Annotated in this window: 94 protein-coding genes, 4 tRNA genes and 2 pseudogenes (2 of these 100 cut by a window edge); 76 read left to right on the top strand and 24 right to left on the bottom strand. The window is 70.5% G+C overall.

All coding sequences use genetic code 11. The features are described from left to right. Window positions 1-274: the 3' portion of an HNH endonuclease gene (locus F7R91_RS16135; RefSeq protein ID WP_150949316.1), read on the top strand. 263 nt of this gene lie to the left of the window's left edge; only the last 274 of its 537 coding nucleotides appear in the window; the start codon falls outside the window, past its left edge; it ends in the stop codon at window positions 272-274. Window positions 275-369: 95 nt separating this feature from the next. Here the strand turns inward: F7R91_RS16135 and F7R91_RS16130 are convergent, their stop codons facing one another. Genes F7R91_RS16130 through F7R91_RS16120 form a run of 3 tightly spaced genes read right to left on the bottom strand, consistent with a single transcriptional unit; the run spans window position 370 to window position 2,965 of the window. After that, entirely contained in the window at window positions 370-1,743 is a 1,374-nt protein-coding gene (locus F7R91_RS16130; RefSeq protein ID WP_150949313.1) for an ABC transporter permease, read from the bottom strand. Next, window positions 1,740-2,435, bottom strand: a complete 696-nt coding sequence (locus F7R91_RS16125; protein WP_150949310.1) for an ABC transporter ATP-binding protein — start codon at window positions 2,433-2,435, stop codon at window positions 1,740-1,742. Before F7R91_RS16125 ends, F7R91_RS16130 begins: the two co-directional genes overlap by 4 nt. Further along, window positions 2,432-2,965: a PadR family transcriptional regulator gene (locus F7R91_RS16120; protein ID WP_150949307.1), complete on the bottom strand. Its 534-nt coding sequence runs from the start codon at window positions 2,963-2,965 to the stop codon at window positions 2,432-2,434. The genes F7R91_RS16125 and F7R91_RS16120 overlap by 4 nt, the downstream gene beginning before the upstream one ends. Before the next feature lie 185 nt (window positions 2,966-3,150). Between F7R91_RS16120 and F7R91_RS16115 the strand changes: the two genes are divergently transcribed. The 4 genes from F7R91_RS16115 (at window position 3,151) to F7R91_RS16100 (ending at window position 6,448) form a co-directional block, all read left to right on the top strand. After that, entirely contained in the window at window positions 3,151-3,375 is a 225-nt protein-coding gene (locus F7R91_RS16115; RefSeq protein ID WP_150949304.1) for a hypothetical protein, read from the top strand. A gap of 8 nt (window positions 3,376-3,383) precedes the next feature. Continuing rightward, window positions 3,384-5,489, top strand: coding sequence for a 4-alpha-glucanotransferase (malQ, locus tag F7R91_RS16110; protein WP_150949301.1), 2,106 nt, complete (start codon window positions 3,384-3,386; stop codon window positions 5,487-5,489). 71 nt (window positions 5,490-5,560) lie between these two features. Continuing rightward, a complete protein-coding gene (locus F7R91_RS16105) occupies window positions 5,561-5,809 on the top strand; it encodes a hypothetical protein (RefSeq protein WP_150949298.1) in 249 nt (82 codons plus the stop codon). A gap of 171 nt (window positions 5,810-5,980) precedes the next feature. Next, window positions 5,981-6,448: a hypothetical protein gene (locus F7R91_RS16100; protein ID WP_191971509.1), complete on the top strand. Its 468-nt coding sequence runs from the start codon at window positions 5,981-5,983 to the stop codon at window positions 6,446-6,448. 42 nt (window positions 6,449-6,490) lie between these two features. On the opposite strand, the gene pepN (F7R91_RS16095) is transcribed toward F7R91_RS16100, so the two are convergent. Both pepN (F7R91_RS16095) and F7R91_RS16090 read right to left on the bottom strand, forming a co-directional pair. Continuing rightward, entirely contained in the window at window positions 6,491-9,070 is a 2,580-nt protein-coding gene (gene pepN, locus F7R91_RS16095; RefSeq protein ID WP_150949295.1) for an aminopeptidase N, read from the bottom strand. 160 nt (window positions 9,071-9,230) lie between these two features. Next, window positions 9,231-10,247, bottom strand: coding sequence for an aspartate-semialdehyde dehydrogenase (locus F7R91_RS16090; RefSeq protein ID WP_150949292.1), 1,017 nt, complete (start codon window positions 10,245-10,247; stop codon window positions 9,231-9,233). Between the two features lie 333 nt (window positions 10,248-10,580). Between F7R91_RS16090 and F7R91_RS16085 the strand changes: the two genes are divergently transcribed. Both F7R91_RS16085 and F7R91_RS16080 read left to right on the top strand, forming a co-directional pair. After that, window positions 10,581-11,108 carry a sigma-70 family RNA polymerase sigma factor gene (locus tag F7R91_RS16085; RefSeq protein ID WP_150949430.1) on the top strand — a complete coding sequence of 176 codons (528 nt, stop codon included), beginning with the start codon at window positions 10,581-10,583 and terminating at the stop codon, window positions 11,106-11,108. Between the two features lies 1 nt (window position 11,109). Then, on the top strand, window positions 11,110-11,841 hold the full coding sequence (locus tag F7R91_RS16080; RefSeq protein ID WP_150949289.1) for a hypothetical protein: 732 nt from the start codon (window positions 11,110-11,112) through the stop codon (window positions 11,839-11,841). A gap of 71 nt (window positions 11,842-11,912) precedes the next feature. Here the strand turns inward: F7R91_RS16080 and F7R91_RS16075 are convergent, their stop codons facing one another. Further along, entirely contained in the window at window positions 11,913-15,221 is a 3,309-nt protein-coding gene (locus F7R91_RS16075; RefSeq protein ID WP_150949287.1) for a S8 family serine peptidase, read from the bottom strand. Window positions 15,222-15,456: 235 nt separating this feature from the next. Between F7R91_RS16075 and F7R91_RS16070 the strand changes: the two genes are divergently transcribed. The 3 genes from F7R91_RS16070 to F7R91_RS16060 all read left to right on the top strand — a co-directional run bounded on the left by F7R91_RS16070 (window position 15,457) and on the right by F7R91_RS16060 (window position 18,697). Further along, a complete protein-coding gene (locus F7R91_RS16070) occupies window positions 15,457-15,915 on the top strand; it encodes an NUDIX hydrolase (protein WP_150949285.1) in 459 nt (152 codons plus the stop codon). Window positions 15,916-15,995: 80 nt separating this feature from the next. Continuing rightward, on the top strand, window positions 15,996-16,700 hold the full coding sequence (locus F7R91_RS42745; protein WP_225320670.1) for a hypothetical protein: 705 nt from the start codon (window positions 15,996-15,998) through the stop codon (window positions 16,698-16,700). Between the two features lie 245 nt (window positions 16,701-16,945). Then, entirely contained in the window at window positions 16,946-18,697 is a 1,752-nt protein-coding gene (locus tag F7R91_RS16060; protein WP_150949283.1) for a TIGR03767 family metallophosphoesterase, read from the top strand. A gap of 22 nt (window positions 18,698-18,719) precedes the next feature. Here the strand turns inward: F7R91_RS16060 and F7R91_RS16055 are convergent, their stop codons facing one another. Beyond that, complete coding sequence (locus F7R91_RS16055; RefSeq protein ID WP_150949280.1) at window positions 18,720-19,769, bottom strand: hypothetical protein; 1,050 nt, start codon at window positions 19,767-19,769, stop codon at window positions 18,720-18,722. 361 nt (window positions 19,770-20,130) lie between these two features. Beyond that, the gene (pepN, locus tag F7R91_RS16050; RefSeq protein WP_150949278.1) at window positions 20,131-22,716 is read right to left on the bottom strand and encodes an aminopeptidase N; all 2,586 of its coding nucleotides are present in this window, start codon (window positions 22,714-22,716) and stop codon (window positions 20,131-20,133) included. 160 nt (window positions 22,717-22,876) lie between these two features. On the opposite strand from pepN (F7R91_RS16050), the gene F7R91_RS16045 reads away from it, so the two are divergent. Next, window positions 22,877-23,521 (top strand): DsbA family protein, encoded by a 645-nt coding sequence (locus tag F7R91_RS16045; protein ID WP_150949274.1) that lies wholly within the window; start codon window positions 22,877-22,879, stop codon window positions 23,519-23,521. 37 nt (window positions 23,522-23,558) lie between these two features. On the opposite strand, the gene F7R91_RS16040 is transcribed toward F7R91_RS16045, so the two are convergent. Together F7R91_RS16040 and F7R91_RS16035 are read right to left on the bottom strand one after the other, a co-directional pair. Next, the gene (locus tag F7R91_RS16040) at window positions 23,559-23,777 is read right to left on the bottom strand and encodes a hypothetical protein (RefSeq protein ID WP_225320669.1); all 219 of its coding nucleotides are present in this window, start codon (window positions 23,775-23,777) and stop codon (window positions 23,559-23,561) included. 12 nt (window positions 23,778-23,789) lie between these two features. Then, on the bottom strand, window positions 23,790-25,214 hold the full coding sequence (locus F7R91_RS16035; protein WP_150949272.1) for an FGGY-family carbohydrate kinase: 1,425 nt from the start codon (window positions 25,212-25,214) through the stop codon (window positions 23,790-23,792). 163 nt (window positions 25,215-25,377) lie between these two features. Here F7R91_RS16035 and F7R91_RS16030 point away from each other — a divergent pair, with 163 nt between their 5' ends. Next, window positions 25,378-26,844: an FGGY-family carbohydrate kinase gene (locus F7R91_RS16030; RefSeq protein WP_150949269.1), complete on the top strand. Its 1,467-nt coding sequence runs from the start codon at window positions 25,378-25,380 to the stop codon at window positions 26,842-26,844. Next, on the top strand, window positions 26,841-27,461 hold the full coding sequence (locus F7R91_RS16025; protein ID WP_150949266.1) for a histidine phosphatase family protein: 621 nt from the start codon (window positions 26,841-26,843) through the stop codon (window positions 27,459-27,461). Before F7R91_RS16030 ends, F7R91_RS16025 begins: the two co-directional genes overlap by 4 nt. A 96-nt stretch (window positions 27,462-27,557) precedes the next feature. On the opposite strand, the gene F7R91_RS16020 is transcribed toward F7R91_RS16025, so the two are convergent. After that, on the bottom strand, window positions 27,558-28,199 hold the full coding sequence (locus F7R91_RS16020) for a superoxide dismutase (RefSeq protein WP_150949263.1): 642 nt from the start codon (window positions 28,197-28,199) through the stop codon (window positions 27,558-27,560). A 304-nt stretch (window positions 28,200-28,503) separates the two neighbouring features. Here F7R91_RS16020 and F7R91_RS16015 point away from each other — a divergent pair, with 304 nt between their 5' ends. Beyond that, window positions 28,504-29,085, top strand: coding sequence for a biotin transporter BioY (locus F7R91_RS16015; protein WP_150949260.1), 582 nt, complete (start codon window positions 28,504-28,506; stop codon window positions 29,083-29,085). 88 nt (window positions 29,086-29,173) lie between these two features. On the opposite strand, the gene F7R91_RS16010 is transcribed toward F7R91_RS16015, so the two are convergent. Then, window positions 29,174-29,896: a hypothetical protein gene (locus F7R91_RS16010; RefSeq protein ID WP_150949257.1), complete on the bottom strand. Its 723-nt coding sequence runs from the start codon at window positions 29,894-29,896 to the stop codon at window positions 29,174-29,176. A 257-nt stretch (window positions 29,897-30,153) separates the two neighbouring features. Here F7R91_RS16010 and F7R91_RS16005 point away from each other — a divergent pair, with 257 nt between their 5' ends. Continuing rightward, window positions 30,154-32,037, top strand: a complete 1,884-nt coding sequence (locus F7R91_RS16005) for a serine/threonine-protein kinase (RefSeq protein WP_230989796.1) — start codon at window positions 30,154-30,156, stop codon at window positions 32,035-32,037. A gap of 52 nt (window positions 32,038-32,089) precedes the next feature. Here the strand turns inward: F7R91_RS16005 and F7R91_RS16000 are convergent, their stop codons facing one another. Then, entirely contained in the window at window positions 32,090-33,538 is a 1,449-nt protein-coding gene (locus F7R91_RS16000) for an amino acid permease (RefSeq protein WP_150949252.1), read from the bottom strand. Between the two features lie 206 nt (window positions 33,539-33,744). Between F7R91_RS16000 and F7R91_RS15995 the strand changes: the two genes are divergently transcribed. Together F7R91_RS15995 and F7R91_RS15990 are read left to right on the top strand one after the other, a co-directional pair. Next, window positions 33,745-34,230 (top strand): ribose-5-phosphate isomerase, encoded by a 486-nt coding sequence (locus F7R91_RS15995; RefSeq protein WP_150949249.1) that lies wholly within the window; start codon window positions 33,745-33,747, stop codon window positions 34,228-34,230. A gap of 77 nt (window positions 34,231-34,307) precedes the next feature. Then, window positions 34,308-35,117 carry an Fpg/Nei family DNA glycosylase gene (locus F7R91_RS15990; RefSeq protein WP_150949247.1) on the top strand — a complete coding sequence of 270 codons (810 nt, stop codon included), beginning with the start codon at window positions 34,308-34,310 and terminating at the stop codon, window positions 35,115-35,117. A gap of 7 nt (window positions 35,118-35,124) precedes the next feature. On the opposite strand, the gene F7R91_RS15985 is transcribed toward F7R91_RS15990, so the two are convergent. After that, on the bottom strand, window positions 35,125-36,354 hold the full coding sequence (locus tag F7R91_RS15985; RefSeq protein ID WP_150949245.1) for a GNAT family N-acetyltransferase: 1,230 nt from the start codon (window positions 36,352-36,354) through the stop codon (window positions 35,125-35,127). 162 nt (window positions 36,355-36,516) lie between these two features. On the opposite strand from F7R91_RS15985, the gene F7R91_RS15980 reads away from it, so the two are divergent. Further along, the gene (locus F7R91_RS15980) at window positions 36,517-37,698 is read left to right on the top strand and encodes a PP2C family protein-serine/threonine phosphatase (RefSeq protein WP_150949242.1); all 1,182 of its coding nucleotides are present in this window, start codon (window positions 36,517-36,519) and stop codon (window positions 37,696-37,698) included. Window positions 37,699-37,729: 31 nt separating this feature from the next. After that, entirely contained in the window at window positions 37,730-38,194 is a 465-nt protein-coding gene (locus F7R91_RS15975) for an HD domain-containing protein (protein WP_225320668.1), read from the top strand. 66 nt (window positions 38,195-38,260) lie between these two features. Here the strand turns inward: F7R91_RS15975 and F7R91_RS15970 are convergent, their stop codons facing one another. Then, window positions 38,261-39,484, bottom strand: coding sequence for an acyltransferase family protein (locus tag F7R91_RS15970; protein WP_150949239.1), 1,224 nt, complete (start codon window positions 39,482-39,484; stop codon window positions 38,261-38,263). A gap of 512 nt (window positions 39,485-39,996) precedes the next feature. Between F7R91_RS15970 and F7R91_RS15965 the strand changes: the two genes are divergently transcribed. Then, window positions 39,997-40,191 (top strand): hypothetical protein, encoded by a 195-nt coding sequence (locus tag F7R91_RS15965; RefSeq protein ID WP_150949237.1) that lies wholly within the window; start codon window positions 39,997-39,999, stop codon window positions 40,189-40,191. Between the two features lie 113 nt (window positions 40,192-40,304). On the opposite strand, the gene F7R91_RS15960 is transcribed toward F7R91_RS15965, so the two are convergent. Continuing rightward, window positions 40,305-40,375 (bottom strand) — tRNA-Gly (locus F7R91_RS15960). Between the two features lie 170 nt (window positions 40,376-40,545). Between F7R91_RS15960 and F7R91_RS15955 the strand changes: the two genes are divergently transcribed. From F7R91_RS15955 to clpX, 5 genes are all read left to right on the top strand, one after another. Beyond that, window positions 40,546-40,622 (top strand) — tRNA-Pro (locus F7R91_RS15955). Between the two features lie 366 nt (window positions 40,623-40,988). Then, window positions 40,989-42,380: a trigger factor gene (gene tig, locus F7R91_RS15950; protein WP_150949234.1), complete on the top strand. Its 1,392-nt coding sequence runs from the start codon at window positions 40,989-40,991 to the stop codon at window positions 42,378-42,380. Between the two features lie 334 nt (window positions 42,381-42,714). Then, the gene (locus tag F7R91_RS15945; RefSeq protein WP_331000564.1) at window positions 42,715-43,335 is read left to right on the top strand and encodes an ATP-dependent Clp protease proteolytic subunit; all 621 of its coding nucleotides are present in this window, start codon (window positions 42,715-42,717) and stop codon (window positions 43,333-43,335) included. Window positions 43,336-43,385: 50 nt separating this feature from the next. Then, entirely contained in the window at window positions 43,386-44,066 is a 681-nt protein-coding gene (locus F7R91_RS15940; RefSeq protein WP_150949228.1) for an ATP-dependent Clp protease proteolytic subunit, read from the top strand. A gap of 170 nt (window positions 44,067-44,236) precedes the next feature. Continuing rightward, window positions 44,237-45,526 carry an ATP-dependent Clp protease ATP-binding subunit ClpX gene (gene clpX / locus F7R91_RS15935; protein ID WP_150949225.1) on the top strand — a complete coding sequence of 430 codons (1,290 nt, stop codon included), beginning with the start codon at window positions 44,237-44,239 and terminating at the stop codon, window positions 45,524-45,526. A 72-nt stretch (window positions 45,527-45,598) separates the two neighbouring features. On the opposite strand, the gene F7R91_RS15930 is transcribed toward clpX, so the two are convergent. Beyond that, window positions 45,599-46,513, bottom strand: a complete 915-nt coding sequence (locus tag F7R91_RS15930; protein WP_150949222.1) for a hypothetical protein — start codon at window positions 46,511-46,513, stop codon at window positions 45,599-45,601. A gap of 136 nt (window positions 46,514-46,649) precedes the next feature. Between F7R91_RS15930 and F7R91_RS15925 the strand changes: the two genes are divergently transcribed. From F7R91_RS15925 to F7R91_RS15875, 11 genes are all read left to right on the top strand, one after another. Further along, the gene (locus F7R91_RS15925; protein ID WP_150949220.1) at window positions 46,650-49,274 is read left to right on the top strand and encodes a valine--tRNA ligase; all 2,625 of its coding nucleotides are present in this window, start codon (window positions 46,650-46,652) and stop codon (window positions 49,272-49,274) included. Window positions 49,275-49,378: 104 nt separating this feature from the next. After that, entirely contained in the window at window positions 49,379-50,836 is a 1,458-nt protein-coding gene (folC, locus tag F7R91_RS15920) for a bifunctional tetrahydrofolate synthase/dihydrofolate synthase (RefSeq protein WP_225320672.1), read from the top strand. A gap of 5 nt (window positions 50,837-50,841) precedes the next feature. Then, window positions 50,842-51,198 (top strand): DUF4233 domain-containing protein, encoded by a 357-nt coding sequence (locus F7R91_RS15915; protein WP_150949214.1) that lies wholly within the window; start codon window positions 50,842-50,844, stop codon window positions 51,196-51,198. 67 nt (window positions 51,199-51,265) lie between these two features. Beyond that, a complete protein-coding gene (gene ndk / locus F7R91_RS15910) occupies window positions 51,266-51,679 on the top strand; it encodes a nucleoside-diphosphate kinase (RefSeq protein ID WP_150949211.1) in 414 nt (137 codons plus the stop codon). 303 nt (window positions 51,680-51,982) lie between these two features. Then, a complete protein-coding gene (locus F7R91_RS15905) occupies window positions 51,983-53,002 on the top strand; it encodes a rod shape-determining protein (protein WP_004001297.1) in 1,020 nt (339 codons plus the stop codon). A gap of 157 nt (window positions 53,003-53,159) precedes the next feature. Further along, entirely contained in the window at window positions 53,160-54,107 is a 948-nt protein-coding gene (mreC, locus tag F7R91_RS15900; RefSeq protein ID WP_150949208.1) for a rod shape-determining protein MreC, read from the top strand. A 12-nt stretch (window positions 54,108-54,119) separates the two neighbouring features. After that, the gene (mreD, locus tag F7R91_RS15895) at window positions 54,120-54,791 is read left to right on the top strand and encodes a rod shape-determining protein MreD (RefSeq protein WP_150949205.1); all 672 of its coding nucleotides are present in this window, start codon (window positions 54,120-54,122) and stop codon (window positions 54,789-54,791) included. A 137-nt stretch (window positions 54,792-54,928) separates the two neighbouring features. Then, window positions 54,929-57,181, top strand: a complete 2,253-nt coding sequence (mrdA, locus tag F7R91_RS15890; RefSeq protein ID WP_150949202.1) for a penicillin-binding protein 2 — start codon at window positions 54,929-54,931, stop codon at window positions 57,179-57,181. Next, the gene (gene rodA / locus F7R91_RS15885; protein WP_150949199.1) at window positions 57,178-58,377 is read left to right on the top strand and encodes a rod shape-determining protein RodA; all 1,200 of its coding nucleotides are present in this window, start codon (window positions 57,178-57,180) and stop codon (window positions 58,375-58,377) included. Before mrdA ends, rodA begins: the two co-directional genes overlap by 4 nt. A 92-nt stretch (window positions 58,378-58,469) precedes the next feature. Beyond that, window positions 58,470-59,981: a CYTH and CHAD domain-containing protein gene (locus F7R91_RS15880; RefSeq protein ID WP_150949196.1), complete on the top strand. Its 1,512-nt coding sequence runs from the start codon at window positions 58,470-58,472 to the stop codon at window positions 59,979-59,981. An 83-nt stretch (window positions 59,982-60,064) separates the two neighbouring features. After that, window positions 60,065-62,023, top strand: a complete 1,959-nt coding sequence (locus tag F7R91_RS15875) for a TIGR03960 family B12-binding radical SAM protein (protein WP_150949193.1) — start codon at window positions 60,065-60,067, stop codon at window positions 62,021-62,023. A 275-nt stretch (window positions 62,024-62,298) separates the two neighbouring features. Here F7R91_RS15875 and F7R91_RS15870 read toward each other — a convergent pair whose 3' ends face one another. Next, complete coding sequence (locus F7R91_RS15870) at window positions 62,299-62,598, bottom strand: hypothetical protein (protein WP_150949191.1); 300 nt, start codon at window positions 62,596-62,598, stop codon at window positions 62,299-62,301. A 434-nt stretch (window positions 62,599-63,032) separates the two neighbouring features. Here F7R91_RS15870 and F7R91_RS15865 point away from each other — a divergent pair, with 434 nt between their 5' ends. The 14 genes and pseudogenes from F7R91_RS15865 to F7R91_RS15795 all read left to right on the top strand — a co-directional run bounded on the left by F7R91_RS15865 (window position 63,033) and on the right by F7R91_RS15795 (window position 82,859). Continuing rightward, the gene (locus F7R91_RS15865; protein WP_150949188.1) at window positions 63,033-64,097 is read left to right on the top strand and encodes a methyltransferase; all 1,065 of its coding nucleotides are present in this window, start codon (window positions 63,033-63,035) and stop codon (window positions 64,095-64,097) included. A 125-nt stretch (window positions 64,098-64,222) separates the two neighbouring features. Continuing rightward, window positions 64,223-65,287 carry a right-handed parallel beta-helix repeat-containing protein gene (locus F7R91_RS15860; RefSeq protein ID WP_150949185.1) on the top strand — a complete coding sequence of 355 codons (1,065 nt, stop codon included), beginning with the start codon at window positions 64,223-64,225 and terminating at the stop codon, window positions 65,285-65,287. Between the two features lie 327 nt (window positions 65,288-65,614). After that, window positions 65,615-66,571: a hypothetical protein gene (locus F7R91_RS15855; protein ID WP_150949182.1), complete on the top strand. Its 957-nt coding sequence runs from the start codon at window positions 65,615-65,617 to the stop codon at window positions 66,569-66,571. A 48-nt stretch (window positions 66,572-66,619) separates the two neighbouring features. Then, the gene (locus F7R91_RS15850) at window positions 66,620-67,387 is read left to right on the top strand and encodes a TIGR03936 family radical SAM-associated protein (protein WP_150949179.1); all 768 of its coding nucleotides are present in this window, start codon (window positions 66,620-66,622) and stop codon (window positions 67,385-67,387) included. Between the two features lie 263 nt (window positions 67,388-67,650). Beyond that, on the top strand, window positions 67,651-71,415 hold the full coding sequence (locus F7R91_RS15845; protein WP_150949177.1) for an Rne/Rng family ribonuclease: 3,765 nt from the start codon (window positions 67,651-67,653) through the stop codon (window positions 71,413-71,415). A gap of 198 nt (window positions 71,416-71,613) precedes the next feature. Then, entirely contained in the window at window positions 71,614-71,934 is a 321-nt protein-coding gene (gene rplU, locus F7R91_RS15840; RefSeq protein WP_009188585.1) for a 50S ribosomal protein L21, read from the top strand. A 14-nt stretch (window positions 71,935-71,948) separates the two neighbouring features. Beyond that, on the top strand, window positions 71,949-72,203 hold the full coding sequence (rpmA, locus tag F7R91_RS15835) for a 50S ribosomal protein L27 (RefSeq protein WP_150949173.1): 255 nt from the start codon (window positions 71,949-71,951) through the stop codon (window positions 72,201-72,203). Between the two features lie 104 nt (window positions 72,204-72,307). Next, window positions 72,308-73,744 (top strand): GTPase ObgE, encoded by a 1,437-nt coding sequence (gene obgE, locus F7R91_RS15830; protein ID WP_150949170.1) that lies wholly within the window; start codon window positions 72,308-72,310, stop codon window positions 73,742-73,744. A 213-nt stretch (window positions 73,745-73,957) separates the two neighbouring features. Next, a complete protein-coding gene (locus tag F7R91_RS15825; protein WP_150949168.1) occupies window positions 73,958-75,388 on the top strand; it encodes an FG-GAP repeat domain-containing protein in 1,431 nt (476 codons plus the stop codon). A 66-nt stretch (window positions 75,389-75,454) separates the two neighbouring features. Beyond that, window positions 75,455-76,939 (top strand): FG-GAP-like repeat-containing protein, encoded by a 1,485-nt coding sequence (locus tag F7R91_RS15820; RefSeq protein WP_150949165.1) that lies wholly within the window; start codon window positions 75,455-75,457, stop codon window positions 76,937-76,939. Window positions 76,940-76,976: 37 nt separating this feature from the next. Next, window positions 76,977-77,230 (top strand): annotated as a pseudogene (locus tag F7R91_RS15815) (alkaline phosphatase D family protein); the annotation flags it as partial. Between the two features lie 412 nt (window positions 77,231-77,642). Next, on the top strand, window positions 77,643-79,142 hold the full coding sequence (locus tag F7R91_RS15805) for a bifunctional cytidylyltransferase/SDR family oxidoreductase (protein ID WP_150949160.1): 1,500 nt from the start codon (window positions 77,643-77,645) through the stop codon (window positions 79,140-79,142). Between the two features lie 158 nt (window positions 79,143-79,300). Next, the gene (locus F7R91_RS15800) at window positions 79,301-81,415 is read left to right on the top strand and encodes a CDP-glycerol glycerophosphotransferase family protein (RefSeq protein ID WP_225320667.1); all 2,115 of its coding nucleotides are present in this window, start codon (window positions 79,301-79,303) and stop codon (window positions 81,413-81,415) included. Window positions 81,416-81,635: 220 nt separating this feature from the next. Next, window positions 81,636-82,859, top strand: a complete 1,224-nt coding sequence (locus tag F7R91_RS15795; protein WP_150949418.1) for a glycosyltransferase family 2 protein — start codon at window positions 81,636-81,638, stop codon at window positions 82,857-82,859. Between the two features lie 20 nt (window positions 82,860-82,879). On the opposite strand, the gene F7R91_RS15790 is transcribed toward F7R91_RS15795, so the two are convergent. Together F7R91_RS15790 and F7R91_RS15785 are read right to left on the bottom strand one after the other, a co-directional pair. Next, window positions 82,880-84,898 (bottom strand): CDP-glycerol glycerophosphotransferase family protein, encoded by a 2,019-nt coding sequence (locus F7R91_RS15790; protein ID WP_225320666.1) that lies wholly within the window; start codon window positions 84,896-84,898, stop codon window positions 82,880-82,882. Between the two features lie 211 nt (window positions 84,899-85,109). Next, window positions 85,110-86,522, bottom strand: coding sequence for a polysaccharide pyruvyl transferase family protein (locus F7R91_RS15785; RefSeq protein ID WP_150949157.1), 1,413 nt, complete (start codon window positions 86,520-86,522; stop codon window positions 85,110-85,112). A gap of 213 nt (window positions 86,523-86,735) precedes the next feature. Between F7R91_RS15785 and proB the strand changes: the two genes are divergently transcribed. From proB to F7R91_RS15760, 5 genes are all read left to right on the top strand, one after another. Further along, window positions 86,736-87,863, top strand: coding sequence for a glutamate 5-kinase (proB, locus tag F7R91_RS15780; protein ID WP_150949153.1), 1,128 nt, complete (start codon window positions 86,736-86,738; stop codon window positions 87,861-87,863). 212 nt (window positions 87,864-88,075) lie between these two features. After that, entirely contained in the window at window positions 88,076-88,549 is a 474-nt protein-coding gene (locus F7R91_RS15775; RefSeq protein ID WP_150949412.1) for a hypothetical protein, read from the top strand. Window positions 88,550-88,611: 62 nt separating this feature from the next. Beyond that, window positions 88,612-89,898, top strand: coding sequence for a glutamate-5-semialdehyde dehydrogenase (locus tag F7R91_RS15770; protein WP_150949150.1), 1,287 nt, complete (start codon window positions 88,612-88,614; stop codon window positions 89,896-89,898). 209 nt (window positions 89,899-90,107) lie between these two features. After that, entirely contained in the window at window positions 90,108-90,692 is a 585-nt protein-coding gene (locus F7R91_RS15765) for an SCO2584 family spore wall biosynthesis protein (RefSeq protein ID WP_225320665.1), read from the top strand. Between the two features lie 100 nt (window positions 90,693-90,792). Next, entirely contained in the window at window positions 90,793-91,863 is a 1,071-nt protein-coding gene (locus tag F7R91_RS15760; protein ID WP_150949142.1) for an SCO2583 family membrane protein, read from the top strand. A gap of 981 nt (window positions 91,864-92,844) precedes the next feature. On the opposite strand, the gene F7R91_RS15755 is transcribed toward F7R91_RS15760, so the two are convergent. Continuing rightward, the gene (locus F7R91_RS15755) at window positions 92,845-93,954 is read right to left on the bottom strand and encodes a M48 family metallopeptidase (RefSeq protein WP_150949140.1); all 1,110 of its coding nucleotides are present in this window, start codon (window positions 93,952-93,954) and stop codon (window positions 92,845-92,847) included. Window positions 93,955-94,078: 124 nt separating this feature from the next. On the opposite strand from F7R91_RS15755, the gene F7R91_RS42050 reads away from it, so the two are divergent. From F7R91_RS42050 to F7R91_RS15710, 11 genes and pseudogenes are all read left to right on the top strand, one after another. After that, a complete protein-coding gene (locus F7R91_RS42050; protein ID WP_191971507.1) occupies window positions 94,079-94,240 on the top strand; it encodes a hypothetical protein in 162 nt (53 codons plus the stop codon). Window positions 94,241-94,350: 110 nt separating this feature from the next. Beyond that, window positions 94,351-94,515, top strand: a complete 165-nt coding sequence (locus tag F7R91_RS42045) for a hypothetical protein (protein ID WP_191971506.1) — start codon at window positions 94,351-94,353, stop codon at window positions 94,513-94,515. An 80-nt stretch (window positions 94,516-94,595) separates the two neighbouring features. Continuing rightward, window positions 94,596-95,318, top strand: a complete 723-nt coding sequence (nadD, locus tag F7R91_RS15750) for a nicotinate-nucleotide adenylyltransferase (RefSeq protein ID WP_150949137.1) — start codon at window positions 94,596-94,598, stop codon at window positions 95,316-95,318. A 16-nt stretch (window positions 95,319-95,334) separates the two neighbouring features. Continuing rightward, on the top strand, window positions 95,335-97,131 hold the full coding sequence (locus tag F7R91_RS15745) for an LCP family protein (protein ID WP_150949133.1): 1,797 nt from the start codon (window positions 95,335-95,337) through the stop codon (window positions 97,129-97,131). A 100-nt stretch (window positions 97,132-97,231) separates the two neighbouring features. Next, window positions 97,232-97,672, top strand: coding sequence for a ribosome silencing factor (gene rsfS / locus F7R91_RS15740; RefSeq protein ID WP_150949130.1), 441 nt, complete (start codon window positions 97,232-97,234; stop codon window positions 97,670-97,672). Continuing rightward, window positions 97,669-98,343: a histidine phosphatase family protein gene (locus F7R91_RS15735; protein WP_150949127.1), complete on the top strand. Its 675-nt coding sequence runs from the start codon at window positions 97,669-97,671 to the stop codon at window positions 98,341-98,343. Before rsfS ends, F7R91_RS15735 begins: the two co-directional genes overlap by 4 nt. A gap of 132 nt (window positions 98,344-98,475) precedes the next feature. Further along, window positions 98,476-98,548, top strand: a tRNA-Ala gene (locus F7R91_RS15730). Between the two features lie 155 nt (window positions 98,549-98,703). Next, window positions 98,704-98,883, top strand: a pseudogene (locus F7R91_RS42740) (MFS transporter); the annotation flags it as partial. 69 nt (window positions 98,884-98,952) lie between these two features. Beyond that, on the top strand, window positions 98,953-99,126 hold the full coding sequence (locus F7R91_RS15720; RefSeq protein ID WP_107057459.1) for a hypothetical protein: 174 nt from the start codon (window positions 98,953-98,955) through the stop codon (window positions 99,124-99,126). Between the two features lie 3 nt (window positions 99,127-99,129). Beyond that, window positions 99,130-99,363 carry a hypothetical protein gene (locus tag F7R91_RS15715; protein WP_003976229.1) on the top strand — a complete coding sequence of 78 codons (234 nt, stop codon included), beginning with the start codon at window positions 99,130-99,132 and terminating at the stop codon, window positions 99,361-99,363. Window positions 99,364-99,489: 126 nt separating this feature from the next. Next, window positions 99,490-99,562: transfer RNA gene (locus F7R91_RS15710), tRNA-Ala, on the top strand. Window positions 99,563-99,681: 119 nt separating this feature from the next. Here F7R91_RS15710 and F7R91_RS15705 read toward each other — a convergent pair. Beyond that, a complete protein-coding gene (locus F7R91_RS15705) occupies window positions 99,682-101,292 on the bottom strand; it encodes an NADH-quinone oxidoreductase subunit NuoF family protein (protein ID WP_150949124.1) in 1,611 nt (536 codons plus the stop codon). Next, entirely contained in the window at window positions 101,289-102,569 is a 1,281-nt protein-coding gene (locus F7R91_RS15700) for a cytochrome b/b6 domain-containing protein (RefSeq protein WP_225320664.1), read from the bottom strand. The genes F7R91_RS15705 and F7R91_RS15700 overlap by 4 nt, the downstream gene beginning before the upstream one ends. Window positions 102,570-103,005: 436 nt before the next feature. Between F7R91_RS15700 and leuS the strand changes: the two genes are divergently transcribed. The 9 genes from leuS (at window position 103,006) to F7R91_RS15655 (ending at window position 114,294) form a co-directional block, all read left to right on the top strand. Next, window positions 103,006-105,897, top strand: coding sequence for a leucine--tRNA ligase (leuS, locus tag F7R91_RS15695; RefSeq protein WP_150949121.1), 2,892 nt, complete (start codon window positions 103,006-103,008; stop codon window positions 105,895-105,897). 155 nt (window positions 105,898-106,052) lie between these two features. Beyond that, entirely contained in the window at window positions 106,053-106,787 is a 735-nt protein-coding gene (locus tag F7R91_RS15690) for a hypothetical protein (RefSeq protein WP_150949117.1), read from the top strand. A 72-nt stretch (window positions 106,788-106,859) separates the two neighbouring features. Further along, window positions 106,860-107,705, top strand: coding sequence for a DegV family protein (locus F7R91_RS15685; protein ID WP_150949115.1), 846 nt, complete (start codon window positions 106,860-106,862; stop codon window positions 107,703-107,705). Window positions 107,706-107,815: 110 nt separating this feature from the next. Next, complete coding sequence (locus F7R91_RS15680; RefSeq protein ID WP_150949112.1) at window positions 107,816-108,931, top strand: ComEA family DNA-binding protein; 1,116 nt, start codon at window positions 107,816-107,818, stop codon at window positions 108,929-108,931. Beyond that, a complete protein-coding gene (locus tag F7R91_RS15675; RefSeq protein WP_150949109.1) occupies window positions 108,928-111,522 on the top strand; it encodes a ComEC/Rec2 family competence protein in 2,595 nt (864 codons plus the stop codon). Before F7R91_RS15680 ends, F7R91_RS15675 begins: the two co-directional genes overlap by 4 nt. Before the next feature lie 4 nt (window positions 111,523-111,526). Beyond that, on the top strand, window positions 111,527-112,360 hold the full coding sequence (locus tag F7R91_RS15670; RefSeq protein ID WP_150949108.1) for an arylamine N-acetyltransferase family protein: 834 nt from the start codon (window positions 111,527-111,529) through the stop codon (window positions 112,358-112,360). A 49-nt stretch (window positions 112,361-112,409) separates the two neighbouring features. Continuing rightward, window positions 112,410-112,655: a hypothetical protein gene (locus tag F7R91_RS15665; protein WP_150949105.1), complete on the top strand. Its 246-nt coding sequence runs from the start codon at window positions 112,410-112,412 to the stop codon at window positions 112,653-112,655. Window positions 112,656-112,811: 156 nt separating this feature from the next. Continuing rightward, window positions 112,812-113,798 (top strand): DNA polymerase III subunit delta, encoded by a 987-nt coding sequence (gene holA, locus F7R91_RS15660; protein WP_191971505.1) that lies wholly within the window; start codon window positions 112,812-112,814, stop codon window positions 113,796-113,798. A 100-nt stretch (window positions 113,799-113,898) separates the two neighbouring features. Beyond that, entirely contained in the window at window positions 113,899-114,294 is a 396-nt protein-coding gene (locus tag F7R91_RS15655) for a nuclear transport factor 2 family protein (RefSeq protein WP_150949099.1), read from the top strand. 198 nt (window positions 114,295-114,492) lie between these two features. Here the strand turns inward: F7R91_RS15655 and rpsT are convergent, their stop codons facing one another. After that, entirely contained in the window at window positions 114,493-114,759 is a 267-nt protein-coding gene (rpsT, locus tag F7R91_RS15650) for a 30S ribosomal protein S20 (RefSeq protein ID WP_015660447.1), read from the bottom strand. A gap of 288 nt (window positions 114,760-115,047) precedes the next feature. Here rpsT and lepA point away from each other — a divergent pair, with 288 nt between their 5' ends. Then, a protein-coding gene (gene lepA / locus F7R91_RS15640; RefSeq protein ID WP_150949096.1) for a translation elongation factor 4 crosses the window boundary here: on the top strand, window positions 115,048-115,343 show its 5' end (the start). The gene runs 1,573 nt beyond the window's last position; only the first 296 of its 1,869 coding nucleotides appear in the window; its start codon is at window positions 115,048-115,050; its stop codon lies off the right edge, out of view.

Below are 115,343 nucleotides of genomic sequence, written 5' to 3'. Positions count from 1 at the left end.
CGTCGCAACCAGCGTCGACCACGTCATCCCGCGCAGCCGCGGGGGCAAGCACGTCTGGGACAACGTGGTGGCGTCCTGTCGCCGCTGCAACCATGTGAAGGCCGACCGCCATCTCGTCGAGATCGGCTGGCGGCTGCGCCACAAACCCGCTCCGCCCACCGGTCTGGCCTGGCGCATCATCGGGACCGGCCATAGGGACCCGCGCTGGATGCCGTACTTGCAGCCGTACGGCGCGGACGACGCCTTGGCCCGGATCGACGGCATTTCCGCCTGAGGATCCGGGCCTTCGCATACCCCTGGTCACAGGGCGTCGCACGGTGTGGTCCGCCCCGGGAGCCCCCCGTGCTCCCGGGGCGGACGGTCACGGGGTCATGCGTAGCGCAGTTCGGCGGGGCGTACCGAGCGGCGCAGCAGGGGGAGTGCGGTGGCGGCGGCCAGCATGCAGGCTCCGTACACCGCGAGCGGGACCAGCAGGGCCGCGTACGGTACGTCCGGGACGGTGTGCTCCGTGGTGAGCGAGGCGTACCAGACGCCGATCGCCATGCCGCCGATGCCCGCCACGGTGACCGCGCAGGCCAGCGGCAGTGCCGTTTCGAGCAGCAGTGCCCGGGCCAGCACCCCGTGCGGGACTCCGGCCGCGTGCTGAGTTGCCAGGCCCCGGCGCCGGGTGGCGAGGGACTCGGCGGTGCCGACGGCGAGCCCCGTCAGGACGATCGCGAGCGCGACCAGGATCGCGGCGGCCGTCAGCTCGATCCCGTTCGTGTAGTACGACATGTCCATCCCCAGCTGGCCCATGCGGCGCGAGGCCTCCAGATCCGCGAGCAGGGTCTGCCGCACGCCCACGAAGCCCGTGCTCACGACGGTCACCAGCAGCACGGCCCCGTGCGTGCGGGACGCCGCCCAGGGATCGTCGTACAGCCGCTCCGCCGCGATGAGCAGCGCCGGGCGCTGCGCCCGGGCCGCGAGCACCCGGCCCAGCCACCGGGACGAGAAGCCCGCCAGCCATACCGCGGAGGCGCCGACCAGCAGACACAGGGCGAAGACCGTGAGCGGGCCGAGGGCGAACCCGACGACGCCGAACTCGAAGGGATCGCCGGTGAGCGGGGTCATCGCGACCAGCACGGCCGGCAGCCCCAGCAGCCCGGTCGCCACCTGGAAAGCCCGCCCCGGACCGGCGGTCGGCCGCACCCGGCGGAGCCGGCCCAGCGGCGAGGCCACCACCCCGCGCAGCGCCAGGACGCTCACGGCCGCGCCCAGCACGGGCACCAGTACCGCCACGACGGCCATGCCGGCCCAGGCCCAGGGTGCGGGACGCTGCCACAGGCGCAGCAGCAACAGCACGGAGAACACCGTGGTCACGGACGAACCGGCCAGACAGGCCGGCCCGGTCTCCAGTGCCGCGATCCGCCGCACCTGAGCGGGCGTCGCGCCGGCCAGCCGCAGCGCGGCCAGCCGCCGGTCGCGGTGCACGGCGCCGATCCGCGCGCACTGGCCGAGGAACCCGAACACCGGGATGAGCAGCAGCATCAGCGCGATGATCACTCCACCGCGGGTCCCGGGTTCGTCGAGCAGCCCGGAGCCGACCCCAACATCGTGGTGCCCGGTCATCGGGACGAGGACCATGATCACCAGTCCGATGCCCGTCGCCATGACCGCCCCGATCGCGGTGAGCACGACCCGCCACCACTCGCGCCGGTTCGATCCCCGTGTGAGCAGCAGCGCCAGCCGCAGCTCGGCCCTCATGCCGTCACCCCCGTCGGCACCACGGCCCCGTCGCTCAGCCGCACCTCGCGGTCCGCGTACGCCGCCACCTGCGCATCGTGCGTGACGAGCAGTACGGCCGTGCCCGAGTCGCGGGCCGTGTGCACCAGCGCCGTCATCACCTGCTCGCTCGCCAGCGAGTCCAGCGCCCCCGTCGGCTCGTCCGCGAAGACCACCTTCGGGCCGGTGACCAGGGCCCTGGCCAGCGAGGTCCGCTGGGCCTGGCCGCCGCTCATCTCCCCGGGCCGCAGCCCGGCCTGCCCGCGCACCCCGAACCGCTCCAGCCACTCGCCGGCCCGTGCCTGTGCGTCCCCGCGGGAGCTGCCCGCCAGCATCAGTGGAAGGGCCACGTTGTCGAGGGCGGTCAGCTCGGGGATCAGCTGCCCGAACTGGAAGACCACGCCGAAGTCGCCGCGGCGCAGCCCGCTCAGACGCTTCTCGGGCAGCCGGTCGAGCCGCTCCCCGCCGTAGGTCACCGAGCCCGCGTCCGGGCGGACGATGCCCGCCAGACAGTGCAGCAGCGTGGACTTTCCACTGCCGCTGGCGCCGGTGACGGCGAGGATCTCGCCGGCCCGGAGCTCGGCCGAGGCGCCGCGCAGGGCCTGTGTTCTGCCGTGCGTCTTGGCGAGGTCACGGGCCGCCAGCAGCGGCACTGCGTTCTCCCCGTTGTTCATGCTGTGTCGACCTCCGCGGTCAGGGTGGTGAGCCGGGCCGCCGTGGTGGTCATCCAGCGGAGGTCGGCGTCGAGGTGGTTGAGGGCGTAGTCCGCCGAGAGCAGGGTCGACAGATCCGCGCCCTTGGCGGTCTTGACCGCCGTGAGCTCGCGCATCCGCTTCATATGGGCGGCGCGCTGGGCCTTCAGATAGGCCTCCGGGTCGCCGCCGGACAGGATCGAGACGACCACCTTGGCGAAGATCTCGTTCGTCACGAACGGCGCGGGCGGGGCGATCTCCCCGGCCCAGCGGGCCAGTTCGTGCGAGCCCTCGGTGGTCGAGCGGTACATCGTCCGCTCCGGCCCGCCGTCGGCGTCGGTGCCGTCGACCTCCGCGAGGCCGTCGCGGACCAGGCGCTGGAGGGTCGTGTAGACCTGCCCGTAGGCCAGCGGACGGGCCTGCGGGAAGCGTTCGTCGTGCCGTCGCTTGAGGTCGTAGCCATGGCTCGGCCCCGAGACGAGCAGTCCCAGCAGGACGTGGCGGGTGCTCATGAGCATCATTATGTACTGGCTACATGTACTGAGTGAATAGTGATCAGAGAAAAAGTGGGGCCGGGCACGTCAGACTGGAGTACAGGATGTGACCAGAGGCACGTTGTTGCCTCGGGTACGTCTGCTGCCGCGCCCGCTGGGTAGGGCTGCGGTGACCGCTCGTCGTACTCGACAAGGAGGCCCCCGTGGCCGTATCGGCACACCTTCTGCTCCCCGCCCAGTCCAAACCCGGGGCGGGCGCCGAACCCGAGGCGCACGCCTGCGTCTTCAGCGCGGAGGGCGCCTGCGCCGAAGCCCCGTTGACCAGCGAGCCGCCGCTGCCCGACGCCGAGCCCCTCACCAGCGAGCCGCCGCTGTCCGACGCCGCGCCGCTGACCAGCGAGTCGGCGATCGCCGGCCTGGACGCGTAGAGGCCCCGATGACCGCGCCCCGGCCGGCCGAACCCCCCTCCGAGGACCTGTCCCGGCTCGCCGGACTGCACGGCGTCGCCACCTCTTACAGCCCGTCCCCGGACCGTACGGTCGCGGCCTCGGCCGACGCCGTCACCCTCGCCCTGGCCGCCCTGGGCGTCGATGCGAGCACCCCCGAGGCGACCCGGGCCGCCCTCACCGCCCGCGAGCGCGAACTGGGCGAACGCCTGCTGCCGCCGACGGTGGTGTGCTGGAGGGGCACCGACCCCGAAGCACTGGCCGCGCTGCCCGAGGGCACGCGTCTGCGCATCGAGACCGAACAGGGCGAGACGCGCGCCGCCGCCGGACAACTCCCGCCCGGCGTCCACCGGCTGACCGCCACCGCGCCCGACGGCCGCACCGCCGAGGCCCACCTGGTCGTCGCGCCGCCCCGGCTGCCGACGCCCGCCGGACGCTCGTACGGCCTCCTCGTCCAGCTCTACTCCCTGCTCTCGCAGCGCTCCTGGGGCATGGGCGACCTCGGTGACCTCGGTGAGCTGGCCGCCTGGGCGGGCCGGGCGCTCGGCGCCGGATTCGTCCAGGTCAACCCGCTGCACGCGGCCGTACCCGGCGCCCCCACCGACCCCTCCCCCTACCGTCCCTCCTCGCGCCGCTTCCCCGACCCGGTGCATCTGCGGGTCGAGGACGTCCCCGAGTTCGCGTACGTCTCCTGCGGCCCGGACCGCGACCGGGTGCGGGCCCTGCTGGAACGGGCCGGCCGGCTGCGCGCCTCGGTGCTGGACAAGGGTGCGCTGATCGACCGCGACGCCGTATGGGAACTCAAGCGGGAGGCGCTGGAACTGGTCCGCGAGGTCCCGCTCGGCCCCGGCCGCCGCGCCGCCTACGCCGACTTCCTCGCCGAGCAGGGCGAGGCCCTGGAGGACCACGCCACCTGGTGCGCGCTCGCGGAGGTGCACGGCTCCGACTGGCACCGCTGGCCGTCCGGCCTGCGGCACCCCCGCTCGGCCGACACCGCCCGTGCCCGCGCCGAGCTGCTGGACCGCGTCGACTTCTTCTCGCGCCTCGCCTGGCTCACCGACACCCAGCTCACCGACGCCCAGCACGCCGCGCGCGAGGCCGGGATGCCGGCCGGGATCGTGCACGACCTCGCGGTGGGCGTGCACCCCGGGGGCGCCGACGCCTGGGCGCAGCAGGAGTACTTCGCCGCCCGGATGTCGGTCGGCGCGCCACCGGACGCCTTCAACGCGCGCGGCCAGGACTGGGGCCTGCCGCCGTGGCGCCCGGACCGGCTGGCCGAGTCGGGGTACGCGCCGTTCCGGCAGCTGCTGCGGGCCCTGTTCCGCTACGCGGGCGCTCTGCGCATCGACCACGTCATGGGCCTGTTCCGGCTCTGGTGGGTACCGCAGGGACACCCGCCCACGGAAGGGACGTACGTCCGCTACGACGCCGAGGCCATGCTCGCCGTCCTCGTACTGGAGGCCTCGCGGGCCGGGGCCCTGGTGATCGGCGAGGACCTCGGCACGGTCGAGTCCGGGGTGCGCGAGACGCTGCGCGAGCGCGGGGTGCTCGGCACCTCGGTGCTGTGGTTCGAACGCGACTGGGGCGGCGACGGCCGCCCGCTGCCCCCCGACCGCTGGCGCGCCGACTGCCTGGCCACCGCCACCACCCACGATCTGCCGCCCACCGCCGCCCGCCTCACCGGCGAACACGTCGAACTCCGCGACCGACTCGGCCTGCTCACCCGCCCCCTGGACGAGGAACGGGCGGAGGCCGCCGCCGACACGGGGGAGTGGCTGGAGCTGCTCACCCGGCTCGGCCTGCTGCGGGGTACCGGGGGTGCCGTCGACTCGTTCTCGGAGGAGGCCGAGGTCCAGGCGGTCCACCGCTTCCTGCTGCGCACCCCCGCCCGCATGATCGGCGTCTGGCTGCCGGACGCGGTGGGCGACCGGCGCCCGCAGAACCTTCCCGGGACCTGGGACCAGTACCCGAACTGGCGGCTGCCGATCGCCGACGCGGAGGGCCGGCCCGTCACCCTGGAGGAGCTGGCCGGGGCGCCGAGGCTGCATGCGCTGATGGACGTGCTGCGGGAGCGGGCGGGGGAGTCACGCACCTGACGATGCGCGCCGAGGTCCCGTACGGCACCCCCGGACGCGCGCCCCGTTCGGCCGTTCGCTACGTTGGCCCTGTGGACAAGAAGAATGCCCTGCGCGCCGGCACCCTGGCCGCCGGTACGACGCTGATGATGCTGCTCATGTCGTCCCCCGCGCTCGCGCTGACCCGCGACGACGGCGACGACCCCGGCTCGGGCCTCAGCGTCATCGAGACGCTGGGCCTCTACGTCATTGCCCCGATCGCCCTTTTCGTGATCATCGCGGGCCTTGTGATGGTCCTCGACAAGTCGGACCGCCGGCCGAAGGCCAAGGCGAAGGCCTGAGCAGGCCGGGCCTTCCTGTCCCGAGCCCCTTGACCGGGCTCACCGCACACTCCTGCGTGGGCGCCGCTGGCGCCACGGAGGAGCTTGAGGTCCGCGGGCAAGGTGACCGTGGCGAGGAACGCCGGACACAGCGTGGTGCCACGACGAGCACCACGCTCGTGCGTGCCCGCGGTGAGCGAAGTGCGGCCCGTCGCCGACCCGGACCGCGAGATCGCGCGGGTGGGCGAGGTGCTGCTGGGCCAGACCCGGGAGCTCATGGCCGTACTCGGTGAGCGGGCGGCCGCGGTCGTGCCCGAGGATCTGGCGCCCCTGCGGGACGCCGCACGGGAACTCGTCGACGTGGCGCCGTCGATCGTCGAGACCTGGGCCTCGGAGGAACACACCCCGTACCAGGGCCACTTCGCGACCCTCGGTGTCGCCGCCCGCCGTATCCCGCTGCGCGCCGCGGCCATGATGCGCCGGGCGCTGGCCCGCACCGACCCCGAGCTCTGCGACACCCTCGGGAACCTGGTGCGCGAGTGGTGCCGGCAACTGGAGAAGTCGTACGACCTGCGGTGGGTGCCCGTGTCCGTGCAGACCGGACTGCATGTGCGGAGCATGCTCGACACGGCCCGCCTGGTGTGCGCGACGGGCGGGTGACCACCCCGGTCACCCGCCCGCCGGCACCACCGGCACCGTCGGTTACGCGCCCGCGGCCTGCGCGTCCGCCGCCTGCGCCTTCAGCGCCCGCTCCACACCGGAACGGGACTCGGAGATCAGGCGTCGCAGTGCCGCGTTGGGCTCCGCGGCGGCCAGCCACGCGTCCGTCTTGTCCAGGGTCTCCTGCGAGACCTGGACCGACGGGTACAGCCCGACGGCGATCTGCTGGGCCATCTCGTGCGAGCGGGACGCCCAGATGTCCTTGACCACCTCGAAGAACCGGTCCGTGTACGGCGCCAGCAGCTCACGCTGGTCGGTCTGGACGAAGCCCCCGATGACCGCCTCCTGGACGGCGTTCGGCAGCTTGTCGGACTCGATGACCGAGGCCCAGGCCTCCGCCTTCGCCTCAGGCGTCGGACGGGCGGACCGGGCGGTGGCCGCGTGACGCTCGCCGGCGGCCGTCCTGTCACGCTCGTACTCGGCCGCGATCTCCGCCTCGTCGAAGCGTCCGACCGCCGCGAGCCGCTGCACGAACGCCCAGCGCAGCTCGGTGTCGACGACCAGGCCCTCGATCGTCTGCGAACCGTCCAGCAGGGCCTCCAGCAGGTCCAGCTGCTCCGGCGTACGGGCCGTCGCCGCGAACGCCCGCGCCCACGCCAGCTGGTGGTCGCCGCCCGCCTCCGCCCCGCGCAGGTGCGCCAGCGTGGCGTCCGTCCAGCGGGTGAGCAGTGCCTCGCGGGCGGCCGGGTCGGCGTACAGGTCGACCGCCAGCTTCACCTGGCGGTGCAGCGACTGCACCACACCGATGTCGGACTCCTTGCCGATGCCCGACAGCACCAGGGACAGATAGTCGCGGGCGGCGAGCTCCGCGTCCCGGGTCATGTCCCAGGCCGAGGCCCAGCACAGCGCGCGCGGCAGCGAGGCCTCGAAGTCGCCGAGGTGCTCGGTGACGAAGGCGAGCGACTGCTCGTCGAGGCGGACCTTCGCGTACGACAGGTCGTCGTCGTTGAGCAGCACCACGGCCGGACGGCGCCGGCCGGCCGGCTGCGGTACGGCGGTCAGCTCGCCCTCGACGTCCAGCTCGATGCGCTCGTCCCGCACCAGCTTGCCGCTGACGTCCTCGAGCTCGTACAGGCCGATCGCGATGCGGTGCGGGCGCAGGGTCGGCTCGCCCTTCGCGCCGGACGGGAGCGCCGGGGCCTCCTGCCGGATCGCGAAGGAGGTGATGACACCGTTCGCGTCCGTCTCGATCTCCGGGCGCAGGATGTTGATGCCGGCGGTCCGGAGCCATTTCTCCGACCAGTTCTTCAGGTCGCGGCCGGAGGTCTCCTCCAGCGCGCCCAGCAGGTCGGACAGCCGGGTGTTGCCGAACGCGTGCCGCTTGAAATAGGCCTGCACGCCGGCGAAGAACTCGTCCATGCCGACATAGGCGACGAGCTGCTTCAGGACGCTCGCGCCCTTGGCGTACGTGATGCCGTCGAAGTTGACCAGCACGTCGTCCAGATCGCGGATCTCCGCCATGATCGGGTGCGTGGAGGGCAGCTGGTCCTGACGGTAGGCCCACGTCTTCATGGAGTTGGCGAACGTGGTCCAGGAGTGCGGCCAGCGCGACTCGGGGTAGTACGCCTGGCAGGCGATGGAGGTGTACGTGGCGAACGACTCGTTCAGCCACAGGTCGTTCCACCACTCCATGGTGACCAGGTCGCCGAACCACATGTGGGCCAGCTCGTGCAGGATCGTCTCCGCGCGCAGCTCGTACGCGGCGTCGGTCACCTTGGACCGGAAGACGTACTGGTCGCGGATGGTCACCGCGCCCGCGTTCTCCATCGCGCCCGCATTGAACTCCGGCACGAACAGCTGGTCGTACTTCTTGAACGGGTACGCGTAGTCGAACTTCTCCTGGAACCAGTCGAAGCCCTGCCGGGTGACCTCGAAGATCGCGTCGGAGTCCAGGAACTTGGCGAGCGAGGGCCGGCAGTAGATGCCGAGCGGGACGGACTGCCCGTCCTTCTCGTACACGCTGTGGACCGAGTGGTACGGCCCGACGATCAGCGCGGTGATGTAGCTGGAGATCCTCGGCGTCGGCTCGAAGACCCAGGTGTCGTCCTTGGGCTCGGGCGTCGGCGAGTTGGAGATGACGGTCCAGCCGGTCGGCGCCTTCACCGTGAACTGGAAGGTCGCCTTGAGGTCCGGCTGCTCGAAGGACGCGAAGACACGGCGCGCGTCCGGCACCTCGAACTGGGTGTAGAGGTAGGCCTGCTCGTCGACCGGGTCGACGAATCGGTGCAGGCCCTCCCCGGTGTTGGTGTACGCGCAGTCGGCGACGACCCGCAGGACGTTGCGGCCCTCCAGCAGCCCGGGCAGTGCGATCCGGGAGTCCTTGAAGACCTCGGCCACCTCGAGCGGGTCGCCGTTGAGCGTGACCTCGTGGACCGCCGGGGCCACCAGGTCGATGAAGGACTCCGCGCCGGTTTCGGCGACATCGAAGCGCACCGTGGTAACGGACCGGTAGGTGCCGCCCTCCTGCGCGCCGGAGAGGTCGAGATCGATCTCGTACGAGTCAACGGTCAGCAGCTTCGCCCGCTGCTGCGCCTCTTCGCGAGTCAGGTTTGTGCCAGGCACGCGGTCATCTCCTCGTTATGTGTGGGTTGCGCCATCCTTCCACGTGACCTGCACACAGCGCGATGTCCAGAACCCGCCGGTGAGCGGGGCGGACACACGGAAATCCGGGCGCAATGCGTCCACGCCCGGCCCGTCGATCGGTGACTCGTTGTCCGAGGCGTCAGGCCTTGAGTTCCGCTGCCACCAGCTCCGCGATCTGCACCGCGTTCAGCGCAGCGCCCTTGCGGAGGTTGTCGTTGGAGATGAACAGGGCCAGACCGTGCTCCACCGTCTCGTCGGTGCGGATGCGGCCGACGTACGACGCGTCCTTGCCGGCCGCCTGGAGCGGCGTCGGGATGTCGGAGAGGATCACGCCCGGCGCGCCGGCCAGCAGCTCCGTGGCACGCTCCACGGACAGCGGACGCGTAAAGCGGGCGTTGACCTGGAGGGAGTGCCCGGAGAAGACCGGCACGCGCACACAGGTGCCGGAGACCTTGAGCGCGGGGATCTCCAGGATCTTGCGGGACTCGTTGCGCAGCTTCTGCTCCTCGTCGGTCTCGTGGAGACCGTCGTCGACGATCGAGCCCGCGAGAGGCAGCACGTTGAAGGCGATGGGGCGCTTGTAGACCTGCGGCTCGGGGTAGTCGACCGCCTCACCGTCGTGGGTCAGCCTGTCGGCGTCCGCGATCACCTTCTGCGCCTGGCCGTGCAGCTCGGCGACACCCGCGAGGCCCGAGCCGGACACCGCCTGGTAGGTGGCGACGACCAGCGCCTCGAGGCCCGCCTCGTCGTGCAGCGGCCTCAGCACCGGCATCGCGGCCATCGTCGTGCAGTTCGGGTTGGCGATGATGCCCTTGGGGCGGTCGGCGATCGCGTGCGGGTTCACCTCGGACACCACCAGGGGTACGTCCGGGTCCTTGCGCCAGGCGGAGGAGTTGTCGATCACGACCGCGCCCTGCGAGGCGACCTTCTCGGCCAGCGCCCTGGAGGTCGCGCCGCCCGCGGAGAACAGGACGATGTCGAGGCCGGAGTAGTCGGCGGTCGCCGCGTCCTCGACGGTCACCCCGTCGAGCACCGACCCCGCCGAGCGGGCCGAGGCGAACAGCCTGAGCTCGGTGACCGGGAAGTCGCGCTCCGTGAGAATCCTGCGCATGACCGTGCCGACCTGACCGGTGGCTCCGACGATTCCGACCCTCACGGCTACTCCCTCTGTGCGTCTTCTGCGTGCATGCCTATATGTGCATGGTGCCTGGCCGAGGCTTTTCCATCATGCGGCCGACCCCGGTCCGCCTGTCCAATTCTTTGGGCGTCATGCCCGAGGGCTGGGACGTCCACAGAGGTCCCCCGGTTGCGGAACTCCCGCTCCTGCCCCTCTGAGCTGCAGAAATTGGCTCCGGCCAGGCCTCGTGCCGCAAGCTGTGCTGCCCCGGGCGACGGGTGTGACGTACGCCTCGGCGAGACTCCCGGAGATCCGGGTGAACGTTTCCGGGCGCTGCGGCGTCGTAGAAGAAACGCGGTGAGGGGGTGGCTTGTGCTGCGCAGAAAGGCCCGCCGTGTCCAGCAGGACGATCACGGTGATCCTCTGGACGCGGCTCAGGAACGCCGGGTGCGGGCGGTGCTCGCACTGGGCGGAGTGCCGCAGGCGGACCTGCCGGACGGGGTGCAGCAGGTCCGTCTGCGGCTGCTGGAGCGGGCGGCGAAGGGGTACGAGGCACCGCGCGACGTCTCCGCGTGGGCGGCCGTCGTCGCCTCCAACCTGGCCATGGACTGGCACCGGGCCAAACGCCGCCAGGAGCGGATCGGTGAGCGTCTCGCCTCCCTGCGCCAGCTGGAGCACCCCTCGGGCGAGGACACCAGCGTGCTCTCCGTCGCCGTCGCCCAGGGACTCGACGAGCTGCCCGACTCCCAGCGCCAGGTCCTCGTCCTGCGCTTCTTCGCCGACCTGCCGGTCCGCTCGATCGCCGAGGAGCTCGGCGTCCCGGAGGGCACGGTCAAGAGCAGGCTGCACACGGCGGTACGGGCCCTGCACACCCGCCTGCACGAGGACGAGGTGGTGTGACATGACCGCCGGACACGAGACGTACGACGGTGACGCGCTGATGGCCGCGATCACCGGCGAGGGGCTGCCGCCCAAGGCCCGCGAGGACGCCGCCTTCCTGGCCGAGCACCGCTCCGCCGTGGCCGATGTGGCGCTGCTGCGGGAACAGTTGGGGATCATCGCGGCCGCGCTCCAGGAACCCCCACCGGTCGCGGAACCGGCTCCGGTACGGACACCACGGCCCCGGCGGCGGCCCTTCACCCTCGCCGTCCGCACGGTCGGCGTGGCCGTCGCCGCGGTCCTGGCCTCGGGACTGGGGTGGCTGGTCGTCCAGGCCGGCAGCGGCATCGGCGCCGGCAGTGCCGACAGCGGCGCCGGCAGCAAGAGCGCCGCCGACAGCAACGCCTCCCAGGCCGCCCCCGGATACCTCGCCTGCGCCCGGCTCGTGGTCGAGGGCACGATCACGGCGATCGAGCCGCTGCCCGGCGAACCCGGCCGGGAGCGGGTCACCCTGCGCGTGACCCGCTACTACAAGCCGGACAGGGGCAAGGACGTGCTCACCTTCGTGCGGGACGAGGAAACGGCGCCCCCGGTCCGCAAGGGCGACCACATCCTCATCGGCATCCAGCGCCGGGCGACCGCTCCGGACCTGTGGGCCGTCGGCAACCGGGAGATCGCCGACGAGCGGGCCTGGCTCACCGGGGCGGTGACCGAGTCTCCGGCGCCGGCGTGCGACGGGTACACCGGCGGATGACCAAGGGGCGGGCGCCCTGCCGGACGCCCGCCCCTCGCCGCCGTACGACTACGGCTGCCGTATGCCCACGGCTACGGTGTGACCTTCTCGATCTTCACGCTGCCGATGCCCGCGACCGAGCCGCGCGCGTTCACCAGCTGGACCTGGCCGAAGAACTCACGGCCCTCCGGCGCGGGGGCCGCGGCGGTGACACTGGCCGCTACGTTCGCCGACTGACCCGTGCCGAGCTTCACCGGCGTCGACTCGTCGACGCTGACGGTGCCGAGGGCCGAGGAGAAGAACACGTCCCGGTAGTCGTACTCCGTGGAGCCGGCCGGGACCGCGTAGCCGACGACCTCGATGGTGTACGTACCGGCGGCCGGGTTGGCCACGGACACGGCCTCCTCCGAGTCACCGTCGGCGGACTGGCCGACCTGCTTGCCGCTCGCGTCGAAGACCGTCAGGTCCAGGTCCGCGGAGGCGTCGGAGGGCTTGCCGATGGCGACGTCGAGGGACTTGGCACCGGCCGGGACCTCGACCGTGGTGGTCTGGGTCTCGCCCTCCTTGATGGACGGACGGGCCGTCTTGGACGAGCCGAGCGGGCCGCCGACCAGCTTGCCGTCGATCGCGGCGAAGCCGTTCGTCACCTTCCAGGAGGCGTCGGCCGGGGTGCCGACCTTGGCCTCGGGCACCGTCACGACCTCCGGGTCGAAGGCCGCGCCGAGGACGGTGACGTCCAGCTTGTACGGGTTGTCGAGCAGCGGCGACGTACGGCGTGACTCGACCTCGATCTCCCAGACGCCGGGCTGCGGGTCCGCGTACGCACGCACGTCGGGCCTGCAGCCGTTGCCGTCGAGGTAGTTGTTGTAGCAGTTCGGGGTCGAGGTGCTGTCGACCGGAACGCCGTACGGGTGGATGGCGATGAACCGGGTCTGGCTCTTGCCCTTCAGCCCGCCGATCGCGACCTCCAGCGACCTGGCGCCCTCGGGCACGGTCACGAAGTACGACTTCGAGCTGTTGCGCTGCACGGTGTTCGACGCCGAGAAGGTGTACTTCAGCGGCGCGGAGACCACGACCGTGGTCAGGATCTGCTTGTCGACGCCCTCGGTCCTCGGGTCGTCGACCTCGAGGATCGCGCTCTTCAGACCGGCCGTGGGCGACTGCGCGGTGACCTTGACGGTGACCGGCTTGTTCAGCCCGAGGCTGATCTCGTCCTTGCCGACGATCCGGAAGGTGCCGGCGGCGTTGTTCTCGAAGTTCAGCTCGTGCCGGATGGCCTTGTCGGCGCCGGACGTACGCGTGACCGTGATCTCGTACGACTTCTTCACGCCGGCCTTGAGGCCGCCCTCACGGTCGTAGAGGCCGGTGCCGAAGCCCGGCGTCTTCAGCGCGTAGTCGATCGCGGTGTCGACCGGCGCCTTGACGGTGTAGTCGTGCGCGGTGGCGCCGTCCTTGATGGCGTCCCAGGCGTCCACGATGTCGATGAGGCCGGCACCCTCGGCATAGGCCTGCACACCGCTGATGTGGTCGGCGGTCGAGGTCAGGGCCGTGCGCAGGGTCGCCGGGGTGAGCTCCATGCCCTTCCGCTTTGCGGCGCTCAGCAGCAGCGCGGACGCGCCCGCGGCCTGCGGGGAGGCCATCGAGGTGCCCTGGAGCATCGAGTAGCCGGCCGGCAGCGAGTAGCCCGCCTCGGCGACCGGGGAGCCCGGCAGCCAGGTCTGCGTGGTGTTGATGGAGGCGCCCGGCGCGGACAGCGTCGGCGTGAAGCCGCCGTCCTCACGCGGACCGCGCGAGGAGAAGGGCAGCATCGCGTAGCTCTTCTCCACCTGCGAGCCGTAGTTGGAGGCCCAGGTCTCCTTGGAGATGGACGCGCCGACCGAGATCACCTTGTCGGCCAGACCCGGGTCGCCGATGGTGTTGGCGCCGGGGCCGGAGTTGCCCGCGGAGATCACGAGCTGGACACCGTAGGTGTCGATCAGACGCGTGTACAGCTCGGCGCGCGCGTTGTTGCCGTCGTTCAGCGCGGGCAGGCCGCCGATCGACATATTGACGATGTCGACACCGCGGTTGACCACGAGGTCGATCATGCCCTCGGTGAGCGCGACGTTGGTGCAGCCGCCGGTCCAGGTGCAGGCCCGGGACGAGACGATCTTCGCGCCCGGGGCCGCGCCGTTCATCCTGCCGCCGAACAGGCTGTTGGCGGCGGTGATGCCGGCGACGTGGGTGCCGTGCTCGGACTCGATGACGCCGATGTTGACGAAGTCGGCCTTCTTGCCGACCCAGTCACCGCCGAACGGGTCCATCGGGACGTCCTTGCGGATCTCCACGACGAACGGCTGGCGCTCGACGACATCGGTCGAGGGGTTGTCGGTGCCGAAATAGCCGATCTGGAAGCCGTCCTTGTACGGCTTCATCGGCTCGTCGTCAGCGAAGTCGTAGTTGTTGTTCAGGTCGACCCGGACCGTCCCGGCGGCCGCGTCGTACAGCACGCCCCAGGTGTCGGTCGTGTCGCCGTCGCGGTTCGCGTCGCCCTTGGCGTCGCCGCCCGTGGTGGCGGACTCGCGGAACAGGCTGATCTGGTACGACCCCGCGGGCGCCGTCCAGGACTTGCCGCCGTAGGTGAACGCCGGGCCCGACACGGACGAGACCATCGGACGCCAGGTCGCGTCGCTGTCCAGGATCGGGTCGGTCGCCGTCACCCAGTCGACGATCTTCCGCTCACCGGTGGTGGTCTTCTGCAGCGCCGGGTGGCCGAGGTCCACACCCGAGTCGAGGATGCCGATGGTGACGCCGCGGCCGTCCGCCTTCGGGTGGTCCTCGACGAAGTCCACGGCACCCGTCTCGAAGGACGGGTTGTACGGGTTCTCGGCCGGGGTCTTCTTGCCGGGCGCGGGGTAGGTCGTCGCGGTGGTGGCGGAGGCGGCGCCCTTCGCGCGGTCGGCGCTCGGCGTCGGGTCGTCCAGCGGGATGTCCTGCCGCAGGTCGATGCCGTGCACGGAGGAGAGCTTCGCGGCGGCGGCGATGGCCGAGTCCGCCTTCGAGGTCGGGACGGTGGCGCGAACGTACCCGAGCTTGTCGTAGGTGCGGCCCACGGAGCCGCCCTTGACGGCGTCCAGCTTCTCGGCGACCTGCTCGGTCTGCCCGGGAGCGGTCGCGACCATCATCGTGACGTTCTTGTCGCCGGCGGCCTTGGCTTCGGCGAGCAGGCCGGCGTCGTCCGAACCGAGCTTGGCGGTCGCGGACTTGGCGCCCGGGTCGGCGGCTCCGCTGTCGTTGCCCGCGGAGAAGGCCATGGGTATCGGCCCCGCGGCGGAGAGCGCGGCCACGAGGCCGGCGGCCACCGCGATCCGGGCCACACGTCTCGCGCCCGTTTCATGGTCACGCTGAGGGGTGAGGGTCATCGGCATCCCTTGTAGGTAAAGGAACGTGCGTCGAGCGACCGGGTCGATCGACCCAGGGTCGCGGGTCGTCCGGTATCCGACCCCGGACGATCGCACAGCCTTACCCAAGAGACAGGTACTTGGGGAGAGTTGACCGAAACGAAATGGATGTATGGGGAAAACCCCCGGTGGGCTTTAGGGGGATGAGTCCCGAAAGGTGAGGAGTGAGGCCCGGGTCAGGTCCTATCGTCCTGGTGTGCGCAAGAAGCTCAGGGTGGCGGCCTACGCCCTATGCGTCCGCGACGGACAGGTCCTGCTCGCCCGCTGGCGCGGTGCCGGCGGTATGCCCGAATGGTCCCTTCCCGGCGGCGGCATGGAGCACGGCGAGGACCCCCACGACACGGTCCTGCGGGAGGTGGAGGAGGAGACCGGCTACCGCATCGAGGCCACCGGTCTGCTCGGCGTGGACTCCCGCCGCCACACCGTCCCCGGCCGCTTCGGCCGCACCGTCGACCACCACGGCGTACGCCTCCTCTACGAGGGCCGGATCACCGGCGGCGAACTGCGCAACGAGATCGGCGGCTCGACGGACATGGCCGACTGGCACGACCTGGCCACCGTTCCCGCCCTGCCGCGGGTACCCCTGGTCGACACGGGCCTGCGCCTGTGGCGTGAACGGCCGCCGGCGGGACGGGCGCCGGACGTCCACAATTAGCACGGTCCGGCTCTGGATGCCGTTCTGCTCCCGCAAGGGGGCAGCACCCGGCCGGGGCGGCGTCCCCGGAGCAGTCGGCGGTGGCCGAGGCCCCTCCGGCGTCCACCCTTCATTACACGCTCGACCCGACGATTGACGTCGGCACCCCCGGACCGCCGTCCAGGAGCCGTGGCGCGGCCGTCGGTTACGTGCTGGTCGCGGTCCTCGCCTTCGTCACTGTCCTCGGCGTCTCGGTGTATCTGTCCGGTGGCAGGGCGGTGAACCCGCCGGGTCGCCAGGTGACCCCGAGCGCACTGCCGAGTCCGTCAGTGAGCCTGCGCCAGGAGACGGGCGGATTCGCGTGGGCGACACCCGGGGGATGGCGACGCGCCGTGCAGAGCGCGGGGGAGGTGCACTACACGTCCCCTGACGGCACCCAGGGACTCGCGGCCTCGTCCGCCGTGCGGAAGGGCAACCTCCTGAAAACCTGGCGCACGTCGGAGGCGAACGCCCATCAGGGCGAGGACTACCGGAGGATCCGACTGGCGGAGACGACATTCCGGGGCAATCCGGCTGTTGTGTGGGAGTACACCTTCACGCTGAAGGGCGTCCAGTGGCACGCCCGTCTGCTCGGCTTCACCGTGGACCGTATGACGTACCAGATCAACACCTGGTACCAGCAGAAGGCCGCCGCCGAGGCGGTCAGGATCTACAACGGGACGAAGGCCGGATTCACGGTGACCGCACAGCCGGGCACCGAGAGTCCGCCCAGTCCCCTGGACATCGCATCGAGCGGTGTGGACTAGCGCCCCCTACCCGCGAACATGAACGCGGCGTAACCACCCCCGGACTGCCCGGAGAGCGGTCCATGGCGGGGCAGGGGGAGCGGAGATCCACGTACGGTGATCGGCGCTGCGCGTTGCCGTCTCGTTTACGTGCAGGTCATTCCCGGTGCCAACGATCCAGTACGAGCGGGAAGTTCGCGGCAGTGATGTGCGGCGACCGAACCGCGGCCACTGCCGACGCAGTTCGTACTCGGGGAGATCGCGCCATGTCGCGCACACGCTCTGTCGCCAGCTCCGTGCTGGGGGTCAACCGCCGTTCCGTCCTCGCCGCCACCGCCGCCGTGTCCGTCTCAGCGGGCGTCGGATACGCCCTGCGGCCCACCGACAGCCAGGCCGCGACACCGTCCGCGGGGGAGGCCCCCGTGGCCCAATCGCGCAGGGCGCCGGCCGCGCCGCTCGCCCCGTACACCCGCGGCACCACGCTCGCCTCCGTCGCCGCCCCGCGTACGAGCACCGGTTACCGGCGCCTCGGCGACGGTGCCGGCTGGAGCCGCAAGGTCCGCGCCGAACTGGCCGCGCCCAAGTCCGGCCGCGCCGGCCGCCGCACCGCGCTCGCCGCGTTCGTGCAGCTGACCGACCTGCACATCATGGACACCCAGCACCCGATGCGTCTGGAGTACCTGCGCTCCACGGACGTACACGCCTGGCGGCCGCACGAGGCGCTCAGCGTGCCCGGCGCGATCTCGCTGGTGGAGCGGGTCAACGCGCTGCTGGGCGCCCCCGTCACCGGTGCCCCGCTCCACTTCGCCATGACCACCGGCGACAACACGGACAACAACGCCAAGACCGAGCTCGAGTGGTTCCTCAAGGTCATGAGCGGCGGCCGGATCACCCCCAACTCCGGGGACCCGCGCCACTACGAGGGCGTCCAGAACAGCGGCATCAAGCAGTTCTGGAACCCCGACTCCGCCCTCCGCGACGCCGACAAGCAGCGCGGTTTCCCGCGTCTGCAGGGCTTCCTCGCGGCCGCCGTCCGTGAGCTGAACAGCCCCGGCCTCAACCTGCCCTGGTACTCCACGGTCGGCAACCACGACGCCATGCCGCTCGGCTGCTACGGCCACGGCGACTCCTGGCTCGCCGAATACGCCGTCGGCGGCAAGAAGCTGATGAGCCTGTCCGCGGCGGAGGCCAAGAAGCTCCAGACCGCCATCAAGAACGCCTCGGACCCCAAGGGCATCGCGTTCCGGGACCTGCTCAAGGCCCACACCCGCGACATGCGTTCGGTCACGCCCGACGAGCGGCGCGCCCCCTACACCCCCGCCGAGTACATCAAGGCCCACCTCGACCCGGCGTACCGGGGCGTGGGCCCGGTCGGCCACGGCTACTCCACCGCCAACCTCGCCGCCGGCACCCAGTACTACACCTTCCGCATCGCCGACGACGTCATCGGCATCAGCCTCGACACCACCGACCCCGGCGGCCACTACGAAGGCTCCATCGGCACCGCCCAGTTGAGGTGGCTGGACCGGACCCTGCGGGACAACAAGGACTCGCACGCCGTCGTCTTCAGCCACCACACCAGCAAGACGATGGACAACACCCGCCCGGACCCGGCCCGCCCCGGCGAGCGCCGGCACAACGGCGACGAGGTCCTCGCCGTGCTCGGCCGGCACCCCCATGTCGTCGCCTGGGTGAACGGCCACATCCACCGCAATGACATCACCCCGCACCCGGGCGCGTCCGGCCGCTCCTTCTGGGAGATCTCCACCGCCTCCCACGTCGACCACCCGCAGCTCGCCCGCGTCATCGAGCTGGTGGACAACAAGGACGGCACACTGTCGATCTTCACCACGCTCGTGGAGTCCTCTGCCCCGCACCGCACGGACTTCGCCGACCTCTCCCAGACCGGCCTGGCCGCCCTCTACCGCGAGATCTCCTTCAACGCCCCGGGCGCCCGCACGGACCTCGCGGGCGACGCGGGGGACCGCAATACGGAACTGCTCCTGAAGAAGGGCTGAAAGCCGCGGCGGCCCGCCGACGCTAGCGGGGCAGGACGACGACATATGCGGCCGGGTCACGGTCGCAGGACGCCATCAGCGCCGTACGGACCACCGTCGCCTGCTGTTCCATGGTGTCGCGGAGCTTTCGCGGTGTGATGTGGACGACCGTGATACCCAGCCGCTCCAGATGCTCGCGCTTGCGGGCGTACTCCGACGTCACGGCGTCGTCCTCCTGCCGGTCGCCCGAGCGGGGGGTGCGGGTGTCCAGTTCGAGGGCCACCGCGTGCTCCGGCCAGTACGCGTCCAGGCCGCCGAGGTGCGGGCCTCCGGGCAGGCGCAGGTCCACGTTCCAGACCGGGTCCGGCAGACCGTGCTCGCGCACCATCCGGTACAGACGGTCCTCCGCGAGGGCGCGGCTCTCGGCCAGCAGGGAATCCACCGCGTCCACGACATGGGGGTGGCTCAGCAGCTTCGCCTGCGCCAACTCCCGTACCACTGCCGCGGGTTCACAGTGCCCCGCGCGTACGGCCTCGGTCAGCAGGCCGCGTACGGCGTCCGCGTCCCCCGGTTCGGCCACCGCGTCGGCCAGGGCGCGCGGGACCGGGGCCACCGGCAGACCGGTGACCTGCTCCGGGACGGGCAGATCGGCCGCACGGATGATGTGCGCGCAGCCGGTCGAGCGCAGGCGGCGCAGCCGGGGGACGAGGACGTCGATCCGGTCCAGGGCGAGCAGGGACGGGGCAGAGTCGAAGCCGTGGAGGGCGAGGGCGGCCAGGCCCGTGATCATCGTCTCCGGGTACACCGGGCGGCGCGGTCCCTGTGCGCCCGGCTGGGCCGGCACGCCGGCCGTCCGCTCCCGCGCCGCGTAGATCAGCACCGCGTGCAGCCGCTCCTCGCTGGTCGGCGGCCCGGGGTGGAGCAGGAAGACCCCCGGCAGCAGCTGCTGCCAGGGGCCGCCGGGGCGGCAGTGCTCGGTCGTCTCGGCGGCCGAGACCCCCTCGGAGCGGAGCCGGGCCGTCGTCGTCACCCGGCGGTACACCTCGGAGAGGTGGTGGAGGGGGCGGGGGGAGAGCGGGGTGTTGGGGTTCATGACCCGCAGATTCCCGCGTCCGATCCGCCCTTTAACCGCTGTTACACGCCTGTCGACAAACCTGGACAAGCCTGCGCTAAAGGACGGGTGTTCGGATGCCGAAAACCCCTGGTCCGTTCGGGGGTTACGGCGCCGCATGCCCTGATTCCGTAACCGATCCGGTCGTCCCATTGGTAGATGAACGGGTCCACCGCGGATTCTGCGGTCGCCGCGCGTGCGTCGCCGCGACCGCTCGTGTCCGCCGGGACCATGTCCCAGAGGTCCGGGACCATGTCCCGGACCTCCGGCGGGACAGCTCAGGCCCGCCCGGCCCGGCCGCATCGCGCCGTCGGACTCGTTCGCCGGCTCCCCCCGCTCCGCGTCAGGCCGGCTTCCCCGCGCCCGCCGCCGCATCGCGGGCCTGGCCGCGCAGGGAGCGGGCCAGGTCGTCGCGGGACTCCAGGATCAGGCGGCGCAGCGCGGGGGGCGCGTCCGCGTGGGCCGTGAGCCAGGCGTCCGTCGCGTCCAGCGTCGCCTGCGAGTCCTGAAGGGACGGGAACAGGCCCTGGACGATGTGCATCGCGATCTGGATCGACCGTTCGGCCCACACCCGCTCGATCACCGCGAAGTACTTCTCCGCGTACGGCGCGAGCAGCTCCCGCTGGGACGGCCGGCCGAAGCCGGCGAGAGTCGCCTCGACCAGGGCGTTGGAGAGCGCGTCCGACTCCACCACCTGCGCCCAGGCCTGCGCCTTCACCGCCGCCGACGGGCGGGCCGCGAGACAGCGGACCTGGTGGCGCTTGCCGGACGCCGTGTCGTCACGGGCGAGTTCGGCCGCGAGCACGGCCTCGTCGGCGACGCCGTGGGAGGCCAGCGGCTCCAGGAACGCCCAGCGCAGCTCCTGGTCGACCTCCAGCCCCTCGATCTTCTCCGTGCCCTCCAGCAGGTCCCGCAGCAGCCGCAGATCGGCCGGGTCCGAGGCCGTGGTCGCGAAGAAGCGCGCCCACGCCAGCTGGTGCTCGCTGCCCGGAGCGGCCTCGCGCAGCTCCCGCAGCGCACCCTGCGCCAGCAGCCGCCCGCCCGTCTCCCGCCAGTCCGCGGCCACGTAGTTGACCAGCGCGGAGTTCGCCCACGCGTGCAGCATCTGCAGCACACCGATCTCCGACTCGCGCCCGGCGCACCGCAGCACCAGGTCCACGAAGTCCCGCGCCGGGAGCAGTGCGTCCCGGGTGAGGTTCCACAGTGCCGACCAGCACAGCGCCCGCGCGAGCGGGTCGGTGATGTCACCCAGGTGACCCCGCAGGGTCTCCAGCGAGGTCTCGTCGAAGCGGATCTTGCAGTACGTCAGGTCGTCGTCGTTGACAAGAACCAGCTCGGGCGCCTCGGCACCGGCCAGTTCCGGAACGACCGTGCGCGGACCGTCGACGTCCACCTCCGCCCGCGCGTACCGCACCACGCGGTCGTCCTCCCGCCGGTACAGCCCCACGGCCACCCGGTGCGGGCGCAGCTCCGGGTGGGACTCGGCGGCCTCCTGAAGCACCGCCAGCTCGGCGATCCGGCCCTCCGTGTCCAGCAGCACCTGGGGGGTGAGGGAGTTGACCCCGGCCGTCTGCAGCCACGCCCGCGCCCACGTCGCCATGTCGCGGCCGCTGGTCTCCTCAAGGACCGACAGCAGATCACCCAGCCGGGTGTTGCCGTACGCGTTCCGCTTGAAGTAGCGCCGCGCGCCCTCCAGGAACGCGTCCTGGCCGACGTACGCGACGAGCTGCTTCAGTACGGAAGCGCCCTTCGCGTAGGTGATGCCGTCGAAGTTGAGCTTGGCGTCCTGGAGGTCGCGGATGTCGGCCGTGATCGGGTGCGTGGAGGGCAGCTGGTCCGCGCGGTACGCCCATGCCTTGCGGCGGTTGGCGAAGGTGATCCAGCCGTTCTCGAAGCGGGTGGCGCCGACCAGGGAGAACGCGCCCATGAAGTCGGCGAAGGACTCCTTGAGCCACAGGTCGTCCCACCACTCCATGGTGACGAGGTCGCCGAACCACATATGGGCCATCTCGTGCAGGACGACGTTCGCCCGGCCCTCGTACGACGCCTGCGTGACCTTCCCGCGGAAGATGAACTCCTCCCGGAAGGTCACCAGGCCCGGGTTCTCCATCGCGCCGAGGTTGTACTCGGGCACGAACGCCTGGTCGTACTTCCCGAAGGGGTACGGGTAGTCGAAGTGGTCGTGGAAGAAGTCCAGGCCCTGCTTGGTGACGAGGAAGACGTCGTCGGCGTCGAAGTGGGGCGCGAGGCCCTTGCGGCACAGGGCGCCGAGCGGGATCTCCAGGCGGGTGCCGTCCTCGAAGGTCCGCTCGTAGGAGTCGGTGACGTAGTGGTACGGGCCCGCCACCACGCAGGTGATGTAGGTGGAGATGGGCTTGGTCTCCGCGAACCGCCACACCCCGTCGGTGAGTTCACCGGTCCCGTTGCTCCAGACCGTCCAGCCCTCCGGGGCGCGTACCTCGAAGCGGAAGGGGGCCTTGAGGTCGGGCTGCTCGAAGCCCGCGAAGACGCGGCGGGAGTCGGCGGGCTCGTACTGGGTGTAGAGGTAGACCTCGCCGTCCTCGGGGTCGACGAAGCGGTGCATGCCCTCACCGGTGCGGGAGTAGGCGCACTGGGCGTCGACGGTCAGCTCGTTCTCGGCGGCCAGGTCCTCCAGGGCGACCCGGGAGCCGTCGAAGACCTCGCTCGGGTCGAGGTCCTTGCCGTTGAGCGAGACGGCGGTCACGCTCGGCGCGATCAGGTCCGCGAAGCTCGACGCGCCCGGCTCGTTGCAGCGGAAGCGGATCGTGGTGACCGAGCGGAAGGTGCGCGGATCGCCGTCCCCGGCGTCGACGGCGGACCTGAGGTCCAGGGACACGTCGTACCCGTCGACGGACAGCAGGGCGGCCCGCTCCCGGGCCTCGTCGCGGGACAGATTCTCACCGGGCACGGGTGCACTCCCTCGTGGTCGCGTGCAAGGACGGCTTGCCGATGACGGCTGAACAGGACCGATCCTGCCATGTGCGCCTGACAGGGGGCACCAGGGAATGGCCGGGTGGACCTGGACGTTCTCACCGGAATACGGGTAAGCGTTCCTCTTGAGGAGAGACATGTCGGAGAAGACCCCCGTCGACTTCTGGTTCGACCCGGTGTGCCCCTGGGCCTGGATGACCTCCCGCTGGGTTCTGGAGGTGGAGAAGGTCCGCGACATCGAGGTCCGCTGGCATGTGATGAGCCTGTCGGTGCTCAACGAGGGCAGGCTGGACGAGCTGCCGGAGGCCTACGCCGAGAACATGCGGCCCGGCGGCAAGACCTGGTGGCCGGTCCGGGTGGTGATCGCGGCCCAGCAGCTGCACGGCGACGATGTGGTCGGCAGGCTCTACACCGCGCTCGGCACCCGCTTCCACAACGAGGGCCTCGGGGTGAACCGCGACAGCATCGCCGCCGCACTCGCCGACGCGGATCTGCCCGCAGACCTGATCGAGTACGGCGACAAGGACACCTACGACGCCGAGCTGCGCGCCTCCCACAAGGAGGGCATCGACAAGGTCGGCCAGGAGGTCGGTACCCCGGTCATCTCCGTCCCCGGCCCCGCCGGCGAGGAGATCGCCTTCTTCGGCCCGGTCGTCACGCCCGCCCCCAAGGGCGAGGAGGCGGCCCGACTCTGGGACGGCACCCTCGCGGTCGCCTCCGTCCCCGGCTTCTACGAGATCAAGCGGACCCGGACCAAGGGGCCGGACTTCAGCAACCTCTGAGAGCCTGTGTGACACAGGCTCTGAGCCGTCCGCCGGGTCACTCCAGGGCGGGGATGCGGAACTCCTCCGGCAGGCTCGCCCCGTCGGCCTTCTTGTACCAGCGCTGGAACCGCAGACAACCGACGGCGGTGCAGCGCCAGTAGTCGTGCACGTAGTCCCCTGCCACGAGTCCCCTGATGGCCGCCTTCTCGCCGGCCGTCAGGGGACGGAAGTCCTGCATGCCGCCGCAGTTGCGGCAGTCCAGGTACTTGGTCACGCATTCCTCCGCTCAGCCCGGCATCCTGCCGCGGGCCCCGGCCAGTTTCTGCAGGTGCTCCTGGTATCCCTTCGCGTAGTACGCGGCCCGACCGGCGTCCGGTTCGACGACCGCCGTCGGCTGTGTCCAGGCCGACGTCTCCAGCGCGACTCCGTAGCGCTCGGCCGCCGCGAGCACCGCGCCCCGTGCGCCCACCTCGCCCTCGACGACCCTGAGCGGCCGTCCGAGCACATCGGCGAGCAGCCGCATCCAGGCGGGGCTGCGGGTGCCGCCGCCGCAGACGGCGAGGGAGCCCGTCAGGCCGGCCGCCTCCAGACAGTGGCGGGCCGCGTAGCCGATGCCCTCGCACACCCCGCGCACCAGGTCGGCCCGTGTCGACTCCAGGGAGATGCCGGTGAGTTCGGCGCGCAGTCCGGGCGCCACGAAGGGGGCGCGCTCGCCCGAGGGCGCGAAGTACGGCAGCACACGCACCCCGTGCGCGCCCGGCGGGGTCGCGTCGAGCAGACCGTCCACCTCCTCGTGCGGGACGCCCGTCGTCGACAGCACCCAGTCCAGCGCGGCCGTGCCGACCATGGCGGGCATGGCGCGCAGCCAGTGGCCGGGCCGGTCGGTGGAGATGTACAGGCCGGCCGGCTCGCCGGACAGGTCGAGGTCGGTGGTCGCGACGAGGGCGGCCAGACAGGTGCCGACGATGAGGAGCCCGTCGCCCGCGGCGGTGACCCCCGCGCCGAGCGCGCAGGCCGGCAGATCGTAGGGGCCGTTCGAGAGCCGGGTGCCGGGCGGCAGGCCCTCACCGCGCGCCGGTGCGGTGGCCAGGCGGTCGTGGACGGGGGCGAACAGTCCGCGGCGGTGGGTCAGGCCCAGCAGCTCCACCACGCCGTTGTCGTACGTCCTCGTCCTCGGGTCGAGAAACGGCATCGACGCGTCCGAGACATCCGTCGCCGCCGGTGCGCCCGTCAGACGCCGGAACACCATGTCCTTGCAGTAGAGCGCCGTGGCCGCCGCGTCGAGCGACTGCGGCTCATGGCTGTCCAGCCAGGCGAGGAGCGGGCCCGGGCAGCCCGGGAACATGGTGCTCCCGGTGCGGCGGAACACCGTTTCGACGGTGCCGTCCGCCAGCCACTGGTCGAGCAGTTCGTGCGCCCGGCCGTCCATCCAGGAGACCGCCGAGCGCACCGGCCGGCCCTCCCGGTCCACCAGCCACACCCCGTCGCCCTGCCCGGTCAGCCCGGCCAGCTCGACCGGCTCCGCCCTCCGCGAGGTCAGCTCGTCGAGAACGGCGACGACGGAGCCGTACACCTCCTCCATGTCCTGCTCGGCGAACCCGCCGTGCAGGGCGAGGCCCACCGGGCGGGCAGCGACCGCCAGTTCGCGGCCCGTACCGTCGAAGGCCGCGGCCTTCACCACGGACGTGCCCACGTCGATCCCGACGTACATGCCGGCCTCCTCAGGTCTTCGATCCGCAGGGCCCGTACGCAGTCAACAGAGGGTGGAACGGTAGAAGTCGGGCGTCAATCCCTCGCACAGGCGAATCCTTCGGGGCAGAGTGATCCGGACAGAGGGCAGTGCACGGCCCGGGCGCGGCGTGCGGGAGGTGCGGATGGCGGACGAGCACGGGGGCGGGGACATGGCCTGGCTGGGGATCGACCTGGGCACGCAGAGCGTCCGTGCGCTGCTCGTCGGCGGGGACGGCGAGGTCCTCGGTTCCGGAACGGTGCCCCTGGCCGGGCGCCGCGACGCGGTGCGGCACGAGCAGGACCCGGGCGCCTGGTGGGAGGCGGTACGTGGGGCGTCCAGGGCCGCGCTCGCCGGCCGGCCGCCCGTCCCGATCGGCGGCCTCGCGGTGTGCGGCACGTCCGGAACGGTGCTGCTCACCGACGGCTTCGGCCGTCCGCTGACCCCGGCGCTGATGTACGACGACGGGCGCGCGTCGGCCCACACGGCACGGCTCAGGTCGGCGGGCCTGCGGGTGCAGGACAGCTGGGGGCTGCCGAAGGCGCTGTGGCTCCTCGACGCGTATGGACCCGGGCGGATCGCCCACCAGCCCGACGTGATCACCGCACGTCTCGTCGGCAGACCCGTGCCGGCCGACTCCAGCCATGCCCTGAAGACGGCGTACGACCTTGAGCGCGACGCCTGGCCGGAGTCCGTCCCCGGTCTGCCCGGGGACGTGCTGCCCGATGTCGTACCACCCGGCACCCGTCTCGGCGAGGTCTGCCGGGCCGCCGCGGAAGCCACCGGCATCCCGGCCGGCACGCCCGTCGTCGCCGGGATGACCGACGGCTGCGCGGCGCAGATCGCCGCCGGAGCGCTGCGGCCCGGCGCCTGGAACTCCGTGCTCGGTACGACCCTGGTGCTCAAGGGGGCCTCCTCGGCGCCCGTCCGGGACGCGGGCGGCGTGGTCTACAACCATCGTTCCCCGGACGGGACCTGGCTGCCCGGCGGGGCGTCCAGCGTGGGCGCGGGCGCGCTCACGGCGGCCTTCGCCGGGGCCGACCCGGCCGCGATGGACGCACGGGCGGCCGCGTTCGAGCCGTCCGGCGCGGTCGCCTACCCGCTGGTGTCGCGGGGCGAGCGGTTCCCGTTCCTGGCCCCGGACGCCTGCGCCTTCGTCCTCGGCGAGCCGGCCTCCGACGCCGACCGGTGGGCCGCGCTGCTCCAGGGCGTCGGTCTCACCGAGCGCCTCTGCCACGACTACCTGCACCACCTGGGCGCCTCGACGGCCGGGCCGCTCACCTTCACCGGGGGCGGCGCCCGCAGCGCGTACTGGAACCAGCTGCGCGCCGACATCCTCGGCCGCCCGGCCCGCGTACCGCAACAGACCGAACCGGCCCTGGGCATGGCGGCGCTGGCCGCCTACGGCACGGGCACGGCACCGACCCTCGCGGACGCCGCCGAGCGCATGGTCCACATCCGCACGCTCATCGAACCCCGCCCCGGCCGAACGGCACTGTTCGCCGAGCCGTACGCCCGCCTCGTCGGCGAGCTGGAGCAGCGCGGCTGGCTCCCGGAAGCGGTCGCGGCGCACGCGCGTGGTCGGCTGGACCGGGATACTGCCGGTTCATGAGTACGACCCTGCTGCTGGCCCGCCATGGGCAGACCGTCTGGCACGCCGAGAACAGATACGCCGGGGTCAGCGACGTCCCCCTCACCGACACCGGCCGCGCCCAGGCCGAGGCCCTCGGCCGCTGGGCCGCCGCTCACCCCGTGGATGCGATCTGGACCTCCCCGGTGTCCCGGGCCGTCGTCACCGCGGAGCCCGCCTGCCGCGTTCTCGGGCTCACCCCGCACCGCGAACCCGGCCTGCGGGAATGCGACTTCGGGGTGGTGGAGGGCCGTACGCTCGCCGAGTTCGCCGCCGAGGACCCCGAGCGGGCCGCCGCCTTCCGCGCCGACCCTGTGGCCCACCCCTTCCCCGCTGCCGAGGACCCGCTGGCCGCGGCTGCCCGGGGCACGGACGCCCTGCGCCGCATCGCGGCCGTCCACCCCGGCGAACGGGTCCTGGTCGTCGCCCACAACACCCTGCTCCGCCTGGTGCTGTGCACACTCCTGTCCGTCCCGCCGAGTGAATACCGCCGCGTGTTCCCGCAGCTGCGCAACGCGGCCGTAAGCGAACTCCGTATGGAGGGACGGTCGGCCGGGCTCGTCTCGCTCAATGTTCCTTGCGAGGCGGGCGAGTTCTAGGACGGGGGAGGCCCCGCGAGTCACGTCCTCGCGGGGCCTCCCCTTTACTCCGCCTGCCCGGTGAACGGTGAGAAGACGATCACGAGGCAGGACGTCTCAGGGAGCGAGCAGCAACACGTCCGTACGGGACTTCGCGGCCGCGTAACGCCTCGCCACGTCCTGCCAGTCGACCACCTGCCACATCGCCTCGATGAAGTCGACCTTCTGGTTCCGGTACTGGAGGTAGAACGCGTGCTCCCACGCGTCGAAGACCAGGATCGGGGTGGCGCCCTGGCCGACGTTGCCCTGATGGTCGTAGACCTGCTCGACGATCAGCCGCCCGCTCAGCGGCTCGTGGGCGAGGACGCCCCACCCGGAGCCCTGCGTGGTCGCGGCGGCCTTGGAGAGCTGCGCCCTGAACGCGGCGAATGAGCCGAAGGACTCGGCGATCGCGTCCGCGAGCTCGCCCAGGCCGTCCGCCGCGAGCGGCTCGCCGCCGCCGTCGCCGCTCATGTTGTGCCAATAGACCGAGTGCAGGATGTGCCCGGACAGATGGAAGGCCAGGTTCTTCTCCAGGCCGTTGACCGAGCCCCACTGCTCCTTGTCCCGCGCCTCCGCGAGCTGCTCCAGGGTGTCGTTGGCCCCCTTCACATACGCCGCGTGGTGCTTGTCGTGGTGCAGTTCGATGATCTCGGGGCTGATCACGGGCGCGAGCGCTGCGTAGTCGTACGGCAGTTCAGGAAGCGTGTAGACGGGCATGCAGGTCCCCTCCGACCTCTTATTGCAAGCAACTTGCAACTACACATTAGCAACAAGAAGACTCGCGCGTGCGCAAGGAGCGGTTTTGGCGGGAACCTACAGAGGCGCTCTTCCGCGCCGTCATGCGCTGCACCACCCCACCTCCGTGACCGGTGTCACGCCAAACCCGGTGTCACACCCACCCTTTGTGGAGAGTCCACCAAGCCCGCGTTCCACCCTTTGTCCGCGCCGACGATGATCGGCCCGAGCACGCCGGGATAGCGTCGCCGTGTCCCTACGTGTCACACGAACCCGCGGAGTCCCCATGAGCACCGCTGTCGCCGCCCCCGCCCGCACCGGGCAAGTCCTTGCCGACCTGATCCCCGCCTCCCGTGTCCGGGACGTCGCGCTCGTGCTCGGCGGTGCCGTGCTCACCGGCCTCGCCGCCCAGCTCTCCGTGCCCGTGCCGGGCTCCCCGGTGCCCGTGACCGGCCAGACCTTCGCCGCGCTGCTCGTCGGCACGACGCTCGGCGCCGGCCGCGGCTTCCTGTCGCTCGCCCTGTACGCGCTGGCCGGTGTCGCCGGTGTGCCGTGGTTCGCCGGCGGGACCTCCGGTGCCGCGGCCGTCTCCTTCGGCTACATCCTCGGCATGGTCCTCGCCTCCGCCGCCGTCGGCGCCCTGGCCCGCCGCGGCGCCGACCGCTCGGTGCTGCGCACGGCGGGCGCGATGCTGCTGGGCGAGGCGATCATCTACGCCGTCGGCGTCCCCTACCTGGCCTTCGCCGCCGGTATGTCCGCGAGCGCCGCGATCGCGGCCGGCCTCACCCCGTTCCTGATCGGCGACGCCCTGAAGGCGGCCCTGGCAATGGGCCTGCTGCCCACGGCCTGGAAGCTCGTCAGGAAGTGACCTCGTAGTCCGCGAGGTTGTGGTCGTGATGCAGGAGGGCGGGAGCGCGCTGGCGCTCCCGCCCTCCTGATGGTTGCCGCTCCTTCGTTCAGCCCTGCTGCTCCCGCGGCCGCCGCTGCGACCACCACAGTCCGGCGGCGCCCGCCGTCAGCAGCCCCGCGCCCGTCAGTCCCAGGGGCAGGACGTCGCGTCCGACACCGGTCTTGGGCAGTTCGTCGCCGCCGGGTGCCACCGGCTTGTTGTCGGTGCCGAGCAGCAGCGGGGTGGCCGGGGCGTTGGGGGACGGGTTCGTCGTACCGAACGGAACCGGGCCCTGCTGCCAGTACGTCTTCTTCCCGTCGGCGGCCTGCACGGGCAGACAGATCTTTCCGGTCTTGCCCAGGTCGAATGTCGCGTCGACGGCGTACGACTTCGACTGGCCGGCCGCGAGATTGTCGAGGGGGCAGGCGAAGCCGCTGTTCGAGCCCTCCGGCAGATTCTTTTCGTCGATCGGAGAGCAGCCTTGAACGTTCTTGACCGTCAGGCCGTCGAAACCGACGACCAAAAGCTGGATCTTTCCGCTGTCCTTTGTCCCCTCGTTCTTCACCGTGGCGGTAATCGCCGTCTTTTGCGAGCTGTTGTCGACCGAGATCTTCTCAGGCAGCAGCGTGGTCAGCTCCACGCCCGCCGGCGCCTCGTCGACGGCCTTTCCCCCCTTGCTGCTTCCAGGTCCCTGGTCGTCCGCGCCGGCGGCGCTGGAAAGGATCATCACGGCCGAGAAAGATGCCGCGACCAGCGATCCGGCGATGGTCGTCGTGCGACGAGAACTCATGTTCGTCCCCCTTGGCTGCGCCTGAATTCGCAGTACTTGAAGAGGTACCACAAGATTTCTCCGCACTATGCTGGTACGGCATGAAGTGTGACCATTGTGTTTCAGTAGGGGCGTTGGCGGGGTCGCAGGGATCGTAGAGATCGCCGAGGGGGTGCAGCGGATTGCCGGGGAATACGGGAAACACGAGGAGCGGCGGGGCTCCAGGGTCACTGGTGACGGGGCGTTATCGACTGGTCGAAAGTATCGGGCAAGGGGGAATGGGGCGGGTGTGGCGAGCCGCCGACGAAATGCTCGACCGGCAGGTCGCCGTGAAAGAGATGCGCATCGACGGCCTCGACGCGGAGGACGCCCGTACCCGCCGTGAACGCACCCTGCGCGAGGCCAGGGCGACCGCGCGCATAGACCATCCCAATGTCGTGCGCGTCTACGACGTCGTCGACGAGGGCGAACGCCTGTGGATCGTCATGGAGTTGGTCGCCGGCCGCTCCCTCGAACGCATACTGGCGGAGGAGGGACCACTGGGCCCGTGCGAGACCGCCCGCTATGGGCTGGGGCTGGTGGAAGCACTGCGGCAAGTGCACGCGCGCGGCGTACTGCACCGGGACATCAAGCCCGGCAACGTCCTGGTGGAGCACGGCGCACGACGGATCGTGCTCACGGACTTCGGCATCGCCGCGATCCAGGACGCCAAGGCGCTCACCATGGTCGGCATGCTCGTCGGCTCGCCGGACTACATGGCCCCCGAGCGCATCTCCGGCCGCCCGCAGGGCCCGCCGTCCGACGTGTGGTCACTGGGTGCGACGCTCTGCGCGGCCCTGGGCGGCCGCTCCCCCTTCTCCCGCGACACGACTCTGGCGACGCTGCACGCGGTGCTCTACGAGGAGCCCGAACTCCCCGCCGCGGCGGGGCCGCTGCGCGAGATCCTGTCCGCCCTCCTGGAGAAGGACCCCTCGGTACGTCCCTCCCTGGACGACCTGGAAGCGGCCCTGCGCTCGGTCGCCTTCCCGCCATCCACACCGACCTTGCCGGTGGGGGTGGCGGAGCCACCGGAGAGTTCCGAGGGCCTCGATCCGCGTATGAGCCCTGAGGCCACGGCGTCGGGGGACTTGCCTTCCGCGGACTTCCAGAAGCCGAGGCCCACCCCGGTCGCCCTGGACGCCCGCGCGATACCCCTCGTAGCTGATCCGAGGCAGCCCGCGCCCGAGCCGGTGAGCGACGTGATCCCGCCGTCTCCCCCCGTCCCGCCCGAGGAAGAGCAGCGTTCCACCCACGACTTCGGCCTGGTCCGTGCGCCCGCACCCTCTCCCACCGTCCCACCGGAACCCGCCCCCGCACCCCTGGAGGAGCACCCGCAACCGCTGCCCGACGTCCCCGCGACACTCCCCGAACGCTCCGCCCCACACATCGCACTCACCGCACCCGGCCACCCCGTCCCCCGACACCCCGTCCCCCGACACCGCGGCTCCTCCACCGAGCCCGCCCCGGCGGAGTTGCCCGGCCCCCCTGTTCCGGTCGACCCACGGCCTGGTCGTCGTCGTACGGTGCTCGCCGCCGTGGGTGCAGTCGCCGCCGGAGCCGTCGTCGCGATCGTCCTCGCCGCGAACTCCGGGTCGTCCGGCGACAACCGGGCGGGGCCCTCCAAGTCCCCCGCCGTCTCCGCGAGCACCCCGGGCGACAGCCCGTCGTCCACCGTCGAGGGCACGACCAGGCCGCGGACGCTGCCGCCGGGCGTGCACGAGGAGGCGGGCGGCTTCGCGTGGGCGACGCCCAAGGGCTGGCGGCGTGATGTGAAGACGGGCGCCGAGGTGCACTACACCTCACCGGACGGGAGGCAGGAGCTCGCGGCCAAGTCGTCCCTTGCGCGCGGCGATCTGATGGGCACCTGGCAGACCTCGGAGGAGAACGCCCGTCAGGGCAGGGACTACCACAAGATCCGCCTGGAGAAGACGACGTTCCGCGGCCAGGAGGCGGTGGTCTGGGAGTACACGTTCACGCTCGAGGGCGTCCCCTGGCACGCCCGTCTGCTGGGCTTCAACAAGAGCGGAAAGTCGTACCAGATCAACACCTGGTACCAGCCGGACATCGAACAGCAGGCACTCAGGACCTACGGAAACGTGAGGGACAGCTTCACGGTCCTTTGACCGCAGCGGGGCCCGTGGTGCGCGCACCACGGGCCCCCGGCCGGCTCATGTACTAGTCGAGCACCTTCACACCCGCGGGCCGGCCGCCCCGGATCTTCTCCTTCACGACGGCGATGACCAGCACGACCGCCGCGACGAGCAGCGACAGCAGCACGGTCTCGCGTCCGTCGTGCTCCGTGTCCGTGAGCATGTAGCCGAGGACGAAGACGATCAGCGCGGCCGTCGCCCAGGTCAGATACGGGTACAGCCACATCTTCACGACCAGCTTCTCCGGCGACTCCGCCTGGATGATCTTCCGCATCCGCAGCTGGGAGAAGCAGATCACCAGCCAGACGAACAGGGCGACCGCACCGGAGGAGTTGACCAGGAAGAGGAAGACCGAGTCCGGGAACTTGTAGTTGAAGAAGACGGCCACGAAGCCGAACACGACCGACGCGACGATCGCCGCCAGCGGCACCCCACGGGACGTGGTCTTCGCGAACACCTTCGGCGCGTCGCCCCGCCGGCCGAGCGAGAAGGCCATGCGGGAGGCGGTGTAGAGGCCGGAGTTGAGGCAGGACAGCACCGAGGTCAGCACGATGAAGTTCATGATCTGACCGGCGTGCGCGATGCCGAGGGAGTCGAGGGCGGCGACGTAGGAGCCCTGCTCGGCGATGGCCTTGGAGTCCCACGGCAGCAGGGTGACGACGACGAAGATCGAGCCGAGGTAGAAGACGCCGATACGCCAGATGATGCTGTTGGTGGACTTGGTGACGGCCCGCTGCGGGTCCTCGGACTCGCCGGCGGCCAGGGTCGCGATCTCGCTGCCCATGAAGGAGAAGACGACGAGCAGCACACCGGTGAGGATGGCGCCGGGTCCGTTGGGCAGGAAGCCGCCGTGGCCGGTGAGGTTGCCGAGGCCGGCCTGCTCGCTGTCGACGCCCGGCAGCACGCCGAACACCGCGAGCCCGCCGACGACGATGAACGCGCCGATCGCCACGACCTTGATCCCGGCGAACCAGAACTCGAACTCGCCGTAGGAGCCGACGGACACGAGGTTGGTGGCGGTCAGCACCACCATCACGATGAGCGCCCAGCCCCACTGCGGGACGGCGGGAATCCACCCTTCGAGGATGCTCGCTCCGGCGGTGGCCTCCACGGCCAGCACGACGACCCAGAAGAACCAGTAGAGCCAGCCGATGGAGAACCCGGCCCAGCGGCCGAGGGCACGGTCGGCGTGCGCGGAGAAGGAGCCGGAGGTGGGGTTGGCGGCGGACATCTCGCCGAGCATGCGCATCACGAGGACGACGAGCGTGCCGACGAGGGCGTACGACAGCAGGATGCCGGGTCCCGCGGTGGCGATGCCGGAGCTGGATCCGACGAACAGGCCTGCTCCGATGACGCCACCGATGGCGATCATCGACAGATGGCGGTTCTTGAGTCCTGCCTGGAGGCCGCTGCCGGGTTCGCCGGGGGCTCCATGGGCGTGACCGGCCTTCGGGAGGGTCGGCTGCGTGGTCATGGACGGAATTCCTTTGCGCCGAGTGAGCTGTCTCCCGTACGAGCGGCGTACGGGCCGGACCAGTGAATCGGAGGCAAATGGATTCGTGAACCTTTGAATCCAGATCGTTACTTGAGGTTTGCTTGAGGTTCTGTGGTTCACCTCATGGTTTCCTTGGTCAAACCCCCGGCGCTGCTGCCCTGAAACAGGCGTGTCACACTCGGACCATGCGCGTGTATCTCGGCTCCGACCATGCCGGCTTTGAACTCAAGAACCACCTCGTCGAGTGGCTCAAGGCGGCCGGCCACGACCCCGTGGACTGCGGTCCGCACATCTACGACGCCCAGGACGACTACCCGCCGTTCTGCCTGCGTGCCGCCGAGCGGACGGCCGCGGACCAGGACGCCCTCGGCGTCGTGATCGGCGGCTCCGGCAACGGCGAGCAGATCGCCGCGAACAAGGTCAAGGGCGTGCGTGCGGCGCTGGCCTGGAGCGAGGAGACCGCGTCGCTCGGCCGACAGCACAACAACGCCAACGTCGTCGCGGTGGGCGCGCGCATGCACACCCGGGAGGAGGCGACGAAGTTCGTCGAGACCTTCCTGGGCACCCCGTTCTCGGGGGACGAGCGTCATATCCGCCGTATCGACATGCTGGCGGAGTACGAGGCGACGGGCGACCTGCCGCCGATCCCGGCGCACCACCCGCAGCAGTAGGCGGTTTTTTCGAGCCCCGCCCGTCAACGGACCGAGACGGGCGGGTGGGTGGCAAGGACTGGGAAGGACACGGCCAGGTGCCAGAAGGGCACACGATCCACCGACTCGCGCAGGACTACGGCACCGCCTTCGCCGGCGCGGCAGCGCATGTCAGCAGTCCACAGGGCAAGTTCACCGACGCCGCCGCCCTCCTCGACGGCACACCCCTGCACACCGCCGACGCCCACGGCAAGCACCTGTTCCTCGGGTTCCGGGACGCCGACTGGATCCATATCCACCTCGGCCTCTTCGGCAAGGTCACCTTCGGCCCGGCCCCCGCGCCCCCGCCCACGGACACCGTCCGGCTCCGCCTCGCCAACAGCACCTCGTACGTCGATCTCCGCGGCCCCACCACCTGCGCCCTGATCACGGACGCCGAGAAACAGGCGATACACGACCGGCTCGGCCCGGACCCGCTGCGCCCGGACGCCGACCCGCGCGCGGCATACCGGCGGATCTCCCGCAGCCGTACGACCATCGCCGCCCTGCTGATGGACCAGAAGGTCATCGCCGGTGTCGGCAACGTCTACCGCGCCGAGGTCCTCTTCCGGCACCGCATGGATCCGTACCGGGCGGGCAGGGATGTCACTCCGGACGAGTGGGACGCGATCTGGGCCGACCTGGTCGGGCTGATGCGCGAGGGTGTCCGCAACAACCGCATCGACACCGTCCGCCCGGAACACACTCCGGAGGCGATGGGCCGCCCGCCGCGCGTGGACGACCACGGCGGCGAGGTCTACGTCTACCGCAGGGCGAACCTGCCCTGTCACATCTGTGGCGGCGAGATCCGCACCGCCGATCTCGCCGCCCGCAACCTCTTCTGGTGCCCGGGCTGCCAGCAGGGGTGAGGCGGGGTCAGAAGCCGTGCGGCAGCCAGGGCGCGACGGTCGATCCGAATCCGACCGCGGCCTCCGTGAGCGCCCCCTGCCGCAGCTCCCGCACCCGCCCGGCCGCGCCCAGCGCACCGAGGCTCACACCGCCGAGGTAGGCCGCTCCCAACTCCCGTACGGACAGAGCCAGATCGGGAGTGTCCCGGGTGCGCTCGCAGGACGCGCCCTTGGCGTCGCCCGCGAGCCGCCAACGCCCCGTGTTCCACGGGCAGAAGGCGTCCTCCACCTCGAACACGACGTCCACCGGCGCCTGGTACGTCCGCGCCTCCAGCGCGGCCCCCACGTCCACCAGCCGGAGGTGCAGCGAGTCGCGCACCAGCAGCGAGCAGCGCCGGATGTCGGACACCAGGTACTGCCACGGCTCGTCGACCGGCCGGCGCGGCGCGTCGACTGTCGACGTCAGGTCGATGTCGAACAGGAACCGCCACAGCGCCGCGTGCGCCGCCGCGTCCAGCGCGTCCACGTCCTGCGCCAGCACCGTGCCCTTGGGGCCCGCCGGTTCCCAGTCCGCCCTGATCCGGAAGCGCGCGTACCCGACGACCTCCCCGTCCCGCTCCGCGACCACGCACTGGAGCGGAGACGCACCCTCCCGGCTGCTCTCCGGGTCCAGCAGCCACAGCCGCTCCCAGCCGGGAATCCGGGCCACCATCCCGGGCCGCCGCGCCACCAGTTGTGCGTAGACGGCCTCGCACGCGTCGATCACGTCGGCGGGCTCGGCGTACCGCAGCCGTACGTCGTCCGTGCCGGGCGGCACCGTCAGCCGGACCCGGCCGGTATCGATCCGGGCGTTGACATGGTGCGTCGCGGCGGCGTACCCGAACCGTCCGTAGATCTCGGGTTCGGAGGCCGTCAGCACGGCCAGCGGCTCGCCCCAGGAGCGTACGTCGTCCAACTGCCGCCGCATCATGGACGTCAGCACCCCGCGCCGGCGGTGCGTCGCGGCCACGCCGACCATGGTGACGCCTGCGGACGGGACGGAGGCGCCGCCGGGCACGGTCAGCCGGAAGCTGAACGCCCCCGCCGAGCCGATGCACGCGTCACCGTCCCAGACGCCGATGGAACGGTCCGTCTCGGTGAGTTCGCGGAACAGCGCCCGCTGCTCGGCCGCTTCGGGGATTCCCCCGAAGGCACGGAGCAGGCTGGTGTACCACTCGTCCCATTCGTCCTGCCGCAGCACCCGCAGATCAGTCCCCATGCTCCATGCCTATCAGGGCATTGCGGGACGAGCGAGCGAATTTCGCCCTGGCGGCGACGTGACGGCTTTCGGTGAAGTTCACTGTGAAGTTGAGTCTCGGACGGGGGACAAGTGGGACCTCCCGTGCCAAGAAGCTGGTCCGATGGATAGGGTCCCGAACTAATGGCAGCAGGACGAGAACGGCGCGCAGAAGCCGAGACGTTCGCGGCCCGGTTGAGGATGGAGTGGCACCGGGCCCGGGTCGGCCTGCGCAGAAGCGCCGTGGACTACTTCCGCGGGGACGGCTCGGACTGGGTCGCGCTGGCCGGACTGCTCGTCACGGTCCCGCTGATCGCGGCCACGACGCTCGCCAACTCGGTCTGGTGCTCCCCGGCCGCGCTGGTCCTGCCCATCGTCGCGGGCGGCCTGCTGCTGCGCCCGGCGAGCCTGCTCGGCCTGTACGCGGCCGCGGCGACCGCGCTGATCGTGGAGTCGGTGCAACTGGGCCCGTACACCGAGGGCCCGTCCCGGGTCACACCGGGCGTGGTCCTCGTCGTCGCCGCCTGCGGGTTCTTCGGTCTGCTGATCGCCCAGTTCCGCAGCCGGGTCGGCGTGCCCTGGCGGCGCGGCGGCACCATGCTGTTCGACCTGCGCGAACGCATCCGGGTGCAGAGCAAGCTCCCCAAGCTGCCGCAGGGCTGGCACCGGGAGATGGCGCTGCGGCCGGCGGGCGGCCAGTCCTTCTCCGGCGACTTCGTCGTCGCGGCCCGTACCAACGGCGGCCGCACCGTCGAAGTCGTGCTGACCGATGTGTCCGGAAAGGGCATGGACGCGGGCTCGCGCGCCCTGTTGCTGTCGGGCGCCTTCGGCGGCCTGCTGGGCTCGCTGCCCCCGCACGCCTTCCTCCCGGCCGCCAACGGCTATCTGCTGCGCCAGGACTGGGACGAGGGCTTCGCGACCTCCATCCATCTCGTCCTCGACCTGGACTCCGGCGACTACGAGCTCTACTCCGCCGGGCATCCGCCGGGCCTCCAGCTCAGCGCCGGCAGCGGCCGCTGGGAGGAGAAGGCGGCCGAGGGACCGCTGCTGGGTGTGTACGACGGTGCCCAGTTCGACCCCGTGAAGGGATCGCTCCGTCCGGGTGACGTGTTGATGCTGTTCACGGACGGACTGGTGGAAACGTCCGACCGCGACATAGTCGAGGGCATCGACCGCCTCACCGGCGAGGCCGACCGCTACGTCGCCGGCGGCTTCCACGGAGCCGCCTGGCACCTCATCGAGGCGGTCGCACGAGACGTCAACGACGACCGCGCCCTGCTCCTGATCTGCCGCGAGGGACCGACCACCACGACCGCGCCACGCTAGGGCCGTCCGTCCGGCGAGGGACACTGGAGGGGTGACCGAGATCTCCCGAACCTCCTTGACCCTGGCCGAAGTCGAGGCCGTCGCGCGTGCCGCGCACGGGGGGCAGACCGACAAGGCCGGACGGCCCTACGCCGAACACCTCCAAGCCGTTGCGGAGGGCGTACGGGCCCGCGCCGGTGACGAGGAGCAGATCGCCGCCGCCTGGCTGCACGACGCCGTCGAGGACGACGCGCTCTCCGCGCGGTGGCTGGAGGAGGCCGCACTGAGCCGCCGTACCAAGGACATCGTGCTCGCGGTCACCAAGCGGGCCGGGGAGCCGCCCGAGGCGTACGCCGCGCGCATTCTCGCCACGCCCGGCGCGCTGCTGGTGAAGGAGGCGGACCTGGCGCACAACGCGGACCCGGCGCGTCTCGCGGTGCTCGACGAGGCCACCCGCACCCGCCTGACCGAGAAGTACGCCGGCATGCGCGCACTGCTCGGTCTGGTGGGCGACTGAGTCGGCGACGACTGACGGCCGCCCGCGCGGGGACCTGCCGCCTACGCCGCGACCGGGCCCTACCGCCTACGCGGGGACCTTCTCGCGGCGCCCGCCCCGCTCCCGCTCCCGGGCGAGCTCCGCCGCGTCCCGCTTGAATGCCCACTCCATGCTCGGCTCCATCGCGAACCGGAAGATCCGCTGCACGGGCCGGGTGCACAGCAGTGTGACGGCGGCCGCCGCCAGGACGGTCAGGAGGATCTCGCCCAGCGGCCGGTGCAGCGCGGGGTGGTCGAACCAGCCCGCGTAGTCGCCGCCCTTGATCAGGAAGCCGTGCAGCAGATAGCCGTACAGCGTGCCCGAGCCGAGCGCGGTGAACCACATGCTCCGGCCGGGCACCCAGGCGAAGAAGCACGCGGTCAGCAGCAGTGAGCAGCCGAACATCGCGAGCACCATCACCGGGCCCGTCCACCACGGCGCACCCAACTCCTGAACGGCGTCACGGTGGTAGAACCACGCAGTGTTCATGCGCGGCACCGCCCACCAGCCGACGGCCAGCGCGATCATGAACACCGGCACCGCCAGGATCCGCACCGACCGCCGGCGCACCAGCCGGAAGTGCTCGGGCTTCATGCACAGACCGAGCACGAAGTACGGCAGGAACTGCAGCACCCGCTGAAGATCCAGGTCATTGCCGATGTCCGGGGTGACGGACGCCAGCATGGCGATGCCCAGCGCGAGCGGAAGCGGGTGGCGCACCAGCTTCCACAGGGGGGTCGTCATCCGCCAGATGAACAGCGCACACAGGAACCAGGTCAGATACCAGGGGTCGAGGAGGCTGATCTCCGCGTGCGGGGCGTCACCGACGACGCGCTTGAAGACGGAGTACGCGGTCTCGAAGACGATGTACGGCACGGCGACGCCGGTGACCAGCCGCTTCAGCCGGTCGGGGCGCATGTCGAAGCTGCGCGAGAAGAAGCCGGAGATGATGATGAACGCCGGCATGTGGAAGGAGTACACGACCGTGTACACGCCCTCCAGGATCCGGCTGTCGTCCTTGAGCGGCTCCCAGGCGTGAGCCATCGCCACGAGCACGATCGCCAGGTACTTGGCGTTGTCGAAGAACGCGTCGCGCTGCCCGGACTGTCTGTTCGGGGCGCTCTGCGAGCTTGACGAGGTTGGCGAGGTTCGCGAGCTCTGCCGGTTCTTGCTGTTCCGCGGCGAGCGCGGACTCGGCACTCCGTCGGCCGGCGACTGTGCCGGGGGGAGCGGCGCTCGGTTGCGGCCGGGGGACGAGGCGGCGTGGAACATTTGAGGCACCCTAGCGTTCACTGAGCGTTTCCGTAAAACCCTCGACGTCATTCCTGCTTATCGGCTCCGCGTACCCCCGATTTGGCGAAGTCGGCATCGTTGTCGACGTGATGGCCGACACATCTCCAAAGAAGTCACCGGTGCCCCGATTTGCACGCTGATTGTCACGATTCATCCCGACTAAATGGTGCATAAAGTAACCCTTCCGACGGGCCTGCGTATGACCTCGATGAACCTGCGGCAACAATTCGAAATCGCTGCGAACACGGTGTGTGGACACCGAAACCATCCCGTCGAATTCCCCGTGCGGGTGCGCCATCGAATTACTGTGCGGGGCGCGGTCGGCGGGCCCGTGCCGCGCGGGCGTGTGTGCCGGTTCCGGTCCAAGACGGTCAACGATGCGTCACGCGTCGCATATGCGGGCCGCGTTGGTGGCACGATGGTTCTGGCGGGGGTGCACGGGGTTGCATCCCCGGGCCGGGAGAGCGGACCGACCGAGGGTGTGATCAGTTGTGGCCATTTCACTGTCTGTGGTGCTGCTGTTGGCGATCATCCTGGTGGTGTTGATCCGAGGCGGCTCACTCAAGGCCGGCCCGGCCGTGGTCGCGGTGCTCTTCGGCTTCTTTCTCGCCTCGACCGGCATGGCCGACGACATCCAGCGGTTCCTCGACTCGATAGCCGAGACGATCAACTCGATCCAGTTCTAGCCGGTCCCGGGGTCCGGCACCCCGGGGTGAAAACCACACAAAAAGGGATCGGGCAACCAGGCAAAAGGCCTCCGGCCGATCCCTGACGGGGACCGGCCGGAGGCCTTTCTCGGAGCGGGCGACGGGAATCGAACCCGCGTAGCTAGTTTGGAAGACTAGGGCTCTACCATTGAGCTACGCCCGCGCAGGGCACACCGCGGACCCGTTGATCGCGGCGGCACTTCAGGCATCGTAGCGGGTTGTCGCCCCTCATCGCACACCCCGTTCCCGTCCGCGTCGGCTCGCACGGCGGCGCCCGTGAAATGCGGCAGCCGCGCTGCCTGCGGGCATGTACCCTACGTGTCGCACACCAGACGGGGTGTGGCGCAGCTTGGTAGCGCGTCCGCTTTGGGAGCGGAAGGCCGTGGGTTCAAATCCCGCCACCCCGACCACTGTCCCCGGCTGTCCCCGGCCGGGGTCCCGCCACCCCTTGGTCGTCTTGGACGTCTCGGTCGTCGGACCGATCGTCCCGGCTGTCAAGCCGACCGTCCCGGCCGTCAAAGCCGCTCCTGGCCGTCGAACCGGTCGTGATCGACCGTTACCGGTCGTCCATCGGTCGTCCACCGGCCGTCACCGGCCGTCACCGGCCACGCGCGGGCCCACCCCGCCTGATCGCCTTTGGGGCGTGTCCTCGCTGCCGTTACTATGCAAGCTGCACGCCCGTGTGTCTCACCTCTGAAGTCCTCCGGGCGGCGAAATCCGCCGGACCAGTCTGGCCCCGGCAGAAACCAAGAAGTCAGCCACAAGGAGACCGAACCGTGAAGAGCGCCGTGGAGACCCTGAACCCGACCCGGGTTCGGCTCACTGTCGAGGTGCCCTTCGAGGAGCTCAAGGACAGCCTCGACGCGGCGTACAAGAAGATCAACCAGCAGGTCACGGTGAAGGGCTTCCGGAAGGGCAAGATCCCGGCGCGCGTCATCGACCAGCGGTTCGGCCGCGGTGCGGTCCTGGAGGAGGCGGTCAACGACGCGCTTCCGAAGTTCTACACGGAGGCGGTCAACGAGGCCGAGCTCAACGTCCTGGGCCAGCCCGAGGTCGACATCACCGAGCTGAAGGACGGCGAGACGCTGAACTTCACCGCCGAGGTCGACGTCCGCCCCGCCATCGAGATCCCGGACTACTCCGGCATCGAGGTCGAGGTCGACGCCGTCGAGGTCACCGACGAGGACATCGACAAGTCGGTCGAGCAGCTCCGCGAGCGCTTCGCCTCCACCTCCCCGGTCGAGCGCGCCGCCGAGGACGGCGACGTCGTCACCATCGATCTGGAGGCCAAGGTCGACGGCGAGGTCCTGGAGGACGGCGTCGCGAGCGGTGTCTCCTACACCATCGGCTCCGGCGAGCTCCTCGACGGCATCGACGACGCCGTGAAGGGCCTGGAGACCGGTGGCGAGGCCACCTTCACCTCCGAGCTCAAGGGCGGCTCGGCGGCCGGCAAGGAGGCCGAGGTCACCGTCAAGGTCACCCAGGTCGCCGCGCGCGAACTGCCCGAGCTGGACGACGAGTTCGCGCAGCTCGCCTCCGAGTTCGACACCCTCGACGAGCTCAAGGCCGACAGCCGCAAGCGCCTGGAGCACATGAAGCAGTTCGACCAGGCCACGCAGGCCCAGGAGCGCGTCCTGGAGAAACTGCTCGAGCTGGTCGAGGTCCCCGTCCCCGAGAAGCTGCTCGAGGACGAGATCAACACCCGTAAGCACAACCTCGAGCACCACCAGCTCGGTCAGATGGGCCTCGAGCTCGCGAAGTACCTGGAGATCCAGGGCAAGACCGAGGAAGAGTTCGACGCCGAGACCAAGGAAGCCGCGGTCAAGGGCATCAAGACCCAGTTCGTGCTCGACGAGCTCGTCAAGCTGGAGAAGCTCAACGTCAACCAGGAGGAGCTCACCGAGCACCTCATGCGGCGCGCGGCCTCCTCCGGCATGTCCCCCGACCAGTTCGCGCAGGCCGTGGTCGAGGGCGGCCAGGTTCCGCTCCTGGTCGGCGAGGTCGCCCGCGGCAAGGCCCTGGCCGTCGTGGTCGAGGCCGCCACGGTCAAGGACACCAACGGCGAGATCATCGACCTGGACGACGAGGACGAGGTCGAGACGGCCACGGAGACGGTCGAGGCCGCCGAGGGCACGGCCGAGGAGCCCGAGGAGAAGCCCGAGGGCTGAGCCGTACGGCACCTTCGGACACGCTTGCAGGACGGGCCCCGGGTACGTTGGTACCCGGGGCCCGTTCGTCTGCCCGAAGGGGCGCGGGGCTGTACCGGTCTGCGGCTTTGCCGCGGGGCCGCGACCAGCCACACACCACCCGCATCCGGCCACGAACCGGAGTCACACCGTCGCTACGCCCCCGGCGAACACCCCCCATACCGGGATTCCCCGAAGGGACCAGCGCGTTAGGGTCCATGAGTACGAGGGCAAGGGGACTGGAGTCCCCGGCCAAGCCCCCGGACGGGAACACGTGAGACGGCCCGGCGCCGTCGTAAGACGAGCAGGTGGATACGTGACGAATCTGATGCCCTCCGCCGCCGGCGAGCCTTCCATCGGTGGTGGCCTCGGCGACCAGGTCTACAACCGGCTGCTCAACGAGCGGATCATCTTCCTCGGCCAGCCGGTCGACGACGACATCGCGAACAAGATCACCGCGCAGTTGCTGCTCCTTGCCGCGGCGGACCCCGACAAGGACATCAACCTCTACATCAACAGCCCCGGCGGCTCGATCACGGCCGGTATGGCGATCTACGACACCATGCAGTTCATCAAGAACGACGTGGTGACGATCGCGATGGGCCTCGCCGCCTCCATGGGCCAGTTCCTGCTCAGCGCGGGCACCCCGGGCAAGCGCTTCGCGCTGCCGAATGCCGAGATCCTGATCCACCAGCCCTCCGCGGGCCTGGCCGGCTCGGCCTCCGACATCAAGATCCACGCCGAGCGGCTGCTGCACACCAAGAAGCGCATGGCGGAGCTCACGGCCCAGCACACCGGTCAGTCGTTCGAGCAGATCACCCGCGACTCCGACCGCGACCGCTGGTTCGACGCCGAGGAGGCCAAGGCGTACGGCCTCATCGACGACGTCATCACCGCGGCCGTCAACATGCCGGGCGGCGGCGGCACCGGGGCCTGAGGCCCCAGCACAGCCCCCAGCCGACCGCCTCAGCCCCTAGGAGAGAGACAGTGAACGACTTCCCCGGCAGCGGCCTGTACGACCGCACACGCGCCGAGTACACGGGTCCCGCGGCGGAGTCCCGTTACGTCATCCCGCGCTTCGTCGAGCGCACCTCGCAGGGCATCCGCGAGTACGACCCGTACGCGAAGCTCTTCGAGGAGCGCGTGATCTTCCTCGGCGTCCAGATCGACGACGCCTCCGCCAATGACGTCATGGCGCAGCTCCTGTGCCTGGAGTCGATGGACCCCGACCGGGACATCTCGGTCTACATCAACAGCCCGGGCGGCTCCTTCACGGCGCTCACGGCCATCTACGACACGATGCAGTTCGTGAAGCCGGACATCCAGACGGTCTGCATGGGCCAGGCGGCCTCCGCCGCAGCGATCCTGCTGGCCGCGGGTACGCCCGGCAAGCGCATGGCGCTGCCGAACGCCCGCGTGCTGATCCACCAGCCGTACAGCGAGACCGGCCGCGGCCAGGTCTCCGACCTGGAGATCGCCGCCAACGAGATCCTCCGGATGCGCGCGCAGCTGGAGGAGATGCTGGCCAAGCACTCCACCACGCCGATCGAGAAGATCCGCGAGGACATCGAGCGCGACAAGATCCTCACGGCCGAGGAAGCGCTGTCGTACGGCCTGATCGACCAGATCATCTCCACCCGGAAGATGAACAACGCCGCCGTCCGCTGAGCGGAAGGCTGCACACGTCTGCCGCCCCTTGGCCCGGTTTGACACGTTCGACGTCAAGCGAACCGGGCCAAGGGGGGCCCGAACGGGGGGCCCGGCAAGGTACCGTCGGATTAAGGCAGCACCAGGAGCCGCTGGACCTAGGCGTCTCCCAGGCGAAGGGGAAGCACACCGTGGCACGCATCGGTGACGGCGGCGATCTGCTCAAGTGCTCGTTCTGCGGCAAGAGCCAGAAGCAGGTCAAGAAGCTCATCGCAGGGCCCGGTGTCTACATCTGCGACGAGTGCATCGATCTCTGCAACGAGATCATCGAGGAAGAACTCGCCGAGACCAGCGAGGTGCGCTGGGAGGAACTCCCGAAGCCCCGCGAGATCTACGAATTCCTCGAGGGGTACGTCGTCGGTCAGGAGGCGGCCAAGAAGGCCCTCTCGGTCGCGGTGTACAACCACTACAAGCGGGTCCAGGCCGGTGAGAACGGCGGCGCCCAAGGCCGCGACGACGCCATCGAGTTGGCGAAGTCCAACATCCTTCTGCTGGGCCCCACGGGCTCCGGCAAGACGCTCCTCGCGCAGACACTGGCGCGCATGCTCAACGTCCCCTTCGCCATCGCCGACGCCACGGCGCTGACGGAGGCGGGTTATGTCGGGGAAGACGTCGAGAACATCCTGCTGAAGCTCATCCAGGCGGCCGACTACGACGTCAAGAAGGCCGAGACGGGCATCATCTACATCGACGAGATCGACAAGGTCGCGCGGAAGAGTGAAAACCCTTCCATCACCCGCGATGTGAGCGGTGAAGGCGTTCAGCAGGCGCTGCTCAAGATCCTCGAAGGCACGACGGCCTCGGTCCCGCCGCAGGGCGGCCGCAAGCACCCGCACCAGGAGTTCATCCAGATCGACACGACGAACGTCCTGTTCATCGTGGGCGGTGCCTTCGCCGGCCTGGAGAAGATCATCGAGTCCCGGGCGGGCGCGAAGGGCATCGGCTTCGGCGCGACGATCCGCTCCAAGCGGGAGCTGGAGGCCAAGGACCAGTTCGAGGACGTCATGCCCGAGGACCTGGTCAAGTTCGGCATGATCCCCGAGTTCATCGGCCGCCTCCCGGTCATCACCTCGGTCCACAACCTCGACCGCGAGGCGCTGCTCCAGATCCTGGTCGAGCCGCGCAACGCGCTGGTGAAGCAGTACCAGCGCCTGTTCGAACTCGACGGTGTGGAGCTGGACTTCGAGCGCGAGGCCCTGGAGGCCATCGCCGACCAGGCGATCCTCCGCCAGACGGGTGCGCGCGGTCTTCGCGCCATCATGGAGGAGGTCCTGATGTCGGTGATGTACGAGGTCCCGTCCCGCAAGGACGTGGCCCGCGTCGTCATCACAGCGGACGTCGTCCACTCGAACGTGAACCCGACCCTGATCCCCCGCGACGCCCGCAACGGCCGCGGCCCGGGCGAGCAGAAGACGGCGTAGCCGCACCGCACAGCACGCGGAAGGGGCCCCGGTCAACCGACCGGGGCCCTGCGCTGTTGGGCGACAGCGGCGTCAGGCCTTGACGCGCACGTCCTTGCGGACCTTCGCGGTCAGGTCGGCCGCATCCTCCATCGAGGTGCTCTTGCCCGCGGCCAGGGCGGCCATGTCGTACGAGAGCACGTACGTGAGCGTGCTGTGGTCACCCCAGATGCAGAACGGCATCGTGATGGTCTGACCGGACTCCTTGGACTCGATCTCCTGGCACTTCATGATGCCGTTCTCGAAGCCGGAAGGCGTGAACTCCTTGGGGCTGCCCAGGAGTTTACTGCCGGAGTCGGCGTCCTTCTCGGCCTCCTTCTTCATCTGGGCGAACATCGCGTCGACGACCTTCTCCGGGTCGTCGATGGTGCCGTACACGCCCGCGAACATCAGCTGCTTCGACGTGAGGCCCGACCCCGCGGAGTACGCCGCGCTGACGTCCTTGGGGTTCTGGACACCCCACGACTCCGCGTCCTTGATGTCGTTCTCGGTCAGGGTGTCGGTCTCGGTCTTGTCGCCCTTCTTGTACTGCCCGTCGACGATCGTGGCCGGAGCCGTGAGCTTGTGCGCCCCGTCGTCCGCTATGTCCGACCCGCCGCTTCCGCCCCCGCCGATCACGAAGTACGCGCCGACCGCGATCGCTGCCACGACCGCCACCGCGCCGATGATCAGGCCGGCCTTCTTGCCGCCGCCGCCCGGAGCCGGGGGCTGCGGGACGCCGTACGGAGGCTGCTGCCCGTAGGGCTGGGTCTGCTGCGGCGGAACGCCCTGCGGGGGCTGCTGCGGATAGCCGTAGCCGGGCTGCGGCTGGCCGGGAGGGGCCTGCTGGGGGTAGCCGTAGCCGGGCTGGGGTGCCTGCGGCGGCTGCTGGCCGTAGGGGCCCGGCTGGCCGTACGGTCCGGGCTGCTGGGGCTGCCCGCCGTACGGGCCCGGCTGGTTGTAGCTCATTTCTGGGTTCCCCTCCAGATGCTTATGTGTTCCTGACATCCTGGCGCAGGGGTGGGGCGCGCAGTGCAGCGGGGGGCGCACCGTTACAAAGGAATCGCGTTTCGGGACACGCCTGCGACACCCCTAAACTGAGCGCGTGACCGAGAACGCTCAGCAGCAGCCATCAGCGCCCGACACCGAACTGCCGACCCAGTACGCGCCGGCCGATGTAGAGGGGCCGCTGTACGAGCGCTGGGTGGAGCGGGGTTACTTCGAGGCGGACGAGAAGAGCGACAGGCCGCCGTACACCATCGTCATCCCGCCGCCGAACGTCACCGGCAGCCTGCACCTCGGGCACGCCTTCGAGCACACCCTCATCGACGCCCTCACCCGCCGCAAGCGCATGCAGGGCTTCGAGACGCTGTGGCAGCCGGGCATGGACCACGCCGGCATTGCCACGCAGAACGTCGTCGAGCGCGAGCTCGGCAAGGAGGGCAAGTCCCGGCACGACCTCGGCCGTGAGGCCTTCGTCGAGCGCGTCTGGCAGTGGAAGGCCGAGTCCGGAGGACAGATCGGCGGTCAGATGCGCCGCCTCGGAGACGGTGTCGCGTGGTCGCGCGAGCGCTTCACGATGGACGAGGGACTGTCCCAGGCCGTCCAGACCATCTTCAAGCGGCTCTACGACGACGAGCTGATCTACCGCGCCGAGCGCATCATCAACTGGTGTCCGCGCTGTCTGACCGCCATCTCGGACATCGAGGTGGAGTACCAGGAGGACGACGGCGAGCTCGTCTCCATGAAGTACGGCGACGGGGACGACACCATCGTCGTCGCCACCACCCGTGCCGAGACGATGCTCGGTGACACCGCCGTCGCCGTCCACCCGGACGACGAGCGCTACCGGCACCTGGTCGGCAAGCTCATCAAGCTGCCGCTGACCGGGCGTTCCATCCCGGTCGTCGCCGACGAGCACGTCGACCCCGAGTTCGGCACGGGTGCCGTCAAGGTCACCCCGGCCCACGACCCGAACGACTTCGAGATCGGCCAGCGCCACAACCTGCCGTCCCTGACCGTCATGGACGAGCACGCCGTCATCACCGCCCACGGCCCCTTCCAGGGCCTGGACCGCCTGGAAGCCCGCTCGGCGATCGTTGCCGCGCTGCGCGCCGAGGGCCGGATCGTCGCCGAGAAGCGGCCCTACGTCCACAGCGTCGGCCACTGCTCGCGCTGCAAGACCACCATCGAGCCGCGTCTGTCCATGCAGTGGTGGGTCAAGGTCGGCCCGCTCGCGAAGGCGGCCGGTGACGCCGTCCGCGACGGCCGCGTCAAGATCCACCCGCGGGACATGGAGAAGCGGTACTTCGACTGGGTCGACAACCTTCACGACTGGTGCATCTCGCGGCAGTTGTGGTGGGGACACCGCATTCCGGTCTGGTACGGCCCCGAGGGCGAGGTCGTCTGCGTCGGCCCCGACGAGGAGCCGCCGGGCGGCGAGGGCTGGCGCCAGGACACCGACGTCCTGGACACCTGGTTCTCCTCCGGTCTGTGGCCGTTCTCCACGCTGGGCTGGCCCGAGCAGACCGAGTCGCTCACGAAGTTCTACCCGAACTCCGTCCTGGTCACCGGCTACGACATCCTCTTCTTCTGGGTCGCCCGGATGATGATGTTCGGCCTGTACGCGATGGACGGCACCTCGCCGTTCCACACCATCGCCCTGCACGGCATGGTCCGCGACCAGTTCGGCAAGAAGATGTCGAAGTCCTTCGGCAACGCGGTCAACCCGCTGGACTGGATGGACAAGTACGGGTCGGACGCGCTCCGGTTCACGCTGGCGCGTGGCGCGAACCCGGGTGTCGACGTCCCGATCGGCGAGGACTGGGTCCAGGGCTCCCGCAACTTCGCCAACAAGATCTGGAACGCGACCCGCTTCGCGCTGATGAACGGCGCGACGGTCGAGGGACCCCTGCCGGAGCCGTCCGCCATGTCGGCCACGGACCGCTGGATCCTGTCCCGCCTCAACTCCGTCGTCTCCGAAGTCGACGCGTTCTACGAGGACTTCCAGTTCGCGAAGCTCTCGGACGCGCTGTTCCACTTCGCGTGGGACGAGGTCTTCGACTGGTACGTCGAGCTGTCCAAGACGACGTTCCAGGCGGGCGGCGAGGCGGCCGAGGTCTCCCAGCGCGTCCTGGGCGAGGTCCTCGACGTCACCCTCAAGCTGCTGCACCCGGTCGTCCCGTTCGTCACCGAGACCCTCTGGACCACCCTCACGGGCGGCGAGTCGGTCGTCATCGCCGAGTGGCCGAAGGACAGCGGCTTCCGGGACAAGGCGGCCGAGCAGGAGATCGAGACCCTCCAGTCCGTCATCACCGAGGTCCGCCGCTTCCGCGCCGACCAGGGCCTGCAGCCGGGGCAGCGCGTCCCGGCGCGCCTGACCCTGGACGGTACGGCGCTGGCGCCCCACGAGGCGGCGATCCGCCAGCTGCTGCGCCTCCAGCCCGAGGGCGAGGGTTTCTCGGCGACGGCGACCCTGCCGGTCGCGGGGGCCACGGTGGCGCTGGATCTGTCCGGCACGATCGATGTGGCGGCGGAGCGGAAGCGGCTGGCGAAGGATCTCGCCGCCGCGGAGAAGGAGAAGGCCCAGGCGAACGCCAAGCTCGGCAACGAGGCGTTCCTGTCGAAGGCGCCGGACCACGTCGTGGACAAGATCCGGACGAGGCTGGCGAAGGCGGACGAGGACATCGCCCGCATCAAGGCCCAGCTGGAGCGGTTGCCGCAGGCGTAGGCGAGCGCGGCCCGCGGGCAGTCGTGCCGCCCCAGGCGGCACACACGCCCGCGGGCCGCGTACGTAGACTGGGCCCCGTGAGTGAGCCCGACTCCTTCGACGAGATGATCGCCGCCGAGACCGACCGTGACCCCGATCTCGCGGTCATCGAGGCCGGCAGCCGTACCCTGCGCACCCAGGGCGGCCCGTCCGCCGCCGCCGTACCCGCCCGCCCAAAGGACCCCGAGGTCGACAAGGCCCTGCGCGAGGTCGAGGCCGAGCTGGCGACACGGTGGGGCGAGACCAAGCTGGAGCCGTCGGTCAGCCGTATCTCCGCGCTGATGGACGTGCTGGGGGAGCCGCAGCGGTCGTACCCCTCCCTCCACATCACCGGGACCAACGGCAAGACCTCCACCGCCCGCATGATCGAGGCCCTGCTCGGCGCCTTCGAGCTGCGCACCGGTCGGTACACCTCCCCGCACGTCCAGTCGATCACCGAGCGGATCAGTCTCGACGGTGCGCCGATCTCCGCCGAGCGGTTCGTCGAGACGTACCAGGACATCAAGCCGTACATCGAGATGGTCGACTCCCAGCAGGAGTACCGGCTCTCCTTCTTCGAGGTGCTGACGGGGATGGCGTACGCCGCCTTCGCCGACGCACCCGTCGATGTCGCCGTCGTGGAAGTGGGCATGGGCGGCTCCTGGGACGCCACCAACGTGATCGACGGGGATGTCGCCGTCGTCACCCCCATCGACCTCGACCACACCGACCGCCTCGGTGAGACGCCCGCCGAGATCGCCGCCGAGAAGGCCGGCATCGTCAAGCAGGACGCGACCGTCATCCTGGCCCAGCAGCCAGTGGACGCGGCCCAGGTGCTGCTGAAGAAGGCCGTCGAGGTCGACGCCACCGTGGCGCGCGAGGGGCTGGAGTTCGGGGTCGTCTCCCGTCAGGTCGCCGTCGGCGGGCAGCTGCTCACCCTGCGCGGGCTCGGCGGTGAGTACACCGAGGTGTATCTGCCGCTGCACGGCGCCTATCAGGCCCACAACGCCGCCGTGGCGCTGGCCGCGGTCGAGGCGTTCTTCGGGGTCGGCTCCGAGCGGCCCGAGCCGCTCGACGCCGAGACGGTCCGCAAGGCCTTCGCGTCGGTGGCGTCGCCGGGCCGGCTGGAGGTCGTACGGCGGTCGCCGACCGTCGTACTGGACGCGGCGCACAATCCGGCAGGGGCCCGCGCCACGGCCGAGGCCGTCGGCGAGGCCTTCGACTTCAGCCGGCTGATCGGTGTGGTCGGGGCGAGCGGGGACAAGAACGTGCGGGGGCTCCTCGAAGCCTTCGAGCCGATCTTCGCCGAGGTCGTCGTCACACAGAACTCCACCCATCGTGCGATGGACGCCGACGAGCTCGCGGCGATCGCGGTCGAGGTGTTCGGCGAGGAGCGGGTGCAGGTCGAGCCGCGGCTGCCCGACGCGCTGGAGGCCGCGATCACGCTCGCCGAGGAGGAGGGCGAGTTCGCGGGCGGCGGTGTGCTCGTGACCGGCTCCGTCATCACCGTCGGTGAGGCCCGAGTGCTCCTGGGGAGGGGCTGACTTCCGTGCGTACGCTCTGTGCTTCGACCCTGATCGGTGAGTTCTTCATCATCGGTTTCGCCGGGCTGGTCGCGATGAAGGACCCCGATCTGTCCATGGCGGCGGTGTGGACGGTCAGCGGCATCGCCATGTTCCTGAGCCTGGTGCTGTGCGGCATGGTGACCCGTCCCGGCGGCGTCGCTCTCGGCTGGGCCTTCCAGATCGCGCTGATCGCGTCCGGTTTCGTCATCCCGACGATGTTCTTCCTCGGCGCGGTGTTCGCGGGCCTGTGGTGGGCGTCGGTCCACTTCGGACGGAAGATCGACGAGGCGAAGGCGCGATTCGCGGCCCAGGCCGATGCCTCCACGCCTGACGCTGCGTAACAGGTGTCCGGACGCCCCCTGTAATCTCGTGACCCCCCGCACCACCCTGCACCTGAAGGAGCCCGTCGTGACCCAGCGCACCCTCGTCCTGCTCAAGCCCGACGCAGTCGCTCGTGGTTTGACCGGCGAGATCATCAGCCGCATCGAGCGCAAGGCGGGCTGGCGGATCACCGCGCTGGAGCTGCGCACCCTGGACCAGGACACGCTGGAGCAGCACTACGGCGAGCACAAGGGCAAGCCCTTCTACGAGCCGTTGGTGGAGTTCATGTCCTCCGGTCCGGTCGTGGCCATGATCGTCGAGGGTGAGCGGGTCGTCGAGGGTCTGCGTGCGCTGGCCGGCCCGACCGACCCGATCGCGGCTGCCCCCGGTTCCATCCGCGGTGATTTCGGTGTGATTGTGCGGGAGAACCTGATCCACGCCTCCGACTCCGAGGAGTCCGCCGAGCGCGAGGTGAAGATCTTCTTCCCGGGTCGCGCCTGAGCCGTCGGATGCGTTGTTCACTGAGCCACCGTCAAGTCGCTCACGCGGTCTGACCTGGGGCGGCCGAATAATTCCGGCCGTCCCCCGGCATACGCGTGGCCGATCGGGGGAACGAGTGCCCCCGATGGACCGTCTCCACAAGCGAGGCGGCACATCATCTGCTGACAATGGCGAAGACCCTCGCGCAGTGTTCGTGCAAGCGCGTCTACGATGGAAGCCTTCACGTCACAGCACCCACCTCGCCTACCTGAAAAGCCCTCAGAAGCTCATGGGAAGGCCAGTCGAATCCTGATGGGGAACTCAATGTCGTTCATCGGCCGTGACATGGCTGTCGACCTCGGGACCGCCAACACGCTGGTGTACGTCAGGGGTCGCGGGATCGTACTCAACGAGCCGTCCGTGGTCGCGATCAACACCAACACCGGTGGCATCCTCGCGGTCGGTGCCGAAGCGAAGAAGATGATCGGGCGCACGCCCGGCAACATCGTTGCCGTGCGTCCGCTGAAGGACGGCGTCATCGCCGACTTCGAGATCACCGAGCGGATGCTCCGCTATTTCATTCTGAAGATCCACAAGCGGCGGTATCTGGCTCGTCCGCGGGTCGTCGTCTGTGTGCCCTCCGGCATCACCGGCGTCGAGCGCCGTGCCGTCATCGAGGCGTCGTCCCAGGCCGGCGCCCGCCAGGTGCACATCATCGAGGAACCCATGGCGGCGGCCATCGGATCCGGCCTGCCGGTCCACGAGGCCACGGGCAACATGGTGGTGGACATCGGCGGCGGCACCACGGAGGTCGCGGTCATCTCCCTCGGCGGCATCGTCACCGCCCAGTCGATCCGGGTCGCGGGCGACGAGCTTGACAACGCGATCATCCAGCACATCAAGAAGGAGTACTCCCTTCTGCTGGGTGAGCGGACGGCCGAGCAGATCAAGATCACCATCGGTTCGGCCTACGACCTCGACTCCGACGAGCACACCGAGATCCGCGGCCGGGACCTGGTCTCCGGGCTGCCCAAGACGGTCGTCATTTCCGCAGCCGAGGTGCGCAAGGCGATCGAGGAGCCCGTCAACGCCATCGTCGACGCCGTCAAGACGACCCTCGACAAGTGCCCGCCGGAGCTGTCCGGCGACATCATGGACCGCGGAATCGTTCTGACCGGCGGCGGAGCCCTGCTGCGCGGCCTCGACGAGCGGCTGCGCCGGGAGACCGGCATGCCGATCCATATCGCCGAGGACCCGCTGGACAGCGTGGCGCTCGGCTCCGGCAAGTGCGTCGAGGAGTTCGAGGCGCTCCAGCAGGTCCTGGACGCCCAGCCGCGCAGATGACGTAACTCTTCGATTCCGCCGTACGGGATGATCTCCTCTCGTACGGCGGATCGTTGATATAGAGGCATAAGCTCGCCCATAAGCCTCTGCACACCCCGGACACCCGCACATTTCTGACACCTGCACATTCCAATGAGGAAGGGCACGGCCGCCGCACGTGAGGGACACACGAGAGAGCCGGCTGCTCCTGGTGCTGCTGATCGCCATCGCGTTCGCACTGATCACGGTGGACATCCGCGGCGGGGAGGACTCCCCGGTCGACGGTGCCCGGCAGGCCGCGGCCGCGGTCTTCGGCCCGATCGAGAACGGCGTGTCGGCGGCGGTCGACCCGGTCGGCAACGCGGTCTCCGCCATCCGTGACTCCGGTGAACGACACGACCGGCTCGCCGCGCTGGAGAAGGAGAACGCGGCCCTCAAGGCCAAGCTCGGCAGCGACGACCGCAGCCGCAGCCGGCTCAAGCAGCTCGACAAGATGCTGAAGATCGCGGGAGAGGGCCAGTACGGCATCAAGGGCGCCGAGGTCATCGCCATAGGAGCCGCCCAGGGCTTCTCCTGGACGATCACCATCGACGCCGGCGCCAACGACGGCATCAAGCGGGACATGACCGTGCTCAACGGTGACGGGCTCGTCGGCCGCGTCACCACCGTCGGCCCGAACACCGCGACCGTGCTGCTCGCCAGCGACCCCGACTTCACCGTCGGCACCCGGATGGAGTCCACCGACGAACTCGGCTTCGCCTCCGGTCAGGGCGACCGCCCGCTGCGCGTCGAACTCCTCAACGGCAAGGCCGAGGTGAAGAAGGGCGACCGTCTCGTCACCTTCGGCTCCCAGGCCGACAAGCCCTTCGTGCCCGGCGTGCCCGTCGGCGTGGTCTCCCGCGTCGACCCCTCCGGCGGCGGTCTGACCCGCATCCTCTATGTGACGCCGTACGTCGGTTTCACCAAGCTCGACATCGTCGGTGTCGTCGTCGAGGCCCCGAAGAAGGACCCCCGCGACACGGTGCTGCCCGCCAAGCCCAGGCCGACACCCACGCCCACCGTCACGGTCACCGTGACCCCGTCCGCCGAGGCGCCGCTCGACGACCAGATCCAGCAAGAGCAGTAGGAGCTGTAGCCCATGCGCGTCAACCGGATCCTGCTCTCCTCCGCCCTGATCGTCGTCGCCCTGGTGCTCCAGGTGAGCGTCCTCGCCCGCCTCCATCTGCCCGGTGCCGTCCCCGACCTGCTGCTGCTCACCGTCCTCGGCCTCGCCATGGTGTACGGCCATGTCGGCGGCGCCCTCGTCGGTTTCGGCGCCGGTCTGCTCGCCGATCTCGCGCCGCCCGCCGACCACGCGGCCGGCCGCTACGCCCTCGTGCTCTGTGTGATCGGCTATCTCGCCGGGCTCATCAAGCCGGAGACCGGCCGGCTCAAGTCGGCCACGGGCCCGATGCTCGTGGTGGTCGCCGCCGCCCTCGGCTCCACCCTGCTGTACGCCGGCGTCGGCGCCCTCGTCGGCGACACCGCCGCCCGCCAGGTGGGCCTCGGCAGCCTGCTGTTCTCGGCCGCCGTGTACGACCTGCTGCTCGCTCCGTTCGTCGTCCCCGGGATCATGGCGCTGGCCCGGCGTGCCGAGAACGACCCGCTCGCCGAGAGCGGCTCCGCGGCCAAGACGACCGACATCTCCTCCGGCTGGCTCTCCTCCGGCACCGGGCTGCGGATCGGCAGCCAGCGTGGCGGGCTGCGGGTGAAGGCGGCCCGGGCGCGGGTGGCCCGCGCCGGGCGTATCAAGGGGGTCAAGCGGCTGTGAACAGGTGGGCGTTGGCGGTCCGGGCTCACAGGTCCGTCGTATATGACTCGTGCACGCACGCGTACCAGCACTCCGTGCACACCCACTGCCTGCACACGCACTGCTCGCACACGTTCTGAGAGGGGGAGGCGGCCGCAGTGACCAACATTCCGGAGACCGGTCGGACCCCACGGGTCCAGATCCGGCTCGTCGTCATCCAGATCCTCGTCCTCTCCCTGCTCGGCACCCTCGGCGGGCGCCTGTGGTACCTGCAGATCCGTGAGGGCGCCGAGTACGCCAAGGAGGCGTCGGGCAACCACGTCCAGCAGGTCGTCCAGCCCGCCGTCCGCGGCTCGATCCTGGACGCGCGGGGTGTGCCGATCGCCGACAACGAGACCCGGCTCGTGGTCTCCGCCTCCCGCACCGACCTGATGAAGATGGCCGACGACGGCAGGGCCGTCCTCACCAAGCTCGCCGGTGTCCTCGGGATGGAGCCGAAGGAGGTCCGGCAGAAGGTGCGGCTGTGCGACGCCAAGACGCCGCAGCCGTGCTGGAACGGCTCGCCGTACCAGCCGATCCCCATCACCGACGAGGCCACGCCCAAGCAGGCCCTGCAGATCCGTGAGCGTGCCGAGGACTTCCCCGGCATCACCGCCGAGCCGGAGGCCGTGCGCCGCTACCCGGGCCCCGGCAAGGCCAACACCGCCCAGGTGCTCGGCTATCTCTCGCCCGTCACCGACGAGGAGATCCAGCAGGCCAAGGACACCGACTCGCCGTATCTGCGCTCCGACCAGGTCGGCCGCTCGGGCTTGGAGCGCGCGTACGACAAGGAACTGCGCGGCAAGGCGGGCGTCACCCGCTACGAGGTCGACAACCTCGGCCGGGTGATCGGCAAGGCCGAGGCGGACGCCGCCCAGCCCGGCTCCAACCTCGTCACCAGCATCGACTCCCGCGTCCAGCGGGTCGCCGAGTACGAGCTGAACGAGGCCATGAAGCAGGCCCGCAAGGAGTGGGACCGCAACACCCAGGAGAACTACAAGGCGGACTCGGGCGCGGTCGTGGTGATGGAGGCCAAGACCGGCCGGATCGTCGCCATGGCGTCCAACCCGACGTACGACCCGAACGCCTGGGTCGGCGGCATCTCCCTCAAGGACTACCGCAACCTCACCGGCAAAGGCTCCAACTATCCCCTGCTGAACAGGGCCATCCAGGGGCAGTCGGCGCCCGGCTCCACCTTCAAGGTGATCTCGACGGCCGCCGCCATCGAGGCCGGGTACCCCTTCGACGGGCGCTACCCGTGCACGAGTTCGTACTCGGTGGGCGGTCAGGTCTTCAAGAACTTCGAGTCGGAGAACTTCGGCCCGATCTCGCTCGGCCGCGCCCTGGAGGTCTCCTGCGACACCGTCTTCTACGGCCTCGCGCACCGCGAGTGGCAGAGGGACGGCGGCATCAAGCCGAAGAAGAAGGCGAACGACTACTTCTTCAAGGCCGCCCACCAGTTCGGGCTCGGCAAGGAGACCGGCATCGACCTGCCCAACGAGGTCACCGGACGGGTCCCCGACCGCCAGTGGAAGCAGGACTACTGGAAGGCCAACAAGGACGCCTGGTGCAAGCAGGGCAAGAAGGACGGCTCGTACGTCGAGAAGATCGCGTACGAGAACTGCCTCGAAGGCAACCAGATGCGCGCCGGTGACGAGATCAACTACTCCATCGGCCAGGGCGACACCCTGGTCACCCCGATCCAGATGGCCACGATCTACGCGGCAATCGCCAACGGCGGCACCCTGCACGACCCGACGGTCGGCAAGGCGATCGTCAGCGCCGACGGCAGGACCGTGCAGGAGATCAAGCCCAAGGCGCACGGCAGGCTGCCGATAAGCGGGACCACGCTCGCCGAGATGGACGAGGCCCTCGCCGGCGTCGCCACCCGCGGTACGGCCGCCTGGCGGTTCGCCCAGGTCGGCTGGCCGCAGGACAAGATCCCGATGCACGCCAAGACGGGTACCGCCGAGGTATACGGCAAGCAGACGACGTCGTGGTTCACCACGTACACCAAGGACTACGCGGTCGTGATGACGATCTCCCAGGGTGGAACGGGTTCCGGCGCCTCCGGTCCCGCCGTCCGCAACATCTACGACGCGCTGTACGGCGTCTCCGACGACGGTGCGATCGACAAGAAGAACGCCCTGCTGCCCTCGCCGCAGAAGGGCCTGCCGAAGGTCCGCACGGACGGCACCATCAAGTCCCCGAAGGTCGCCAAGGACCCGGCCGAGGACCAGCGGGCGAGCCAGGAGGGCGCGCCCGAGCCGGACGCGACGCAGGCGGCGGCGACCGTGCCGACGCCCACCACGGGCAACCGCGACACACGGCGGCGATCGCGCCGGCGGGGAAGCCGGAGGATGCTCACATGACCGGCGCCAACTCCTTCTCCGTCTCCGGGTACGGGCCCGAACGCGCGGGCTGGACACGCGTGTTCGCCCGGGACTCGCTCGCGCGCCGGCTGGACTGGCCGATGCTGCTGGCGGCGATCGCGCTGTCCATGATCGGCTCGCTGCTCGTCTTCTCGGCGACCCGCAACCGGACCGAGATCAACCAGGGCGACCCGTACTACTTCCTGATCCGGCACGTCATGAACACCGGCATCGGGTTCGCCCTGATGATCGGCACGATCTGGCTCGGCCACCGCACCCTGCGCACGGCCGTGCCCATCCTGTACGGCGCCTCGGTCTTCCTGATCCTGCTGGTGCTCACCCCGCTCGGCTCGACGGTCAACGGAGCGCACTCCTGGATCGTGCTCGGCGGCGGTTTCTCGCTCCAGCCCTCCGAGTTCGTGAAGATCACGATCATCCTGGGCATGGCGATGCTGCTGGCGGCCAGGGTCGACGCGGGCGACAAGCCCTACCCCGACCACCGCACGGTCCTCCAGGCCCTGGGGCTTGCCGCCGTGCCGATGCTGATCGTGCTGCTCATGCCCGACCTCGGGTCGGTCATGGTGATGGTGATCATCGTGCTGGGTGTGCTGCTCGCCTCCGGCGCCTCCAACCGCTGGGTCTTCGGGCTCCTCGCCGCGGGCGCGATCGGTGCGGTGGCCGTCTGGCAGCTGCACATCCTGGACGACTACCAGATCGCCCGCTTCGCCGCCTTCGCCAACCCCAGCCTCGACCCCGCGGGCGTCGGCTACAACACCAACCAGGCCCGTATCGCGATCGGTTCGGGCGGGCTGACGGGCGCGGGACTCTTCGAGGGATCGCAGACGACGGGCCAGTTCGTGCCCGAGCAGCAGACGGACTTCGTCTTCACGGTCGCGGGGGAGGAGCTGGGCTTCGTCGGCGGAGGCCTGATCATCTTCCTGCTCGGCGTGGTCCTGTGGCGAGCCTGCCGTATCGCCCGTGAGACGACCGAGCTGTACGGCACGATCGTCGCCGCCGGAATCGTGGCGTGGCTCGCCTTCCAGTCCTTCGAGAACATCGGCATGACGCTCGGCATCATGCCGGTCACCGGTCTGCCGCTGCCGTTCGTGTCCTACGGCGGTACGTCGATGTTCGCGGTGTGGGTGGCGGTGGGGCTGCTGCAGTCGATCCGGGTGCAGCGGCCTATGTCCGCGTAGGCATGCGGTGGTTGGGGTCTTTCAGCCGTTCAGGCATCCTTCAACTTTTGTACCCCCTGTCATAACGCTCCGCCGCCGACTAGATTCGGTTCATGGCGGACACAAAGCGTGAGATCGAGCGGAAGTACGAATCCGACGAGAGCGGACTGCCCGACCTGACCGGAGTCGCCGGTGTCGCGGCCGTCGTCGACAAGGGCGTCGTACAGCTGGACGCCGTCTACTACGACACCGCCGACGAACGCCTGGCCGCGGACTCGATCACCCTGCGCCGCCGCACCGGAGGATCCGACGCCGGCTGGCATCTGAAGTTCCCCGTCGGCCCCGGAGTGCGGGACGAGATCCAGGCGCCGCTGTCCGACACCCTGCCCCGAACGCTGGCCGGTCTGATCCGCTCCCGGCTGCGCGACACCGGACTCGAGCCCCTGGTCCGGCTGCGGTCCGACCGGGACGTGCGCGACCTCGTGGACGCGGGAGGCCGGGTGCTCGCCGAGGTCGGCGTGGACTCCGTGCACGCCGAGCGGCTGACCGGGGGCGGAGGCAGCGCCCAGTGGACCGAGATCGAGGTGGAGCTGGCCGACGGCGGTGACCCGGCCTTCCTCGACAAGGTGGAGAAGCGGCTGCGCAAGGCCGGCGTACGACCGTCCTCGTCGGCGTCGAAGCTCGCGCGGGCCCTTGTGGAGACCACCCCGAAGAAGGACCGGAAGAAGCGCAGGGCACGGCCCTCCCCGGAGCCCGTGACCGCAGGCGACCACGTCCTCGCGTATGTCCGCGCGCAGCGGGACACCATCGTCGAGCTCGACCCCGCCGTCCGGCGGGACGTCTTTGACTCCGTGCACCGTATGCGAGTCGCCACCCGCCGGATGCGCAGCGCCTTCCGCTCGTACGGAAAGGTCCTCGACCGGGCGGTCACCGACCCGGTCGGCGAGGAGCTGAAGTGGCTGGCCGGTGAGCTGGGCGTGGACCGGGACATGGAAGTGCTCACCGAGCGACTGACCGAGTCCCTCGGCGCAGTGCCCCGGACCCTGATCTCCGGCCCGGTCCGCACCCGGCTGCGCACCTGGGCGAACGCCAAGCGCGGCGGATCGCGCCGCCGGCTGATCGGCGTCCTGGACTCCAAGCGGTATCTGACCCTCCTCGACACCCTGGACGCCCTCGTCGCCGAGCCGCCGCTGCTCGAAGCCGCCGCCGGCAAGCCCGCCAAGGTGATCGCCAAGGCCGTGCGGAAGGACTTCGCGAAGGTGTCCGCGTTGGTCGAGCAGGGGCTGGAGCTGCCGCCCGGCCACGACCGCGACCTCGCCCTGCACGAGGCGCGCAAGAAGGCCAAGCGGTCCAGGTACTCGTCCGAGGCGGCCGTCCCGGCCCTCGGCGACCCCGCCGCCGACCTGGTCAAGTCCATGAAATCCCTGCAGAACCTCCTCGGTGACCATCAGGACAGCGTCATCACGCGCCAGACCCTGCGCGAGCTGTCCGCCGTGGCGCACGCGGCGGGGGAGAGCTCGTTCACGTACGGCGTGCTGTACGGGCGCGAGGAGCAGCGGGCATCTACGGACGAGGCCGAGCTGCCGGGGCTGTGGAAGGAGATCACGGGCGGGACGAACATCTGAGCCCGCGGACCGAGCGCTCGGACGGGGTCCGTGCCCGCGTTAGGCTAGATGGTCATCCCCGTCAGCTCACGAAGGTTCGCGAGATGCCTGCCGAAGCCGCCGAATCGGTCTTCCCACAGCTCGAAGCTCTGCTCCCGCATGTGCAGAAGCCGATCCAGTACGTCGGCGGAGAGCTCAACTCCACCGTCAAACCGTGGGAGTCGTGCGACGTCCGCTGGGCCCTCATGTACCCGGACGCCTACGAGGTGGGCCTGCCCAACCAGGGCGTCATGATCCTCTACGAGGTACTGAACGAGCAGCAGGGCGTCCTCGCCGAGCGCACCTACAGCGTGTGGCCGGACCTGGAGGCGCTGATGCGGGAGCACAAGGTCCCGCAGTTCACGGTGGACAGCCACCGGCCCGTGGGCGCCTTCGACGTGTTCGGCCTCTCCTTCTCAACGGAGCTCGGCTACACCAACATGCTCACGGCCCTGGACCTCGCCGGCATTCCGCTGGAGGCCAAGGACCGGGGCCTGGACGATCCCATCGTCCTGGCCGGCGGCCACGCGGCCTTCAACCCCGAGCCGATCGCCGACTTCATCGACGCGGCGGTCATCGGCGACGGCGAGCAGGCCGTGCTCGACATGACGAAGATCATCCGCCAGTGGAAGGCGGAGGGCCGCCCGGGCGGCCGCGAGGAGGTCCTCTTCCGCCTCGCGAAGACGGGCTCGGTGTACATCCCGGCGTTCTACGACGTCGAATACCTCCCCGACGGCCGTATCGCCCGCGTCGTCCCCAGCAGGTCGGGCGTCCCGTGGCGCGTGTCCAAGCACACCGTCATGGACCTGGACGAGTGGCCCTACCCCAAGCAGCCGCTGGTCCCGCTCGCCGAGACCGTCCACGAGCGGATGTCGGTGGAGATCTTCCGCGGCTGCACCCGCGGCTGCCGCTTCTGCCAGGCCGGCATGATCACCCGCCCGGTGCGCGAGCGGTCGATCACCGGCATCGGCGAGATGGTCGACAAGGGCCTGAAGGCGACCGGCTTCGAGGAGGTCGGCCTGCTGTCGCTGTCGTCCGCGGACCACAGCGAGATCGGCGACATCGCCAAGGGCCTCGCGGACCGGTACGAGGACGACAAGATCGGCCTCTCGCTGCCGTCGACCCGCGTGGACGCCTTCAACGTGGACCTGGCCAACGAGCTGACCCGCAACGGGCGCCGCTCCGGCCTGACCTTCGCGCCCGAGGGCGGCTCCGAGCGCATGCGCAAGGTCATCAACAAGATGGTCTCGGAGGAGGACCTGATCCGCACCGTCGCCACCGCCTACGGCAACGGCTGGCGCCAGGTCAAGCTGTACTTCATGTGCGGTCTGCCGACGGAGACCGACGAGGACGTCCTCCAGATCGCCGACATGGCGACCCGCGTCATCCAGAAGGGCCGCGAGGTCTCCGGCTCGAACGACATCCGCTGCACGGTGTCGATCGGCGGCTTCGTCCCCAAGCCCCACACCCCCTTCCAGTGGGCTCCCCAGCTCTCCGCCGAGGAGACCGACTCCCGTCTGGAGAAGCTGCGCGACAAGATCCGCGGCGACAAGAAGTACGGCCGCTCCATCGGCTTCCGCTACCACGACGGCAAGCCCGGCATCGTCGAGGGCCTGCTCTCGCGCGGCGACCGCCGCATCGGCGCCGTGATCCGCGCAGTCTACGAGGACGGCGGCCGCTTCGACGGCTGGCGCGAGCACTTCTCCTACGACCGTTGGATGAGCTGCGCTGACAAGGCGCTGGCGGACTTCGGCGTCGACGTCGACTGGTACACCACGCGTGAGCGCACCTACGAGGAGGTCCTGCCCTGGGACCACCTCGACTCCGGGCTCGACAAGGACTGGCTCTGGGAGGACTGGCAGGACTCCCTCGACGAGACCGAGGTCGAGGACTGCCGCTGGACGCCGTGCTTCGACTGCGGTGTCTGCCCCGCGATGGACACCAGCATCCAGATCGGTCCGACGGGCAAGAAGCTGCTGCCGCTGACGGTCAAGAAGCCTGCGACCAGCGAACACGCTCACTGACGTGAGCGAGGCATTGCGGCGCATCGTGGAGGCCCTGGGGGACGGCGGCGAGGAAGAGGCGGTCGCCGTCCCAGGGCGCTAGGGCTAGGTGCTCAGCGCAGGCACCAGGGTCCGTGCCGGATGGTATGAGAACGCCGCTGTCGGTTCCGCGGGACTCTCCGGCGTCCACTGTGAGGTGGAGTGGATCTGAGGGCTCGGACGGGAGCCGTACTCGGCGACTTCCCGGTGTAAAGATCATGTCCGAGAAGAAATGATCCACTGGAAGAAGGGCGCCGTCAGGCGGCACCGCTGATGCCGGAGACCACGAAACGCCGATGGAGGGGCGAGAACTCAGTCTCGGGCTCGCCGGCGATGCCGGCTTCCTTGACGGCAGACACGAGCCGGTCGGCGAAGAACCGCTCGAAGTCCTCTTGGGTGTTCCACACGTCGGTCACGTGCAGCGAACCTCCCTCGAACCAAGCCACGTGCAGGACCGCGCCTTCCGGTACCTGCTCCTCCCAGCGCACCGCGTCCCGCACGGTGTCGTACTGCGCGGGCGTGACTCCGGACCAGCGCAAGGACAGCACAACAGCCATGGGTATCCCACCTTTGTCGTTCGGTTCCCTCCGCCCAGTAGATCGGTACGTGCAGTCGATCGCCTTTCGCTGTAGGCCGATCGTGGAGTCTGCCCCCGGTACGACACATGGCCACAACTGAGCAACACCGGCAGAAGCTGCTGCCGCTGGCGGTCGAGGAATCCACTCCGCCGGCTGAAGCGGGGCATCGAGGTGAATGAGCCGCTGCGGCGCATCTCTGAGACTATGACCTGGATCACAGAGGAGAGGTGGGTTGCACGCATTCTGGAGCTCTGTCGAGCGTCCCGCCCTCCTGGCGCGGGCTGGCGTTACCAGCGGCATGCCCCACGAGCCCTCGGCCCTGCACCACCTTCAGCTGTCTGCCCCCTCGATCGAGCGCTATATGGCATCCCGCCTGAGGGAGCAGCTGACTCTCACAGAAAAGGAGGCGCCACGTGCAGCACTACGAGGCCCAGGATGAGCATCTCTCGACCTCACCAGGCGCAACTCCCGAGTCGGCGGACGACTGCGTGCAGCGGATGATGGACCTCCTGCACGCCGCGATCATCCCTCAACTTCTCGTTGTGGCAGCCGAGTTCGACATCGCGGAGTTGCTGGCCGACGGGCCGCTGCCGGTGCCGGAGCTCGCCCGCCGGAGCGGAGCGAACCCCCAGGCGCTGAACCGGGTGCTGCGGGCGCTGGCCGGTCACGAGGTCTTTCGGGAGGTAGAACCCGGGGTGTTCGCCCTGACCCCACTGGCCGAGACACTACGCGCCGACGCACCTGGGGCGGTGCGGGCCTGGACCAGGGTCTGGGGACTGCCCGAGAAGCTCCAGGCGATCAGCACGCTGTCGTACTCGGTTCGCACCGGTCGCCCGGCGTTCCCGCACCTGCACGGCACTGACTGGTGGTCACACCTGGCTGCCCACCCCGATCAGGCCCAACTCTTCAATGACGCGATGGGCGGCCTGGCCCGCCGAATCCACGCCGCGGCTCTGGAGAGCTGCGATCTGACCGACGTGGCACTGGTGGTCGATGTCGGTGGCGGGCAGGGGCATCTGCTCGCCACGATCCTGCCGCGCTACCCAGAACTGCGCGCCATCCTGCTGGACCAGCCGTCGGTGGTGGTGGGAGCAAAAGCGGTGCTGGAGGCGGCCGGCGTCGCCGACCGGGTTGACCTGGTGGGCGGGGACTTCTTCGACAGTGTGCCGTCCGGCGCGGACGCCTACCTGCTGTCGATGATCCTGCACGACTGGGACGACGAGCAGTGCGTAGCGGTACTCGACATGATCCGGCGGGCGATGGCGCCCAGCGCCCGAATCATGGTGGTCGAGTCCCTCATGCCGGAGAGCAACGCACCGCACGACGGGAAGCTGCGGGACGTCATCATGATGGCGCTGCACCCCGGCCGGGAGCGCACCGAGGCGGAGTACGCCGCGCTGTTCGCCGCCGCAGGCCTGCGGCACGTCGCAACGACGGCGCTGGCCTCCTCGACGGGACTGCTGGTCGCCCGCGCCTGACCAGCTCCTGGGCGGGCAAGGTGTCCGGCGCGCCTTGCCCGTCCCCCGAGCCTGATCCACGGGGGGTCTGCCCGCCTGGGTGATCAGCGGTGGCGAGCCGGAACACCCGCTCATAGCTTCGCCATATGACGAAACGACAGATGATCTACCTCGCATGCACCGGGGCGGTCCTGGCGACGGGGCTGGGTGCCGCCCCGTCGGCGGGCCTGCCGACGGTGCACCGGGTGGAGCCAGGCGAATCGATCCAGGCGGCCGTCGACGCCGCGATGCCGGGGGACACCATTGTCCTCTCCCCGGGCACTTACCGTGAAAGCGTCCGCATCACCAAGTCGGACCTGACCCTGCGGGGATCCGGCGCCGCTGCCAGTGTCCTTGTGCCCGGCGCCGCTTCCGCCGGCACGTGCGCCACGTCCGGCCACGGCGTCTGTGTGACCGGGGCCGCCGGCAGTCCCGTTGCCGGCGCCACCGTCCGCTCACTGACCCTGAAGGGCTTCGCGAAAAACGGACTGTGGGCGTCGCGGACCGACCGGCTGACGGTCCGCAACGTGACTGCTGAGAACAACGGCCAGTGGGGCGTCGCCCTGGAGCGGTCCGTGCGCAGCGCATTGAGCCACAACATCGCCCGGAACAACGGCGACGCCGGGCTGTTCGTCGCCAACACCAACGACCACGGGGAGGAGGGGGCCCTGGACACCAACGGCACAGCGGTCCACCACAACCTTCTCGTCGGCAACCGGATCGGCATCACGGTCAGGCGCTTGCGGAACGTGTTCGTCGGCCACAACGAGGCGACCGGCAACTGCGCCGCGGTATTCCTGGTGGGCGACGAGACCCCGCCACGCGCCGGGGCGCTGAGCGTGCACCACAACTACATCCACGCCAACAACAAGTACTGTCCCAAGAACCCCCGGCTGCCCTTCCTGCAAGGCTCCGGAATTGTCCTGACCGGCGTGGAGAAGAGCCTGGTGACCAAGAACCTGGTTCAGGACAACGTGGGCGCGTCTCCGCTGTCGGGCGGCATCGTGCTGTTCAAGAGCTTCGTGGCTGCCTTCAACGAGAGCAACGACATCCGCGACAACGTCCTGCTGCGCAACGGCCCAGCCGATCTGGCCAACCGGGACGACGCTGCCAAGGACAACACCTTCCAGCGCAACACGTGTGCGGTCTCCGAACCCGCCGGAATGTGCTGACCGGTCCCGCGCCCACTCCCGAGGCTGCTCAGGGCGTTCAAATCCACCAGGCGTTCGTAGACCCGCTGGGGGTTGGGTGCGCCGAGTCCGCCGCTCTTACAGTTGCGGCACCGTAGGTAGTGGTAGGTCCCGAACTTGTTGTTCGTGATCTGTACGGTCAGGTTCGTCTTGCAGTCGGCGCCGCGATGGACACCAGCATCCAGCTCGGGCCGACGGGCAAGAAGCTGCTGCCGCTGACGGTGAAGCAGCCGGCGGGCAGTGGCCACAGCCACTGAGAAGAGGCGGCGGCACTGCATCCGGACGGGGCGCCGAGGCGTCCTCTCCGGTATGGATCTCGAAAAGCCGCCGCCGCAGCAGCGCGAGGAGCCCGAGGAGCCCGAGGGGTGCCTCGTCGTCGCGATCCGCATACCCGTGCGGATCGTGGTGATCGTGCTGGTCGTGCCGGTGCGGATGGCGTGGGACGCCCTCGTCGTCACGGGGCGGTTCCTGAACGACGCGGTGCTGCGGCCGCTGGGGCGGGCGCTGGCCTGGGCCGGACATGTGCTCCTCGTCGTGCCCGCGCTCTGGCTCCACCAGTACGTCCTGACCCCGGTCGGACACGCCCTCGCCTGGGTCGCACGCGGGATCGGTGCCGGGCTGGCCTGGCTGTACGCCCGCGTGCTCACCCCGGTCGGGCACGCCGTCGCCCGGCTGGTGCGGTATCTCGTCGTCGTACCCGCCCTGTGGCTGTACACATGGGTCCTCGCGCCCGTCGGGCGGGCCCTCGCGTGGGCGGTGCGCATGGTCGTCACCGGGATCGGACTGGTCCTGTACTGGACCGCCCGTCTGCTGGTCGTGCTGCCCGCGCTCGCCCTGTGGCGATGGGTCCTCGCGCCCGTCGGCCGTGTCCTGCTCGTCGTCGGACGGGAGATCGGCGAGGCCCTCGGGCACGCCTGGCGCGTCGCGGGGCACATCTCGCTCGCCGTCGGGCGGTTCCTCGGGACGCTCTTCCGGTGGATCTTCGTGGAGCCGGCGCGCTGGGTCTACCGCACTGTGCTGACGCCGGTGGGGCATGTCGTCAGGGACGCGGTCCTGCGTCCGGCCGCCGAGGCCGCGCGGGCTGTCGGCCGGGCCACCCGGCAGGCCCTCGCCACCGCCCGCGAGTCCGTCCGGCAGGCCCGCGCCGACGTCCGGCGGATGCTCTTCGGCGAGCCCCGGCGGCGGAAGGCGGTGGACGGGCGGGAACCGGCGGCCCGCGAGACACGTACTCTTGGTAGCAGTACGACGGCACTCACGAAGGACTGAACGACACTGGGCAAGCGACAGCCCGTAGGCCCGCCGCCCGCACCCGCGGTGCAGCGCATCCGACTGCGCTACACCAAGCGCGGCCGCCTCCGGTTCACCAGCCACCGTGACTTCCAGCGCGCCTTCGAGCGTGCGCTGCGCCGTGCCGAGGTGCCGATGGCGTACTCGGCGGGGTTCACGCCGCATCCGAAGGTGTCGTACGCCAATGCCGCACCCACCGGCACGGGCAGTGAGGCCGAGTATCTGGAGATCGCGCTCACCGAGGCGCGCGATCCCGAGCGGCTCAGGATCCTCCTCGACGAGTCGCTGCCCCCCGGGCTCGATGTCGTCGAGGCGGTCGAGGCCCGGACCTCCGGGCTCGCCGAACGGCTCACGGCTTCCGTCTGGGAGCTGCGGCTGGCCGGCGTGGACCCGGCCGACGCCGAGCGTGCGGCCGAGGCCTTCAACTCCGCCGGGGCCGTCGAGGTCCAGCGCATGACCAAGAACGGCCTGCGCACCTTCGACGCCCGCCCGGCGGTCGCGCACCTTGAAACGCAGGACGAGTGGGCCGATAGGCCGACCGACCGGCCCTGTGCGATACTGCGGCTGGTTGTTCGGCACGTGACGCCTGCCGTACGACCCGACGACGTCCTGTCCGGTCTCCGCGCCGTGGCCGACTTGGCGCCGCCGGTCCCCGCAGCGGTGACCAGGCTGGCGCAGGGGCTGTTCGATGAAGAGACCGGTGCGGTGACCGACCCGCTCGCGCCCGACCGCGAGGCAGCGGCGACCGAGAAAGCCCCGGCCGCCGTGACTGCCGCCGCGACGGCGTCGGCGTAAGGAAGGTTCCGCAAAGGGACGGACGTCGTAGCGCCGCCCTCGTACTCGGGAGCCACCTGGGTCGGGCAGCGCACCCACCACAAGACTTTCGCCAGGCCGTACGCAACATGGCGTACGGAACCGGCGAGACAGGACACAGAAAGCTCCCGTGCGGCGCCCGCGCCCCGGACGGCGGCACCGCGCATCGCGCGAGCCGCGGACGTCACCGGCACCACCGCCGGACCAGGTGCGGCGCCCGGGAGCCCGACGGGAGAAACGCCCGCATGCTCGAGCCGATCGAACCCACCGAGGGTTCCGAACTGAACACTCCCAGCGACACCCTGCCGCCGCGTCGTCGGCGCCGTGCCGCTTCCCGCCCGGCGGGCCCGCCCGCCGCGGCGTCCGAGACCCCCGCGGAGACCACCGCTCCGGCCATACCGGCTGCGGATGTGACGGCGGCGGCCGAAGCCGCTGCGGAGGCTGCTGCCCCTGCGGAGGTCGCGCCTCCGGCTCGTACGCGTCGGCGTGCGACGCGTCGTGTGTCGGCGCCGACCGGTGCGGAGCCGGTCGAGGCCGTGGTGCCGGTTGCCGCCGAGACGGTCGAGGCCGATGCCGAGGCGTCTGCTGAGGCTGTTGCTGCCGAGGTGCCTGCTGCTGTTGAGGAGGTCGCGCCTCCGGCTCGTACGCGTCGGCGAGCGACGCGTCGTGTGTCGGCGCCCGCCGACGCCGAGGCGACGGAGGCCGTCGTGACCCAGGCCGAGACCGAGGTCGCGCCCGCCGAGGCCGTTGCCGAGGCGCCCGCCGCCCCTGCTGAGGAGCCCGCGCCCGCCGGTCGTACGCGTCGGCGTGCCACCCGGCGCGCGACCGCGCCCGCCGGTGCGCCCGAGGCCGCCGAGAGCATCGAGACCGCCGAGCAGCCCGCTCCCGCTGAGGTCGCCGTGGAGCCCGAGGCCGCCGAGGTCGCCGTAGAGCCGAAGGCCGCCGAGGAAGAAGCGGTGGCCGAGGAGGCCGCCCCGCGGCGTACCCGGCGCCGGGCCGTCCGGCAGGCCGCCGGCGGTTTCGCGGCGCCCGCTCAGGCCGCCGCCGAGGAGTCGGCCGAGGCCCCGCGCCGGTCGGCGCCGCCCGCGGTCGCCGTCTTCCAGGCGCCCGTCTTCACCGAGCCGATGTTCCAGACGCCGGAGCGCGCCGCCGCTGCCGCTGCCGCCGAGGCGGCCGAGGCGGAGGAGACCACCGAGGTTCCCGAGGCCCCGGCCGTCGAGGAGGAGACCGGCTCGCGTCGCCGTCGTCGCCGCCGGGGTGGCGCCGGCGACGAGGTCCCGGCCGCAGAGACCGCCGCCGACGAGGAGCAGACCGAGTCCGAGGAGCAGTACGAGGACTCCACCGAGGCCGACGAGGCCGAGGAGACCGGCTCGCGCCGCCGTCGTCGCCGCGGTGGCCGTCGCCGTCGCCGGGGCGAGGCCGCCGAGGCCGCCGGTGACGAGGAGTCGGAGGAGTCCGAGGAGCTCGCCGCCGAGCAGGCGGAACAGGACGCGGAGGACACCGCCGAGCAGATCGAGGCGGACGACGAAGAGGCCGCGGAGGACGAGGGCCGCGAGGAGCAGGCCGGCTCCGGCTCCAGCAGCAGCCGTCGCCGCCGTCGCCGTCGCCGTCGTACCGGTGACACCGCCGCCGACGCCGAGCCGTCGTCCGACGACCCCGAGCGCACCGTCGTCAAGGTGCGTGAGCCCCGCAAGCCCGCCGAGCCGTCCGACGAGGTGCAGTCCATCAAGGGCTCGACGCGTCTGGAGGCCAAGAAGCAGCGCCGCCGCGAGGGCCGTGAGCAGGGGCGCCGCCGGGTTCCGATCATCACCGAGGCCGAGTTCCTGGCCCGGCGCGAGGCCGTCGAGCGTGTGATGGTGGTGCGTCAGCACGGTGACCGCACGCAGATCGGTGTGCTGGAGGACAACGTCCTCGTGGAGCACTACGTCAACAAGGAGCAGTCGACCTCGTACGTCGGCAACGTGTACCTGGGCAAGGTCCAGAACGTGCTGCCGTCGATGGAGGCCGCGTTCATCGACATCGGCAAGGGGCGCAACGCCGTCCTGTACGCCGGTGAGGTCAACTTCGAGGCGCTGGGCATGGCCAACGGCCCGCGCCGGATCGAGTCCGCCCTGAAGTCGGGCCAGTCGGTCCTCGTCCAGGTCACCAAGGACCCGATCGGGCACAAGGGCGCCCGCCTCACCAGCCAGGTCTCCCTCCCGGGCCGCTACCTCGTGTACGTCCCCGAGGGCTCGATGACCGGCATCAGCCGCAAGCTGCCCGACACCGAGCGGGCGCGGCTGAAGACCATCCTCAAGAAGATCGTCCCCGAGGACGCGGGCGTCATCGTGCGCACCGCCGCCGAGGGCGCGAGCGAGGACGAGCTGCGCCGCGACGTCGAGCGGCTCCAGGCGCAGTGGGAGGACATCCGGAAGAAGGCCCGCAGCGGCAACGCGCCGACCCTGCTGTACGGCGAGCCGGACATGACCGTCCGGGTCGTGCGCGACATCTTCAACGAGGACTTCTCCCAGGTCGTCGTCAGCGGCGACGAGGCGTGGGGAACCATCCACGGCTATGTCTCGCACGTCGCGCCGGACCTGGCCGAGCGGCTGTCGAAGTGGACCTCCGAGGTCGACGTCTTCGCCACCTACCGGATCGACGAGCAGCTCGCGAAGGCACTGGACCGCAAGGTCTGGCTGCCCAGCGGCGGTTCGCTGGTGATCGACCGGACCGAGGCGATGGTCGTCGTCGACGTCAACACCGGCAAGTTCACCGGTCAGGGCGGCAACCTGGAGGAGACGGTCACCAGGAACAACCTGGAGGCGGCCGAGGAGATCGTGCGCCAGCTGCGGCTGCGCGACCTGGGCGGCATCATCGTGATCGACTTCATCGACATGGTGCTGGAGTCCAACCGGGACCTGGTGCTGCGGCGCCTGCTGGAGTGCCTGGGCCGCGACCGTACGAAGCACCAGGTGGCCGAGGTGACCTCGCTGGGGCTCGTGCAGATGACCCGCAAGCGCGTCGGACAGGGGCTGCTGGAGTCCTTCTCCGAGACCTGCGTCCACTGCAACGGGCGCGGTGTCATCGTGCACATGGAGCAGCCGGCCTCCGCCGGGGGCGGCGGCAAGCGCAAGAAGCGCGGGCGCGGCGACGGTCAGGTGCACGAGCACGAGGCCGCGGTGGCCGTCGAGACCCCGGAGCTCCCCGAGGAGACCGAGGCCGAGGTCGTCGCCGAGGCCGCCGAGCCCGTGGCGCTGCCCGCGCCCGAGTTCGCGCCGGACGAGGAGCTGTACAGCAGCGTCGCCGAGGCGGAGGCCGCGGTCGGCCGTGGCCGTTCGCGCCGCCGGGCGAGCCGGCGGGTGTCGGCTCCGGCCGGCGCGCCGAAGCGCGAGGAGGCGCCGACCGCTCAGGACGTCACGGCCGAGCAGGAAGCCGCGCGTCCGGTGACGCCGGAGCCGGCCGCCGAGGCGTACGCCGAGCCGGTCGCCGTCGAGGACCCGGTGGTCGAGGCGCCGGTTGCCGAGGAGGCCGCGCCCAAGGGACGTACGCGCCGTCGTGTCACCCGCAAGGTGTCCGCGCCCGCCGGTTCGCCGGCCGGGGCGGAGGCGGCCGTGGTAACGGTCGCCGAGCCCGCGCCGCAGGTGCTCGAAGAGGCTCCGGCCGAGCCGGCTGCCGAGGCGCCCGCCGAGAGCGCGGCCCCGGCCCGTCCGCGCCGCCGTGCCGTCCGCCAGACCGCCGCGCCCACCGCGTCCGAAGAGCCGGCCGTCGTGGTCGTCCCGTCGGCCACGGAGGCACCCGCGGAGGAGTCCGCCGAGGACGCGGCTCCGGCCAAGAAGACGGCCGCGCGCAAGACGGCCAAGAAGGCCACGGCGAAGAAGGCCGCCACCAAGAAGACGGCGGCCAAGAAGACCGCCGCGAAGAAGACGGCCGCGAAGAAGGCCACGGCCAAGAAGGCTGCGAAGACCACCGCGAAGAAGACCGCGGCGGCCCAGCAGGCGACGCCGTCGGTGTCGGCCTCGACGGAGGACTGACCCGGCGTTCCTGCTCCCGAGGGGCTCGGTTTGACCCCTCGGGAGCAGGACCGTAGTCTTGACCGTCGACGTGTCCGTAGGCGCGCCACATCCCCGTAAACCTCATCCTCCAGGGCACTGGGTGCCCGGAGAGGCCGTCCGCGTGCCGGACGGCTGGACTGCGGGGGTGCCGTTCCCGAGCGAGAGAGTGAGATCCGCGTGTACGCCATCGTGCGCAGCGGTGGTCGCCAGCACAAGGTTGCTGTCGGCGACATCGTTGAGGTTGACAAGATTTCCACCGCCAAGGTTGGCGACACGGTCGAGCTCTCGACCCTGCTCGTTGTCGACGGCGACGCTGTGACCAGCGACCCGTGGGTGCTGGCCGGCATCAAGGTCCAGGCCGAGGTCGTGGACCACCACAAGGGCCAGAAGATCGACATTCTGCGCTACAAGAACAAGACCGGCTACCGCCGTCGCCAGGGTCACCGTCAGCAGTACACGGCGATCAAGGTCACGTCCATCCCGACGGCCGCGAAGTAAAGAGGGACTGAGCAATGGCACACAAGAAGGGCGCATCGTCCACCCGGAACGGTCGCGACTCGAACGCCCAGCGGCTCGGCGTGAAGCGCTACGGCGGTCAGGTCGTGAGCGCGGGTGAGATCCTGGTCCGCCAGCGCGGCACCCACTTCCACCCCGGCGCGGGCGTCGGCCGTGGCGGCGACGACACGCTGTTCGCGCTCCAGGCCGGTGCGGTGGAGTTCGGCACCAGCCGTGGCCGCAAGGTCGTGAACATCGTTCCGGTCGCCTGATCGGAAGCTTTCGCGAGGCGGACCTCACTTCCCGGCGGGGAAGCGGGTCCGCCTTTCGCGTGTTGACCAAGAGACATTCCTGTACGTAACTGGAGGCACTTCCCATGACCACCTTCGTGGACCGCGTCGAGCTGCATGTCGCCGCGGGTAACGGAGGCCACGGCTGTGCCTCCGTCCACCGTGAGAAGTTCAAGCCGCTCGGCGGCCCGGACGGTGGCAACGGCGGCCGCGGCGGGGATGTCATCCTCACCGTCGACCAGTCGATCACGACGCTGCTCGACTACCACCACTCCCCGCACCGCAAGGCCACCAACGGCAAGCCGGGCGAGGGCGGCAACCGCTCCGGCAAGGACGGACAGGACCTCGTCCTGCCCGTGCCGGACGGCACGGTCGTCCTCGACAAGGCGGGCCATGTCCTCGCCGACCTGGTCGGGCACGGGACGTCGTACGTCGCCGCGCAGGGCGGCCGGGGCGGGCTCGGCAACGCGGCGCTGGCGTCGGCGCGGCGCAAGGCGCCCGGGTTCGCGCTGCTCGGTGAGCCGGGGGATCTCCAGGACGTGGTCCTGGAGCTGAAGACGGTCGCCGACGTGGCGCTGGTCGGCTACCCGAGCGCGGGCAAGTCGTCGCTGATCTCGGTGCTGAGCGCGGCGAAGCCGAAGATCGCGGACTATCCCTTCACGACCCTGGTGCCGAATCTGGGCGTGGTGACCGCCGGTTCCACCGTGTACACCATCGCCGACGTGCCGGGGCTGATCCCGGGCGCCAGCCAGGGCAAGGGCCTCGGTCTGGAGTTCCTGCGGCATGTGGAGCGGTGCAGCGTCCTGGTGCACGTCCTGGACACGGCCACGCTGGAGTCCGACCGCGACCCGGTCTCCGACCTGGACATCATCGAGGCGGAACTCAAGGAGTACGGCGGGCTCGGCGACCGTCCGCGGATGGTCGTCCTGAACAAGATCGACGTACCGGACGGCAAGGACCTCGCCGAGATGGTGCGGCCGGATCTGGAGGCGCGCGGCTATCGCGTCTTCGAGGTGTCGGCCGTGGCGCACCTCGGGCTGAAGGAACTGTCGTTCGCGCTGGCCGATCTGGTCGCGAAGGCGCGGGCCGCCAAGCCGAAGGAAGAGGCCACGCGGATCGTCATCCGGCCCAAGGCCGTCGACGACGCGGGCTTCACCGTGACACGCGAGGACGAGGGCCTGTTCCGGGTGCGCGGCGAGAAGCCGGAGCGCTGGGTCCGACAGACCGACTTCAACAACGACGAGGCCGTCGGCTATCTCGCCGACCGGCTCAACCGCCTCGGTGTCGAGGAGGAGCTGATGAAGGCGGGCGCCCGCTCCGGCGACGGTGTCGCCATCGGCCCCGAGGAGAACGCGGTCGTCTTCGACTGGGAGCCGTCCGTGATGGCGGGCGCGGAGATGCTGGGCCGGCGCGGCGAGGACCACCGGTTCGAGGCACCGCGGCCGGCCGCGCAGCGGCGCCGGGACCGGGAGGCCGAACGGGACGAGGCGGCACAGGAGTTCGACGACTTCGAGCCGTTCTGAGGGCGTGACTGAGGGTCTCTGCGGCGGGCGTGCCATGGGCGCGCCCGCCGTTTCATGCGTTGACTCCGGGAAAAGTCCCGGCGCACAGCAGGGCAACCATGTGCTGATCCGGCGAGTCGTACTGGGCAGCACGGGGGTTGATCTTGGATCACTCCGTGGTCAACTGACCTTCAGATACCCGGAGTTGATGTGGTCGAGCCCCGCTCGCACAGTATGCGGCGCACCGTCGTGGTCGCTCTCGCCCTGCTCGCAGCCACCGCCACCGCGCTGCCGGCCGCCCATGCCCGGCCCGCTGCCGCCGGCACCGACGCCGACGCCACGAAGGTGCGCCAGGACTTCAACGGGGACGGGTACGAGGACCTGGCCGTGGGTGCCGCGGCCGCGAAGGTCGGCGGCATGTCCGGCGCTGGATACGTCGCCGTGCTGTACGGATCCGCCGGCGGGCTCAACACCGGCAACCGGAAGGTCTACACACAGGCGTCCCCCGGTGTCCCCGGCACGGTGGAGGCGCACGACCGCTTCGGTGCCCGGCTGGCCGCGGCCGACCTGGACGGGGACGGATTCACCGACCTGCTGGTCGAGAGCGACAACGAGCAGTGGGAGCAGAACGGCATCGCCCGGGACGGCAACAGGACGGTTCTCTGGGGGAGCCGAGCCGGCTTCACCTCGGGCAAGGTCCTGCCCGCCCTGACCGGCAGCAAGTACCAGGGCGGCCGGACCGTGACCGGGGACTTCAACGGCGACGGGCACCAGGACCTGGCCGGGCCCGACGATGTGCGGTTCGGGCCCTTCGGACGGGACGGTGTCGCCCGCTCCGTCCAGCAGGGTGCCGAGTTCGTCGACGACGACGTCTCGATGACGGCCCTGGAGGCCGGCGATGTGGACGGCGACGGCATCACCGACCTTGTCGCGCTGGGCCGTCACGGCTTCGACGAGAACTACGACTACACCTACTCCCTGCACTATGTGCGGGGCAGTCGTGACGGCCTGCGTCCGCCCGTCGCCCTGGACGGCGTGCAGTTCCTCAGCGACGACTCCTGGAACGACGGGCTCGCGCTCGGTGATCTCGACGGTGACCGGCGCGCGGAGATCGTCGCGGGCGGCGGTGACGCGCTGAGGATCCTCCGTGGCACTGCGAACGGCCCGGACGACACCACCGCACCCCGGACGATCACCCAGGACACCCCCGGCGTGCCCGGCGCCAGGGAAGAGGGCGACGCCTTCGGCCATGCCGTCGCGATCGGGGACGTCGACGGTGACGGGCACCGGGACATCCTGGTCGGCAACCCGCACGAGGACCTCGACGGGGTGAGCGACGCCGGCACCTTCGCCGTCGTGCCCGGCGGGCCGGACGGACCGACCGGCGCCGGAACCAAGGTTCTCAGCCAGAACAGCGCCTCCGTGCCCGGCGCCGCCGAGTTCAACGACCTGTTCGGCTTCAACGTCCACCTGGTCGACGGCGACGGCGACGGCCGGGCCGAGCCGGTCGTGGCCGCGGTCCTGGAGAACGCGTCCGACGGCGCCGTGTGGGCGTTCCGCTCGACCTCCACCGGGGTCACCGCGACGGGTTCCTTCTCGTTCGGCTCCAGCACCCTCGGCATGGTCGCGAAGGCTGCCGGGCTCGGTCGCAGCTTCCCCCGCTGATCAGCCCGCTTCACCTGACAGGAGTGCGTGATTCAAAGCCCGTCCAACAAGCCAGGAGAAAGCGACATGAGCAATCAGCGAAGGGCGTGGCGCACCGGCCTCGCCGTCGTCATGGCGATCACCGGAGCCGTCGCCCTGCCCGCCGCCCACGCGGGCGCCGACGAGGTCGCGCCCGCCGCCGAGAAGCTTCAGGACGACTTCAACGGCGACGGCTACGCCGACCTCGCGGTCGGGGCGCCCTACGCGACGGTCGGTGGCAAGGCCAAGGCCGGCTATGTCGCGGTGCTGTACGGCTCGGCGAGCGGGCTGAAGACCTCGACGAAGCGGGTGTTCACCCAGAACAGTGCCGGTGTACCGGGCACCGCGGAGACCGGCGACCTGTTCGGCGGCGCCCTCACCACCGCCGACCTGGACGAGGACGGCTACGCGGACCTGATCGTCGGCGCGGGCGGCGAGGACACCGGCGCGGGCACCGACGCCGGTCTGGTCGAGGTCGTGTGGGGCGGCGCCCGGGGGCTGTCGGGCGCTGCGTCCGTCGCCTCCGGCGAGGTGGGCGACCGGCTCGGCGCGCAGGGGCGCCTCGCCGCGGCCGACGTGGACGGCGACGGCGCGACCGATCTGCTGACCGTGAAGAAGCAGCGCCATCTGGCCGTGACCAGAGGGCCGTTCGCCCGGGACGGCTCCGTGGTCAACCCGGGCCAGGTGGTGGAGGACCGGTACAACAGCCGCGTCCTGGACCTGGCCGTCGGCGACATCAATGGCGACGGCATCACCGACGTGGCCGCCACCGAGAACGACGCCGACTACTTCGACTCCCGCCGGATCGTGTACTGGTACGGCACACGCCAGGGCCTCACGCCGTACACCCTCGTCTACGACATCGACGGCGCCGGACTCCAGGGCGGCGAGAACCTCGACCTCGGCGATGTGAACGCCGACGGGTACGACGACATCGTCGTGGGCCGTGCGATCGACGGGCACGGCAGCGACGCCGACACCTACCGCGCCAAGGGCGGCCGGGTCACCTGGATCCCCGGCACGGCGGAGGGACCCGACGGCGTCAAGGCGACCTTCTTCAGTCAGGCAAGCCCTCAGGTGCAGGGAGCCTCCGAGAAGGGTGACCGCTTCGGCACCGATGTCCAGGTGGGGGACGTCAACGGCGACGGCTACGAGGACGTGGTGGCTGGCATTCCCGGTGAGGACCAGGGCACCACGGCCGATGTGGGCACGGTCGTCTTCCTGCGCGGCACCGCGGACGGACTGACCGCTGTCTGGTCCCGCGTGGTCTCCCAGGACTCCGCAGGAGCCATTCCGGGGGTGTCCGAGAAGGGCGACTCCTTCGGCCAGGCCCTGCACCTCGGTGACCACAACGCCGACGGGCGGGCCGACCTCGCTGTCGGCGGGCCGGGGGAGAACGCCGGCTCGGGGTCGGTGTGGTCGTTCCTCTCGGGCGGGCACGTGGTGACCGGCGGCACCACGATCGTCTTCGGCAACTCGCTCCTCGGCACGGTCGCGTCGAACGCCCGTCTGGGTTCGGGGTTCGCCTACTGACCGTCCGCCAGACCCGTTGCGGCAAGGCGCTGTTCGTGACCGTCATCTGACGATGGTCAGCGATCTGAGGGAGAACTTCGCGGACCCGGCCTCGGCCGTGGTCGGCGCCGAGTTCGTCGGCACGTCCGTCTCCAGCAACGGCGACCAGGACCAGGCCGCCTTCCACGCCCAGTGGGACCCGCTGATGCCGGACAACCCGTGGTGGACACCGTGCGGAAGCCGGAGGCTGTCCCGAGCACGCTCGCCAGGCTGCGGGTCGGGGCGGGCCGGCCGGGCGTGCGGCTGGTGTGAGCCGAATCCTGAGTAAGAGGAGGCCGGGACACGGATGTGTCCCGGCCTCCTCTTACTCTCACCGAGACCGAAATGCTGCGGAATCTTAATAGGGAATTCCGTGGCAATGGGCTTCCCTACGAGCGGTATTCCAAGCTCGTCCGAAGATCCGTACTCCGCGGTGGGCGGCGCTGCCGCAGCCGCGGGTCGACCCCGAGGTCCCGCCGTCTCACGCGGCCGCGGCGGCGCTGAACCTGTGGACTTACTCACAGCAAATTCCGTGGAGCTCATCGGAACGTCTTGCCAATCACCAGGAGTACAAGGTGAATGACAGGTTGCGTGCACATATGCAGTGGACGGCGCTCACCTTGCACTGCGGTAACCCCAAGTGGGACCATTTCCACGTTCTCTGTCGTCTCGAGGTAGGTCACCTGTGTCACAGCGCATAGACAAGCCCCGTACCACCGCAGTGATCCTTGCCGGTGGCACCGGTCAGCGCGTGGGTCTGTCGATCCCCAAGCAGTTGCTGAAGATCGCCGGCAAGGCGGTCATCGAGCACACCCTGACCACCTTCGAGAAGGCCGACTCGATCGACGACATCATCGTGCTGATGGCGCCGGGCTACGTGCCCGACGTCGAGAAGATCGTCGCCAAGGCCGGGTACCGCAAGGTCAAGAAGATCATCGAGGGCGGCTCGACCCGCAACGAGACCACGGAACGCGCCATTTCCGCGCTCGGCGAGGGGCTGGCCGAGGGCGAGGACGTCAATGTCCTCTTCCACGACGCCGTACGCCCCCTGCTGTCGCAGCGCGTCATCGACGACTGCGTCACCGCCCTGGAGCGCTTCCAGGCCGTCGACGTCGCCATACCGTCCGCGGACACCATCATCGTGACCCGGACCCATGGCGAGGACGGCGAGTTCATCACGGAGATTCCGGACCGCTCCCGGCTGCGCCGCGGCCAGACCCCCCAGGCCTTCAAGCTGTCCACCATCCGCCGGGCCTACGAGGTCGCGGCCGGCGACCCCAACTTCCAGGCGACGGACGACTGCTCCGTCGTACTGAAGTACCTGCCGGACGTGCCCATCCATGTCGTGGCGGGCGACGAGTACAACATGAAGGTCACCCAGCCGGTCGACGTCTTCATCGCCGACAAGCTGTTCCAGCTCGCCTCCACCGCCGCGCCCGAGCAGAACGGCGAGGAGGCCTACCGCGAACTCCTCACCGGCAAGACGGTCGTCGTCTTCGGCGGGTCGTACGGCATCGGCAAGGACATCGCCGAACTCGCCGAGTCCTACGGCGCGACGGTGTACGCGCTGGGCCGCTCCACCACCGGCACCCATGTCGAGAACCCGGAGGAGGTCGACGACGCGCTGTCCAAGGCCTACAGCGAGACCGGGCGCATCGACTACGTCGTCAACACCGCGGGCGTGCTGCGCATCGGCAAGCTGGCCGAGACCGACAACGCGACCATCGAGGAAGCGCTGAAGGTCAACTATCTGGCGCCGGTGCAGATCGCCCGCTCCTCCTACAAGTACCTCGCCGAGACCAAGGGCCAGCTGCTGCTGTACACCTCCAGCAGCTACACCCGCGGCCGCGCCGAGTACAGCCTGTACTCCTCCACCAAGGCCGCCATGGTGAACCTCACCCAGGCGCTGTCCGACGAATGGGCGAGTGACGGCATCCGGGTGAACTGCATCAACCCGGAGCGCACCGCCACCCCGATGCGCACGAAGGCCTTCGGGCAGGAGCCCGCGGGCACCCTGCTGTCCTCCGAGGCCGTGGCCCTGACCTCGCTCGACGTGCTGTTGTCCGAGCTGACCGGACATGTCATCGACGTCCGCCAGCAGGACCCGACGGCCGCGGCCGGCGAGGCCTCCGGCTTTGAACAGGCCCTCGCCAGCGTGCTGGACCGCCAGGACGGCATGGCATAATCAACCGCAAATAGTCGTCTGTCATTCAGGCCTCTGTGGCTGCCCGTTCAGGTGCATTCGCAGGGGCCTGAGTCCGTAAATTTACCGGAGTCTTCACAATTCGCTTTCCGGACTTTTTCGGCATTCACAACCGGCACCCCTCCCAGAGCAGGTTCTCCGTGATAACCACCGCTATTCGCGTCGCCCGGGTGGGCAGCGCGGCCGAGCTGGCCGCGGCGGTCCTCATGATGCTGGGCTACCCCTGCCTCATGCTGGCCGCGCTCGTCCCGAGCGTTCCCGCCTTCGCGGCCGCGACCGCCGTGACGTACCTGGCGGACCACTTCCTGCACCGCAGGAACAGCTATCTGATCAACCGTCTCAGCAAGGTGCGGGCCGGTCTGTCGATCCGCTTCCTGATCAGACAGCTCCTGCTGATCCTGCTGCTGGCCCGCCTCGGCCTCTCGGACGATCTGATCTTCTACGGCGCCATCGCCTGCTTCATCGCGTTCTACGGCCTCCAGGCCCCGCACGGCGCGCTGGTCACCCTGATCCGCAACCGCCGCCGGATGCCGGTCGCCACCCGCAACGTCGACCTGGCCTCGCGCATCCGCATCCCGGACGCGCCGCCCCAGCGGCTGCTGAACCGCTCCGCGGAGAAGATCCTCCACCTCGACCTCGCGGCCGTGGTCGGCATACTCGTCTCCACCGTCGTGGACTCGCCCGTGGCCGGCTTCGTCGGCATCGGCGTCACGCTGTTCCTCGGCTGCCTGTACGTCGTCGTGCTGGTGCCGTACGTGCTTGGCAAGCAGATCCCGCCGAACGACGAGACCGTCCTGGCCGCCGTCGACGACTGGCTGCGCGAGTACCGGCCGGAGACCGTGCTCTACTTCTCCGGCTCCAAGGACTCCGCGTACCAGGTCAACATGTGGCTGGAGACCATGGAGCAGTTGGAGTCCCGGCCGCTGATCCTGCTGCGCGAGCGCGTCATACTGCAGAACCTGGCGCCCACCACGGTCCCCGTCATCTGCGTGCCCGGAGGGGTGCACCTGATGAACATGGACCTGTCCACGGTGCGGGTCGCTCTGTACGCGGCGAACGTCGGCAAGAACATCCATCTGCTGCGGGTGCCGACCATGAAGCACGTCTTCATCGGCCACGGCGACAGCGACAAGCTCGCCAGCGTCAACCCGTTCAGCAAGGTGTACGACGAGGTGTGGACGGCCGGCCGAGCGGGCCGCGACCGCTACGCCATCGCCGACGTCGGCGTCCGCGACGACGACATCGCGGAGGTCGGCCGGCCGCAGCTGGCGCCCATCGAGACCGGACAGGGCGCCCCCGAGGGCCGTATCCCCACGGTGCTGTACGCGCCCACCTGGGAGGGCTGGGACGGCCAGCCGGGCAACACCTCGATCCTGCTCGCCGGTGAGAACATCGTGAAGAAGCTGGTGAAGGCCGACCCGCCGGTCCGTGTCCTCTACAAGCCGCACCCGTTCACCGGCACCGTCAGCGCCGCGGCCGGGGCCGCGCACCGGCGGATCACCGCCCTGATCGAGAAGGCCGCCGCCGACCGCGCCGCCGACTCGCGCTTCACCGCCGACACCGCCGCCCAGACGCAGGCCAAGGCGGAGCTCGCCCGTATCCAGGCCCGGATCGCCGAGCTGTCCGGCACCGGCGACGACAAGGGCGACGAGGCCGAGGCCAGCCGTGACGGCCTGGTCGACGTGCAGAAGCACCAGGAGGTCGCCCGGCTGCGCGCCGAGTGGGACGACGCCTACTGGCGTTCCTTCGGCAGCTGGGAGCACCGGGTCATCACGGGTGCCGAGCCGCGCCTGTACGACTGCTTCAACGTCTCCGACGCGATGGTCTCCGACATCTCCAGCGTGGTCTCCGACTTCATCGCGAGCGGCAAGCCGTACGCGGTCACCGACTCCGCGGAGCTCGGTGTGGAGGAGTTCAAGCGGCAGAACACCGCCGTGCGCGCCGCGGTGATCCTGACCAACAGCGCGGCCGAGCTGGGCGAGCTGCTCGCGGCGGTCCGCGACCCGGCCGCCGACCCGCTCGCCGAGGACCGCAAGGAGCTGAAGCAGTATCTGCTCGGCCCCGACGAGCCGCCCTCCATCGACCAGTTCAACACGGCGGTGGCGAACCTCGCGATCAAGGCCCAGACGCGCAACGTCGGCCAGGAGGCACGGATCGCGGCCGCCGATGTTCAGGAGGCGGAGGAGCTCGCCGACGCGATGCCCGTGCCGCGGGCCACGGCCACCGGCGACACGGACGGAGCCGCCGCGGGCTGACCGCGGTGCCCCGGGTGAACAGGGCCCGGTTTTTCGAGGAGTGATCCTCGAAAAACCGGGCCCTGTCACGTATCCCCTGGTGTCCGTCGTGTCTGCCCGCGATCACGGTATGACCCCCGTCACGAAACCGTGGTGCTCGGGCAACCGGTTCCTCCGTGCGGCCGTCTTCCAGGTAGGCAATGAGCTGATACGGGGGAAATGTTCCGCGATGAGGGGAAGTCTGACCGTGCCGCAGCCTGATGTGACCGTGGTCATCGGGGCCTACGAAGCGATGCCGTACCTGGTCGAGTGCCTGGCATCCGTTCAGGCGCAGACCCTCGGCCCGGGGCGCATCGAGGTCATCGCGGTCGACGACGGATCGACGGACGGCACGGGGGAGTACCTGGAGGAGTTCGCCGGCAGAGCGCCCATGCCCGTCACGGTGATCAGACAGGAGAACTCGGGCGGCCCCAGCGGCCCGCGCAACGTCGGTCTCGGCAAGGCCGCCGGACGGTACGTCTTCTTCCTGGACGCCGACGACCGGCTCGGCCCCGAGGCCCTGGAGCGGATGGTCGCCATGGCCGACCGCAACGCCACGGACGTGGTCCTCGGCAGGGTCGAGGGCGTCAACCGCAAGGCGCCGCAGTCGATGTGGGGCCGGACGCTGGACCGTACCGACGTCTTCTCCTCCAACATCAAGTTCACCCTGAGCGCGCAGAAGCTCTTCCGCCGCAGCCTCCTCGAACGCCACGGCATGCGGTTCGACGAGTCCCTGTGGACCGGTGAGGACGCCCTGTTCACGATGGAGGCCTATCTGCGGGCCGACGGCGTCTCCGTACTCGCCGATCACACGTGCTACTACCTGGTCGGCCGGGAGGACGGCAAGCATGTGACGAAGAGCGGGAGCTACACCCTGCGCTTCGACTCCGCCCGCGCCCTGATGCGGCTGATAGCCGAGATGGTCCCCGCGGGCCCGCAGCGCGACATGCTCATGGTCCGTCCCTTCCTCGTCACCCTGCTGCCGCAGTTCGGCCCCAAGTACCTCAAGGACAGTGACGAGGTCCGGCGCACCAAGTTCGACCTGGCGAAGCCGCTGATGGAGACCTACTGGACCGACGGGGTCGCCCGCAGCCTCAAGGTCAACGAGCGCCTCCGGCTGCACCTGGTCGCCGCCGGACGGCCCGAACTCCTCAAGGACGTCCTGGAGTTCATGCGGGCCAAGAAGCAGCCCGCAGCCGTACTGGAGCGCAAGGGCCGCCGCGTCTACCTCGCCTACCCGCACTTCCGCGACGGGTCCGCGGCCGTCCCCGACGCCGTCTACCTCGCCGAACCCCGCGAGGCCCGCGGCGTCCCGGGCCACCGGGAGGACCGCGTCGACACCCTGCTGCGCCGGGTGGCCCGCAGGGCGCGGCGGGTGATGCCGTCGCGCGAGGCCGGACCGGGAGGACGCAGGGCGGCGGCCTGATCATCGCTGTGACCGCATTGCTAGGCCCGGTGCCTGTCGAGCAGAGTGCCCCGCTGTCCCGGGATTTCTGCCGTCAGCCGTGCCGCCATCCGTCCCCGGTGCGTCCGCGCGGCCGAACACAGGTCCTGTACGGCCTTGTTGAAGCGCATCTGGGACGGCGGATCGGCCGGGCCCAGCAGACGTAGTTTCAGCTCCGCCCGGGCCGCCCTCAGTTCGTCCCGCTCCGGGTGGCGTACCGCGTCCAGCAGCCGCGGCACCCCCGCCGCGTCCGGCGTCAGCACCGTCGCCGCGCTCGCCGTCGGGAACGCCGTACGGAACGCGTCCTCCGCCAGCCCGCTGGTGTTCGCCACCGCATACGGCTTGCCGCTCGCCAGGAAGTCGCCGATCACGCTGGACACATCGCTGACCAGCAGATCGGCCCTGTTGAAGCAGGAGTACAGCACGGGCCGTTCCGCCGTCACGATCTGGTGCTCGCCCTCCGGCAGCGAGGCCCAGAAGGCCTCCTCCCAGGCCGCCGTGGCCCGCGCCACCTCCTCGGCGCGGCCCGGCCGTGGGGCGGTCTGCAGCATCATCCGCTCGACATGGTCGGCGCCGGGGCGGCAACTGTCCGCGGTGAGCCGGTCCAGCTCGGCCGTCCGCAGGGCGAGTTCACCGCCGCGGGCCGGACGCTGTCCCGCCCGCTCCCGGTTCGCCGCCCGGATCACCTCCCGGATGCGCAGATCGGCCGCCCCGGCCCGGGCGTCCACCGAACCCGTCAGCGGATGCGGCTTGTACAGCAGCCGCACGGCCGGGTCCGCGAGCAGCGCCCGCACGAGGTTCTCGCCGGCCTCGATCACCGATGTGTTGCCCGGGTTGCCGTCCCAGCCCTCCCAGGTCGGCGCGTACAGGACCGTGGTGTACGGACCGGTGGGCGGGCCCGCGTAGGGCCGTACCGCGTCCAGTTGCGGGCGACCCGTCTCCACCACGTCCTTGTCCTCGACACCGACCTCGGCCAGCGCATACCGCTCGCGGGCCGCGGGACCGGCCACCCACACCTCGTCGTACGCCTTCGCGTACGGGTTGCACGAGGACAGCTTGTCGCTCTCGCCGTGGTTGACGAACGTGTGCTTGATCGTCGGGATGCGCAGCACCTGGGAGGTCTTGCCGGAGTTCGACGGGTGGATGAGGACCTGGAGCGTGGAGTGCTCCAGCCGCATCAGATCGGCCACCCTCGGCAGGCAGACGACCGGGATGTCCGTCGGAGCGAGCTTGTGCACCATGAACCGCTCGCGCAGCACGATCAGCGGCCGCCCGTCGAGCCCGGCCAGCGGCTCCAGCCACATGTTCGCCTGGTACGCCGAGGACACCCCGCCCGAGAAGTACAGGCCGACCGTCGGCCGGTACTCGGCGAGCCAGGCGTCGAACCAGTCCAGTACCTCCTGCTCGCCCGCCGGACGGCGGCTCGGCAGCAGGCGCGGCAGCAGGTCGCACAGGCCCATCAGGGCGAGACCGAGGGACAGGGCGATGCCGAGGGCCGCGTACTCGGTGGCACCGCTCGCCGCCGTGGCCAGCAGTCCGGCCGTCGAGGGCAGACCGAAGACCAGCAGCCGGTGACCGGGGCGGCGCAGCAGGACGGGCGGGGCCGGGGACAGACGCAGCGCGGAGGCGTCGATGTTGCGGGTGACCACCGGAAGCGTGCGGGTGCGGCGGACCAGGACGGAGACCGCCTGGATCGCACAGTGCAGCGCGTAGAAGACGAGCAGACCGGCGACCAGCGGCGCGTACTGCGTCTCGCGGTCCTGCCCGCCCAGCCGCAGCAGGCCCACGACGAGCAGCAGGTCCCGCAGTACGTGCCGCACGGTCAGGTCCGCGTGCAGTTTGGCCAGCACCGTCACCATGTCCCGCTGCCACCGGGACAGGAAACCCTCGACCGCCAGCGAGGCGGCGGTGGAGATGATCAGCAGCGGAACGTGCGGGCGCAGGGCGGCCACGGTCTGGGCGGCGAAGGCGGCCGTCAGGACGACCGCGACGATCGCCCTCGCCACGGTCTGCCGGTCCACAAGCCGTATGGCGCTCGGCGTCGGCAGGGGCTCCGGCGCAGCGGCCGGACGGTCCGAAAGCCTCGCCGTGGACCACCGGTGGGGGAGAGGTACATGCACTGCGGTCACTCCAAGGTCGCCGTAAGACGGACGATCCGGTTAACGCGTGCCGACCACTGGACGACACGCGCGTGTCCGAAAGCCTTCGAGTGAGCGCGGGTGTTACGGGGTGCTACTGGCCGTCGGTCTGCCGTGTCCGGCGCAGCGGCCGCCCGACGGCACGCCGTGCGCGGCGGATGACGGAGGTCGAGGACCCGTCCGCGGTCGCCTTGGCCACCGGGGTGGGCTTGTCGGCACCGGCCTTGACCTTCGCCACTTCCCGCTTGAGCTGCGCGTTGTCCTTGGACAGCTGGACGATACGGCTCTGCAGGAAGCCGAACCGCGTGGTGAGCGAGATGAGATCGGTGTCGTTCCAGGGGCGGATGCCCGGCGGGAACGTCAGCTTCCGCATGCGCTGCTCGAAGGCCACGCCGCCGTCACCGTGGGTAAAGGTGTTCTTCAGGCCGTTCTTGTCCAGGAACGCCGTGAAGCGCTCGAAACGCTCCTGGTGACCGCCGACCAGCTTGGTGAAGTCGGCCTGTTCGTACAGCCGCGCCGGGTCCAGGTCCTCGGCGATCCGGTCGATCCGCTGGTGCGGGATGTCGAAGTAACGGCACAGCTCCAGCGTCCGCGAGTCGGCCGTCAGCACGGTCGCGGGCGTGCCCGCCAGCAGCGCGGCGATGTTGCCGTGGATGCGGGAGCCGAAGGAGAAGTCGACCTCGCGCAGATCGTTGATCCATGTGATGGGGTCGATGTAGAGGCGGACCTTGTCCTCCGCGTACATCGGGTGGTCCGGGTGCGTCGGCATCGCCGTGATCCGGCCGTTGGGGTGCGACAGGTCCCGCCAGTGCAGCTGACGTGCGTCGCTGAGGTTCTGGCCTATGTAGCACAGGTTCGGGTAGCGCTCGTGGGTGCGGCGGATGACCTGGTCCATGCCCTGGCCCCGGACCGCGCTGTGCGAGCCGTTGATCGCGATCCGTGAGTCGGTGGTCAGCCCCGGCACCCGCTTGTGCACGCCGAGTTCCTTGCCGTGCATGAACATCGACGGGCAGCCGATGACCTCGACGTCCCGGAAGCCCATGTCCTTGAGGTACTTCTCCGTGAACTCGCCGCGCACGCCGATCGTGGCGCTGCGGTCGAGCACCGCCGAGACGAACGCGCGGACGGAGGTCTCCATGGACCTCAGCTTGTCCGGGTCGTAGTCCAGCGAGGACTGCGCGCCGACTCCGACCACGACGACCGGGATCTTCAGCTTGGTGATGAGCCGCGTCAGCTTCTGCAGCGCGGGCTCGAACGACAGCCGGAAGGCGTTGGCGAGCGGCACGACGAACGCGTCGTACTCCTCGTTGATCCGCCCCGCCTGGGCCGGGTCGATCCGCATGCGGTTCGAGACGACTTCCGTGTCCGGGGTCTCGAGAATCTTGTGCGCGGCGTCGCTGAAGATCAGGTTGCCGGAGTTGGTGGCGATGACGTCGCGGTGGAGGGCTTCCTCCACGGGGATGACGTCGTAGGGGCTCTTCCCCGATCTCAGAAGTATGCGCTTCACATCGCGAACTATAGGTGACACAAACTTCAAACTAAGTTTAAGTGCTCTTTGATTTCTATAAGCAACCAGTACAACCTTTTTGCCCTGTGCGGCGCGTGAGCACGCGGTTACGCATGGTGTGTCCGATGCCTGGACCGATGCGCGGGGCCCGCCCCCGTTCGCGTAGATTGCCGAGTGAGCGGCCGAGACCTACGCGAGGGGACAACGACCAAGGTGGCAGCGGCAAGGCAGGCAGTGATCGAGGCCCGCAGGATCGTGGTCAAGGTGGGTTCCTCGTCGCTGACCACCGCATCGGGCGGGCTGGACGCCGACCGCGTCGACGCGCTCGTCGACGTACTCGCCAAGAGCCGCAGCGGGGGAGAGAAGGAGATCGTGCTGGTCTCCTCCGGCGCGATCGCCGCGGGCCTCGCCCCGCTGGGCCTGCGCCGCCGCCCCAAGGACCTCGCGCGCCAGCAGGCCGCGGCCAGCGTCGGCCAGGGCCTCCTGGTGGCCCGCTACACCGCCTCCTTCGCCCGCTACGGCGTCCGCGTCGGCCAAGTCCTGCTCACCTCCGACGACATGAGCCGCCGCTCCCACCACCGCAACGCCTCCCGCACCCTCGACAAGCTCCTCGCGATGGGCGCCCTCCCGGTCGTCAACGAGAACGACACCGTCGCCACGGACGAGATCCGCTTCGGCGACAACGACCGGCTCGCCGCCCTCGTCGCCCACCTCGTCCGCGCCGACCTGCTGCTCCTGCTGTCCGACGTGGACGGCGTGTACGACGGCGACCCCGGCAAGCCGGGCACCTCGCGGATAGCGGAGGTACGGGGACCCGCCGACCTCGCCCACGTCGAGATCGGCAGCACCGGTAAGGCCGGCGTCGGCACCGGCGGCATGGTCACCAAGGTCGAGGCCGCCCGGATCGCGGCCGCCGCGGGCATCCCCGTGGTGCTGACCAGCGCGGTGCACGCGGCCGACGCGGTCTCGGGCGGTGACACCGGCACCTACTTCCACGCCACCGGAAAGCGTTCCGCCGACCGGCTGCTGTGGCTTCAGCACGCCTCCACCCCGCAGGGCTCCCTGACGCTGGACGACGGGGCGGTGCGCGCGGTCGTCGAGCGCCGCACGTCGCTGCTGCCGGCCGGGATCGCCGCCGTCGAGGGCGAGTTCAGCGCCGGCGACCCCGTCGAACTGCGCGACGGCCGGGGCCGCGCGGTGGCCCGCGGACTCGTCAACTTCGACGCCAAGGAGATTCCCCTGCTGATCGGCCGCTCGACCCGGGAACTGGCCCGCGATCTCGGCCCGAACTACGAGCGTGAGGTCGTCCACCGCGACGATCTGGTTCTCCTGCATCCCTGACCGGCCCCGGAACCCGTTGGCGGGCGGCCGCACGAGCCGCCCGAAAACGGGGTGAACGCCCCGGCGAGCGCGTCGCCCTCAGGTGGACGTTCCGCAAAACCGCCCCGCGGGCCCGTGCGGCCTGCTCAACTTTGTCTCAGGGACACATCCCGTACGAGCAGGCGTGCACGGTCCTGCTCGACCGTTGCGTGAAGGAGGTCGTCGTGAGACGAGTGCGCCCTGGGGCGGCGGCCCGCGGCGGCGTCAGTGGAGCCGGAGTCGCCCCCTCCCGCGCGGCCGGCGAGGAACGTGCGCTGACGAGCGTCTCGGCCGGTGACCGCTACGAGGGCGAACGGCCCGAGGAGGCGCCGCGCCTGTGGCACGTCACCCTGAGCGTCTCCGGCGACGAGGCCCCGCTCAAGGAGGTGCGGCGCGCCCTCGAACAGCTCGCGCACGACCACCCCTTCCTCCTGACCAGCAGATACGCGGGCGACCACGCGGAGATCCGCTACTGGGAGGAGGCTCGCGACCTGCACGACGCGGCCGCCGTCGCCCTGCGCCTGTGGGGCGAGCACCGCCAGACCGCGGGGCTGCCGCCGTGGGAGATCGTCGGCCTGGAGGTCATCGACCGGCCGACCTACCACCAGCGAATCGCCGAGGGCTACGGGCCGCTGCCGGCGACCCCTGTCGGAGTTCATCCCTTTTGAACCCGTCTCGCGCACTGGGACGACCGGTGAACGCAGCCCGCCCGGCGGACTACCCTTCCCTCATGACCACGCTCTCTCCGTACGACTCCATGTCCCCGGTCATCCAGGCCGCCTACCGGGCCAAGGCGGCCGCCGCCGACCTCGCGCCGCTGCCGCGGTCCGAGAAGGACGACGCGCTGCTCGCCGTCGCGGACGCGCTGGAGGTCCGTACGAGCGAGATCGTCGAGGCCAACGCCAAGGACATCGCCAAGGCCCGCGAGGCCGGCACCAGCGAGGCCATCGTCGACCGGCTCACGCTCACGCCCGAGCGGGTGCGCGCCATCGCCTCCGATGTGCGGGACGTCGTCGCGCTGCCCGACCCGGTCGGCGAGGTCGTCCGCGGCTCGACCCTCCCCAACGGCATCGACCTGCGCCAGGTCCGCGTCCCGCTGGGCGTCGTCGGGATCATCTACGAGGCCCGCCCGAACGTCACCGTCGACGCCGCCGCCCTGTGCCTGAAGTCCGGCAACGCGGTGCTGCTGCGCGGCTCGGCCTCGGCGTACGAGTCGAACACCGCCCTCGTCCGGGTGATCCGCGACGCCGTGGGCGGGGCGGGGCTGCCCGCCGACGCCGTGCAGCTGGTGCCGGGCGAGAGCCGCGACAGCGTGCGCGAGCTGATGCGCGCCCGCGGTCTGGTCGATGTGCTCATCCCGCGCGGCGGCGCCTCCCTGATCCAGACCGTCGTCTCGGAGTCCACCGTCCCCGTCATCGAGACCGGCACCGGCAACTGCCATGTCTACGTCGACGCCCAGGCGGACCTCGACATGGCGATCGACATCCTGATCAACTCCAAGGCGCAGCGCGTCAGTGTCTGCAACGCCGCCGAGACGCTCCTCGTCCATCAGGACATCGCCCCCGGGTTCCTGCCGCGCGCCCTGGACGCCCTCGCGGCGGCGGGCGTGACCGTGCACGCCGACGAGCGGGTGCTGGCCTACGCCAAGGACTCCAAGGCCACCGTCGTCGAGGCGACCCCGGAGGACTGGGAGACCGAGTACCTCTCCTACGACATCGCCGCGGCCGTCGTCGACTCCCTCGACAAGGCCGTCGAGCACATCCGGCTGTGGACCTCCGGCCACACCGAGGCCATCGTGACGACCTCCCAGCAGGCCGCCCGCCGCTTCACGCAGCTGGTCGACTCCACGACGGTCGCGGTCAACGCCTCCACCCGGTTCACCGACGGCGGCCAGTTCGGCTTCGGCGCGGAGATCGGCATCTCCACGCAGAAGCTGCACGCCCGGGGGCCGATGGGGCTGCCGGAGCTGACCAGCACGAAGTACATCGTCACCGGGGACGGGCACATCCGCCGCTGAGCCGTGCCGCTGAGCCGATCCCGGGCCCTCGGTGGGTGGTCCGGGCGGTCCGACCTTGGGATTACCCGGGGCGCATATGCGTGGGGCATGCGCCCCGTCCGTGCGCGGGCGGCGGGAAACGCGCGCGTGCCACGGGAAAGCCGCCCTGGCGGCTGGATGAATTGCCATACCGCCTGCCCAAATTGACCCCCCAGGTCTACTCTGGATCCGTGCCGGAGGACGTGGGGGGCACGCCGTTCCCTGACGGCTGGGAGCCCGACGACGACCACGACCGCGGGGTGTCGGACGAAGAGTTCGCCTCCGTGGTCTTCGACGAGGCCTTCGTACGAGCGGCCGTGGTGCACGAGCCGACCGCCGTCGAACGCCTCCTGGCCGCCGCGCAGGCGAGAGCGGAGGCCTCCGAGGCAGAGGCACGCCGGGCGCACGGCAGAGGCGAGCGCTACGAGGACGGCTTCGGCCCCGACGGGCGCTTCGGATTCGGCCATGATCCGGAACTCGACGACCTGGACGACGCCGACCCCGACGCCTGGGAACGCCGCTACGGGGCCCCGGGGACCTACGGCAGACAGGTCCGCTGGCACCGCCCCGTCGCCTGGGTGCTGGCCCTCGTGATGGGCGTCGGCATGGTCGCGCTGGCCTTCGCCGCGGTCTACCGGGGCGCGTCCTCGGGCGGCAGCCGGGACCAGGTCCCGCCGCCCGCCTCGACGGGCCTGGAACAGGGCAGCACGGCGCCACCCTCCGCATCCGCCGACTACTCTCGGCCAGCCGTATCGGCGGATCCTCGCACCCCCTGAACGGTACCCCTCCGCTCCCCGGCCGTCCTGGTGAGAACCTGTCAGAACTTGTCGCGCAGCCGGGCGTTTACCTGAGCGCCGGGAGACCTACTCTGAAGATATGGGAGGGCCTGGAGACCCACCTGAGGGGACACCCGAGGGCGGCCCCGGAGGTGCGGAGGACGAGTACCGATCCGTCGTCTTCGACGAGTCGTTCGTCCGAGCTGCCCGCCTCCAGGAGTCCTCCGCGCAGGAACGCATGGCCGACCACGCGCCCGCCGTGCGCCGCCGCCCGCCGCTGCGCCGGGGCGTGTCCCGGCAGGCGCTGATCCTGGTCCTGCTGATCGCCGTCGCCTTCGGCACCGCGATCTACATGGGCGTACGGCACCCCTACCAGACCCCCGCCGCCCGGCAGCCCGTCGAACCCCTGCGGATGACCGTCATCCCGCTCGCCCCCGCGGGCGAGGTCCCCGGCCACACCGACCCCGAGTACCTGTACGCGCACAGTCCCGCCGCACAGTTCCGCGTCGGCGCGGAGGGCGTTCCCCTGCCCGCCTCCCGGCGCACCGCCCACTTCTCGGACAGCCAGGTCGTCAGCGCCCTGACCACCGCCAAGGACTACATCGTCCGATCCGCGTTGTATCCCGAGGTCCTCACCGGCCGGGAGGTCCGCCCCGTGCGCGTCCTCCTCGACACCGACCAACTCGACCAGTTCGACGAGAGTTTCGCCCACCCGACCGCGGACGGCCGGCATGCGCCCACCGGCTGGCTGGTCCGCTTCGACCCGGCCGCCGCGGAGCTGGCCGGCGCCAAGATCCGCGTCCAGGGCACCCTCCAGGCCGCCGAGACCGACTCGTCCACGCTCGAGGTCACCGCGGACCACACGTTCGTCTACGCGCTGCGTCCGGCGGGCGCCGACGACAAGGCCGAGGTGTCGCTGTTCACCGTTCGGCGCGAGCTCCACTTCCACTTCGACCGCGACGACCTGCGCCTGCACACGGCCCAGCTGGTCGTCTCCTACGTCCAGGCCGGTCCCCTGTCCTGCACGGAGGACTCCACGAACCACCTGCGTCCACTCCTGTCCGGCCAGACGGCAAAGGCAGGCGGCCCGGCAGGCACGGACCCCTACGCGACGGGGAGCGCCACGGCGCTCTGCGGATCCTTGGCGACGAGCGCACAGCCGAGGGTGTGAGGGGGTGTGGGGGTGCGGGTTGCCTCGGGTGGGGGGCCGGGGTCGTGGGTGCGTTCGCGAGGGTGGTGGTGCGGCGCGGGGGCGGTGCGGTCCGGCGGGTGTGATCTGCGGGGGTCTGGGCGGGTGTGGGGCCCGTGGTGTTCGGGCGGGTGTGATCCTGAGTGCGCCGCGGGGCTGGTCGGTGCGATCTGTGGGGTTCGGTGAGGTGGGCCGCGGCCCGGCCGATGACTTCCATGCGGTCCGGCGGGGTGTGATCCGGGCGACCGGGCGACCGGGCGGCCTGGGCCGCACGCCGGGCTGGTGAGGGCTTGCCTTCCACGGGTGGCGTGGGCGGGAGGCTTGGGTAGTGTGACCGGCCTGTCCTGGCGGCGCGGGCGGCAGGCTTCGGCGGGTGTGAGCTGCGGCCCCGGCGGTTCCGGCGGTCCCGGCCGCAGGGTCCGGCCGGTCCGTCCGTACGGTGCCCGGGTCGGGTGGGCCGCAGGGACCGGCCGACGCGGTCCGTACGGTGCCCGGGTGGCGTGGGCCGCGGGCTCGGCCGGTGTGAGCTGCGCGTACCGGCGGGTCTGCGCCGCAGGCTTCGGCTGGTGTGAGCTGCGGTCCCGGCGGTCCTGGCCGCAAGGTCCGGGAGATGCCCTCCGTGGGGTCGTGCGGCGTGATCCGTCTGTTCCGGGCGGCGTGGGCCGCAGGGTCCGGCCTGTGCCTTCCGTGCGGTTCGGCCCGTGAGGTCCGTATGGCCCGGGTGGCGTGGGCCGGGGCTCGGCTTGTGCGAGCTGCGGGTCCCCGGTGGGTCTGCGTCGCAGCTTCTGCCGGTCGAACTGCGGTTCTGGCGGGTCTGTGCTGCGGGTCCGGCCGGGCGTGAGCCGGACGGGTCGCCAGGGGGCGAGCCGTGCGGTTCCGCCCGGTGCCGGCCGTGTGGTCGCGCGCCCGGGAACGGCGCGAGCCGTGGTGTCCGTGCCCGGTCGGTGTGTGGTGTGGCGGCGGTCAGTCGTCCTCGTGGGGTGGCCTGTCCGTCGGGGGCTGGTCCGTCGGCGGGTGGTCGTCCGGGGCGGGACCCGTGAAGCCCGTGAAGCCGCGTCGTACTCGGCCACCCAGATCCCCCGCGCCGCCGGCGATGTCGGTGACCAGCTTCATCAGCGGGTCCTTGGAGCTCTTCACATGCGTGGCGTAGTGCGCCGCCGACTCGCGGAACGAGTCCGTGACCGACGTGTCCTTGTCCTCGCTGCGCCGCGGGTAGTGGCCGTCCATGATCCGCTGGTAGTCGCGCGACTCGGCCCACTTCTTCAGCTCGGCCGCGCGCACGGCGGTGAACGGGTGGGACCGGGGCAGCACATTGAGGATCTTCAGCACGGAGTCGCGCAGGTCGCCCCCCGCCTCGTACTCCTCGGCCTGCTGCAGGAACGCGTCCACGTTCATCTCGTGCAGATGGTTGCCGCCCGCGATCTTCATCAGGCCGCGCATGGAAGCCTTCAGGTCCTGCCCGACGAGCAGGCCCGCACGGTCGGCGGACAGTTCCGACTTGCGGAACCACTCACGCAGCGCCGTCACGATCGCCATGATCGCGAGGTTGCCCAGCGGGATCCAGGCGATGCGGATGGCCAGGTTGGTCAGGAACAGCAGGATCGTCCGGTAGACGGAGTGGCCGGACAGGGCGTGGCCCACCTCGTGCCCGATGACCGCCCGCATCTCCTCCTCGTCGAGCAGCTCGACCAGCCCGGTGGTGACGACGATGATCGGCTCGTCCAGGCCTATGCACATCGCGTTCGGCTGGGGGTCCTGGTTGACGTACATCGGCGGGACCTTCTCCAGGTCCAGGATGTAACAGGCGTCCCGCAGCATGTCGTTGAGGTGTGTGAACTGCTGGTCGGAGACCCGCACCGAGTCGGACAGGAACAGCAGCCTCAGGCTCCGCTCGGGCAGCAGTCCGCTGAGCGCCTTGAAGACGGTGTCGAAGCCGCTCAGCTTGCGCAGCGCTACCAGCGCGGAGCGGTCGGCCGGGTGCTCGTACGCACGCGAGGAGATCCCCGGGAAACGCCTGCGCTGCCTGCTCGGTACGTGCTCGTGCCCGTTGTGCTCGTGGCCGTCGTCGGACATGTCTCCCCCATGTGGGTATGTGTGGCCCTTGGCGGACCCTTGTGCGACCCTTCGCGCCCCCCGAAGCCGAGCCCAGCCTAGGCGGAGTTAGCGTGGACGGGCAGTACAGCGAAGGAGTCCCGTCATGGAGCGCCACCCCGTGTCCGCCTGGCTCACCGAGGCCGCGAGCGCCGCCGAGCAGCAGGGAGCGGGCAACTTGCTCCGGGTCGTACTGATCGTGATGGTGGTGGGCTGTGTGCTGACCGCTTGGTTCGTGCTGCGGGGCTACAAGCGGAAGGACGACTGAACGCGCGGGAAGGTTCCCCAACGGTGGAGTCGGCGTGATCGCCCCCGAGCCGCCCGCTTACGATGGGCCGACATCTTTATCCCACCCACACTCGATAGGTCCTGCCGAAGATGAGCTTCCACAGCACCGCTGCCCAGTTGGTCACTCTCGCCGCTGAGGGCGAGGAGCACGGCGGCAACCACGAGAGCCTCAGCCCCTACCTCACCGGCGGCGGCGCCCTCTTCGCCCTGCTGCTCCTGCTGTGGGTCACCACCCGCTTCAACCGCGACCGCTGATCCCGGCAAAAGCCCCTTTCCGGGCTGCCCGGAGATCTGTCGGCCGAGCCTCTCAGGCCGGGCCGGTAGGGTCTGCACGCATGGGAGAGCAGGACATGCCTACCGGTCCGGCGAATGACAGGACGGATGACACGGCGCACGGTGCGGAGAACCGTCCGTCGAGCGGCACCGTCAGCCCTTCGGCCGACCGCCCGGGAAGCGGCCCGTCGCACCCGGGCAAGCGCCGCCTGGGCGTCATGGGCGGAACGTTCGATCCGATCCACCACGGACACCTGGTGGCCGCCAGCGAGGTCGCCGCGCAGTTCCACCTGGACGAGGTGGTGTTCGTGCCGACCGGCCAGCCGTGGCAGAAGACCCACCGCAAGGTCTCCCCGGCCGAGGACCGCTATCTGATGACGGTCATCGCGACCGCCGAGAACCCGCAGTTCTCCGTCAGCCGTATCGACATCGACCGCGGCGGCCCGACCTACACCACGGACACCCTGCGCGATCTGAAGGCGCTCAACCCCGACACCGACCTGTTCTTCATCACCGGCGCCGACGCCCTGGGCCAGATCCTGACCTGGCGGGACGCGGACGAGCTGTTCTCCCTCGCGCACTTCATCGGGGTCACCCGGCCGGGCCACGTCCTGTCCGACCCCGGACTCCCGGAGGGCGGCGTCTCGCTGGTCGAGGTTCCCGCTCTCGCCATCTCCTCCACGGACTGCCGTGCGAGAGTCGCCAAGGGCGAGCCCGTCTGGTATCTGGTGCCGGACGGAGTCGTGCGCTACATCGACAAGCGCGAGCTGTACCGCGGCGAGTGAACCGAGAGGGGCACCGGTGAACGACCGATACGACGCGGGGTACGAGGGCGACCAGTACGAACTCGTCGGCTACGACGAGTACGGCCGGCCGGTGTACCGACCGGTCCCGCCGCAGCAGCCGCGACAGCAGCAGTCTCCACAACAGCCCTCTCCGCAGCACTCGTACGACCCCTATGCGCAACAGGGCTACGGCTACGACCCGTACGCGACGGGCGGACAGCAGCCCGCGCCCGGCTACGACCCGTACGCCACGGGCCGGCAGACGCCGGTGCCCCCGCCCCCGCCCCCGTACGACCCCTACGCCACGGGTACGCACCAGAGCGGCGCGCCCACATCGCCGTACGACCCCTACGGCCGGACCGCCACCAGCGGCCAGCAGCCCCGCGTCGCCGAACAGACCGCCTACATCCCGCAGCAGACCGGCCCGTCCGGGCAGCCGGACGCCGCCACCCGGCCCGGCAGGGATTCCGGCGGCGAACCGGACGGCGGGTACGGCAACCCGGCCGGACGCCGGCGTGGCTCCGAGGCCGAACGGGACTACCGCACCGAGCAGTTCGCGTTCGTCGATCAGCCCGACGGTGACGACGAAGATGTCATCAACTGGCTGAGCTTCACGGAGAACCGCACCGAGCGCCGCGAGGAGGCCAAGCGCCGCGCCCGCAGCCGCTTCGTCGCCCTGGTCGTCGTCCTCGCGCTGGTCGCCGTCGGCGGCGTCGGCTACCTCTGGTACGCGGGGAAGCTCCCCGGCCTGTCCTCGTCGGGCTCGAAGACCGACACCGCCACCGCACCGGGCGCCCAGAAGCGCGACGTGATCGTCGTCCATCTGCACAACACCAAGAAGGGCGGCACCTCCACGGCGCTGCTCGTCGACAACACCACCACCAAGCAGGGCACCACGGTCCTGCTGCCCAACTCCCTCGCCCTGACCGACGAGAACGGCTCGACGACCACCCTCGCCAAGTCGGTCGACGACGACGGTTCCTCGGGCACGCGCGAATCCCTCGACACCGTTCTCGGCACCGAGATTCAGGGCACGTGGCGGCTGGACACCCCGTACCTGCAGAACCTCGTCGACCTCGTCGGCAACATCGAGGTGGACACCGACACCGACGTGCCCGACCCGGACGCCAAGAAGAAGGGCACCTCGCCCCTGGTGAACAAGGGCGAGGGCCAGACCCTCAGCGGCAAGACGGCCGTCGCCTACGCCACCTACCGCGCCTCCGGCGAGGCCCAGAACGCCCAGCTGGAGCGGTTCGGACAGGTCATGCAGGCCGTGCTGCGCAAGATGTCCTCCGACGCGGACGCCGCGACCACCACGGTCCAGACGCTGGCCCAGATCCTCGACCCGTCGCTGACCGACAAGGACCTCGGCACCTTCCTCGCCGAGCTCGCCGACCTCGCCAAGGGCGGCGACTACAAGACCGCCATGCTGCCCGTCCAGACCGACGGCACCCTGAGCGCCCAGACCAGCGCCAGCGTCGTCAAGGACGTGCTCGGCGGGACCGCGAAGAGCCCCGACCAGGGCTCGGCGGTCCGGGTCTCCGTCCAGAACGCCAGCGGCACCAAGGACAACACCGAGAAGGCCCGCGTGGTCCTCCTCAACGGCGGCTTCACCTTCCTGGAGGGCGGCACCGCGGGCTCCGCCCAGGCCGCGTCCCAGGTCCTCTACGCCGACGCAGCCGACAAGGAGAACGCCTCCGAGGTCGCCAAGACCCTCGGTCTGCCCGACGGCTCCGTGGCCAAGGGCAAGGTGTCCTCGAACGCGAACGTCTCGGTGATCCTCGGCCAGGACTACCAGCCCTCCGCGTCCTAGCCGGCAGATGCTGCCCCATGTGATCCGATAATCACGTGGGGTGGCGTCGGCGGTCCGTGAGACCCTTGATGCGAATCGACCGCCGACGGAAAGCCTTGTAGTGACCGCCACCGACCGCTCTCTCGAGCTCATCAACACCGCCGCTCAGGCGGCCGCCGACAAGCTCGCCCATGACGTCATCGCCTACGACGTCAGCGACGTCCTGTCGATCACGGACGCCTTCCTGCTCGCCTCCGCGCCCAACGACCGCCAGGTCAAGTCGATCGTCGACGAGATCGAGGAGCGGCTTCTGAAAGACCTCGGCGCCAAGCCGGTACGCCGCGAGGGCGACCGCGAGGCCCGCTGGGTCCTGCTCGACTACGTCGACATCGTCGTCCATGTCCAGCACAGCGAGGAGCGCGTCTTCTACGCCCTGGAGCGGCTGTGGAAGGACTGCCCCGAGCTGGAACTGCCCGCCGACGCCAAGGCCACCCGCGGCAAGGCCCAGGAGCACGCCAAGCTGCAGTCCGAGGACGCCGGAGACTTCAGGGAAGTGCGATGAGTGCCCCCTCGGCAGGCAAGGCCGGCAGTGAGCCGGGCCGGGGCCGCCGCGTCATCCTGTGGCGGCACGGCCAGACCTCCTGGAACGTGGAGCGCCGCTTCCAGGGCAGCACCGATGTCGAGCTGACCGAGGCGGGCGTCGGCCAGGCCCGCCGCGCCGCCCGGCTGCTCGCCTCGCTCAAGCCCGACGCGATCGTCGCCTCCGACCTGCAGCGGGCCTCGAAGACCGCAGCCGAGCTCGCCGAGCTCACCGGCCTGCCCGTGACCCACGACGAGGACCTTCGCGAGACCTACGCGGGCGTCTGGCAGGGGCTGACGCACGAGGAGATCATCTCCCGGCACGGCGAGGAGTACGCCGCGTGGAAACGCGGTGAGCCGGTGCGCCGCGGCGGCGGCGAACTGGAGACCGAGGTCGCCGACCGCGCCGCCCCCGTCGTGCTCCGGCACGCCGAGAAGCTTCCCGAGGACGGCACGCTCGTGGTGGTCAGCCACGGAGGCACGATCCGCACCACCATCGGACGTCTCCTCGGCCTGGAGGCCCGCCACTGGGAGAGTCTCGGCGGCCTCTCCAACTGCTGCTGGTCCGTCCTCGGCGAGGGCGCCCGGGGCTGGCGCCTCCTCGAGCACAACGCGGGCACCCTCCCGGAGCCGGTGCTCGGCGACGACGACTGAACGGCGTGGCCTCAGCGCCGTTCCAGGGCGTGGGGGCCGGATTTCACTTTCCGGCAGGTCACAGGCTAGAGTTCTTCTTGTTCGCCCCGCCGAGCGGGGCGAAACACCATGCGGCTCCACCGCGTGGCACAAGGGGCTATAGCTCAGTTGGTAGAGCGCCTGCATGGCATGCAGGAGGTCAGGAGTTCAATTCTCCTTAGCTCCACAGATCGACACTCTGCCGAGTTGTCAAAGATCGGTTGAGAAGATCCCGTCCTCTTCGGAGGGCGGGCTTTTTCATTCCGCAGCTTCCTCCGGGGCGTGTGCGTACGGCACTTCGGTGAGGCGGCACAGATGCTCCCGGCGCTCTGCTCGCGACGGTCACAGCTCGGGCAGCTGATCGGCGCCGCCGTGTTCGGCACACTCTTCCTGAACCGGCTTGAGTCACTGGGGGCCTCCGGGGCGTATACCTCTGCGGAGGCGCTTTCGGCGTGCATGTTCGCGCTGGCCGGGACCGCCGCGGGGGGTGCCGTGGCCGGACTGGTACTCAGGCGTCGCTGACCGTATCGGTCCGGCCGTGGCAGAATCAAACGGCCGGAAGGGGGCGCGGCCCGACGGGAGGGAGCAGTGATGCCTGCGAGCATCCTCGAGGAGGTCGGCCACCTCCTCGAAGCAGCGTCGACACGGGACACGGTCACCCGCCTCAGCTGCCCTTCCTGCGGTTCCGTGCATGTCGCCCAAGTGCTCGGCGACAACGGCGGAATCTCCTACGTGTGCACGGCCTGCGGCCACAGCTGGAGCTGATCGATGGGTGCACACAGGCGAAAGTGCGACTGGTGCGGCAGCGGCACGCCCATTGTCCGGGACATGGAGCCGGTCAACCCCGACTACCAGTACTGGTGCGAGGAATGCGCGCGGGCGCTGATCATAAAAGGCGACCCGATCGAGACGTACCGCGAACTGGAGGGTGAGCCGATCTACGGCCGGCTCCTCGAAGAGCACTGCACGCTCAAGCGGTTCTACTCCTTTGTCACCGCTTGAAATCCGACAAATCCAACAAACTCGATGAAAGTGCCGAATCCGTGCAGAACGGAAACGATTTGGTGCTGCACCCCGTCGACCGTGTAATGTTGGCGTCGCCGCCGGGACACCGGCGGAACGCCGCAAGGGGCTATAGCTCAGTTGGTAGAGCGCCTGCATGGCATGCAGGAGGTCAGGAGTTCAATTCTCCTTAGCTCCACAGAAGTCGAAGGCGGGTCATCCGATCGGATGACCCGCCTTCGACGTGTGTACGGAGCCGTTCGCCCACGACACGAGAACGCCGGGCCGCCCGGAGCGGGCGGCCCGGCGTCGGTGCGGTCAGCGTCCCAGGGCGCGGCGTCCGCGGCCCTGGGAGAGCACCGGCAGATTGCGGGACGGCGTCTGCGCGCGCGTGTCCTCCTCGATGCGCAGGGCGAGCGCCGGGCAGCGACGCACCGCGCGTAGAGCCTTGGCCTCGGCGAAGCGCGGTACCTTCGCCTGGGCGACGGTGGGGAAGCCGTCGGCGCCGAGCTCGAAGACCTCGGGGAGGATGTCCGCGCACAGGCCGTGACCCCGGCACAGCGTCCAGTCGACGAAGATCTTCTGACGGCTGGGACCGTTGTCCTCGGCCTCGCCGCCGCCCGCGATGCCCGTCGGTAGCTGGCCGCCCTCGAAGAGCGGCAGAACGCCCTCCACGGGCCGTCCGCAGCCGTTTCCGAGGACATGCGCGGCCAGGTCGTCCGTGAACGCCTTGATGGTGGACTCCAGGAACATCGCGGAGCCGTCGGGGTGCGAGCACGCGCCGCGCCGCTTCACGTTCTTGGCGACCTGCTTGAGCGCCTCCAGAGCCGCCGGCCCGCCGCCGTTGAGGATGTCCTCCATGCCGCGCGCCGCGGCCGGCAGACCGAGGTAGCAGGGGCCGCACTGGCCCGCGCTCTCCTCGGCCAGCCACTGGGCCACGCGCAGCGACTCGCCCAGCGGGCAGGTCTCCTGGCTGATCGGCAGGATCGCGCCCGCGCCCAGCGAACCGCCCACCGCATCCAGGGAGTTGCGGGAGACGATCGCCTCGTTGACGGTCGCCGCGTCGATCCACTTGCCGTGATAGCCGCCCGTCAGCACGCCCTGCGGAACGGGCGGGGCGCCGGCGAGCTGGAGGACGTAGCGCAGCGGCACACCCGTCGGCACCTCGATCACCATGGGGCGCGCGACCGCCCCGGAGACCGTGAGTATGACGGTGCCCGGCTCGTCGTACAGGCCGGTGTTGCCGTAGCGCTCGGGGCCGATGCGCGCGGCGATCGCCAGCTGCGCGAACGTCTCGGCGTTGGACAGCAGCGTGGGCGCGCCGCCGACGCCGCTCTGCGAGGCGCTGATCTTGCGGCCCGGCGGGATGGCAGGACCGCCGTCGATGGAGCGGATCAGCGACGCGGCGGCGCCCGTGACCATGCGCACCGGATTGCGCTGCACGCTCGCGCGCAGCGCGGACCGCCGGCTGTTGCTCAGACCGCGCTCGGCGAGCGCCGCCTCCATCGAGCGCTGCGTGGACTCACGGGTGACCCCCACCACGAGCGTGCGGGCACCCAGCGCCTCCGCCACCAGGAGCGCGCCGTCCAGAATGAGGTGCGGGGCACGGTTGATCATCACCGTGTCCTTGCGGCAGGCCGGCTCGTCCTCACTGCCGTTGACGACGACGACCGGCCGCACACCGCGCTTGATCGCCGACTCGGCGACCGAGCGCAGCTTCTTGTGGAAGGGGAAGCCCGCGCCGCCGCGGCCCTTCAGATTGATGTTCTCGGCGAGCTTCGCGAGCTGCTCGCCGCCCATGGGTTCGAGCGGCCCGTGCACCTTCAGATGCATGGGCAGATCGAGTCTTTCGACAAGGTCGAAGCCCGACGTGAGCTGGGGAAGTCCGACCACGCGGACTTCTGGGACGTCGGGCAGGGCCTCGTTCACCTATAGCCTCCGGAAGGCATGTTCCAAGGTTCGCCCGAACCCGGTGCCTCGAAGTCGTACGGAGCACCGGGCGATGGTTCAGTGGCGGGACCGCTGTTGTACGTGTCGTTCTGGTTGTACGTGCCGTAGAGGGTGTTCGACTCACCTGTGTCGTACACATCACGGCCGCCATACCCGTTCGTGCCCGGATTGCCATAGGCCGGGATGTCGTATCCGGTGTCCTGGAGCGGGTCGTAGGACGACCGGGGCGCCTCGCCGACGGGGGGCGGCGACGGAATCGGCCAGCTGCCGGAGGTGCCGGCGCCGTTGTCGACCCGCGGCATCGCCTCGGTGGCCTGCATGTCCAGCGGCAGGTCCATGCGCGCGGTCTGGTCCGCCCCGAAGGGCTGCTGCGGGCGCTGCGGTGTCGAGACGGCCCGGTAGGCGGCCGCGAAACCGTTCGCAGGCTCCGGCGCCGCGGGCTGCGCGGGCGCCTCGTAGCGGGGTGCCGACGCGCGCGGCTGTGCGGCGCGCTGGTTCTCGTAGCCCGGCAGCGCGGACTCCGCCACCCTGGCCCGGCTCGCCTCCAGGTCCTCGCGGCCCGGGCGCTCCTCGGTGCCCAGGATCGCGATGATCCGGTCGGCGACCTTGCGCTTGAACGGGCGGGGTGCCGCGCGTAGAGCGAGGGCCGCGGCGACTCCGATCACACACAGTTCGTACGACACCATGAAGAACGTCTTCGCCGGGCGGCCGGCGTACAGTCCGTGGATCAGGGCCGCGCACCAGGCCGGATAGGCCAGCATGTGCATCGCGCGCCAGCGCGCGGCGACCGGTGCCGGGGAGGCGAACTGGTTGCGCAGCGCGCCGGTGATGCCCACGAAGATCATGAGCATGGCGGCCAGGGAGCCCAGGCCGATGAGTCCGCCGCTGCCCTCGACACCGAGGCTGAAGGGGATCAGCGCCGCGACCAGGACGGTGTGCTCGAGCGTCAGCTTGATCGTGATGTGTACGAGGAGGAACGCGATCGCGGCCACGGCGGTCACCCGGTGGATGCCCTGCGCGATGATCCGCTGGCGGATGTTGAGGATCATCCGGTCCTGGGCCACCAGCCCCCAGATCACGGAGCAGGTGAGGGAGACGAGCGACAGAACGCCCGCACCGAAGTTGAGGAAGTCCTGGAGCCAGGTGCCGCCGAGCAGCACGACCACAGGTATGAGCAGCAGAACGACAGCGGTCACCATCCCGTAGGCCGACCGGCCGGGTTTGGGGAGCGAGCTGTCACTGAGACGAGGGTTCATGGGGGCAACTCCGAGCGGTTCGGGAAAGCGGTCCCGCTGCCGCACTCTAAGCGGCGCCATACCGATGGGTACGGCGTTTGAGTTATTGCGTCGTTATCAAGAGCCGATGGGGTTGTGGTGATGTCCCCTTAGTGGTTGTTACGCGAAGTAACCTTTTGACCTGGGTTCAGATTTTGTCGGTGTTGTCGAAGTGGCCCATGGGGTCCGCGGGAGCGACACCCGTGTGCCAAGGAGGCATACGTATGCGCGTCGCGGTCGTCTCAAGGCCTGCGGTACCCTAACGCCATGCGTGCCGTACGCCTTCTGCTTAGCGAGCCGCGCTGATCAGTCCCGACCGCCGGTCATCGGACGGTTCGGAATCGGCGCGGCGTCCCCTCCTGTGCGAGGGGATTTTTCATTTGTGCTGGCAGAGACGATCGATGGAGCTTTGAGGATCATGAGCGAGACGAACCCCGCTGCCGCCGCTGCCGTGTCGGCGGAGGCAGCGCCGCACCGCTACACGGCCGCCATGGCGGCCGAGATCGAGGCACGCTGGCAGGACTTCTGGGACGCCGACGGCACCTACGCGGCGCCGAACCCGAGCGGTGACCTGGCGGGCGACCCCGAGCTGGTCGCCAAGCCCAAGAAGTTCATCATGGACATGTTCCCGTACCCCTCCGGTGCGGGCCTGCACGTCGGCCACCCCCTGGGCTACATCGCCACCGACGTCTTCGCCCGGTTCCAGCGCATGACCGGCCACAACGTCCTGCACACCCTGGGCTTCGACGCCTTCGGCCTGCCCGCCGAGCAGCACGCCGTGCAGACCGGCGAGCACCCCCGGATCACCACCGAGGCGGCCATCGGCAACATGACGTCCCAGCTGCGCCGGCTGGGCCTGGGCCACGACAAGCGCCGGTCCTTCGCCACGATCGACCCGGACTACTACAAGTGGACCCAGTGGATCTTCCTGCAGATCTTCAACTCCTGGTACGACGACGAGGCCGCGAAGGCCCGCCCGATCTCCCAGCTGATCGCGCAGTTCGAGTCCGGTGAGCGCGCCGTACCGGGCGACACGCGCGCGTGGAGCGAGCTGACCGCCGCCGAGCGCGCCGACGTCCTGAGCGAGTTCCGCCTGGCCTACGCCTCCGACGCGCCGGTCAACTGGTGCCCCGGCCTGGGCACCGTGCTGGCCAACGAGGAGGTCACCGCCGACGGCCGGTCCGAGCGCGGCAACTACCCGGTCTTCAAGGCCAAGCTGCGCCAGTGGAACATGCGCATCACCGCCTACGCCGACCGGCTGCTGGACGACCTGGACGCGCTGGACTGGCCCGAGGCCATCAAGCTGCAGCAGCGCAACTGGATCGGCCGCTCCGAGGGCGCCCGCGTCGACTTCCCGATCGACGGCGAGCGCATCACGGTCTTCACCACGCGCCCGGACACCCTGTTCGGCGCGACCTACATGGTGCTGGCGCCCGAACACCCGCTGGTCGAGAAGTTCACCCCGGCGGCCTGGCCCGAGGGCACCCACGACGTGTGGACCGGCGGCCACGCCACCCCGGGCGAGGCCGTCTCCGCCTACCGCGCGCAGGCCGCCTCCAAGTCCGACGTCGAGCGGCAGGCCGAGGCCAAGGACAAGACCGGCGTCTTCATCGGCGCATACGCGACCAACCCGGTCAACGGCGACCAGGTCCCGGTCTTCATCGCCGACTACGTCCTGATGGGCTACGGCACCGGCGCGATCATGGCCGTCCCGGCGGGCGACCAGCGCGACTTCGAGTTCGCGCGCGCCTTCGAACTGCCGATCCACTGCATCGTCGAGCCGACCGACGGCCGGGGCACCGACACGTCGACGTGGGACGACGCCTTCGGGTCGTACGACGCCAAGATCATCAACTCCTCCAACGACGACGTCTCCCTGGACGGCCTGGGCGTCGCCGACGCCAAGGCACGCATCACCGAATGGCTGTCGCGCAAGGGCATCGGCGAGGGCACCGTCAACTTCCGTCTGCGCGACTGGCTGTTCAGCCGTCAGCGCTACTGGGGCGAGCCCTTCCCGATCGTCTACGACGAGGACGGCGTCGCCCACGCCCTGCCCGAGTCGATGCTGCCCCTGGAGCTGCCGGAGGTCGAGGACTACTCGCCGCGCACCTTCGACCCGGACGACCACGACACCCAGCCCGAGACGCCGCTGTCGCGCAACGAAGAGTGGGTCGACGTCACCCTGGACCTGGGCGACGGACCGAAGAAGTACCGCCGTGAGACCAACACGATGCCCAACTGGGCCGGTTCCTGCTGGTACGAGCTGCGCTACCTGGACCCGCACAACTCCGAGAAGCTGGTCGACCCGGAGATCGAGCGGTACTGGATGGGCCCGCGCGAGGGCATGCCGCACGGCGGTGTCGACCTGTACGTCGGCGGCGCCGAGCACGCCGTGCTGCACCTGCTGTACGCGCGCTTCTGGTCCAAGGTCCTGTACGACCTGGGGCACGTGTCCTCGGCCGAGCCGTTCCACAAGCTGTTCAACCAGGGCATGATCCAGGCCTACGTCTACCGCGACAGCCGCGGTATCGCGGTGCCCGCCGCCGAGGTGGAGGAGCGCGACGGCGCCCACTTCTACCAGGGCGAGAAGGTCTCCCGGCTGCTGGGCAAGATGGGCAAGTCCCTGAAGAACGCGGTCACTCCGGACGAGATCTGCGCCGAGTACGGGGCCGACACACTGCGCCTGTACGAGATGGCGATGGGCCCGCTGGACGTGTCGCGGCCGTGGGACACGCGCGCGGTGGTGGGCCAGTTCCGGCTGCTGCAGCGGCTGTGGCGCAATGTCGTCGACGAGACGACCGGTGCCGTCACCGTCGTCGACGTCGAGGACACCGGCATCGACGAGGACACGCTGCGCGCCCTGCACAAGGCCATCGACGGTGTGCGCCAGGACCTGGAGGGCATGCGGTTCAACACCGCCATCGCCAAGGTCACCGAGCTGAACAACCACCTGACCAAGGCGGGCGGCGCGGTGCCGCGCTCCGTCGCCGAGCGCCTGGTGCTGCTGGTGGCCCCGCTGGCCCCGCACATCGCCGAGGAACTGTGGCGCAAGCTGGGCCACACCGACTCGGTCGTCCACCGGGACTTCCCGGTCGCCGACCCGGCGTACGTCGTGGACGAGACCGTGACCTGCGTGGTCCAGATCAAGGGCAAGGTCAAGGCGCGCCTGGAGGTCTCCCCGTCCATCTCCGAGGACGAGCTGGAGAAGGTTGCGCTGGCCGACGAGAAGGTCGTGGCCGCGCTGGACGGCGCGGGCATCCGCAAGGTCATCGTGCGGGCCCCGAAGCTGGTGAACATCGTCACGGCCTGAACACCGGCCGGGTGCGCGAGCCGTTGCCGCGGTCCCGGCTCGGGGTAGTCCCCTACGGGCAGGTTCGGGGTTCTCTCGGAACTCCGGACCTGCCTGTTGCGTTTACCGTTGAAGAGCGGCGCGGAGTGCGTCGCAGCCGGCCGAGGAGGAGCCTCGTGGAAGCAGTGATCGCAGTCGTTGCCCTGCTCTTCGTGCTCTTCCTGGTCCTCGGTGCCTACGCCACGGTGAAGGTGGTCGGCGCCGCCAAGCGCGGTGTGGACCGTACCATCACCCAGGCCCGCCGCACGGTCGAGGACCACACCCTGCGAGCCAAGTCCTTCGCCCAGCCCGGCCCGGCCGGCGAGATCGCCCAGCTGCGGCTGAAGCTGCGCACGTCGATGCGTGCCACACAGGACGCCCTGCACGCCGGCGTGGCCGAGGACGAATCGCTCAAGGAATCCCTCGGCCTGTTCGATCGGCTCAGTGCGCACGGCCACGAACTGGACGGCGAGCTCAGGCGCCTGGAGTCCGAGCCGGACCGGGCGACGCTCACCGAGCGGCTGCCCTCGCTGCGCGAACGCACCGAGCGGATCACCCACGCGGCCGACTCGCTGCGCTGGGCGGCCCGCGACCGGGCCCGCCGCTTCGCGGACGACGACCTGGACGCGCTGAGCGCGCAGATCGACGTGGAGTCCGGCGCCCTGCGGCACTGGACGACGGAGGAGCCGGCTTCCCCTGCGCCCCCGTGGCCCGAGACCCCGGCCGCCGACGATGCGGCCGGCCGGCAGACCTGGACGGACACGCCCCCGTCGCGCACCGCCGAGGAGCCCACTCGGGCCGCCATCACCCCGCCGGACCGCCGCCCCGAGTACCCCTGGCAGAAGAAGACCCGCCCCGAGAGCACGACTTGATCCGGACACGGCCGCAACAGGTGAGCGGGGCCGGGCTGCCGCCCGGGCGCTACGCCAGGTAACCTCCAGCTCATGTCCCGCCATGTCGCGATCGTCACCGATTCAACGGCCTACCTGCCGCCGAGGACGATGGAGCGCCACGGCATCACGGCGGTGCCTCTGACCGTCGTTCTCGGCGACCAGGCGCTCGACGAAGGTACCGAGATCTCGACCCGTTCGCTGGCCCAGGCGCTCCAGAAGCGCCGGCCGGTCACCACCTCCCGCCCCAGCCCCCAGCTCTTCGCGGAGACCTACCGCAGGGTCGCCGAGTCCGGCGCCACCGGCATCGTCTCCCTGCATCTGTCCGCGGAGCTCTCCGGTACGTACGACGCGGCGGTCCACGCCGCTCGCGAGGCACCCGTGCCGGTGCGGGTGGTGGACACCGGGATGGTCGCGATGGCGCTCGGCTTCTGCGCGCTGGCCGCGGCCGAGACGGCAGAGGCGGGCGGCACGGTGGACGAGGCGGTCACCGCCGCGGAGAAGCGGGCCGCGGGCACGTCCGCCTACTTCTACGTCGACACCCTCGACTATCTGCGCCGCGGCGGCCGGATCGGCGCGGCGCAGGCGCTCCTCGGCTCCGCGCTCGCCGTGAAGCCGTTGCTGCAACTGCGGGGCGGGCGCATCGAACTCCTGGAGAAGGTACGGACGGCGTCCAAGGCCATCGCGCGCCTGGAGGAGATCGTGGCCGACCGGGCGGGCGGCGCGCCCGTCGACATCGCCGTCCACCACCTCGCCGCCCCCGACCGGGCGTCGGCCCTGGCGGACCGTCTGCGGGCACGCGTGCCCCGGCTCGCCGACCTGCATGTGAGCGAGGTGGGGGCGGTGATCGGGGCGCACACCGGGCCCGGGTTGCTGGGGGTTGTGGTGTCGCCGCGGTGAGTGCGTGGGCTTCACTCGTGTGAGTGGCGGAGTTATCCACAACTGGGCGGTAATCCCCGGAATTTGACCAAGATCATCGCGAACGTGCCGAGGTGCCCGATCCTCGTCGCATGGCACTTCGATCACGCACACGCACAGCGACCGCAGGCAGCGGACCGGGGCGCGGCCCCGCCTCCGACGGCCGAACCCGCCACCGCCGCCCACCGGTCCGCAGCCGCACCCGCCACCGGCACGCGTCGGCGGACGAACTCCGCCGACGCGCGGAGTGCCTGTTCTCAGAACCCGGTGGGGAATGGCGGGAGTCGGGGAAGGGGCCGCCGGGGAGCGGGGTGGGGGCGGGTGGGTCGTACGGGGGTGCGGCGGCGGACTCGGACGTCTCGTACGGCGGGGCGGCTGCGAGCCGAGATGTCTTGTACGGCGGCGCTGCCGCGCACTCCGACGTCCTGTTACCCGGTGGTCCGGACCCGGAGGTATCGCGGGTGGCGGGTCGGCGGGAGCGGGCCGGGGCGGCTCTGCGGGAGCGGATGCCGGTCTGGCTGCAGGCGAGATGTGGCCTGGAGCGGCGGAATGTGCTCGCGCTGACGGTGCTGCTCGTCGTCGCCGCGGTCTTCGCCGTCCAGCACTTCTGGGCGGGCCGTACCCAGTCCGTCAAAGCGCCTGAGGTCGTACGCGCGGCGGCACCGTACGAAGAGGGCGGCGCAGGGGGTGCAGACGGGGAGCCGGTGGTGAAGGAGGGCGACCCGGCCGCCTCCGCCGGTGCGCCGGATGCCGTGGGCACGCCCGGGGCCGAGATCGTGGTGGACGTCAGCGGCAAGGTCCGGGATCCGGGGATCCACAGCCTGCCGACCGGTTCACGAGTCGCCGACGCGCTGCGCGCGGCCGGAGGTGTGCGCCCCGGCACCAACACCGACGGTCTCAACCGCGCCCGCTTCCTCGTGGACGGAGAACAGGTCGTCGTCGGCGGTCCCGCCCCTGTTCAGGGATCTGGTGCGGGCGGTGCGGCCACCGGGGGCACGGCGGGAGCGGCACCGTCGGCACCCGTCTCCCTCAACACGGCCACCGTGGAGCAGCTCGACACCCTGCCGGGCGTCGGCCCCGTGCTGGCCCAGCACATCATCGACTACCGCACTCAGCACGGCGGCTTCCGTTCGGTGGACGAGCTGCGTGATGTCAACGGCATCGGCGAACGGCGCTTCGCCGACCTGCGGAATCTCGTACGGCCATGAGGCGCGGCCCCGCTGACTCGCAACCGGCGTCCAGGGACCGGGGCGGAGCCGCCGTGCCCGCCCGCCCGGCCGTGCACGCCGTCCCTGGGAAGCCGCTCGGAGTCGCCCACCCGCGACAGGAAGGACCGACGGACCTACGACTCGTACCGCCTGCCCTGGCCGCCTGGGCCACGGCCGTGCTGATGGTGGACGCCCCGCCGGAGTGGATCACCGGCGTCACGCTCGCGTGTCTCGCGGCGGCCACAGCCCTGCTCGTGACACGGCGCCGCAGAGCGACCGCCGACGGGGCGGCCGTCGGCACGGCGACCGGCGGCAGGACAATCGGGGGCTGGCCCCGCGCCCCCGTCGCCGCCCTGCTGCTGTGCGCTGCCGCGGCGGCCGTCTCCGCCGGTCTGCACGGCGCCGATCTGCGGCGCGGACCCGTGCCGGCGCTGGCACGCCAGTACGCCACCGTGACCGCAGAGGTCGAGGTCAGCTCCGATCCCCGGCTGACCAGACCCCGGATCAGCGGGAACCACATGGCCCCGACCGCTGTACTGATCAACGCCGATGTACGACGCGTCGAAGAGGGGAACGGGACGGAGGCGGCGACGCGCACGCCCGTGCTCGTGATCGTCGACGCGGGTGCACGGACCAGGGCCGAGGGCCCGGCCCGTTCCCCCTGGCTCGGGCTGCTGCCGTCCACGCGGCTGAGCGTGACCGGGCGGCTGGCGCCACCGACGGTGGGCGGCGACCGGATCGTGGCTGTCCTGCGGGTGAGGGACCGGGCGGTTCCGGACGTGGTGAGAGAGCCGTCGGCGCCACAGCGGCTCGCGGGGCGGCTGCGCGCGGGGCTGCGGCAGGCTACCGACGGGCTGCCCGAGGACGCCCGGGCGCTGCTGCCGGGGCTCGTCGTCGGGGACACCTCACGGATCACCCGGGAGCTGGACGAGGCGTTCAAGGAGACGGACCTTGCGCACATACTGGCCGTGTCCGGAAGCAACCTCACCATCCTGCTCGCCCTGCTCCTCGGGCCGCCCGGCCTGGCCCAGCTCGTCGAGCGCCGGGGCCTGGCACCGCGCCTCGGTCTTCCCCTCAGGACGACCGCGCTGCTGGCCGGGGTCCTCACGCTCGGCTTCGTCGTCGTGTGCCGGCCGGACCCCAGTGTGCTGCGGGCCGCGGCCTGCGGAACCGTGGCCCTGCTCGCCCTCGCGACCGGACGTCGGAGATCACTGATCCCGGCGCTGGCGACGGCCGTGCTGCTGCTGGTGCTGTACGACCCCTGGCTGGCCCGCAGTTATGGCTTCGTGCTCTCCGTCCTGGCCACCGGTGCCCTGTTGACGCTCGCGCCACGCTGGAGTGCCGCGCTGCGGCGGCGCCGGGTGCCACCACGGTTGGCAGAGGCGCTGGGTGCCGCCGCCGCGGCGCAGGCGCTGTGCGCGCCGGTGGTGGCCGTGCTCTCGGCGCGGGTGAGCCTGGTGGCGGTGCCGTGCAATCTGCTGGCGGAGTTCGCGGTGGCGCCGGCCACGGTGCTGGGCTTCGCGGCGCTGGCAACGGCGCCGGTGCTGATGCCGGTGGCCAAGGCGCTGGCCTGGTGCGCCGGTTGGCCCGCCGAGTGGATCGCCGGGATCGCGCGCACCGGGGCGGCGCTGCCGGGCGGAGGAGTGGACTGGCCGGGCAGCTGGACCGGAGCGCTGCTGCTCGCCCTCGTCACGGCGGTGGTCGTGCTCGTCGGGCGTCGGCTGCTCGGGCACCCCTGGCTGTGCGGGGCCTGCGGAGTGCTGCTGGTGCTGGTGGTGGTGCAGCCGCCGCCGCTGACCAGGGTGATCACGGGCTGGCCGCCGCCGGACTGGCGGTATGCGATGTGCGACGTGGGGCAGGGCGACGCGACCGTTCTTGCGGCGGGCGAGGGGGCCGGGGTGATCGTGGACGCCGGACCCGACCCGAAGCTGGTGGACCGGTGCCTGCGCACCCTCGGCATCACCAGAATTCCGCTGGTCGTGCTCACCCACTTCCACGCCGACCACGTGGCGGGTCTGCCGGGAGTGCTGCGCGGCCGCTCGGTGGGCGCGATCGAGACGACGGGCTTCGAGGAGCCCGCGGACCAGGCGGAGTTCGTCCGCAGAGCGGCGGCGGCGCGGGGGATTCCCGTGACCCGCGCCATGGCAGGTGAGCGCCGGCGCGCCGGGTCCCTGTCCTGGGAGGTGCTGTGGCCACCGCCGCGTGCGGTGCCGGAACCGGAAGGTCCCAACGACGCCAGTGTGGCGCTGCTCGCCCGGTCGTCCGGGCTGCGGCTCCTGCTGCTCGGGGATCTCGAACCCCCGGCCCAGCAGGCCCTGTTGAGGACACCGGCGGGTGCGCGGCTGGACGACATGGACGTGCTGAAGGTGGCCCACCACGGTTCGGCCTACCAGGACCCGGACCTCATACGCCGGGTGGCCCCACGGCTGGCGCTGATCTCCTGCGGCTCGGACAACCCGTACGGGCACCCCGCTCCCGGCACGGTCGAGGCGCTGCGGTCCGGGGGCGCGATGGTCCTGCGGACCGACCGGGACGGGGCGCTCGCGGTGGCCGGTACGGGCGGCGGGGAGGTGCGGGTGGCGGGAGACTGAGGTCATGAATTCCGCACAGGTCGATGCCTACCTCAACCGTCTGGGTGCCGAGCGCCCGGCGCGGCCCACCGCCGGTGCACTGCGCGAGCTGCAGCTGCGCCATCTGCGGACCGTGCCCTTCGAGAACCTGTCGATCCACCTCGGCGAACGGATCGTGCTGGAGGAGAAGCAGCTGCTGGACAAGGTGGTGGGCGCGCGAAGGGGCGGGTTCTGCTACGAACTCAACGGCGCATTCGGGGCGTTGCTGGCCGCGCTCGGCTTCGATGTCACGCTGCTCGCGGCCCGGGTGTACGGGGACGAGGGGCGGCTCGGGATTCCGTACGACCATCTCGCGCTGCGGGTGCGGACGGAGGACGGGGGCGACTGGTTGGCCGATGTCGGGTTCGGGGCGCACAGCCACTATCCGCTGGCGTTCGAGGAGAGGGGTGAACAGGCGGATCCCGGTGGTGTGTTCCGGATCGCCGAGGCGGAGCCGGACGACGCCGGGGTGCGGGGCGCGGCGGTGGAGGCGGCGGATCGGGACGTCGTGATGAACGGCAAGGCTCAGTACCGCCTGGATGTGCGGCCCCGGGTGCTCGGCGACTTCGTCGCCGGGGCCTGGTGGCACAGCACCTCTCCGGTGTCGCACTTCACGCGGTCGCTGGTCTGTTCACGGGTCACGGAGGACGGAGGGAGGATCACGCTCAGCGGCCGCAGGTTCACGGTGACGGCCGCCGACGGGACGCGTGAGGTGCGTGAACTGGACACGGACGAGGAGGTGCTCGCGGTGTACCGGGACCGGTTCGGCATCGGACTCGATCGTGTGCCGACGCTGCGGCCGGCCGATCAGGAAGGCTGACGCGCGCCTCGCGCGGGGTGTCCTGCGCCGGTGCCGGACAATGGCTCGCGTGAGTGATGTGAGACATGTGTTGGTGCTGCCCGATCGCGATGCCGCCGAGGAGGCGGCGCAGGCGCTCGGGGAGCGGTTCGGGCTGGACGAGGAGCCGCAGCTGGTACGGGATGCGCTGGCCGGCGAGGACGATGCCGAGGACGCGCAGTGGCTCCTCGTCCTGCGCGACGAGCGGCAGCGGCTCGATCCCCGGGCGCTCGATGAGTTCGTGGGGGAGTGGGACGGCTGGCGCGAGGAGCCGTAGCCCCGCCGACCGGGCGCGGGCTCGCAAGGCGCGCCGGTCGGTGGCGGGGCTCGGAAGGCGCGGCGGTCGGTCCGGGGCTCGGAAGGCGCGGTGGTCGGACCGCGTTGTCGGGCCGGCCGGACCGCAGTGTCAGTGGTGCGTGCCATGCTTGTCGCGATGGCCAGGAAGACTGCGAATGACGACCCTCTCGCCCCGGTGACCCTTGCCGTGGGCCAGGAGGACCTCCTGCTCGACCGTGCCGTGCGGGAGGTGGTGGCCGCCGCCAGGGCCGCCGACGCCGACACGGACGTACGTGATCTGACCCCGGACCAGCTGCAGCCCGGCACGCTGGCCGAGCTGACGAGTCCGTCGCTCTTCGCGGAGCGCAAGGTCGTGGTCGTACGCAACGCCCAGGATCTTTCGGCCGACACGATCAAGGACGTGAAGGCGTATCTCGGGGCGCCCGCCGAGGAGATCACGCTCGTGCTGCTGCACGCGGGCGGGGCGAAGGCCAAGGGCCTGCTCGATGCCGCGCGCAAGGCGGGGGCGCGGGAGGTGGCGTGCCCGAAGATGACGAAGCCGGCGGACCGGCTGGCCTTCGTCCGGGGAGAGTTCCGCGGGCTCGGGCGGTCGGCGACGCCCGAGGCGTGCCAGGCGCTCGTGGACGCGATCGGCAGTGATCTGCGCGAGCTCGCGTCGGCAGTGTCCCAGCTGGTCGCGGATGTCGAGGGGACGATCGACGAGGCGGTCGTCGGGCGGTACTACACGGGGCGGGCGGAGGCCTCCAGCTTCACGGTCGCCGACCGGGCGGTCGAGGGGCGGGCGGCCGAGGCACTGGAGGCGCTGCGCTGGTCGCTTGCGACGGGCGTGGCGCCGGTATTGATCACGAGCGCCCTGGCCCAGGGAGTACGGGCGATCGGGAAGCTGTCCTCCGCGCGCGGCGGGCGGCCCGCGGATCTCGCGCGGGAGCTGGGCATGCCGCCCTGGAAGATCGACCGGGTGCGCCAGCAGATGCGGGGGTGGACGCCGGACGGGGTCGCCGTCGCGCTGCGGGCGGTGGCCGAGGCGGACGCGGGAGTCAAGGGCGGCGGCGACGATCCCGAGTACGCGCTGGAGAAGGCGGTCGTCGCTGTCGCCCGGGCGGCTCGTTCCCGGGGGCGGTGACGCATACCCGGCCGGTGATCCAGTCGCCGTCGCGGCGCCGGAGAGGACAATCGTGGGTAGCAGCCGCACATCGCCGAGGCAAGGAGAGGTGGCGGTCGGAATGGCTGAACACCCGCACGCAGCGGTCGTCCGCAAGGGCTACGAAGCCTTCTCACGGGGTGACATGGACGCCCTGCGGGGCTTGATGACGTCGGACGCCGCGCACCACGTCCCCGGCAGTCACCCGCTGGCGGGCGACTTCAAGGGACAGAACGCGATCATCGAGATGTACGGAAAGCTCTTCGAGGAGACGGGCGGCACGATGCAGGCCGACCTGCGCAACATCTTCGTCGACGGCCGGGGACACGCGGTCTCCGTGCACCACTTCACGGCCGACCGCAAGGGCAGGCACATCGACGAGATGGGCGGCATCGTCTTCCGGATCGTAGGGGACAAGGTGTCCGACCTCGACGAGTGCGTCGCGGACATCGACACGAGCAACGAGTTCTGGTCGTGATCCCCGCGTCCCACTGAGCACACCGAAGGCCCCGGTGACCGCCCTGGGGAAGGGCAGGCGCCGGGGCCTTCGTTTCAAGGTGCTGGATCCGCGCCCGCGTGGCGAACGCAGGCCGCGCGCGGATCCGGGGTGCCGGACGGGAGCGGATGAGAGAGGGCCCGCTCGATTCCCTCCGGCGGTCAGATCAAGGTGTGAGTGTCAGCCCTTGAGGGACGCGACCTTGGAGGCCAGCGCCGACTTCTTGTTGGCGGCCTGGTTCTTGTGGATGACGCCCTTCGAGACGGCCTTGTCGAGCTGACGCGCGGCAGCGCGCTGGTACTCGGTGGCCTTCTCGACGTCACCCGCGGCAGCGGCCTCACGGGCCTTGCGGATCGCGGTCTTCAGAGAGGACTTGACGGCCTTGTTGCGCAGCCGGGCCTTCTCGTTGGTCTTGATCCGCTTGATCTGGGACTTGATGTTCGCCACGAATGAGCCTCTACAGGTTCTGGCACGGGGCCGCACGGGTCCCGTACCGGTGATTTTCTTGGGGTGTGCCTCGCGCTGAGAGGGCATGAGACACAGCCACCCAGCGTACCAGCGGCGCTTCGGACGGCCCAAACCGGCCGCGGTCACCGGGCCGGCACCGGGCCGGCACCGGGCCGGCATCCGGCTTGTATCGGGGCACATCGGTCCCCGCCCTCCACGCGTGGGACCATGGAACCTACGTATCGATCCGACCCGAGGCATAAGGCGCCTCAAGAGACAGGACCCTGCGTGCCCGCGACCCCTAACAATGTGCCCGAGCCGAGCCGTACCGACCCGGCTCTGATCCGCAATTTCTGCATCATCGCGCACATCGACCACGGCAAGTCCACGCTCGCCGACCGGATGCTCCAGCTGACCGGTGTGGTCGAGCAGCGGCAGATGCGTGCTCAGTACCTCGACCGTATGGACATCGAGCGTGAGCGCGGTATCACGATCAAGTCCCAGGCCGTGCGGCTGCCCTGGGCCCCGACCCAGGATCCGGGCAACACGCACATCCTCAACATGATCGACACCCCGGGGCACGT

It is taken from the genome of Streptomyces luteolifulvus, assembly GCF_008806595.1.
GTDB classification, from domain to species: domain Bacteria; phylum Actinomycetota; class Actinomycetes; order Streptomycetales; family Streptomycetaceae; genus Streptomyces; species Streptomyces luteolifulvus.
This window is presented reverse-complemented; position numbering and strand designations above follow the sequence as displayed.

What these genes read in the sequence shown, in the direction of transcription:
- F7R91_RS16130 (WP_150949313.1), bottom strand. Translation starts at nt 1,743, where the DNA reads ATGAGGGCCGAGCTGCGGCTGGCGCTGCTGCTCACACGGGGATCGAAC.
- F7R91_RS16125 (WP_150949310.1), bottom strand. Translation starts at nt 2,435, where the DNA reads ATGAACAACGGGGAGAACGCAGTGCCGCTGCTGGCGGCCCGTGACCTC.
- F7R91_RS16120 (WP_150949307.1), bottom strand. Translation starts at nt 2,965, where the DNA reads ATGAGCACCCGCCACGTCCTGCTGGGACTGCTCGTCTCGGGGCCGAGC.
- malQ (WP_150949301.1), top strand. Translation starts at nt 3,384, where the DNA reads ATGACCGCGCCCCGGCCGGCCGAACCCCCCTCCGAGGACCTGTCCCGG.
- F7R91_RS16080 (WP_150949289.1), top strand. Translation starts at nt 11,110, where the DNA reads ATGACCGCCGGACACGAGACGTACGACGGTGACGCGCTGATGGCCGCG.
- F7R91_RS16075 (WP_150949287.1), bottom strand. Translation starts at nt 15,221, where the DNA reads ATGACCCTCACCCCTCAGCGTGACCATGAAACGGGCGCGAGACGTGTG.
- F7R91_RS16060 (WP_150949283.1), top strand. Translation starts at nt 16,946, where the DNA reads ATGTCGCGCACACGCTCTGTCGCCAGCTCCGTGCTGGGGGTCAACCGC.
- F7R91_RS16055 (WP_150949280.1), bottom strand. Translation starts at nt 19,769, where the DNA reads ATGAACCCCAACACCCCGCTCTCCCCCCGCCCCCTCCACCACCTCTCC.
- F7R91_RS16045 (WP_150949274.1), top strand. Translation starts at nt 22,877, where the DNA reads ATGTCGGAGAAGACCCCCGTCGACTTCTGGTTCGACCCGGTGTGCCCC.
- F7R91_RS16035 (WP_150949272.1), bottom strand. Translation starts at nt 25,214, where the DNA reads ATGTACGTCGGGATCGACGTGGGCACGTCCGTGGTGAAGGCCGCGGCC.
- F7R91_RS16030 (WP_150949269.1), top strand. Translation starts at nt 25,378, where the DNA reads ATGGCGGACGAGCACGGGGGCGGGGACATGGCCTGGCTGGGGATCGAC.
- F7R91_RS16025 (WP_150949266.1), top strand. Translation starts at nt 26,841, where the DNA reads ATGAGTACGACCCTGCTGCTGGCCCGCCATGGGCAGACCGTCTGGCAC.
- F7R91_RS16020 (WP_150949263.1), bottom strand. Translation starts at nt 28,199, where the DNA reads ATGCCCGTCTACACGCTTCCTGAACTGCCGTACGACTACGCAGCGCTC.
- F7R91_RS16015 (WP_150949260.1), top strand. Translation starts at nt 28,504, where the DNA reads ATGAGCACCGCTGTCGCCGCCCCCGCCCGCACCGGGCAAGTCCTTGCC.
- F7R91_RS16010 (WP_150949257.1), bottom strand. Translation starts at nt 29,896, where the DNA reads ATGAGTTCTCGTCGCACGACGACCATCGCCGGATCGCTGGTCGCGGCA.
- F7R91_RS16005 (WP_230989796.1), top strand. Translation starts at nt 30,154, where the DNA reads ATGGGGCGGGTGTGGCGAGCCGCCGACGAAATGCTCGACCGGCAGGTC.
- F7R91_RS16000 (WP_150949252.1), bottom strand. Translation starts at nt 33,538, where the DNA reads ATGACCACGCAGCCGACCCTCCCGAAGGCCGGTCACGCCCATGGAGCC.
- F7R91_RS15995 (WP_150949249.1), top strand. Translation starts at nt 33,745, where the DNA reads ATGCGCGTGTATCTCGGCTCCGACCATGCCGGCTTTGAACTCAAGAAC.
- F7R91_RS15985 (WP_150949245.1), bottom strand. Translation starts at nt 36,354, where the DNA reads ATGGGGACTGATCTGCGGGTGCTGCGGCAGGACGAATGGGACGAGTGG.
- F7R91_RS15980 (WP_150949242.1), top strand. Translation starts at nt 36,517, where the DNA reads ATGGCAGCAGGACGAGAACGGCGCGCAGAAGCCGAGACGTTCGCGGCC.
- F7R91_RS15970 (WP_150949239.1), bottom strand. Translation starts at nt 39,484, where the DNA reads ATGTTCCACGCCGCCTCGTCCCCCGGCCGCAACCGAGCGCCGCTCCCC.
- F7R91_RS15930 (WP_150949222.1), bottom strand. Translation starts at nt 46,513, where the DNA reads ATGAGCTACAACCAGCCGGGCCCGTACGGCGGGCAGCCCCAGCAGCCC.
- folC (WP_225320672.1), top strand. Translation starts at nt 49,379, where the DNA reads ATGATCGCCGCCGAGACCGACCGTGACCCCGATCTCGCGGTCATCGAG.
- F7R91_RS15905 (WP_004001297.1), top strand. Translation starts at nt 51,983, where the DNA reads ATGTCGTTCATCGGCCGTGACATGGCTGTCGACCTCGGGACCGCCAAC.
- mreD (WP_150949205.1), top strand. Translation starts at nt 54,120, where the DNA reads ATGCGCGTCAACCGGATCCTGCTCTCCTCCGCCCTGATCGTCGTCGCC.
- rodA (WP_150949199.1), top strand. Translation starts at nt 57,178, where the DNA reads ATGACCGGCGCCAACTCCTTCTCCGTCTCCGGGTACGGGCCCGAACGC.
- F7R91_RS15880 (WP_150949196.1), top strand. Translation starts at nt 58,470, where the DNA reads ATGGCGGACACAAAGCGTGAGATCGAGCGGAAGTACGAATCCGACGAG.
- F7R91_RS15875 (WP_150949193.1), top strand. Translation starts at nt 60,065, where the DNA reads ATGCCTGCCGAAGCCGCCGAATCGGTCTTCCCACAGCTCGAAGCTCTG.
- F7R91_RS15870 (WP_150949191.1), bottom strand. Translation starts at nt 62,598, where the DNA reads ATGGCTGTTGTGCTGTCCTTGCGCTGGTCCGGAGTCACGCCCGCGCAG.
- F7R91_RS15860 (WP_150949185.1), top strand. Translation starts at nt 64,223, where the DNA reads ATGACGAAACGACAGATGATCTACCTCGCATGCACCGGGGCGGTCCTG.
- F7R91_RS15855 (WP_150949182.1), top strand. Translation starts at nt 65,615, where the DNA reads ATGGATCTCGAAAAGCCGCCGCCGCAGCAGCGCGAGGAGCCCGAGGAG.
- F7R91_RS15845 (WP_150949177.1), top strand. Translation starts at nt 67,651, where the DNA reads ATGCTCGAGCCGATCGAACCCACCGAGGGTTCCGAACTGAACACTCCC.
- rpmA (WP_150949173.1), top strand. Translation starts at nt 71,949, where the DNA reads ATGGCACACAAGAAGGGCGCATCGTCCACCCGGAACGGTCGCGACTCG.
- obgE (WP_150949170.1), top strand. Translation starts at nt 72,308, where the DNA reads ATGACCACCTTCGTGGACCGCGTCGAGCTGCATGTCGCCGCGGGTAAC.
- F7R91_RS15825 (WP_150949168.1), top strand. Translation starts at nt 73,958, where the DNA reads ATGCGGCGCACCGTCGTGGTCGCTCTCGCCCTGCTCGCAGCCACCGCC.
- F7R91_RS15820 (WP_150949165.1), top strand. Translation starts at nt 75,455, where the DNA reads ATGAGCAATCAGCGAAGGGCGTGGCGCACCGGCCTCGCCGTCGTCATG.
- F7R91_RS15770 (WP_150949150.1), top strand. Translation starts at nt 88,612, where the DNA reads ATGACCACGCTCTCTCCGTACGACTCCATGTCCCCGGTCATCCAGGCC.
- F7R91_RS15760 (WP_150949142.1), top strand. Translation starts at nt 90,793, where the DNA reads ATGGGAGGGCCTGGAGACCCACCTGAGGGGACACCCGAGGGCGGCCCC.
- F7R91_RS15755 (WP_150949140.1), bottom strand. Translation starts at nt 93,954, where the DNA reads ATGTCCGACGACGGCCACGAGCACAACGGGCACGAGCACGTACCGAGC.
- F7R91_RS42050 (WP_191971507.1), top strand. Translation starts at nt 94,079, where the DNA reads ATGGAGCGCCACCCCGTGTCCGCCTGGCTCACCGAGGCCGCGAGCGCC.
- F7R91_RS42045 (WP_191971506.1), top strand. Translation starts at nt 94,351, where the DNA reads ATGAGCTTCCACAGCACCGCTGCCCAGTTGGTCACTCTCGCCGCTGAG.
- nadD (WP_150949137.1), top strand. Translation starts at nt 94,596, where the DNA reads ATGGGAGAGCAGGACATGCCTACCGGTCCGGCGAATGACAGGACGGAT.
- F7R91_RS15735 (WP_150949127.1), top strand. Translation starts at nt 97,669, where the DNA reads ATGAGTGCCCCCTCGGCAGGCAAGGCCGGCAGTGAGCCGGGCCGGGGC.
- F7R91_RS15720 (WP_107057459.1), top strand. Translation starts at nt 98,953, where the DNA reads ATGCCTGCGAGCATCCTCGAGGAGGTCGGCCACCTCCTCGAAGCAGCG.
- F7R91_RS15715 (WP_003976229.1), top strand. Translation starts at nt 99,130, where the DNA reads ATGGGTGCACACAGGCGAAAGTGCGACTGGTGCGGCAGCGGCACGCCC.
- F7R91_RS15700 (WP_225320664.1), bottom strand. Translation starts at nt 102,569, where the DNA reads ATGAACCCTCGTCTCAGTGACAGCTCGCTCCCCAAACCCGGCCGGTCG.
- leuS (WP_150949121.1), top strand. Translation starts at nt 103,006, where the DNA reads ATGAGCGAGACGAACCCCGCTGCCGCCGCTGCCGTGTCGGCGGAGGCA.
- F7R91_RS15685 (WP_150949115.1), top strand. Translation starts at nt 106,860, where the DNA reads ATGTCCCGCCATGTCGCGATCGTCACCGATTCAACGGCCTACCTGCCG.
- F7R91_RS15680 (WP_150949112.1), top strand. Translation starts at nt 107,816, where the DNA reads ATGGCACTTCGATCACGCACACGCACAGCGACCGCAGGCAGCGGACCG.
- F7R91_RS15675 (WP_150949109.1), top strand. Translation starts at nt 108,928, where the DNA reads ATGAGGCGCGGCCCCGCTGACTCGCAACCGGCGTCCAGGGACCGGGGC.
- F7R91_RS15670 (WP_150949108.1), top strand. Translation starts at nt 111,527, where the DNA reads ATGAATTCCGCACAGGTCGATGCCTACCTCAACCGTCTGGGTGCCGAG.
- holA (WP_191971505.1), top strand. Translation starts at nt 112,812, where the DNA reads ATGGCCAGGAAGACTGCGAATGACGACCCTCTCGCCCCGGTGACCCTT.
- F7R91_RS15655 (WP_150949099.1), top strand. Translation starts at nt 113,899, where the DNA reads ATGGCTGAACACCCGCACGCAGCGGTCGTCCGCAAGGGCTACGAAGCC.